Origin of the sequence: Mucilaginibacter oryzae, assembly GCF_003148845.1 — a bacterium.
GTDB lineage: Bacteria > Bacteroidota > Bacteroidia > Sphingobacteriales > Sphingobacteriaceae > Mucilaginibacter > Mucilaginibacter oryzae.
Genome location: NZ_QGHA01000005.1, coordinates 1 through 115,343, shown reverse-complemented (window position 1 = coordinate 115,343; position 115,343 = coordinate 1). Strand labels below are relative to the sequence as shown.

Annotated in this window: 87 protein-coding genes and 5 pseudogenes; 54 read left to right on the top strand and 38 right to left on the bottom strand. The window is 45.2% G+C overall.

Features of this window, described 5'->3' with window-relative positions; all coding sequences use genetic code 11:
- The first annotated feature begins 76 nt into the window (after nucleotides 1-76).
- The 5 genes from LX99_RS14540 (at nucleotide 77) to LX99_RS14520 (ending at nucleotide 8,721) form a co-directional block, all read left to right on the top strand.
- Nucleotides 77-2,479: a glycoside hydrolase family 127 protein gene (locus LX99_RS14540; RefSeq protein WP_170122706.1), complete on the top strand. Its 2,403-nt coding sequence runs from the start codon at nucleotides 77-79 to the stop codon at nucleotides 2,477-2,479.
- A gap of 413 nt (nucleotides 2,480-2,892) precedes the next feature.
- Entirely contained in the window at nucleotides 2,893-3,795 is a 903-nt protein-coding gene (locus tag LX99_RS14535) for an AraC family transcriptional regulator (RefSeq protein ID WP_109608547.1), read from the top strand.
- A gap of 45 nt (nucleotides 3,796-3,840) precedes the next feature.
- Complete coding sequence (locus LX99_RS14530; RefSeq protein ID WP_245927925.1) at nucleotides 3,841-5,637, top strand: DUF885 family protein; 1,797 nt, start codon at nucleotides 3,841-3,843, stop codon at nucleotides 5,635-5,637.
- Between the two features lie 17 nt (nucleotides 5,638-5,654).
- Nucleotides 5,655-7,100, top strand: coding sequence for an APC family permease (locus LX99_RS14525; protein WP_109608546.1), 1,446 nt, complete (start codon nucleotides 5,655-5,657; stop codon nucleotides 7,098-7,100).
- Nucleotides 7,101-7,236: 136 nt separating this feature from the next.
- Nucleotides 7,237-8,721, top strand: coding sequence for an aldehyde dehydrogenase (NADP(+)) (locus tag LX99_RS14520; protein ID WP_109608545.1), 1,485 nt, complete (start codon nucleotides 7,237-7,239; stop codon nucleotides 8,719-8,721).
- 93 nt (nucleotides 8,722-8,814) lie between these two features.
- Here LX99_RS14520 and LX99_RS14515 read toward each other — a convergent pair whose 3' ends face one another.
- Entirely contained in the window at nucleotides 8,815-9,978 is a 1,164-nt protein-coding gene (locus tag LX99_RS14515) for a metallophosphoesterase (protein ID WP_109608544.1), read from the bottom strand.
- Nucleotides 9,979-10,134: 156 nt separating this feature from the next.
- Here LX99_RS14515 and LX99_RS14510 point away from each other — a divergent pair, with 156 nt between their 5' ends.
- The 3 genes from LX99_RS14510 to LX99_RS14500 all read left to right on the top strand — a co-directional run bounded on the left by LX99_RS14510 (nucleotide 10,135) and on the right by LX99_RS14500 (nucleotide 13,778).
- Nucleotides 10,135-10,611, top strand: coding sequence for a rhodanese-like domain-containing protein (locus LX99_RS14510; protein ID WP_146203130.1), 477 nt, complete (start codon nucleotides 10,135-10,137; stop codon nucleotides 10,609-10,611).
- 136 nt (nucleotides 10,612-10,747) lie between these two features.
- Nucleotides 10,748-12,706, top strand: a complete 1,959-nt coding sequence (locus LX99_RS14505) for a PAS domain S-box protein (protein ID WP_109608542.1) — start codon at nucleotides 10,748-10,750, stop codon at nucleotides 12,704-12,706.
- Nucleotides 12,707-12,821: 115 nt separating this feature from the next.
- On the top strand, nucleotides 12,822-13,778 hold the full coding sequence (locus LX99_RS14500) for a 3-keto-disaccharide hydrolase (protein WP_109608541.1): 957 nt from the start codon (nucleotides 12,822-12,824) through the stop codon (nucleotides 13,776-13,778).
- A gap of 147 nt (nucleotides 13,779-13,925) precedes the next feature.
- Here the strand turns inward: LX99_RS14500 and LX99_RS14495 are convergent, their stop codons facing one another.
- Nucleotides 13,926-14,702, bottom strand: a complete 777-nt coding sequence (locus LX99_RS14495) for an SDR family oxidoreductase (protein WP_022833234.1) — start codon at nucleotides 14,700-14,702, stop codon at nucleotides 13,926-13,928.
- 354 nt (nucleotides 14,703-15,056) lie between these two features.
- Entirely contained in the window at nucleotides 15,057-15,329 is a 273-nt protein-coding gene (locus tag LX99_RS14490; RefSeq protein ID WP_146203129.1) for a hypothetical protein, read from the bottom strand.
- Nucleotides 15,330-15,573: 244 nt separating this feature from the next.
- On the opposite strand from LX99_RS14490, the gene LX99_RS14485 reads away from it, so the two are divergent.
- The 7 genes from LX99_RS14485 (at nucleotide 15,574) to LX99_RS14455 (ending at nucleotide 28,080) form a co-directional block, all read left to right on the top strand.
- Nucleotides 15,574-16,527 carry a hypothetical protein gene (locus tag LX99_RS14485; protein ID WP_109608540.1) on the top strand — a complete coding sequence of 318 codons (954 nt, stop codon included), beginning with the start codon at nucleotides 15,574-15,576 and terminating at the stop codon, nucleotides 16,525-16,527.
- Between the two features lie 34 nt (nucleotides 16,528-16,561).
- Entirely contained in the window at nucleotides 16,562-18,346 is a 1,785-nt protein-coding gene (locus LX99_RS14480; RefSeq protein WP_109608539.1) for an alpha-L-fucosidase, read from the top strand.
- Between the two features lie 231 nt (nucleotides 18,347-18,577).
- Nucleotides 18,578-21,853, top strand: coding sequence for a SusC/RagA family TonB-linked outer membrane protein (locus tag LX99_RS14475; RefSeq protein WP_109608538.1), 3,276 nt, complete (start codon nucleotides 18,578-18,580; stop codon nucleotides 21,851-21,853).
- Nucleotides 21,854-21,871: 18 nt separating this feature from the next.
- Nucleotides 21,872-23,785 (top strand): RagB/SusD family nutrient uptake outer membrane protein, encoded by a 1,914-nt coding sequence (locus tag LX99_RS14470; protein WP_109608537.1) that lies wholly within the window; start codon nucleotides 21,872-21,874, stop codon nucleotides 23,783-23,785.
- A gap of 30 nt (nucleotides 23,786-23,815) precedes the next feature.
- On the top strand, nucleotides 23,816-25,060 hold the full coding sequence (locus tag LX99_RS14465) for a DUF4959 domain-containing protein (RefSeq protein ID WP_109608536.1): 1,245 nt from the start codon (nucleotides 23,816-23,818) through the stop codon (nucleotides 25,058-25,060).
- 16 nt (nucleotides 25,061-25,076) lie between these two features.
- A complete protein-coding gene (locus LX99_RS14460) occupies nucleotides 25,077-26,291 on the top strand; it encodes a DUF4998 domain-containing protein (RefSeq protein ID WP_109608535.1) in 1,215 nt (404 codons plus the stop codon).
- A 55-nt stretch (nucleotides 26,292-26,346) separates the two neighbouring features.
- A complete protein-coding gene (locus tag LX99_RS14455; protein WP_109608534.1) occupies nucleotides 26,347-28,080 on the top strand; it encodes a trypsin-like peptidase domain-containing protein in 1,734 nt (577 codons plus the stop codon).
- A gap of 82 nt (nucleotides 28,081-28,162) precedes the next feature.
- On the opposite strand, the gene LX99_RS14450 is transcribed toward LX99_RS14455, so the two are convergent.
- From LX99_RS14450 to nudK, 6 genes are all read right to left on the bottom strand, one after another.
- The gene (locus tag LX99_RS14450; RefSeq protein ID WP_109608533.1) at nucleotides 28,163-29,047 is read right to left on the bottom strand and encodes an AraC family transcriptional regulator; all 885 of its coding nucleotides are present in this window, start codon (nucleotides 29,045-29,047) and stop codon (nucleotides 28,163-28,165) included.
- Between the two features lie 290 nt (nucleotides 29,048-29,337).
- Nucleotides 29,338-31,140 (bottom strand): RagB/SusD family nutrient uptake outer membrane protein, encoded by a 1,803-nt coding sequence (locus LX99_RS14445; protein WP_109608532.1) that lies wholly within the window; start codon nucleotides 31,138-31,140, stop codon nucleotides 29,338-29,340.
- 11 nt (nucleotides 31,141-31,151) lie between these two features.
- Nucleotides 31,152-34,541 (bottom strand): SusC/RagA family TonB-linked outer membrane protein, encoded by a 3,390-nt coding sequence (locus LX99_RS14440; protein WP_109608531.1) that lies wholly within the window; start codon nucleotides 34,539-34,541, stop codon nucleotides 31,152-31,154.
- 156 nt (nucleotides 34,542-34,697) lie between these two features.
- Nucleotides 34,698-35,672: a FecR family protein gene (locus LX99_RS14435; RefSeq protein ID WP_109608530.1), complete on the bottom strand. Its 975-nt coding sequence runs from the start codon at nucleotides 35,670-35,672 to the stop codon at nucleotides 34,698-34,700.
- 147 nt (nucleotides 35,673-35,819) lie between these two features.
- A complete protein-coding gene (locus LX99_RS14430) occupies nucleotides 35,820-36,392 on the bottom strand; it encodes an RNA polymerase sigma-70 factor (protein WP_109608529.1) in 573 nt (190 codons plus the stop codon).
- Between the two features lie 132 nt (nucleotides 36,393-36,524).
- Complete coding sequence (gene nudK / locus LX99_RS14425) at nucleotides 36,525-37,103, bottom strand: GDP-mannose pyrophosphatase NudK (protein WP_109608528.1); 579 nt, start codon at nucleotides 37,101-37,103, stop codon at nucleotides 36,525-36,527.
- A gap of 73 nt (nucleotides 37,104-37,176) precedes the next feature.
- On the opposite strand from nudK, the gene LX99_RS14420 reads away from it, so the two are divergent.
- The gene (locus tag LX99_RS14420) at nucleotides 37,177-37,911 is read left to right on the top strand and encodes a DeoR/GlpR family DNA-binding transcription regulator (protein WP_211319025.1); all 735 of its coding nucleotides are present in this window, start codon (nucleotides 37,177-37,179) and stop codon (nucleotides 37,909-37,911) included.
- Here LX99_RS14420 and rsmD read toward each other — a convergent pair.
- From rsmD to LX99_RS14400, 3 genes are all read right to left on the bottom strand, one after another.
- Nucleotides 37,902-38,444: a 16S rRNA (guanine(966)-N(2))-methyltransferase RsmD gene (gene rsmD, locus LX99_RS14415; protein WP_109608527.1), complete on the bottom strand. Its 543-nt coding sequence runs from the start codon at nucleotides 38,442-38,444 to the stop codon at nucleotides 37,902-37,904. The two genes, LX99_RS14420 and rsmD, sit on opposite strands and share 10 nt — an antisense overlap.
- A complete protein-coding gene (locus LX99_RS14410) occupies nucleotides 38,420-39,253 on the bottom strand; it encodes a DUF3822 family protein (RefSeq protein WP_109608526.1) in 834 nt (277 codons plus the stop codon). Before LX99_RS14410 ends, rsmD begins: the two co-directional genes overlap by 25 nt.
- A gap of 221 nt (nucleotides 39,254-39,474) precedes the next feature.
- Nucleotides 39,475-39,945 (bottom strand): hypothetical protein, encoded by a 471-nt coding sequence (locus tag LX99_RS14400; protein ID WP_109608524.1) that lies wholly within the window; start codon nucleotides 39,943-39,945, stop codon nucleotides 39,475-39,477.
- A 57-nt stretch (nucleotides 39,946-40,002) separates the two neighbouring features.
- Here LX99_RS14400 and LX99_RS14395 point away from each other — a divergent pair, with 57 nt between their 5' ends.
- On the top strand, nucleotides 40,003-41,424 hold the full coding sequence (locus LX99_RS14395; RefSeq protein ID WP_109608523.1) for an ATP-dependent DNA helicase: 1,422 nt from the start codon (nucleotides 40,003-40,005) through the stop codon (nucleotides 41,422-41,424).
- Nucleotides 41,425-41,483: 59 nt separating this feature from the next.
- Here LX99_RS14395 and LX99_RS14390 read toward each other — a convergent pair whose 3' ends face one another.
- A complete protein-coding gene (locus LX99_RS14390; RefSeq protein WP_170122705.1) occupies nucleotides 41,484-42,443 on the bottom strand; it encodes an erythromycin esterase family protein in 960 nt (319 codons plus the stop codon).
- Nucleotides 42,444-42,775: 332 nt separating this feature from the next.
- The gene (locus tag LX99_RS14385; RefSeq protein WP_109608521.1) at nucleotides 42,776-44,158 is read right to left on the bottom strand and encodes a sensor histidine kinase; all 1,383 of its coding nucleotides are present in this window, start codon (nucleotides 44,156-44,158) and stop codon (nucleotides 42,776-42,778) included.
- A gap of 232 nt (nucleotides 44,159-44,390) precedes the next feature.
- On the opposite strand from LX99_RS14385, the gene LX99_RS14380 reads away from it, so the two are divergent.
- From LX99_RS14380 to LX99_RS14365, 4 genes are all read left to right on the top strand, one after another.
- Nucleotides 44,391-44,825, top strand: a complete 435-nt coding sequence (locus tag LX99_RS14380) for a hypothetical protein (protein WP_109608520.1) — start codon at nucleotides 44,391-44,393, stop codon at nucleotides 44,823-44,825.
- A gap of 530 nt (nucleotides 44,826-45,355) precedes the next feature.
- Nucleotides 45,356-47,974: an ATP-dependent chaperone ClpB gene (clpB, locus tag LX99_RS14375; protein WP_109608519.1), complete on the top strand. Its 2,619-nt coding sequence runs from the start codon at nucleotides 45,356-45,358 to the stop codon at nucleotides 47,972-47,974.
- Between the two features lie 512 nt (nucleotides 47,975-48,486).
- Nucleotides 48,487-50,106 carry a hypothetical protein gene (locus tag LX99_RS14370; RefSeq protein ID WP_211319024.1) on the top strand — a complete coding sequence of 540 codons (1,620 nt, stop codon included), beginning with the start codon at nucleotides 48,487-48,489 and terminating at the stop codon, nucleotides 50,104-50,106.
- Nucleotides 50,107-50,276: 170 nt separating this feature from the next.
- On the top strand, nucleotides 50,277-50,621 hold the full coding sequence (locus tag LX99_RS14365) for a hypothetical protein (protein ID WP_022832276.1): 345 nt from the start codon (nucleotides 50,277-50,279) through the stop codon (nucleotides 50,619-50,621).
- 81 nt (nucleotides 50,622-50,702) lie between these two features.
- Here LX99_RS14365 and LX99_RS14360 read toward each other — a convergent pair whose 3' ends face one another.
- Nucleotides 50,703-50,978: a hypothetical protein gene (locus tag LX99_RS14360; RefSeq protein WP_109608518.1), complete on the bottom strand. Its 276-nt coding sequence runs from the start codon at nucleotides 50,976-50,978 to the stop codon at nucleotides 50,703-50,705.
- A gap of 402 nt (nucleotides 50,979-51,380) precedes the next feature.
- Here LX99_RS14360 and LX99_RS14355 point away from each other — a divergent pair, with 402 nt between their 5' ends.
- The 4 genes from LX99_RS14355 (at nucleotide 51,381) to guaB (ending at nucleotide 56,148) form a co-directional block, all read left to right on the top strand.
- Nucleotides 51,381-52,619 (top strand): M16 family metallopeptidase, encoded by a 1,239-nt coding sequence (locus LX99_RS14355; RefSeq protein ID WP_109608517.1) that lies wholly within the window; start codon nucleotides 51,381-51,383, stop codon nucleotides 52,617-52,619.
- A 98-nt stretch (nucleotides 52,620-52,717) separates the two neighbouring features.
- A complete protein-coding gene (locus tag LX99_RS14350; protein ID WP_109608516.1) occupies nucleotides 52,718-53,995 on the top strand; it encodes a M16 family metallopeptidase in 1,278 nt (425 codons plus the stop codon).
- 108 nt (nucleotides 53,996-54,103) lie between these two features.
- A complete protein-coding gene (locus tag LX99_RS14345) occupies nucleotides 54,104-54,532 on the top strand; it encodes a hypothetical protein (protein ID WP_109608515.1) in 429 nt (142 codons plus the stop codon).
- A gap of 143 nt (nucleotides 54,533-54,675) precedes the next feature.
- Nucleotides 54,676-56,148 carry an IMP dehydrogenase gene (guaB, locus tag LX99_RS14340; RefSeq protein WP_109608514.1) on the top strand — a complete coding sequence of 491 codons (1,473 nt, stop codon included), beginning with the start codon at nucleotides 54,676-54,678 and terminating at the stop codon, nucleotides 56,146-56,148.
- Nucleotides 56,149-56,221: 73 nt separating this feature from the next.
- On the opposite strand, the gene LX99_RS14335 is transcribed toward guaB, so the two are convergent.
- From LX99_RS14335 to LX99_RS14325, 3 genes are all read right to left on the bottom strand, one after another.
- Nucleotides 56,222-56,989 carry a hypothetical protein gene (locus tag LX99_RS14335; RefSeq protein ID WP_109608513.1) on the bottom strand — a complete coding sequence of 256 codons (768 nt, stop codon included), beginning with the start codon at nucleotides 56,987-56,989 and terminating at the stop codon, nucleotides 56,222-56,224.
- 79 nt (nucleotides 56,990-57,068) lie between these two features.
- Complete coding sequence (locus LX99_RS14330; RefSeq protein WP_211319023.1) at nucleotides 57,069-57,347, bottom strand: transposase; 279 nt, start codon at nucleotides 57,345-57,347, stop codon at nucleotides 57,069-57,071.
- A 230-nt stretch (nucleotides 57,348-57,577) separates the two neighbouring features.
- Entirely contained in the window at nucleotides 57,578-57,979 is a 402-nt protein-coding gene (locus tag LX99_RS14325) for a DUF1634 domain-containing protein (protein ID WP_109608512.1), read from the bottom strand.
- Between the two features lie 72 nt (nucleotides 57,980-58,051).
- Between LX99_RS14325 and LX99_RS14320 the strand changes: the two are divergent.
- From LX99_RS14320 to LX99_RS14305, 4 genes and pseudogenes are all read left to right on the top strand, one after another.
- A pseudogene (locus LX99_RS14320) lies at nucleotides 58,052-58,237 on the top strand (helix-turn-helix domain-containing protein); the annotation flags it as partial.
- Nucleotides 58,238-58,306: 69 nt separating this feature from the next.
- Nucleotides 58,307-59,110, top strand: coding sequence for an AraC family transcriptional regulator (locus tag LX99_RS14315; RefSeq protein ID WP_109608511.1), 804 nt, complete (start codon nucleotides 58,307-58,309; stop codon nucleotides 59,108-59,110).
- Between the two features lie 74 nt (nucleotides 59,111-59,184).
- Entirely contained in the window at nucleotides 59,185-61,641 is a 2,457-nt protein-coding gene (locus LX99_RS14310; RefSeq protein WP_109608510.1) for a TonB-dependent receptor domain-containing protein, read from the top strand.
- Nucleotides 61,642-61,944: 303 nt separating this feature from the next.
- Nucleotides 61,945-62,184, top strand: coding sequence for a hypothetical protein (locus tag LX99_RS14305; protein WP_146203128.1), 240 nt, complete (start codon nucleotides 61,945-61,947; stop codon nucleotides 62,182-62,184).
- Nucleotides 62,185-62,406: 222 nt separating this feature from the next.
- On the opposite strand, the gene LX99_RS14300 is transcribed toward LX99_RS14305, so the two are convergent.
- The gene (locus LX99_RS14300) at nucleotides 62,407-65,949 is read right to left on the bottom strand and encodes an ABC transporter permease (RefSeq protein ID WP_170122704.1); all 3,543 of its coding nucleotides are present in this window, start codon (nucleotides 65,947-65,949) and stop codon (nucleotides 62,407-62,409) included.
- A gap of 720 nt (nucleotides 65,950-66,669) precedes the next feature.
- On the opposite strand from LX99_RS14300, the gene LX99_RS14295 reads away from it, so the two are divergent.
- The 4 genes from LX99_RS14295 to LX99_RS26095 all read left to right on the top strand — a co-directional run bounded on the left by LX99_RS14295 (nucleotide 66,670) and on the right by LX99_RS26095 (nucleotide 70,758).
- Nucleotides 66,670-67,260, top strand: a complete 591-nt coding sequence (locus LX99_RS14295; RefSeq protein WP_109608507.1) for an RNA polymerase sigma-70 factor — start codon at nucleotides 66,670-66,672, stop codon at nucleotides 67,258-67,260.
- A gap of 209 nt (nucleotides 67,261-67,469) precedes the next feature.
- Nucleotides 67,470-68,618 carry a FecR family protein gene (locus LX99_RS14290; RefSeq protein WP_109608506.1) on the top strand — a complete coding sequence of 383 codons (1,149 nt, stop codon included), beginning with the start codon at nucleotides 67,470-67,472 and terminating at the stop codon, nucleotides 68,616-68,618.
- 187 nt (nucleotides 68,619-68,805) lie between these two features.
- Entirely contained in the window at nucleotides 68,806-70,245 is a 1,440-nt protein-coding gene (locus tag LX99_RS14285; RefSeq protein WP_245927924.1) for a SusC/RagA family TonB-linked outer membrane protein, read from the top strand.
- Nucleotides 70,246-70,389: 144 nt separating this feature from the next.
- Complete coding sequence (locus LX99_RS26095; protein WP_245927923.1) at nucleotides 70,390-70,758, top strand: hypothetical protein; 369 nt, start codon at nucleotides 70,390-70,392, stop codon at nucleotides 70,756-70,758.
- 101 nt (nucleotides 70,759-70,859) lie between these two features.
- Here the strand turns inward: LX99_RS26095 and LX99_RS14280 are convergent.
- From LX99_RS14280 to LX99_RS14255, 9 genes and pseudogenes are all read right to left on the bottom strand, one after another.
- Nucleotides 70,860-71,306: pseudogene (locus tag LX99_RS14280) on the bottom strand (ATP-binding protein); the annotation flags it as partial.
- Nucleotides 71,307-71,380: 74 nt separating this feature from the next.
- On the bottom strand, nucleotides 71,381-71,989 hold the full coding sequence (locus tag LX99_RS26090; protein ID WP_245927922.1) for a Mu transposase domain-containing protein: 609 nt from the start codon (nucleotides 71,987-71,989) through the stop codon (nucleotides 71,381-71,383).
- A 175-nt stretch (nucleotides 71,990-72,164) separates the two neighbouring features.
- On the bottom strand, nucleotides 72,165-72,545 hold the full coding sequence (locus LX99_RS26085) for a DDE-type integrase/transposase/recombinase (RefSeq protein WP_245927921.1): 381 nt from the start codon (nucleotides 72,543-72,545) through the stop codon (nucleotides 72,165-72,167).
- Nucleotides 72,546-72,623: 78 nt separating this feature from the next.
- Entirely contained in the window at nucleotides 72,624-72,914 is a 291-nt protein-coding gene (locus tag LX99_RS26080) for a hypothetical protein (RefSeq protein ID WP_245927920.1), read from the bottom strand.
- A 166-nt stretch (nucleotides 72,915-73,080) separates the two neighbouring features.
- A complete protein-coding gene (locus LX99_RS14270; protein WP_170122703.1) occupies nucleotides 73,081-73,989 on the bottom strand; it encodes a serine hydrolase domain-containing protein in 909 nt (302 codons plus the stop codon).
- Between the two features lie 172 nt (nucleotides 73,990-74,161).
- Nucleotides 74,162-74,329, bottom strand: a complete 168-nt coding sequence (locus LX99_RS25670) for a hypothetical protein (protein ID WP_170122702.1) — start codon at nucleotides 74,327-74,329, stop codon at nucleotides 74,162-74,164.
- Nucleotides 74,329-75,840, bottom strand: coding sequence for a serine hydrolase domain-containing protein (locus LX99_RS14265; protein WP_109608503.1), 1,512 nt, complete (start codon nucleotides 75,838-75,840; stop codon nucleotides 74,329-74,331). The genes LX99_RS25670 and LX99_RS14265 overlap by 1 nt, the downstream gene beginning before the upstream one ends.
- 160 nt (nucleotides 75,841-76,000) lie before the next feature.
- Nucleotides 76,001-77,167 (bottom strand): serine hydrolase domain-containing protein, encoded by a 1,167-nt coding sequence (locus LX99_RS14260; protein ID WP_109608502.1) that lies wholly within the window; start codon nucleotides 77,165-77,167, stop codon nucleotides 76,001-76,003.
- A 57-nt stretch (nucleotides 77,168-77,224) separates the two neighbouring features.
- The gene (locus LX99_RS14255; RefSeq protein ID WP_109608501.1) at nucleotides 77,225-78,010 is read right to left on the bottom strand and encodes a helix-turn-helix transcriptional regulator; all 786 of its coding nucleotides are present in this window, start codon (nucleotides 78,008-78,010) and stop codon (nucleotides 77,225-77,227) included.
- A gap of 131 nt (nucleotides 78,011-78,141) precedes the next feature.
- On the opposite strand from LX99_RS14255, the gene LX99_RS14250 reads away from it, so the two are divergent.
- On the top strand, nucleotides 78,142-79,116 hold the full coding sequence (locus LX99_RS14250) for a S41 family peptidase (RefSeq protein ID WP_109608500.1): 975 nt from the start codon (nucleotides 78,142-78,144) through the stop codon (nucleotides 79,114-79,116).
- Between the two features lie 243 nt (nucleotides 79,117-79,359).
- Here LX99_RS14250 and LX99_RS14245 read toward each other — a convergent pair whose 3' ends face one another.
- The 5 genes from LX99_RS14245 to LX99_RS14225 form a co-directional block, all read right to left on the bottom strand.
- Complete coding sequence (locus LX99_RS14245) at nucleotides 79,360-80,130, bottom strand: DUF4397 domain-containing protein (protein ID WP_109608499.1); 771 nt, start codon at nucleotides 80,128-80,130, stop codon at nucleotides 79,360-79,362.
- Between the two features lie 11 nt (nucleotides 80,131-80,141).
- A complete protein-coding gene (locus LX99_RS14240; protein WP_245927919.1) occupies nucleotides 80,142-83,345 on the bottom strand; it encodes a TonB-dependent receptor in 3,204 nt (1,067 codons plus the stop codon).
- A gap of 185 nt (nucleotides 83,346-83,530) precedes the next feature.
- Nucleotides 83,531-84,520 carry a FecR family protein gene (locus tag LX99_RS14235; RefSeq protein WP_109608497.1) on the bottom strand — a complete coding sequence of 330 codons (990 nt, stop codon included), beginning with the start codon at nucleotides 84,518-84,520 and terminating at the stop codon, nucleotides 83,531-83,533.
- Nucleotides 84,521-84,603: 83 nt separating this feature from the next.
- Entirely contained in the window at nucleotides 84,604-85,197 is a 594-nt protein-coding gene (locus LX99_RS14230; protein ID WP_109608496.1) for an RNA polymerase sigma factor, read from the bottom strand.
- Between the two features lie 109 nt (nucleotides 85,198-85,306).
- Complete coding sequence (locus LX99_RS14225; RefSeq protein ID WP_245927918.1) at nucleotides 85,307-86,641, bottom strand: serine hydrolase domain-containing protein; 1,335 nt, start codon at nucleotides 86,639-86,641, stop codon at nucleotides 85,307-85,309.
- A gap of 42 nt (nucleotides 86,642-86,683) precedes the next feature.
- Here LX99_RS14225 and LX99_RS14220 point away from each other — a divergent pair, with 42 nt between their 5' ends.
- The 9 genes and pseudogenes from LX99_RS14220 to LX99_RS14185 all read left to right on the top strand — a co-directional run bounded on the left by LX99_RS14220 (nucleotide 86,684) and on the right by LX99_RS14185 (nucleotide 96,482).
- A complete protein-coding gene (locus tag LX99_RS14220) occupies nucleotides 86,684-87,550 on the top strand; it encodes an AAA family ATPase (RefSeq protein WP_146203127.1) in 867 nt (288 codons plus the stop codon).
- Nucleotides 87,532-87,831: pseudogene (locus LX99_RS26480) on the top strand (RagB/SusD family nutrient uptake outer membrane protein); the annotation flags it as partial. The gene LX99_RS14220 and the pseudogene LX99_RS26480, both read left to right, overlap by 19 nt.
- 30 nt (nucleotides 87,832-87,861) lie before the next feature.
- Complete coding sequence (locus LX99_RS14215) at nucleotides 87,862-88,587, top strand: RagB/SusD family nutrient uptake outer membrane protein (protein ID WP_146203126.1); 726 nt, start codon at nucleotides 87,862-87,864, stop codon at nucleotides 88,585-88,587.
- 15 nt (nucleotides 88,588-88,602) lie between these two features.
- A complete protein-coding gene (locus LX99_RS14210) occupies nucleotides 88,603-90,009 on the top strand; it encodes a TlpA family protein disulfide reductase (protein ID WP_170122701.1) in 1,407 nt (468 codons plus the stop codon).
- Between the two features lie 1,027 nt (nucleotides 90,010-91,036).
- Nucleotides 91,037-91,333 carry a hypothetical protein gene (locus LX99_RS14205; RefSeq protein WP_146203125.1) on the top strand — a complete coding sequence of 99 codons (297 nt, stop codon included), beginning with the start codon at nucleotides 91,037-91,039 and terminating at the stop codon, nucleotides 91,331-91,333.
- Nucleotides 91,334-91,763: 430 nt separating this feature from the next.
- A complete protein-coding gene (locus LX99_RS14200) occupies nucleotides 91,764-92,582 on the top strand; it encodes a hypothetical protein (RefSeq protein WP_109608490.1) in 819 nt (272 codons plus the stop codon).
- 19 nt (nucleotides 92,583-92,601) lie between these two features.
- Nucleotides 92,602-93,561, top strand: a complete 960-nt coding sequence (locus LX99_RS14195; protein ID WP_022831296.1) for a hypothetical protein — start codon at nucleotides 92,602-92,604, stop codon at nucleotides 93,559-93,561.
- An 11-nt stretch (nucleotides 93,562-93,572) separates the two neighbouring features.
- Nucleotides 93,573-96,026, top strand: a complete 2,454-nt coding sequence (locus LX99_RS14190; RefSeq protein ID WP_022831297.1) for a hypothetical protein — start codon at nucleotides 93,573-93,575, stop codon at nucleotides 96,024-96,026.
- Complete coding sequence (locus tag LX99_RS14185; RefSeq protein ID WP_022831298.1) at nucleotides 96,027-96,482, top strand: SLATT domain-containing protein; 456 nt, start codon at nucleotides 96,027-96,029, stop codon at nucleotides 96,480-96,482.
- A 294-nt stretch (nucleotides 96,483-96,776) separates the two neighbouring features.
- Here LX99_RS14185 and LX99_RS26075 read toward each other — a convergent pair.
- The 4 genes and pseudogenes from LX99_RS26075 to LX99_RS14155 form a co-directional block, all read right to left on the bottom strand.
- Nucleotides 96,777-97,298: pseudogene (locus LX99_RS26075) on the bottom strand (M12 family metallopeptidase).
- 728 nt (nucleotides 97,299-98,026) lie between these two features.
- Nucleotides 98,027-98,302: a DUF6520 family protein gene (locus tag LX99_RS14165; RefSeq protein WP_109608487.1), complete on the bottom strand. Its 276-nt coding sequence runs from the start codon at nucleotides 98,300-98,302 to the stop codon at nucleotides 98,027-98,029.
- Between the two features lie 79 nt (nucleotides 98,303-98,381).
- Nucleotides 98,382-98,828 (bottom strand): MauE/DoxX family redox-associated membrane protein, encoded by a 447-nt coding sequence (locus LX99_RS14160; protein WP_109608486.1) that lies wholly within the window; start codon nucleotides 98,826-98,828, stop codon nucleotides 98,382-98,384.
- A gap of 3 nt (nucleotides 98,829-98,831) precedes the next feature.
- Complete coding sequence (locus LX99_RS14155; RefSeq protein ID WP_109608485.1) at nucleotides 98,832-101,483, bottom strand: lanthionine synthetase LanC family protein; 2,652 nt, start codon at nucleotides 101,481-101,483, stop codon at nucleotides 98,832-98,834.
- Nucleotides 101,484-101,900: 417 nt separating this feature from the next.
- Here LX99_RS14155 and LX99_RS25665 point away from each other — a divergent pair, with 417 nt between their 5' ends.
- From LX99_RS25665 to LX99_RS14115, 9 genes are all read left to right on the top strand, one after another.
- A complete protein-coding gene (locus LX99_RS25665; RefSeq protein ID WP_170122700.1) occupies nucleotides 101,901-102,038 on the top strand; it encodes a hypothetical protein in 138 nt (45 codons plus the stop codon).
- A gap of 614 nt (nucleotides 102,039-102,652) precedes the next feature.
- The gene (locus LX99_RS25910) at nucleotides 102,653-103,039 is read left to right on the top strand and encodes a hypothetical protein (protein ID WP_211319022.1); all 387 of its coding nucleotides are present in this window, start codon (nucleotides 102,653-102,655) and stop codon (nucleotides 103,037-103,039) included.
- Nucleotides 103,040-103,217: 178 nt separating this feature from the next.
- Complete coding sequence (locus LX99_RS14145; protein WP_109608484.1) at nucleotides 103,218-103,787, top strand: RNA polymerase sigma-70 factor; 570 nt, start codon at nucleotides 103,218-103,220, stop codon at nucleotides 103,785-103,787.
- 87 nt (nucleotides 103,788-103,874) lie between these two features.
- Nucleotides 103,875-104,987, top strand: a complete 1,113-nt coding sequence (locus tag LX99_RS14140; protein WP_109608483.1) for a FecR family protein — start codon at nucleotides 103,875-103,877, stop codon at nucleotides 104,985-104,987.
- A gap of 140 nt (nucleotides 104,988-105,127) precedes the next feature.
- Entirely contained in the window at nucleotides 105,128-108,709 is a 3,582-nt protein-coding gene (locus tag LX99_RS14135) for a SusC/RagA family TonB-linked outer membrane protein (protein WP_146203124.1), read from the top strand.
- A gap of 12 nt (nucleotides 108,710-108,721) precedes the next feature.
- Entirely contained in the window at nucleotides 108,722-110,197 is a 1,476-nt protein-coding gene (locus LX99_RS14130) for a RagB/SusD family nutrient uptake outer membrane protein (RefSeq protein ID WP_211319021.1), read from the top strand.
- A 3-nt stretch (nucleotides 110,198-110,200) separates the two neighbouring features.
- Nucleotides 110,201-111,355: a redoxin domain-containing protein gene (locus LX99_RS14125; RefSeq protein WP_109608481.1), complete on the top strand. Its 1,155-nt coding sequence runs from the start codon at nucleotides 110,201-110,203 to the stop codon at nucleotides 111,353-111,355.
- Nucleotides 111,342-111,917, top strand: a complete 576-nt coding sequence (locus LX99_RS14120) for a TlpA disulfide reductase family protein (protein WP_109608480.1) — start codon at nucleotides 111,342-111,344, stop codon at nucleotides 111,915-111,917. Before LX99_RS14125 ends, LX99_RS14120 begins: the two co-directional genes overlap by 14 nt.
- A 138-nt stretch (nucleotides 111,918-112,055) precedes the next feature.
- The gene (locus LX99_RS14115) at nucleotides 112,056-112,241 is read left to right on the top strand and encodes a hypothetical protein (RefSeq protein WP_109608479.1); all 186 of its coding nucleotides are present in this window, start codon (nucleotides 112,056-112,058) and stop codon (nucleotides 112,239-112,241) included.
- A gap of 298 nt (nucleotides 112,242-112,539) precedes the next feature.
- Here the strand turns inward: LX99_RS14115 and LX99_RS25660 are convergent, their stop codons facing one another.
- Complete coding sequence (locus tag LX99_RS25660) at nucleotides 112,540-112,689, bottom strand: hypothetical protein (RefSeq protein WP_170122699.1); 150 nt, start codon at nucleotides 112,687-112,689, stop codon at nucleotides 112,540-112,542.
- Between LX99_RS25660 and LX99_RS14110 the strand changes: the two genes are divergently transcribed.
- Nucleotides 112,688-114,763 carry a TonB-dependent receptor gene (locus LX99_RS14110; protein ID WP_170122698.1) on the top strand — a complete coding sequence of 692 codons (2,076 nt, stop codon included), beginning with the start codon at nucleotides 112,688-112,690 and terminating at the stop codon, nucleotides 114,761-114,763. The genes LX99_RS25660 and LX99_RS14110 overlap by 2 nt on opposite strands.
- Before the next feature lie 232 nt (nucleotides 114,764-114,995).
- Nucleotides 114,996-115,343 (top strand): annotated as a pseudogene (locus tag LX99_RS14105) (DUF1543 domain-containing protein); the annotation flags it as partial.

Genomic DNA, 115,343 nt, shown 5'->3' with positions numbered 1-115,343 from the left:
AAGGCATAAGGCATAAGGCATAAGGCCAAAAGCTATTTAATTGGATAAATACAAATCAATCTGTTAAAATAAAATCATGATCAATAAAAATAAGGCGGCCTGGTTACTTTCGTTAGCGGCTATGGCTGCTGCTACCAATGTATTCGCGCAGCAAAAAGACTACCCGATACAGCCCGTAGCTTTTACCAGTGTGCATGTAAACGATAACTTTTGGGAGCCCAAAATGGAGGTTAACGCCAACGTAACCATTCCGTACGTATTGGAGCAATGCAAAAAGAATGGCCGTATGGATAACTTTTTGCGCGCGGCCAAAAAGCTTGACGGCGATAAGTTAAGCGAGTTCCCGTTCGACGATACCGATGTGTACAAGGCCATTGAAGGTGCCTCGTACTCCATGCAAAACAAAAAGAACCCTAAGCTTGATCGGTACCTTGATACCCTCATCAACATTATAGGCGCGGCGCAGGAGCCCGACGGGTACCTATACACCTTCCGTACGGTAAATGCTAAAAAACCGCATGAGTGGATTGGCAGTAAGCGTTGGGAAAAAGAGGAAGACTTGAGCCACGAGCTTTACAATGCGGGGCATTTGTATGAGGCCGCGGTAGCGCATTTTCAGGCTACGGGTAAACGTACATTGCTTAATATCGCCATAAAAAATGCCGACCTGTTAGTGAACACATTCGGGCCCGGAAAAATTGAAGAGTACCCGGGGCACCAGATTGTAGAGATCGGCCTGTCAAAAATGTACCGGGTTACGGGCAACAAAAAATACCTCGAGCTGGCTAAATTTTTCCTGGATGTGCGCGGCCCTAAAGGCGACGCTTATAACCAGGCCGATAAAAAGGTTACAGACCAGCACGTGGCCGAAGGGCATGCTGTACGTGCCGCCTATATGTACACCGGCATGGCCGATATTGCCGCTTTAACAGGTAATGCCAAATACCTGGCCGCCATTGATGATATCTGGACAGATGTGGTAACCAAAAAACTGTACATCACCGGTGGCATTGGTGCAACCGGCAACGGCGAGGCTTTTGGTGATGATTATCAATTACCCAACATGTCGGCTTATGCCGAAACCTGTGCAGCGATAGGCAATGTGTACTGGAACAACAGGATGTTTTTGTTACATGGCGATTCCAAATATATCGACGTATTGGAGCGTACATTGTACAACGGTCTGCTTTCGGGCGTATCATTAAGCGGCGACAGGTTCTTTTATCCTAACCCGCTGGCTTCCATGTTTCAGCACCAGCGCAGCGCCTGGATCAGCTGCGCATGCTGTATCAGCAACATGACCCGCTTTTTGCCTTCGTTGCCCGGCTACGTTTACGCCAAAAATCAAAACGATTTGTATGTAAACCTTTACATGGGCAATACCAGCGATATCAGCCTGGCTTCGGGCAAAGTGAATATTGCACAAACTACCGATTATCCCTGGAACGGTAGAGTCGACATTGCTGTTAACCCGGTTAAAGCCTCGGCGTTTACTTTAAGGTTGCGCATTCCGGGCTGGGCTAAGGATCAGCCGGTTCCGGGCGATTTGTACAGCTACCTGGACAAAAACCAAAAGCCGGTAACCATATCCGTTAACGGCAAGGCAACAACCTACACCACCGAAAAGGGCTACGCCATCATTAAACGTACCTGGAAGAAAGGTGATAAGGTAACGTTAAACCTGCCGATGGAAACCGAAAAGGTTTTGGCGAATAATCATATTAAGGACGATCGCGGGCGTTTCGCTTTTCAACGCGGTCCGGTGGTTTATTGCCTTGAAGGCCCTGATAACCGCGATAGCCTGGTGCAAAATATTATGGTTGATAAAAACGCCATAGCGGCGGCAAACTACCAGGCCAACCTGCTTAATGGTGTTGATGTGATCAGCGCCGAAGGCAAAAGCACCAAACGCCAGTTAAACAATGATGCGCTGATTGAAACCGATCAGCAGGTGAAGGCTATTCCATACTACGCCTGGGCCAACCGCGGTCCGAGCGAAATGACTGTTTGGATCCCTTACGAAGCATCGGCGGCAAGGCCCAAACCGGCACCAACCATTGCCAGCACCAGTAAGGTTACCTCATCGGTAAAAAATAAAAGGATGTACAATGCCATTAAAGATCAGTACGAACCCGCCGATTCAAAAGACACCAATTACCCTTACCTGCACTGGTGGCCTGCTCACAACACCACCGAGTTTGTACAGTATGATTTTGACGCCGCGCACACGGTAAGCGAATCCAAAGTTTACTGGTACGACGACGGGCCATGGGGCGGTTGCCGCATCCCGGCTTCGTATAAAATTTATTATATGAAAGATGGCCAATGGGCGCCGGTTAAAAATACCACACCATACGCCATAAGTAAAGATGCGTTCAACGTAGTTAGCTTTGAGCCGGTTACTACAACCGCTTTAAAGCTTGAAGTACAATTGCCGGTTGATAATTCGACCGGGATACACGAGTGGGCGGTGAAGTAGGTTTTTGATCCAAACAACAAACCCCGGTGTAAACACGCCGGGGTTTGCTGCTTTTAAAGTTAACTTGGGGTTAAGGGGGCGCGTTTGAACATAGAGTTTTCAAACGCGTTTTTTTGTAAGTTATCCTTAACACAAGTATTGATACATCGATGGTAATTAATCCTTTAGCATAATGCGGTTAGTTTATGGCAGGTTTCAAGAGCAATTGGTGTGAGAATTTCTGACTCCGGTTTGTTGAAAATACCATATTTTATTTCTTCGTAAATCGGAAAAACCAAACCAATGCTACTTTCAAATTACGTCAATATGCATTAATTTAGCCGATACTAACCGTATTTTATCCTTTGTGGAGATTAAATTGGGAAAATGAGTTAAGTAATTGTAAATTCATGGAGCAATAAAAAACATAAAGGATGAAGGTTTTACAGTTCACTATCCCCGTAGCGCACGATAAAAGCGTGATTGCCGAAAAGGTTTCGCAGCCTTATTTTTATCCTTACCTGCACCGCCATAAAGAAACCCAGATTACATGGATTCAGCAGGGCGAGGGCACACTGATTGCCGGCAACAATATGCACGATTACACCGCAGGCGATATATTTGTGTTAGGTGCCAATCTTCCACACGTATTTAAAAGCAACCCGGAGTACTTTGTAGGCGATCCTGCTAAAAGTGTAGAAGCGTTAACTATCTTTTTTAATCCCGAAGGAACATTGGCCGCTATGTTTGATTTGCCCGAATTAAAATCAAACAAGATTTTTATGCAGCAGCATCAGCAGGGTTTTAAGGTGCCCGATGATGTTAATGACCGGGTAGCGCACCTGATGATGGCGCTTAAAAACGCCACAGGTACAGATCAGCTGATCCAGTTTTTAAACCTTGTTAAGGGCTTAACCAATATTAAATCCAGGCTCGATCCGCTTTCGTCATATGGTAACCTGCCCGGTATTACCGAAAATGAGGGGATCAGGATAGGTAATATCTACAACTTTATCATGCAAAATTACAGCGAGGATATCACGCTGGAAGATGTAGCCAAGGTGGCGTTTATGACGCCCGAATCGTTTTGCAGGTATTTCAAAAAGCATACCGGGCATACTTTTATTTCTTTCCTGAACGAGATCAGGATCAACGAGGCTTGCAAAAAACTCATTTCGCATAAATTTGAAAGTATCAATACAGTAGCCTATAAATGCGGTTTTAAGAGTATTACCAACTTTAACCGTGTATTTAAATGTGTTATAGGCAATTCGCCGCGGGGATACCTGGATGCCTATAATAATAACCTCATCAGTTTAAACAGGGCGGCGAGTTAAGTAGTTATCCGAATATTTTTTTCTTCCATACATAAATTTAAAAAAGTGATCAAAAACTTAAAGGGACATTTATTGTCCTTGGCAGCCACTGCTTTGCTTATTCCGGCGCTCAGAGCCGGTGCCCAAACTGCCGTTCCGGCAAGCATTTATGAACAATCCAGCGAAATAGCCGGTATCATTATCCAATATGGGCAGGATATGGGTGCCGTACGCGATTTTTATTCGCCCTATAGCGTTAATGAGCATGCTGAATATCAGTATAAGATTAGTGTGCTCAACTCGCCCGAGCAACGTAAGCGTTTGCTGGAGACCGATAATGATTACCTGAAAAAACTGCAACAGGCGGATTTTAATGCCATGAGCATCTATGGCAAGGTAGATTATATCCTGCTCAAAAAGCGTATCAATTACGATATCGACGACCTGAAAAAAGAAGAGGGACAGTACAGCCAGATCACCAAATACCTGAGTTGCGCCGATGGGATCTACAATCTTGAAAAATTGCGCCGCCGCGGAACGTTTGTTGACGGTCAGAAAGTAGCCGCTACCCTCGATACCATTTTGAAACAAATAAAAACAGATACTGCCGCTATTAACAAAGTGGCCAGTATTGATATGCCGCTTGCCCGCATGTTAAAAGATGCGCTGCTGGGCTTAAAGGACCGCCTGAAGGATTTTTACGGTTTCTATAATACGTTTGACCCGGCCTTTACCTGGTGGGTGCCTGAGCCTTACAAGGCCGTGAACAATGCCTTGCAGGCTTACGCCGATCAGGCCTTAGCCAAGGGTAAAGTAAACACAACGCAAAAGCCTGATGCAAGCGGTATAAAAGGCGTGCCTATAGGTCGCGAAGATCTGATTCGCCAGTTGCGCACCGAAATGATCCCTTATACGCCTGAAGAACTGATAACCCTGGCCAACAAGGAATTTGCCTGGTGCGATAAGGAAATGCTGAAGGCATCGCAGGAGATGGGCTTTGGCAGCGACTGGAAAAAGGCCCTGGAAAAAGTAAAAAACAGCTATGTGCCGGTAGGCCATCAGCCCGAATTAATAGTAAAGCTGTATAACGATGCGTTAAGCTTTATTAAACAACGCGACCTGATCACGATACCGCCTTTGGCTGAAGAAACCTGGGGAATGGTAATGATGTCGCCCGAGCGGCAGTTGGTTAACCCGTTTTTTACCGGCGGTAAAGAGATCAGTATCTCGTACCCCACCAATACCATGTCGGCTGCCGACAAACTGATGAGTATGCGCGGTAATAACCCTTATTTTTCGAGGGGGACGGTACAGCACGAGTTGCTTCCCGGCCATAACCTGCAATATTTTATGAACAGCAGATACAAAGCTTACCGCCAGGATTTTTCAACGCCGTTTGCTACCGAGGGGTGGGCCTTATACTGGGAGTTGTTACTATACGAAAAAGGTTTCGCCCAAACGCCCGAAGAAAGGGTAGGCATGCTTTTTTGGCGCATGCACCGCTGCGCCCGAATCATATTCTCGCTTAATTATCATTTAGGCAACTGGACACCGCAGCAATGTATTGACTTTTTAATTGACCGCGTAGGGCACGAAAAAGCCAATGCCGAAGGCGAGGTGAGGCGCTCGTTCGAGGGTGGTTATAGCCCGCTTTACCAGGTGGCATACCTTACAGGCGGCTTGCAGCTCATGGCGTTAAAGCGCGAACTGGTGGATAGCGGCAAAATGAGCTACAAACAGTTTCACGACGCGGTAATGAAAGAAAACCTGATCCCGATAGAAATGATCAGGGCAACGCTCACCAACCAGCAGCTCAGCCGTGATTTTAGCACCGGCTGGAAGTTTTACAATTTTGGTAAATAACTAAAGCATTTTTTAATATGGATGATAAAACGGCGTTTAAGCCATCACTGCGTTTAATTGACGCCACCATGCTGGTAGCGGGCAGTATGATAGGATCCGGGATTTTTATTGTGAGCGCCGATATTACCCGCAATGTGGGCAGTGCAGGCTGGCTGCTTTTTGTATGGCTGATTACCGGTTTCATGACACTTACCGCTGCCCTGAGCTATGGCGAATTAAGCGCTATGTTCCCGAAAGCGGGCGGGCAATATGTTTACCTCAAAGAAGCTTATAACCCGTTGGTAGGCTTTTTATACGGCTGGAGTTTTTTTACGGTGATACAAACGGCAACCATAGCAGCGGTAGGTGTGGCCTTTGCTAAATTTACCGCATACCTTATCCCCGGTTTAAGTGAGGACCTTGTAGCCTTAGATCTTGGTTTTGTTACTATCTCCCCGGCGCAGTTGCTTTCTATTTTGGTGATCGTGCTGTTAACCTTTATTAATACCCGGGGTGTTAACAGCGGTAAAATTGTACAAACCGTGTTTACCATGGCTAAATTGCTAAGCCTGCTGGCACTTATAGTTTTTGGTTTGTTCGCGCTCAAAACTTCTGTGTGGCAACAAAACTGGCATAACGCCTGGAATATACATGGCCTTAAACCCGATGGTACTGTTACTAACTACACGTTAATAGCAGGCCTCGGGGCGGTAGCGTCGGCCATGGTAGGTTCTATATTCAGCAGCGATTCGTGGAATAACGTAACCTTTATAGCCGGCGAAATCAGGAACCCCCAACGCAACATCGGGCTTAGCTTAGCCCTTGGTACGCTGATCGTTACCTTGATATATCTTTTAACCAACGTAATGTACACCGGTGTACTGTCGCTGCATGATATTGCCGCCGCCGATAAGGATAGGGTAGGTGTGGTTGCATCAACTCAGATTTTTGGCAGCTGGGGTACGGTGATCATCGCTTTGCTGATCATGGTATCAACGTTTGGCTGTAATAACGGCTTGATCATGTCGGGGGCAAGGGTTTATTATTCTATGGCTAAGGATGGCTTGTTTTTTAAGCAAGTAGGTTCGCTCAATAAAAACTCGGTACCCGGTTTTGGCCTTTGGCTGCAATGTATTTTTGCCTGCTTATGGAGTTTAAGCGGTAAGTATGGCAACCTGCTGGATATGATCTCGTTTGTGGTGGTGGTTTTTTATGTGCTTACTATTATGGGTATTTTTATCCTGCGGAAAAAAATGCCCGGGGCCAATCGCCCCTATAAAGCCTTTGGCTACCCTGTGCTGCCGGTTGTTTATATGCTGATGGGTGTGGCCTTTTGCTTGTTGCTTATTAGATACAAACCCACCTACACCTGGCCTGGTTTGCTGATCACGCTGACCGGCATCCCCGTTTATTACCTCATTGGCGGCAGGAAAACGGGTAATGACATACAGATGGAGTTAGAGGCAGAGGCAAAACAAATCTGATTTGACCGTTTTTTAATCTTTTTGAATAATTTAACCGGTAAACAGGGTAAAATATGGTTAATAGTGGTTAGGAATTTTTAACCTGTATTCACTGTGGTTAAATATATTTGCCTGCCGTAAACATAAATCATCTGCCATGGCGAATAATTTTAAAGAAGCGAGTGTTGAAGAAATAAACCAGGTAATGCAGCAGGCGCAGACAGCGTTTGAGGCTTATCAAAAAACGAGTGTTGAAGAAAAGAGCATTTTTTTAGAGACTATAGCCAATGAGATAGAGGCTTTAGGCGATGAATTGCTGTTAAAGGCCTCGGAAGAAACAAACCTTCCTTTGCCCCGCCTTACAGGTGAGCGCGCCCGTACCACAGGGCAGTTGCGGATGTTTGCAGGCATGCTTCGCGAGGGCAGTTGGGTAGAAGCCAGCATTGATACGGCATTGCCCGACAGGCAGCCATTACCTCGTCCGGACCTGCGCAAAATGCTGGTGCCGCTTGGTCCCGTAGTTGTTTTTGGGGCGAGTAATTTCCCGTTCGCGTATTCAACCGCCGGCGGCGATACCGCGAGTGCCCTGGCAGGCGGTTGTTCGGTAGTAGTGAAAGCCCATCCTGCACATGCCGAAACTTCTGAGCTTGTTTACAGCGCGATAAAAAAGGCTATTGCAACATGCAATATGCCCGAACATATTTTTCAGCATGTGCACGGTACTTCGTTCGAGAGCGGTAAGGCATTGGTACAGGCCGATGATACAGCCGCTGTTGGCTTCACCGGTTCCACCGGTGGTGGCCTTGCTTTATTAAAGTACGCTTCAGAACGCAAAAAGCCTATCCCGGTATTTTCTGAAATGGGAAGCACAAACCCGGTAGTTTTTTTACCGGATACGTTAAATAAGAATGCTGCCGAACTGGCGGCGCAATATACCGGCTCCATTACGCTTGGCGTGGGCCAGTTTTGTACAAACCCCGGTTTAATGCTGGCTATTGAAAGCGAAGGTTTACATCATTTTATAAGCGCGCTGGGCGCGGGTATAGAAGCCGTAAAGCCTGCCAAAATGCTGCATGCCGGTATTCATACCGCTTACGAAAAAAAGAGCGCCGCCGCGCTTGAACAGGCTGGCGTAACTGAAATCAGGAAGTCGGCCACGGCTGCTGCTGATATTGAAGCGCGACCTGTTGTGGCAAGCGTTAGCGCCGAAACATTTTTACAGAACCCGTTATTGCATGAAGAGGTTTTTGGCCCGTACTCATTAATGGTAATTTGCCGCGATGAGCAGGAGTTAATTAAAATCCTCAAATCGGTATCAGGCCAGCTCACTACCACAGTAATGGGTACTGATGATGATTTTGCAAGCCATCCGTTGTTATTACAATTATTACCAACCATCGCCGGCAGGGTATTATTTAACGGTGTGCCTACCGGGGTTGAGGTTTGCGCCAGCATGGTGCATGGAGGTCCGTTTCCGGCAACTACCGATAGCCGTTTTACCGCGGTAGGTACTAATGCGGTTAAACGCTGGGTACGCCCGGTTTCTTTTCAAAATTGCCCCGATGCTTTATTGCCTTTAGCCCTTCGGCAAGCCAACCCACTGGGTATTTGGCGTTTGTTTGATGGTGAGTGGAAGAAATAGGCTTAGCCCATCTTTAAGATGATATAAAGCGCCATTGCAGTTATGTAGAAGTATAACCTGCAATGGCGCTTTATCATATATCCGCTCTGCAAACTACTTCTTTTTCAGCGTAATTACCGCTATTTCCGGCCACATGCCAACACGGCCCTTCAAGCCTAAAAAGCCAAAGCCGCGGTTTACATATAAATAAAGCCCGCCTTTTTGATAAAGCCCCGCCCATTGTTTATAAATGTATTTGATAGGGCTCCATTTAAAGCCGAAGATCTCGAAGCCAAATTGCGCGCCATGCGTATGGCCCGACAGCGTGAGGTGGATAGGCTGGTGGTGTTTCAAAGTAACCGCTTCCCAATGGGAGGGATCGTGCGACATGAGGATCCTGAACGCTCCATCAGGAACCCCGGCGGTGGCCTTTTCAAGGTCGCCGTATTTATGGAAGCCGCCTTTACCCCAGTTTTCAACGCCTATCAGCCAGATCTCCGCATTGTTTTTTGAGATAGGCATAGCCTCATTCAGCAGTAATTTAAAGCCGATTTGCTGGTGTACCTGCTTTAACCGGGTAAGGTTGGCCTGCTGGTGGGCTTTGGTTTCCCATCTTATATAATCGCCATAATCATGATTGCCCAGCACCGAGTATTTGCCATACGGCGCATCAAGTTTTGAAAAGGCATCTATCCACGGGTCCATTTCGTTGGCCTGGTTATTCACCAGATCGCCCGTAAACAATATTATATCGCTTTGTCGGGCGTTAACCAGGTCGAGGCCTTTTTGTACGCCTTTAGCATCGCTGAAACTCCCGGAATGGATATCGGATAGCTGCGTAATGGTAAAGCCATCAAAATCTTCGGGCAAGTCATCAAAAAACAAGGTTTCACGCCGTACTTTATAATAATGCCTTCCCCGTGTAATGCCAAACAATAACAAGCCCGCGAATGCGAAGGCCACTATCAGTACAAATTCGCTTACGGCGTAACTGCGCGGCGGAAAGCCACGAAATAATCGGGTGATATCTTCAAGCAATAATATCAACGAGCCAACAAGCTTGGGCACAAATGATAGCAACATCAGGGCCATCAGCCACGAAATAAACCTCCTGCTCCGCGTAAAGGCGCTGATTAAGATGGCCGAGGTAAGCAGGGCATCAAACAACCAGTAAAAAATACTGATGTTGTCCCTTGGCGATAGGGTTTGGATGGCTTTGTAAAAATAAATATCAATAAGGAGCCACAACAAAATAATGGCCGGAATACGTGTTCTCATAAAACAAGCCGACGAATGATTTAAAGAAACATTTTAATGGCGTAATTTTCATTACTATTGAATGACAAACGCGTGTTTCGGTTTAGCAGAAATGATACATTTGTGTAACGGTGAAACATACGGGTAAAAACAGCCATTAAACTAACAATCAATTTTGTGAAGAATAAACTACTACTTTTTGCATGTCTTGTGTTGATTGCCGGATTATGCGATTCTACGGCTAAGGCCCAAACATCAGCCGCAGTGCAGCCTGATCTTTTTAATGATTACCCCTGGACGAATCATGATTTAATTGAACCGGCAACCCTGGCAGGGATGATTAACCAAAGCCCGCCCAAATCTCCGCTCATCCTGAATATCGGTGCTGTTGAGGATATTAAAGGTGCTAAACATATCGGTCCGGTAAGTGGGGCCAAAAACATCACCATACTTAAAAGCATGGTTGCCCCGCTGCCCAAAAATACGGCGATAGTTATTTACTGCGGGTGTTGCCCCTTTACCCGGTGCCCCAATGCGAAGCCCGCTTTTAAAGAATTGAAGGAGTTAGGTTTCACAAACATTAAACTGTTGAACCTGCCGGTTAACCTGCATACCAACTGGACAAGCAAAGGCTATCCGCTGGCCGTAAACTGATCGCTTTATTTGATGCTTCGACACTCTGGAATCAAAATAAATATCTTGTCATTAAACTGAATATGAACAATATGAATAAATATATTAAACCGTATATAATTGTAACTAATACCCGCTACAACCGTATAATTGATGGATGGGGTTTTCGTTTATGATAAAGCGCGGCGCATCGCGTATCGTGCTGATTTATTTGCTGGTAAGTTTGCTCTGGATCACCTTCAGCGACAGGATATTGTTTTATATAGCCACCAGTTTCTCCCAAACGCAGTTTTTATGGATCAGTACAGTAAAAGGTTACGCGTTTGTAGTAGTTAGCGCCATACTTTTATACTACCTTATCCGATCGGATAACAAAGGTTTGGAGCAGGACGAATCGCAATACCGTAATATGTACGAGGCAAATCCTGTACCTATGTGGATCTATGATGAAGAGTTCAATATTGTTTCGGTAAATGATGCCGCCATTACCAGCTATGGTTATACCCGCGAAGAGTTCCTGAACTTAAGTATCCTTGATATCCGCCCGCCCGAAGACGTTGGGAAAGTGATCGAATCTTCAAAAAAAATGTCTTCACGCCTTAATGTTAGTGGCAACTGGCGCCATATTAAAAAAAGCGGCGAGTTACTTTATGTTAATATCTCGTCGCACCGGATAGTTTTTAATAATAAGCCTGGTGTTTTGGTAATGGCCCGTAACATGACCGAGGTGGTGGTTATGCAACGAAAGCTGGAGGAGGCCAACAGCGCGCTTGTTGAGGAGAAAAGAAAACTAAAGGAGACACAACTTATTTCGGGAGTAGCCGGTTGGGAATTTTTTCCGGATACGAAAAAACTGATCTGGGCCGATGAGGTTTACGAAATTATCGGTGTGCCCAAAGACGACAGGCGGCCAGCTTTTGATATTTATATCGAACATATTTTTCCTGAAGATCGCAGGTTGATGCTCGAGGGCCTCCAGGCTTTGATAAGTTTCGGGGTCACTCTTGATGTTACCCACCGAATCAAGGCTTTGAACGGCGAAACCCGCTTTATCCGCCAGCTTGCAACTATCGAGCCGGGATCGATACCGATAAAATTGATAGGCTCCATGCAGGATATAACCAATTTGAAGCAGCTTGAAAACGAAAGGGATGGTTTTAAAAACAAATTGGAAACCACGCTCAACTCTATCAACGATGCTTATTTTGCCCTGGATAAGGAGATGACCATAATAGGTTACAACCAGGCATTTAAGAACCTTATGGGAAGTACTATCCCGCAACTGATGGGCGAAAATATTTTCACCATCATTCCCAAATCGCGTAACCGTTTGTACCCATCGTATCAAAAGGCACTCGAAGACCGGGTAATTGTTAAAACTGTCGATTACTCGCTGTTGCTCGATAAATGGATCAGCCTGGCTGCTTATCCTACCGAAGAGGGGGTTGCTGTTTATTTCTCGGATGTTACTGAAGACAAAAAGAAAGACGCAAGGCTAAAAGAGGCCCTTGAACGATATGACCTTGTAGCGCAGGCCACGAGCGATGTGATTTATGACCTCGACATTGTGAACGACAAGATTATTTACAATACCAGCCTTTCAAAACTGGTTGATACCCCTTATCAGGATATTGAATATAACCTGGCGTGGTGGCGCAGCCTGATCTGTGCCGATGATTTGCCCGAAGTGATTAGCAGTCAGCATAGAATAAGCGGCGAAGGCAAAACCAACTGGACTTGCGAGTACCGTATTAAAAACGGGAATAACGGTTTTAAATATGTAATGGACCAGGGGTATTTCATTTATAACGAACAAATGAAGCCCGTTAGGCTTATCGGGGTAATAAAAGATATTGATGAGCTGAAACGTTCTATACAGGAAAATAAACGCCAGAACGAATTATTGAAACAGGTTGCCTGGATGGGATCTCACCAGATCAGGAAACCGGTGGCCACCATGCTTGGCCTGATGAACCTTGTTAAGATAGCTGACAATAGTGACGAAGTGTTAGAACTGCTGCCCATGATGCAATCGTGCGTGCAGGAGATGGACGACATTGTACACGAGATTAATTACAAGATAGATGCAGTTGTTGATTTCGATACCAGGGAATAAGCGGGCCTTTGATAATTGGAAATAAAAAACTACCTTCCCAAATTGGTGATTATCGAAACCGGATAATCATCCGGAGTTGAACTCAGTATCTCAATTAAAATCTTTACAAATAAAAATGAAAAATTTATCGATGTTTTGCCGCTTTCAGGCCGTGTTGCTTTTGGTTGTTTTCGGAACTATTAAAATATCATCTGCCCAGCAAAAGAAGGATCCCGATGTTATCGGGCGCTGGGATATTACTTTAATAAAGGATGGTAAAAGTTTGCCTTCCTGGCTTGAGGTTCAAAAATCGGGCTTTCATACATTGATAGGCAGGTATGTATATGCATTCGGCAGCGCGCGCCCTATTACGGAGGTTAAAGTTAATAATGGTAAATATAGTTTCTCTATCCCGCCGCAATGGGAACCGGGCGATCGCAATATGGATTTTGAGTTTGAAGTGAGCGGCGACAAACTAAAAGGATCGATGGTTTATACCGATGGTAAAACATCTGAATTTACCGGTGTTCGCGCCCCTATATTAATCAGGGACAAGGCCCCGGTTTGGGGTAAGCCTGTTCAATTATTTAATGGTAAGGATACCAAAGGCTGGCATGCCGATGGAAAAAATCAATGGGTGGTAGAAGGCGGCATTTTGAGGAGCCTGCATTCGGGCGCAAACCTCATTACCGATAAAACCTTTACCGATTTTAAACTGCACATCGAGTTCAGGTACCAACAGGGTAGTAACAGCGGCGTATACCTGCGTGGCAGGTACGAGTTGCAGATCATCGACACCAAAAGCGGCGACCCGGAACCTTACAACAACCAGTTTAGCTCTATTTACGGCTTTATAGCCCCCAACAAAATGATGGCGAAAAACCCCGGCGAATGGCAATCATATGATGTAACCCTGGTTGGCCGCATGATTACCGTTGTAGCCAATGGCAAAACGGTGATTTGTGACCAAATCATCCCCGGCATAACGGGTGGTGCCATAAACAGCCAGGAAGGTGAACCCGGCCCGTTATTGATCCAGGGCGATCACGGGCCGATTGACTACAGAAATATAGTGATAACACCGGCGAAATAGTTCTTGGTGAAATAATAGCTCCTTCCTAAGTTAAAATGAAGGAGCTATTATTAATAACAACAAGTTTTGGCGATACAAGAGGTTGGATGTCCTATCATTTAATTGTATAAATTCAGCAGGATGATTGAGGCCGGCAAAAAATATTGTTTAAAGTATAGCGCGGCTTGCCCCGCCGTCAATTTGAATAGTGGTGCCGCTAATGTATGCAGCCTGCGCCGATGAAAGAAAGGCTACCAGTGCTGCAAACTCTTCTGGCTTGCCAATACGGCCAAGCGGGATGCTTTTTGTTTTTTCCTTTATGGCTTCTTCCGGGTCAATACCCTGTGGAAGCGTATGTTTAATCCGGTCTGTTAAAATTAGTCCTGGTGCTATGTTGTTTACGGTAATGCCATAAATTCCCAATTCGTCGGCCAGCATTTTTGCGGTGCCAACTACCGCCATACGCATAGCGGTAGATAGTACCGAATTAGCCAGCACCGACTTTACTGAGCCACTGATAATATTGATTATGCGGCCGCCGCCGGTAGGTTTCATAAAAGGCAATACTAACCGCGATGTACGCGCGAAACTAAGCATGTTTTGCTCAAAGGCCTGTTGCCAGCTTGCATCGTCAAAGTTTTCAAATTTGCCGAAGGGCGGGCCCCCCGCGTTGTTAACTAATATATCGATGCTGCCATAAATGTTTCCTGCCTTGCTAATAAAATCGGTTAGTTGTTTGGCATCAACAACATCCACCGGGATGCAATGCACTTCACTCCCTGTTTGAGTGCTGATCTCCTTTGCCGCGGCATTCAATTTGGTAGTATTGCGGGAGCCGATGATTACTTTTGCACCTTCTGCCGCCAGTGCCAATGCCGAAGCTTTTCCGAGACCTTTACTTGCTGCCAGTACTACAGCTACTTTTCCCTTTAATCCGAGGTTCATAATAGGTATTGGGTTTTAAATTTTGTTGCTATCGTTATTCTCAGGGGCATCATACCAACACCCGTTACGATTTGCCTGTTATCAAAAATGAACAAAAAAACTTTAATGAACTTAATAACCCCTTACTCAACCATGAAAAATATTTTATCTGCAGATACTGTTTGTGTTGGCTTCCGGCCTCAAAAAAACAGGCTTGGTAAATCTTACAAAAAAAAATCAGAAACAAATATCTATAGATTAATGTAAAACGCCTGCTTCAATATGGTTAAGCTTAAGAAGGTGGCAAAAAGCCAACAATGCGGGTAATCATACCGGTTTCATCATATTCCATAAAATCATGCCCTGCCTTTTCGTCTAAACCCGGTATCTGAATGCCCAGGTGTAGTAAACCTGGCCGTCAAAGTATTCGGGTTGGGTAAGTAAGGAAAATGTGCGACCGGGTGTTTTTTGGTAGGAGCCTGTTACAAGATCAACCAGTTTATATATCCCCGTAAAAAGAGGTGTTGTTTTATCGGTATAAGTCATATCCGGCGCGCAGCACTCGCTAAATTTAGCTTTAACCGCTTTTGGTGTTGTTTCGTTCCAGGCATCAACGTAAAGCCTGATGTTTTCTATTATGTTTTTCATACCCCAAAGTTCGGCGCGGCACAGCAGAAAAAAGTTCAACTGGTTAAATGTTTTTTTTTAACGATTAGCGGAATTTAGTTGAGGCATGCTACAACCGGTTAATTATTAATACCATAAAGGTAATCGGGTAAAATATCCGGCGCGGTTTATATGTCAAATTGCAGATATGGGGTTGTAACTCAACATACAAAGCTACCATGCCCATTTTAAGTATCTGTTAAATGATTGACAACAATAAACACGCATGAAAAAAACAATTACTATTTGCATCTTATTTTCGGTTTTGCTTACGGCGGCCTGCAAAAAGGATGGCAAGCCCGCGGTAAAACCTGCCGATACGGTGAAAACAATTGCCGTAAACGCGCCGCAAAAAAAGTGGCTGGAACACTGGTATGAACATGATGACCTGTTAACCAATGTTTACTACAATGACGATTTGGCTTTGTATTACGATAACGAGATGGATACTACCATCACCTGGCCGCGGGGAGCGTATACCCGCATCTGGCATTACATCAAACAAAACTACGGCAACTTTGGCGATTCGAGCCGGTTTTATGTAGTATTGCACGCCAATAAACACGAAGGATCGGGCCATCCCGCGCCTTATTACGATGTTAGCCATGATTACCGCAATGTGCTTGATGTTGGCGAGAGCTTATCTGATTGGTATAAAGAAGAAGGCGATAAACTCAGGTTGCCGATACATGAGATAGGCCATATCGTAGCAAGCTCATCGCACGGCCGCACACACGATTTGCAGGACGATAACATTTGGGGCGATAGCAAATTTGCCGAGATATTTATTTATGATGTGCTGCTTAACTCGGGCTACAAATCAGAAGCCGATGCGGTTTACGCCCAGATGAACGATCCTTCGCAAACGGATAATTATAACTACCCGGGTGTACGGTATCCGGGTGTTAACTTTTTTGTGGATTGGTTTTACCCCATTTACATTAAGTACGGCAAGGGCCCCGTATTGGCGCGCTATTTTAAACAAATAGCCGATAACGTACCGATGGACAGGACTGACGACCTGAACCTTGGCGAGTTTGTGCACTTTTTTAGCGGCGCAGCAGGTGCCAACCTGCGCGAACAGGCCAAAATAGCCTTTAAAGAATACTGGACCAGCGATAGCGAAGCCCAGCTTAAACAAGCCCAGCTCGATTTTCAGGGTGTAAAATATCCTTATTGATCTCATTTTTAATTCACAAGATTTTTTGATACTGATGAAAAGATTTATTACCTGCATTGCGCTGGGGCTTAGCCTTATGGCCTGCAAAAAACAAAACGTAAAAGATACGGGGCCAGCAACGGTGGTTACGCCACCGGTTACCGGCATTATTGATACTTCCAGAACCTCGTGGTGGCAAAAGGCCAAATTTGGCATGTTTATTCACTGGGGCGTTTACTCGGTACCGGCCGGTATTTATAACGGGGTGGATATTGCTGATCCTGCTTCGGGTCACTATGGCTCGGCCGAGTGGATGATGCATAACCTTCGCATCCCGGTGGCCAGCTATAAGGAGTTTGCCAAACAGTTTAACCCAACCGCCTATAACCCCGAAGTGTGGGTACAACTGGCCAAAGATGCCGGCATGAAATACATTGTATTCACGGCCAAACACCACGATGGCTTTGCCATGTATGATACCAAATACAGCGACTGGAACGTAGTAAAAGCCACACCGTATGGTAAAGATATTCTCCGGCCGCTGGTGGATGCCTGCCGGAAATATGGCTTAAAAATAGGCATCTATTATTCGCAGGCTAATGATTGGGTTAACAAAGGAGCTGCGCACGACGGATTTTGGGATGCGGCCCAGGCAGGCAGCATGGATGATTATATTGATAAGGTTGCCATACCGCAGGTGCGCGAGCTTTTAAGCAACTACGGCGATGTACTGGAGATATGGTGGGACATCCCCGATGAAATGACTGCCGCCCGTGCAGCAAAATTTTCACCGGTGCTGGCTCTTCAACCCAAAACGCTAACCAATAACAGGCTTAACGAAAACTGGACAGGCGGCGATTTTGACACACCTGAGCAAACCATTTCGGCGAGCAGTAACGGCAGGGCATGGGAATCGTGCATGACGATGAATGATAGCTGGGGCTATACTAAAAACGATAAAAATTTTAAATCGAGTTCAACCATTATCCGCAACCTGATCAAAGTGGCGTCGCTGGGCGGTAATTATTTGTTGAATGTCGGGCCCGACGCTACCGGCAAAATTCCGCAGCCGGAGGTGAGCATCCTGAAAGACCTTGCCGGCTGGATGCGGCTTAACAGCGAGTCGATTTATGAAACCTATGCAAGTCCATTTAAATTTACGCCATGGGGTAACGCTACCACCAAACTTACGGCAGACGGAAATACCAATATTTACCTGCACATTTATAACTGGCCCGGCGGCGAAAAACTACATGTGCCGGGTGTTCAAAATCAATTGCTTTCTGCTTCGATGCTTGCGAACGGCAAAGCGGTTAAGGGGGATAATGATGATACGGGTATCAACCTCGATATCCCCGTTGAGCCGGTTGACAATATATCAAGCGTTATAAAAATGATAGTTAAGGGCAAATTACAGGTTGCTGCTTACGAACAAGGCCCGGAAACCAATGGGTCGTTTGTATTATTAGCCGCCGCTGCCGATCTGCATAACCCCAATGGCGGCGATGAAATTCATGTAGAAAATGAAGACAACCCCAATCTTGGCTACTGGACAAACCCGCAGGCTTATGCGAGCTGGAAAATAACGGTTAAAATTCCGGGTATTTACAAAGTGCAGGCCGTAATTGCCACCGAAGCCGAAAGTACGGTTATGGTGGCCTCGGTTAACGGAGCGGCAGTGCAAAAAACATTAACCACAACCGGCGGATATAGTAGCTATAAGCTGGTGACAATAGGCAACCTTAAGATAGCCAACGCAGGGCCGGTTACGTTTACTTTAGCCCCCGATCCGGGTAACTGGCAGCCTGTCAATGTACGCAGGGTGATACTTACGCCTTGATATTTTATCGAAAAAGAATACATCTATTATCAGGCTCCGGATTTGCCTCCGGGGCTCTTTTTATTTCTTCTTGCCGCACATCCCGTTGTTGTGCCCTTGCATCATGTATTAACTCATCATAAACAAATGGTAATTAAACAGAGCATAATGATAATCCAATAAATTATCGGCAGCGCTTAAAGTAGGATTTTGCAATCTGAAAATCATTAACAACCAATCTATTGACGATCTATGCTAAAATTTTACAATTTATTAAAGCGGATCTGGGTGCTTAAAATCCCTAACTATTCGCGCCCTGTTATTTTGCTGGCGGCGCTTGCCTTTTTTTGTTGCCTGTTTGCACAGCATGCTTCCGCGCAGGTAAAAGGCAAAAACAAATTTACCATTACGGGCATCGTCACAGATACATCGGGCGTGGCTGTTATCGGCGCCAATATTGTGCCTGTAAATGTAAAAGGCAACAGTACCGCCACCGACGCCAATGGTAAATTTATTTTAGATGTTGAAGCCGGTACCATATTAAGAATAACCTATGTAGGTTACCAGGAACAAAAAGTAACCGTATCTGCCGATCAGAAGTATTTAAAAATTATCCTAAACCTTACCAAAAGCCAGTTTGATGATGTGGTGGTTACCGCCTACAGCCGTAAGCAAACCCGCGAATCTGTAGTGGGCTCGGTAACCACCATCAAACCGGGCGCGCTCCGCACACCGGCAAGTAACCTCACCAACGCGCTGGCCGGGCAGGCTGCGGGGATCATCGCTTTTCAACCAAGCGGGCAGCCAGGCCTGGATAATTCCAACTTCTTTATCCGCGGCGTTACAACCTTTGGTTACAAACAAAACCCGCTGATATTGATAGATAACGTTGAACTTTCTACCAGCGATCTGGCAAGGCTGAATGTGGACGACATTGAAAGCTTTTCGATATTAAAGGATGCAAGCGCTACCGCCTTATATGGTGCGCGTGGGGGTAACGGTGTTATCCTGGTAAAAACAAAAGAAGGTAAGGCAGGGAAAGCGCAGATCAACGCGCGGCTTGAAAATTCAAGCTCACAATCTATCAAAACGCTTGATATAGCCGATCCTATCACTTACATGAAGCTTTTTAACGAGGCCACAACAACCCGTTTCCCGCTCGATCCGCAGCCTTACAGCCAAAACCAGATCCTCAACACGCAGGCTACCATAGCCAAAGCCCCCGGAAGCAACCAATATGTGTACCCGGCGGTGAACTGGCTGGACATGTTGTTTAAAAAGCGTACCAGTACGCAAAGGGCCGATATGAGTATTTCTGGTGGCGGGGGCGTAGCGCGCTATTACGTAGCTTCATCGTATAGCGGCGATAACGGTATTTTACGTACCGACGTACGAAACAATAACAACAACAACGTTAAGTTTCAAAATTACCAGCTCCGCTCTAACGTTAACATTAACGTTAGCAGCAAAACCGAACTGGTAGTGCGCCTGTGGGGCAATTTTAACGAATACAACGGTCCGCTAAGTGCCGACGGCGGATTCTCGACCGATATGTATAATTATGCGCTGCATACCAGCCCGGTTGATTTCCCGGCTTATTACCCGCCAGATGATGCTAACCTGCTTACCAAGCACATTTTATTTGGTAATAAAGCATCGTCAAACGGTTCATTATCTTATATAAACCCTTATGCGCAGCTGTTAATGGGGCATAAAAACTTCTCCGAATCAAGAATGCAGGCGCAGCTGGAGCTGAACCAAAACCTCGATTTTTTAGTTACCGGGCTTAACTTTCGCGGGATGTTCAGTACTAACAGATATTCAAGGTTTGAGTCTTTAAGGGCTTATTCACCTTTTTATTATACGGCTACCAATTACAACCCCCAAACCAATAAATACGTGTTGCAATGGTTAAACCCGCAGCCAGGGCAGGCGCAGGAGTATTTAGGCTACAGACCCGGCGGCAGTACGCTGAATACCTACCTGCAGTTTCAGGGTAATTTAGATTATCAGCACACTTTTGCTAAAAACCACAGTGTTCAGGCTACCGTAGTAATTAACCGCGAACAGACTACCAATGGCAACGCCGCCACCTTGTTTGATGCGCTGCCTTACCGTAACTTAACTTTAGCGGGTAATGTGGCCTACGGATATAAAGGCCGGTATTATATTAACGGCAACTTTGGCTATAATGGTTCCGAGCGTTTTTCGGCAAACCACCGATACGGTTTTTTCCCAACTATCGGCGGCTCGTGGATCATATCCGACGAGAAATTCTGGGGCAAGCTGTATAATATTTTCGACAGGGTTAAGCTCCGTGCCAGTTATGGTACTGTGGGTAACGATGCCATCAGCGGTCAGCGTTTTTATTACCTGTCGGATGTTAACATGGCCAGTAGCAGCGATGGCAGCGCCGGTAACTCTGCTACGTTCGGTACATCAGGCTATAGCCGTCCGGGGGTTAAGATCAACAATTATGAAAACGATGCCATCACCTGGGAAACCTCAAAGCAGTTAAACCTTGGCCTCGAGCTTACTATGCTTAAGCAGATTAACCTTATTGTGGAGGTTTACCGCAATAACAAATACGATATTTTACAAACGCTGGGTAACGACAATATCCCGGCAACTATGGGTTTAGAGGCCGATGTGGCGGCTAACGTGGGTAAAGTACAATCAAAAGGTATAGATATATCATTGGATGGCACGCAGCGTATATCAAAAGATCTGTCCATCACCGCGAGGGGTAACTTTACTTTTGCAACCAATAAATTTCTCGAATACGCGCAGCCGGGTTATAAAGAGGCTTACCGCAGCATTATCGGCCAGCCGCTTTACCGCAATAGCGGTTACCTTGCCGAGCGGCTTTTTGTTGACGACAGCGAGGCCGCAAACTCGCCGACGCAAATTTTTAGTTCGAAGGGGCCTGCACCCCTGGGCGGCGATATCAAATACCGCGACTTAAACGGTGACGGCAAAATTGACGCTGCCGATCAAACCTACTTCGGTTACCCAACTGTTCCCGAAATAGTGTATGGCTTCGGCTTTACAACTGCCTGGAAAAATTTCGATCTTTCAACCTTCTTCCAGGGCCGGGCAAGGGTATCTTTCACTATTGATCCGTCTACCACATCGCCGTTTATCAAAAGTGCCGATAGTCATTTTAATGGTAATACGCAACTATTGCAGGCTTTCGCCGACAACCATTGGTCGGAAGATAATCAGAATCTGTATGCCATGTACCCGCGATTGGGCACTGATGGAGATATCATCACCAACAACCGCCAGTCGAGCACATGGTGGCTGCGCGATGGCAGTTTCCTAAGGCTCAAATCGGTAGAGTTTGGATATTCCTTGTCCAAACAGCTTATCAAAAGGTTAGGAGTAAGGGGGGCGCGGATCTATTTTAACGGCCTTAACCTGATTACCTGGAGCCCCTTTAAACTCTGGGATCCGGAGCAGGGCGGTAACGCGTTTGCTTACCCGGTACAAAAGGTTTACAACCTGGGCCTTTCTGTCAACTTATAACCATAACAGATCATCAACATGAAATCAATACATAAATATATATGGATGGCACTTTTGGCGGTCTGCGCGGTGTCGTCTTGTAAAAAATACCTTGATGTTACGCCGGATGGCGTGGGCACAATAGATTACGCTTTCCGGAACAGGAATGAAGCCGAGAACTATCTCTTTACCTGCTACTCAACCCTGCAAAAAATGCAGAATGTACACTACGACGCAGGCTTCACCACCTCGGGTGAAATTGTATTCCCCAACAACCTGTCGGATAATACCTATATGGACCTTGCTGGTTTCAACATCCTGAGGGGCCTGCAAACCAGCGGCAACCCTGCCCTTAATTACTGGGACGGCAATAATGGTGGCCAGGACCTTTGGCAGGCCATCAGGCGCTGCAATATCATGCTGGAAAACGTGGATAAGCCGGTTGATTTAAGCCCATCCGAAAGGAAAAGATGGATAGCGGAAACTAAATTTTTAAAGGCATACTATCATTTTTACCTGTTCAGGCTTTACGGACCCATCCCGATAGTTGATAAAAACCTTGATATTAACAGCCCTATCCCGGCAACAAAAATAAAACGCCGCCCGGTTGATACGGTAGTGAATTATATGGTGAGGCTACTTGATGAAGCGGCGCCCGATCTGCCCCCGGTGATTGAAAATACCGCTAAAGAGTTGGGAAGGATTACCTCGGTAATTACGCTAAGCTTAAAGGCACAGATCCTGGCTACGGCGGCAAGCCCCTTGTTTAACGGCAACCCTGATTATGCGGGAATTAAAAATAAGGATGGCGAAGCTTTGTTCAATTCAACCTTCGATGCCGCTAAGTGGGATAAAGCATCCGCAGCCTGCCTTGCAGCTATAACACTAAGCGAAAAAAGCGGGCTGAAATTGCATACCTATACGCCCGAAGCAGGTATTGATAATTTGAACGATACTCTTACAACAGTGTTAGCTACTCAAACAGCGGTAACCGCGAAATGGGAAACCAATACCGAATTGATCTGGGCCAACGCTACAGCATTTTCTGATGAGGAGTATTGCTTCCCGAGGTTAACGCAAAAATCGGCCTCCAATATTATTTGCGCCGGTACTTTCGCGGTTCCTATTTCTGAGCAGGAGTTATTTTATACCTCAAACGGAGTGCCCATCAACGAAGATAAAACATGGGATTATAATGGCCGCTACGGTTTCCGCACCGGCGACGACGCTAACAAAAGCTATATAGGTGTTGATTACCAAACCGTAAAAGCGCACTTTAACCGCGAGCCCCGTTTTTATGCCGATCTGGGTTTTGATGGCGGCGTATGGTTTGGCAATGGTGTAGGCGACCCAGATAACGCTTACGTATTGCGCGGGCGCGGACCGGAATCGTTAGCGGGGCCTAAAGATAATGTGCGTGTGAACGTATCCGGCTACTGGCCTAAAAAGCTGGTTAACTACCTGTCGGTTTATGATGATGGTTACAGTAGTGTTCCATATCACCTGCCACTGATCAGGCTGGCCGATATTTACCTGTTGTATGCGGAGGCATTAAATGAACAGGGAAAACCATACACCGAAGCGGCGCAATATGTTGACAAGGTGCGCGCGAGGGCCGGGCTTAAAGGTGTGGTTGAATCGTGGACTAACTTTTCGTCGAACCCCAATAAGTTTGCCACCAAAGAGGGCATGCGCCAGATTATTCACCAGGAGCGCCGTATTGAGCTTGCCTTTGAATGCATACCCGGCTACGATTTACGCCGCTGGAAAGAGTTACAAGGTGTGATGAGCAAACCTTTGCAAGGCTGGAATGTGCGCGAAACTACCCCCGAAAACTATTACAGGCCAAGGTTGCTGGCTACCCCTGTTTTCAATACGCGCAATTACCTGTGGCCCATACAGGATAACGACCTGATTGTTGACGGTAACCTGGTGCAAAATTTAAACTGGTAATAATTAATAACTGATAACAATTAATTAGTGATGAAAGATATTAAAAACCACTTATTGCTGCTGCTCAGTTTGGCGGTGATGGGTGCCGTTTCGTGCAAGCGGAACGATGGCTACAACGAACCTCTGTCTACCGATAAAACAAAGCCGGGCGTGGTTACCAATATAAGCGTAACGGATTATAACGGCGGATCGAACATCAGTTATAAACTTCCTAACTCAAGCAATGTGCTGTACGTGCTGGCTAAGTACCAGATCAGAGATGGCGTGCCGCGCGAGGTGAAGGCATCCTATTTTTCGGATACCCTTAATGTGGATGGTTTTGCCAAAGCGCAGGAGTATAAAGTGCAGCTATATACGGTTAGCCGGTCTGATGTAATGTCTGATCCGGTTACGGTTACGGTACACCCTAAAACACCGGTGTATACGCTGGTAAGTAATACCGCCACCATCGAACCGGATTTTGGCGGGGTGCATATCACAGCCTTAAACAAACTGAAAAAAGGGGTAGGCATTATTGTTACTAAGTACGATTCGCTTACCCAAAAAATGTTGATCCTTGATCAGCATTATACCAATACTGACACCATAGATTACTCGGTACGTGGTATGAATACCGCGAAAAGGCAATTTGGGGTATATGTAACGGATAAATACGGCAACATTTCGGATACGCTGAAACAGGCAGTATCGCCGCTGTTTGAAGAAATGTTGGACAAAAATATTTTCAGTCCGTATAAGCTGGCTTCAGACACCGAGATCGGCTACGGCTGGGAACTACCGAATTTATGGGACGGCCATACCGATGGTTCATCTGCCGGCTGGCATACGCAGCCCGGCAACAAGCCACCTTTTGTATGTTCATTTAACGTTGGGAAAACGTATAAACTGAGCCGTTTTGTGATGTGGGAGCGACCTGATGATGATGGCGGCGGCAACAAATATGCTTTCGGGCATGGTAACCCGCGTTACTTTACCATGTGGGGCTCCAACGTTGCTTCACCTAAAGATGCGAAGCTGCCGGTAACCTCGCCGGTTGGCACCAAAGTGGGCGACTGGATAAATCTGGGCAATTTCACTTATCCAAATCCGCCATCCGGCTTATCGCCCGAAAATCATAACGCGGCCGATAACGCCTTTGTGCTGGCCGGGGTCAATTTCAATTTTTCGTTAAATACGCCGCCGGTTCATTTTATAAGGATAGGGGTGGCCCAAACCTGGGAAAACGGCGATATAGCACACATTATGGAAGTTTCACTTTACGGTAGCCCGGAATAATTAAAATAGACACGAAATGAAAAAAATTAAATACCTGTTGCTCGGCCTTACAGCATTGCTGATATTGTATAGCTGCAAAAAGGATGAGCAAACCGATTACAAACGGTTTTTAAATAACCAGGAAATAGTTTATACAGGTGCTGTAAAAAATGTAATTGTACAGCCGGGAAACCTTGAAATGGGTTTGAAATGGAAGGTAGGCTCGGATGCTACCATTGTTAAATATGTTGTTTACTATAATAACAAGGCCGATTCGCAGGTAGTAGCCGCCACCGAGGCAAAGAATGATACCATACGCACAGTGATTAAAGGGTTATCAGAATATAATTATTCTTTTACCATCTATTCATTTGATGCGAAGGGTAATAAATCGCTGGCTACCGAGATCAACAACGCCCCGGTTTACGGGCCGGTATACCAGGCCGGTTTGAATAACAGGCCGGTTAACAATACCGATCCTTTCAGCCTGAATGACGACGGCTCGCTGACGCTTAATTTTGGTACGCCCGATACCATCAATACCAAAACAGTGATCAGCTATTTCAATAATTCGGGTTCGGTAAGTAAGGCGGTCATCCTTGCTTCCCAAAACACCATTACGCTGAAAGATTACAAGTTTGGCACCGATGTTTCGTACCTTTCATACTATCTCCCTACGCGCACCGCGCTCGATACCTTTGCGGTTACAAGTCTGGCTACTTTCCCTTTGCCGCAAACTGTAAAGTGCGATAAATCGCTGTTTAAAGAGATTGCGCTGCCGGGAGATAATACAGGGCTGCCTAACCAGGGCATGGAGCACCTGTGGGATGGGAGCGAGGGGCCGCAAAGCCCGCCCAATGTTTATTTTTCGATGACCTCGCCGCATGACAACCCCAACACATTTACCATTGATTTGGGTAAGGTTTACAAAAAACTAAGCAGGGTTGATGAAACAGGTTCGGTAATACCGCCATTAAACGTAACGGAGTTTGAAGTTTGGGGCACTGCCGATATTACCAACGCGGCCACTACTCTGGCCGCCAATGACCCGGGTTGGGAGAACGAGGCCAAAGCCAAAGGCTGGGTATTGCTTGGCAATTGTATGCGAACGGATGATGGTATGAGCGAAAAATCATTTAACTTTATTGCCAGTCCGCCGCCGGTACGATATGTAAGGATAAGGGTGAAAAAGGAAGGGTTGGCAAGTAATTCGTGGGTAATGGGCGAATTGACCTTCTGGAACTCAAATTAAATAAAAGGCACGGCCCGTTGGTAAAACCCCGGGCCGTGTTTCATAAAAAGTATTGATGAATAAATTACTATTTAGGCTGGCTGTTGTTTTACAGTTATCAACACCTGTTTTAACTGCTTTAGCGCAGCAAAAAGGAAACAATAACATCAGCCCTAAAATTGATAAACTGTCCGGTTCCGTTTCATCGGCCATTAAAAAATGCTACGGGGCTTCGGTGCTGATGTGGGAAATAGATGGTGAAACCGGCCAGCGAATGAGCGCCCAGTTCAGCGGGGTGGTGGTAAGCCGGTCGGGGCAAATTTTTAGCGCAGCCCACGTGGTGCATCCCGGCAAGAGTTACCAGGTTATGTTTGCGGATGGCCGTAAATGCGTGGCGAGGGGATTAGGACGGATAGCTATCGCGCCCACGCATATGATACCGGACGCGGCAGTGTTAAAAATAACAGATAAAGGGAGCTGGCCGTTTGTACAACTGGGCTGGTCATCGTCGGTTTGGGTTAATGAACCCTGCGTCAGCATAGCTTATCCCGAAAGCCAGGAACAACGCAAGCCTTACATCCGGTTCGGCCGGATCAGTGTTTTAAAAAACGAACATGGTTTTATGGAATCAACCTGTTTAATGGAACCCGGCGATTCGGGCGGCCCGCTGTTTGACCTGGCGGGCAGGCTGATAGGTTTGCACAGCGGCATCCGGCAGGAAGAAGACATCAATTACGAAATACCTGTAGATACCTACCGCAAATACCTGACTGCCTTAAACCGCGAAGAAGATTATGCTTCGATGCCTAAAGATACCGATACGGTTGGCCCCGATCCCGCTCCGCTAAGCCGTAAAAATATGCCGGAAGCAATTGATCTTAACCGGGAGTTTAAAGCGGTTGGTAAAGAGGCAAGCGGCTCGTGTGTAACAATAACAAGCAATGCCGGGGGGCAGGTACAACACGTATTAGGTACGATAGTCACCCCGGATCCGGAGCAACTCAAAACCTCTTTTAATGGGAAAAGTATGGTGGTTTCCAAAAGCTCGATGGTAGGAGACGCCCCGGTTATTAAATTACCCGGCAGTGAAATAGTTAAAAGTACGGTTTTAGCCCGGGATAAGGCTAATGACCTGGTGTTGTTGGTTGCGGCATTGAATAGCAAAACCAGGGGCATCAGTTTGAAGGCGCCGGTTGCCGATAGCGTTGCTTTTAGTGATCTGGGCGAATTTTTAATTTCGCCGTTGCCCGATTCTGTGGCAGCGATCAGCGTTTTAGGCAGCTTGTTTTTCAATTTGCCCAAAGTAAGCAGCTATGGATATTTAGGCGCCGTTACCGATGAGAAGGATGGTAAACTGGTATTCACCTATATTCAACCTGAAAGCGCGGCAGAACAGGCGGGGATCAACATCAACGACCAGCTTTTGGCCGTAGACGGAAAAGCGGTTAACGACCAGCTGGATGTACTGAAATCGCTTCAAAAATACAGGGCGGGGGATACCACTACCTTTACTTTGATCAGTAAAGGTGTGAAACAGGATAAAGCAATCGTTTTAAAATATCCGCCGCAAAAAACAACCGGCCACCCGGTTGAGCGGTTTGTCGGCGGTAAAAGTACCAGGCGCGACGGTTTTGATCATGTTTTTGCCCATGATGCCCGCATTAAACCCAATGAATGCGGCGGACCGGTGTTCAACGCCGCCGGTGATTTTATAGGGATAAATATAGCAAGGTTAAGCAGAACGGGTACCATTGTGATGCCAGCCGCCACAGTTAAAAGCTTTGTAGCCGCTAACATTGTAGGTAAATAGACAATTGGAGTAAATCAAAAACCTGGATAGTTCTCTAAAAGCCATGAGCAATTTTCAATGTTGCTCATGGCTTTTTTATATTTCAGGCCGCGGTAGTTTTATTACTCACATTAAACTGTTTTTGATAGCTGAGCGGACTGCTGCCTGTAACCGTTTTAAAGTTTTTGTAAAAACTGGCCAGGTTGTTAAATCCGCTTTCAAACCCAATGTATTTGATGTTGAGGTTGTTTTCTATCAGTAATTTACAGGCGTACTCTATTTTCAGTTCAATCACTATTTGCGAATACTTTTTTCCGGTGGCCGCTTTAAAATACCGGCAAAAGGCATTCGGTGTCATACCGGCAATCCCCGCAACATCAACCAGTTGAATGTTGTTTTTGAAGTTTTTGAGGAGGTAATCATAAATTACCGAAATGCGTTCGTTTACAAAGCGCGTGGTTTCCGGCTTATAGCTCACCGGCATCATGTATGAAACTTCGGCTTTGGCAAATAAAAGCAATACCTGTAGCAGGTACAGGATCCTTTCGGTATTGATAGCTCCATGTAATGCGTTGAATAACCGGGCCGTTTCCGTTCTGAATTTATTGCGGAGCAGGATGCCTTGCCCGGAAGTCTGGATCACATTTTTTAAAGCCCGGTTTTCGGGCAGGTTCAGGAAGCTTTCCCCCCAGAAATTTTCGCCAAAATGAACAACCACCAGGTCGATATCGCCGGTGCAACTCTGTTCAAAATATATGTCTTCAAATTTCCAGTAATGCGGTACATTTGATCCGATCAGGATCATGTCGCCACCCTGGAAACTGATGATCTTGTTGCCGATGTAAAGTCGGCCTGCACCTTTTTCAATTTTAACCAGTTCAAGTTCGGGATGACAATGCCAGTAGTTATTCACGTTAGGCATTTTATCGCGTCGGCAGCTAAACGAGTAAACCGGATCTGTCGAGAGTTTTAAATACTTTGGTTTCATGCCTGATCCCCCCGTCAGTTAATAAGGTTAACTAATACGCTGCTGTTCAGGTATCTTATGATTGGTTCAAATACCGGTAATGTTAATAACTTTTTCATAATCAAGTATTTTGTAATAGTTTGCTATAGTATTTTTAATTTTTTTGGGTAAAGGCGTAGCCATATCCGGCTTTTTTGGGCAGCCGGAAAACTGTTAGTGCTTTTACCGTTTGGTAAATCTTTTTGTTAAAATGAAGCTGTTAACCGGTTTGGTCAGGCCGGTTTATTGCTCAACTGAAAATTGGTTAATGATCACCAGCCGGGGTTTTGAACAAGCTGTTTATCATTGTTTATATCTATTTGTGGTATTGGGAAAAAGTAATTGCGTTTTTGAAATACCCGGTACTCAAAGGCCGTTTGCCGGTAAAATTCGGGCATACGCGCGTTGATGTTTAAGCCATATATCGGCCCGGCATCGGTTACTGGCGCTATCATCCACCGGCGTACGTCAAAATAACGGTTGTTTTCAAAAGCCAGCTCAACACGGCGTTCCTTCCTGATGGCCTCGCGCATGTCGTTTTGGTTTGCCGGTACGGCAATGCCGTTGCCATATTCGGGGATGCCCGCCCGTTTACGGATCATGTTCAGATATTTCAGGATGTCCGGGCTACCGGGGGCATACTCATTAAGCGCTTCCGCGTAATTAAGATAGATTTCGGCCAGCCTTAACATTACCCATGAACGGCCGCCAATGGTCCTGTCGCCGGTGGTGGTGTTTTTACGTACCACATAGCCTGTCGGCGAGTAGTCGTTACCGCCGGTTGCCCGCCCCGAGTTACCATCAACGTATAACCAGGTAATTAAATCAGGCACTGCTGTGTTAAGCCACCTGGCGCCGTTATAAGTGATACCCACATAAAAGCGCGGTTCGCGGTTAGTCCACTGGTTATAGGTTATCCGCTGCCGGTCATCAAACGGCGCTTTAAACATTGATTCGCCGGTTGAAATATAGCCCGAAGCCGGATCATCTATGCTTCGGCCATTAGCCATGAAATAGGCATCAACCATATTTTGCGTAGCGCCCAAGGCGCCCGCCCCCCTCGCGCCATCCGGTGCGCCCTGGTGATAGGGGGTGGTATCGTATTGCCTGTCGGTAATGCTGGCTTCTACCCTGGCGTAAATGATCTCGGGGTTCCAGTCAACCAAAAACACGTCGCGGCACGATAGGTATGGGCTGTAATTACCGGCAGTATCGTTTTTGCGGAACAGGTCGTACACCGAGGGTACATAGCCATCAATAAATGTTTTGGATGCCTGGGCCGCCAGTTTCCATTTAGCGGCGTCATATTGTTGTGCAATAAGCCTTTTACCATCCTTGTTTACCAAATCGCTGAAAGCGGTGTTCCCGTTAAAAAGCGGGCTTGCAGCCACTAACAGCACTTCTGATTTAATGGCCAGCGCGTATCCGCTGGTTATTCGCCCATAATCGTCAGCATTAGGCCGTGCGGGCAAATCTTTGGCAGCGAGGTCAAGCTCGGCGGTTACATAATTCACGCATTCGTCGAACGAACTGCGCGATAACTGCATTCCGCTTAGCGGGGTATCAGGCGCTATTACATCATTCAGGATGATTACCGGGCCGTATATCCGCATTAAATTGAAATAGTATATCGCGCGTAACGCCCTTGCCTCGGCTTTCCGTTGTACCTTCAGCGCGGGTGTCATATCCGGCACTTTATCAATATTTTGCAGGTACACCGATGCATTGCGAATACCCTGGTAAAAGTTGCTCCAGTAAGCGGATACAAAGTTGCTCGAAGCGTCGTAAGCGCTTATGTTGATGCTGTTACTTATGGTGTTTCCCCAATCATACTCTGCTTCGTCGCTCGCGGCAATCCACGGCCCGGCGTTTTTATCCGGTGCGCTGTGCGCGTGGGCCTCATCGGGCATCTGCGCGTAAACGTTAGCCAGGTATTTTTCGGCAGTGGCTTCACCCCCGAACGTTTTTTCAATAGTTAACTGATCATCCGGAACCTGGCTCAAATAGTTTTTCCCGCAGGATAAGCTTAGGCTTACCGGCAACAGGATCAATACTATTTTGCTTAGATGTTTCATTGGCTATCCAATCAGTTAAATACCGCTTTTAATCCCAGCGCTACCGTTTTAACGTTGGGGTATTGTGTACCGTTTATTGTCCCTTCTTCCGGATCCCAAAGTTTAAAGCTGCTAAACGTTAACAGGTTATAACCCTCCAGGTAAACCGCCGCGTTTTTAAGCCCAAGTTTGCTCAACAGCAACTTAGGCAGGTTGTACCCAAAATTGAAGGTTTTGAGGCGGATAAAACCTATATCCTTTACCCACCAGCTGCTTACCGCGCTATTGTTGGCGTTAGCTGCATTACCATAAGCCAGCCGCGGATAAAATACGTTTTGGCTTGGGTTAAGCTCCGTCCACCGGTCGGTAATATTGGCAAAGGCGTTGCTGATACCCCCGTTGGTTGAAAACGGCTGAATGGCTGTTCCTCCCAGATACCTGCGCGCATTTTTAGTACCCACAAAAAAGGTATTCATGAAAAAATTGCGGAATGTAGCGCCAAACCCGGCGCCAAAAGTTAATGGCGACAGGTCGCCTTCGGTTATGGCGGTAACATCATAGGCGTTGATCTTGCCGTCGTGATTAAGGTCGCGGTATTTGATATCGCCTGGTTTTACTGTGGTTTTATCGCCGGGTACCGCGCTGTTGTCAATCTCGTTCTGGCTGGTAAACAAGCCTTCGGCAATGTAGCCGTAGGTAGCAATAGGGGAGTGACCGCGTTTATCCATCCAGGGGTAGGGAGGCGGCTGCTCGTCGTTATCTACAATTTTGGCTTTGTTGTAGGATACGGTACCGTCTATTTGCAAAGCCAGCCCGGCGAGGTTGAACCTGCCGGATAAGGTTGCATCAAAACCCTTGTTGCTCATTGCACCCAGGTTGGCAAAAGGTTGGGTAGTTAACCCGATAAACAGCGGAATGGAACTACGCTGCATAATTACCTTATCGCGGTATTCCTTAAAAAAGTCGGCGCTTAAATTCACCTTACCCATCACGTCAATATCAAAGCCGAGGTCTTGTTTATGCGAGTTTGACCAGCTGGTATTGGTCCCGTACGAATTGACGGCTATTCCGGTAAGGCTGTTGCGGTTAAGCCCGAAGGTGTAACCGGCACTGCCCTCGCGTAAAATGGTGAGGTAGGCAAACCTTGGGCCGGCAATATCGTCGCTGCCCACATGGCCATCCGAATAGCGGAGTTTAAGCATGGGCACCGCTTTCTTTAAGCCGGAAAAAAACTTCTCTTCCGATAGCATCCAGCCAATACCATAAGCCGGAAAAAAACCATACCTGTTGCCCGGCGCGAAATTGTTTGATCCGTTATAACCCAGGTTTACCTCGGCGAAGTACCTGTCGCTCCGTGAGTAGGTAACCCTGCCTGCCAGTCCTCTTTGACGGTGCGGGATGTAATCGGCATAGCTGGTTACCGGATATACCCCTGCAGAACGCTGATTAAACAGCAATAAACCTCCGAAACGGTTTTTACCAAAGCTGTTATCATAATTTAACGATGCCTCGGCATAGCTGTTACGGTAGCCGCTGTTCACCGAATCGAAGCTCAGCAAGCTGCCGGTACCTGTGGATGTTTTTACCAGGTTTAAGGTGCCATCAGCATTATAAGGATTTTGCTGATCGGGCTGCCAGGTATCCGGATCCCTGTACCTGTTGATCACCGAAGAGCTATTGATATCATAGGCGTACATGGCCGAAAAATTTAACCCTTTGGCAAGCCCCCCCAACTGTTGCGTTAACCTTAACTGCGTATTTACCTGGCTGTGATTTTCAACCCCGAACCCGCTTTGGGTCAATTGTCCGTAAGGATTGGGTTCGCTGCCGTTGGCGGTTCGGCCGGGCACAAAGCCCCCCGGATACTCGGGCGGGAACTCTGTAGGCGGAATAGTCATGGCGTAGCCAAAAATCGCGGCTGGTGTTTGCGATGGATAGTTGCCGTTGGTAACATAGCCATTGATACTAAGGGATATCCGGGTGGATTTTGCAGCCTGCAGGTCGAAGTTGCCTACAAAGTTGTAACGCTTATAATCTATTGCCGAGTTATACCCGGTATGCTCATCATTTTTGAGCAGGCCCGTTTGGTTAAGGTAACTGGTAGATATATAATAAGCTAAGCCTGATGAACCTCCGTTAATATTAACATTAGCCTTGCGGTTACTGCTTGTTTTATTGAATAAAACATCCAGCCAGTTCACATTTGGATAAAGCAGCGGATCGGTACCGCTCCTGGTATGGGCTATGTAGCTTTCTGTGTATTTAGGTGCCTGCCCGCGAGTGGTAAGCGCTTCGTTTACCGCAGCCATATAGGTAAGGCCATCGGCCATTTTGGGGGTGCGGGTAAATTTGCTCAGCCCCTCGTAGTAGTCAGCGCTGATACGGTTATTACCCGGCCTGCCCCGTTTGGTTTGAACCAGAATTACGCCGTTGGCACCGTTTACCCCGTAAACCGCCGTTGCCGAAGCATCCTTTAAAATGGTGATGGATTGGATATCATCAACACTTACCATATCTATACTGCGTTCAACGCCGTCAATCATGGTTAGCGGTGTGATATCGCCGCTGGAAACAAAGCTTGAAAGCCCCCTGATATAAATGGTTGAAACATCCTTGCCGGGTTCGCCCGAGAGTTGCAGGCCCACAATGCCCGAAACCCTTCCGGTAAGCAAACTGGTAAAATCGGCAACGGGCTGCTTCAAATCATCAACGTTAGCGGTTGACTGCGCGCCGGTAAGGCTTATTTTGCGCTGCGTTCCGTAGGCTACTACAGCCACCTCGTTAAGGCGGCTTTGCTGCGTATCAGCTTCCAGTTTTATATTGAGTGTTCGGTTTGTTCCGGCTTTTTCCTGCCTGGTTTTAAAGCCTACGTACGAGAAAATCAAAATATCCTCGTCGTGCTCAATATCAACCACATAACTGCCCTGAGCATTGGTAACCACACCCTTGCCGGTAGCCATGATCTTAACCGTGGCTCCTGTAAGCGGCTCGTCATGATCATTATATACAAAGCCTGTTAAAACACGGCTCTGCGGTTTGAGGGCCGGTTTCTTTTTATCAAAGTAGATGAAAATTTCGTCGTCCAGTTCCTGGTAATTGTATGGTGTGCTCATCAATAATTTATCCAATAACAGGTTGAGCGGCTGGTTATTAACCGCAGCCGATACCTTAACCGTACTATTTGCCACCGAGCCGTTATAGGTAAATTTTACACCGGTTACTTTAGTGATGTTTTCTAAAGCCCTGCTTAACCGCTCGTTTTTAAAGCTGATGGTAAGGTGCTTTTTCAGCACCTCCTGGCTATCAGCGTCGCCGGCAATAATTGTAAAACATAAACACCACAACAGCGCTAAAACCAGTGTGCTGATCTTCATAAAATGGATAAACTTAAGCACCCGTTGGCCGGGGACTATATTTTTCATATATTCACTTCAATAAAATGTTTAAAAATCAGCACATACTTCGGGCGACCAAACCTTGTGAAGTATGCTGCTGTAATGGATTTGACATTTTTTTGATTTCGGTGGTGGCCCTCTGAGGGCCACCTAACCGGAGTTGATCTTATCGGTAAGTTTTAATCAATTACCACTTCCTCCTTTCGTCATGTGCCTTTTATCTTCATTTGTTACATCGGCATCAACCACTCTTCTAAGTTTTGAAAGAAAATGCTCAATGCTTTCGCCCGGTTTCAGCCTTCCGTAAAAAAGGGAGTCCCTAACCGCTCCTTCTACCTTGAAATCAGTATTGAAATTTCTGTTTATATCTTCAACAATATCTGCAACACGCACATTTTTGTATTCGTAATAGCCATTATGCCTTGCTGCGATACTTTCCGCATCGGGCATATTTTCCTTTTTTATTAAGCCCGTTTCAGCCGTGTAAACAATCCTTTGGCCCGGCAGCAGTTCCTCTTTTCCGGAGGCTGCCGAAAAAGCAACTTTCCCGGTAAATAACGATAAGGTAAGCGAATGGTAATTGTTGATGTTGAACGTTGTGCCCAGTACTTTTACACTGCTGTTGCCTGTGTGTACAATAAAAGGGTGTTTTTTATCTTTAGCGATATCAAAAAAAGCCTCGCCGCTAAATATAATCTCCCGGGTGGGGCCCGAAAACGCTAAAGGGTATTTTACACTGCACTCAGGTCCCAGCCAAAGCGTTGAACCATCGGCAAGGCTTAGCTTTTTGTGCTCACCGCGCCTGGTTTTGATTGTTGTGTATGCCAGGTTAGCTTTGTTGTTATTGTCGCCGTTTTTCGAAATGAAGAAAGCTCCCGCACCAAGCACCAATAATACGGCGGCGGCCACGCTATACCAAAAGCCTTTGTTAAGGCCTATGCGCGGTACAGCTGTTTCATCAACGGCGAGTTGGGGTACGAGTTTGTTCAGGAGCCTCGCCTTCGCCTCGTTTTCTTCGCCGGGGTTTTCATAGGGCGATAACAAATCTTCACTTACCTCACTAAGCCGGTACCATTGCCGTAACTCTTCCTTTTCGGCTGCGGTGGCAGTACCGTCAATGTACTTTTTGATCAGCTCGTTCAGTTTGTCGCTTTCCATTTTCTGTTTAGTTATATGGAAGTACTAAAACCTGCGCTTTACCCTTAGTGCGAAATGAGAAAAATTTTATTTTTTTTAACCAGTCTATTTTAAGAAAAGATCCATTGAACCAAGCGCGGTTGCGGGGGGGTAGTAAAAAGGGGAGAATTACAGGAGTTTGAGGGCTATAGCCAGTAAAACGAAAAGCCCTTTTAAGTTAAGCCGCAGGGTTTTTAATGCTTTGGTGAGATGCGCCTCCACGGTTTTCTCAGCAATCGACATTTCCTGTGCTATATCTTTTGCAGACATCCCCTTGTTCCGGCTGTGTTTGTAAATAATGCGGCATTTTTCGGGCAGCTGCTCAACTATGCCGTTAATATACTCCTCTAAAAACCTGGCGTGTACTATCTCGTCGGTAAGCGGAGGGGGGGCATGGTTAAGCGCTCCTAATACCTTTGCGTTCCTGGTTTGGTTGTAATGGTATTTAAACACCGAAAATTTAACAGCCGTTGCCAAATATGCTTTTAATGAATCGATCCTGATGACGTCGCGCCTCGCCCATACACTCAAAAAAATTTCCTGCACAATTTCTTCCGCGGCAAATTTTTCTTTGGTATGGCTGTAGGCCATGGCAATGAGCCTGCTCCAGTAGCGGTTATAAATTTCGCTAAACGCGCGGGTGTCCTGCTCAACCAAAAGCTGCAGTAGTTCCTCGTCGGATAGTTGATTATAACGGATCATTAAATAGGGCGTTAACAGTCTCTAAATTACAAAACTTAACTTTGAATAGCAGTTTTATTAAAAATAATTTAATAAAAAGCCACCGTTTTGTAACGAATGACCGGCATTTGACAGCGGATGATAAAGCTGCACTTACTTCATCAACCCGTTTATCTCAGCATATTGTATCAGCATAATGGTTTTGGCATCTTTTATTTCGCCTGTCTTAACCATTTCCAGTGCCTCGGTAAAAGGGATTTCCATTACCTCAATGTCTTCGTTTTCCTCTTCCAAGCCGCCGCCTTCATACAGTTTCAGTTCTTTATGGTATTCTGCTACAAAAAAGTATAAAATTTCGGTAACCGATCCCGGCGACATGTATACTTCCATCACTTTTTTCACTTCGTCTATTTTATAGCCGGTTTCTTCCTCTATCTCGCGTTTAATACATTCTTCGGGGTTATCCTTGTCCAGCAATCCGGCACAGGTTTCAATCAGCATGCCGCCAGGATTGCCGTTAAGCAGGGTGGGGAGCCTGAACTGCTTAATGAGCACCACGGTTTGCTGGGCTTTGTTGTAAAGCAGTACGGTAGCGCCGTTACCCCTGTCGTAAGCTTCGCGCTCCTGTACCGAGGTGTTGCCGTCAGCACGGGTGGCTTCGTAGGTTATTTTGCGCAGGGTATATCTGAAATTAGCGAGTACTTCGGTTTTAAGGATAGTAATATTTTTCATTTTTGATTTATTTTGATCGATAATGATTATTTTTGAACAAATTAAGCTGATTAAAATGAACTTTCAAAAAAGAATGCAAAAAATATTGGAGCATATCGAAGCTGATGGTGAGGTGGATATTAAAAATATTGCTGCCTTGCTTGAAGTTTCGGAGATCACCGTCCGTCGCGACCTCAACCAGTTGGCTGCCGACGGTTTATTGTATCGCACCCATGGCGGGGCTGTAAAGGTAAACCCGCTTCAAAAGCCCCATGCTTTTGTTAACAAAAGCGCGCAAAATGCCGAAGTGAAAGACGCCATCTGCCGCCTGGCCTCCACCCAGATTAATGATGGCGACATTATATTTATGGATTGCGGAAGCACGGTTTTCAGGCTTTGCCGGTTTATAAAAAATAAAAAAATTAAAGTGATCACCAATTCGTTGCCTGTGGTTTATGAACTGCAGGATAGCATGGCAAGCGTCAATATTATAGGCGGCGAACTGGACAAAGAGCGGCAGGCGGTTCATGGCGCAACGGCCATCGAACACATTAACAAATACCGGGCAAACAAAGCTTTTTTGGGTGTTGATGGCATATCAGCGGCGGGTTTATTTGCCAATAGCGAAAATGAGGCTTCGATCACCAAAGCCTTCCTGGCAAACTGCGCTTACAACTATATACTTTGCGATAGCAGTAAAATTGGCCGGGAAACTTATCTTAATTTCGCCCCGCTTACCGTATTAAACGCAATTATCACGAATGCGGACAACAGTAAAACCAACGCCTTTGCAAAGCACGGTCTGGTTGTAATGCAAACTCAGGATTGAGTTTGTCTGAAAAACGAAAATGACGAATGCCCGTATTTGCGCTGCTCCACAAAAGCGGGGTGGTTGCTCAGGTTTTGCATGGATTGATGCTCAACAATCAACAAGCCATCCGGTTTAAGCAGGTTTCGGTCAAAAACTACTTTCGGCAAATCCGGGATCCGGTTCAGATCATAAGGCGGATCGGCAAAAACCAGGTCGTATTGTTCAGTTTCTATATTCAGGTATTTAAATACGTCTTCCCTGTAAGTTTTTATCTGCGTTAAATTATGCTGGCGCGATGTATCCTTCAGGTAATTTACACAATGGATACTCCTGTCTACAGATATTACCTGCTCCGCGCCCCTCGACGCAAACTCGAGCGAGATATTGCCGGTGCCGCTGAACAAATCAAGCACTTTAATGCCATCAAATTCAACCTGGTTAAGCAGGATGTTAAATAAAGCTTCCTTAGCCAGATCGGTAGTTGGGCGTACAGGTAAGTTTTTGGGCGGGTTAAGGCGTAAGCCTTTTAAGCTACCTCCGATGATGCGCATAATGAAAGGGAGGCTATTGACAGCACCCGGTGGGGCACAATCTCTTTAGGTAATTGAAGCACCTGTAAGGTATTAACTTCAGCTTTTTTGAAAAAAGCCGCCAGGCGGTTAAGTTTACTGCCGTTTTCGTCAACGTCGCCACTTAAATGCAGGGTGGTGAGCCTGGCATCAAGGTTAAGCTCGCCGGCAACAAGCGCTGCGTAATAAACAAGCTCGTCATCGCCTGTAAAATCAAAGGCGTTGTAAAAGCGAAGTTTACCCGGGGCGAAATAGCAGATCTCCACCCGGTTATTTTCAATATTCAAATACAGGTCATTACTGCCAGGGTTGTTTTGAGCAATGGCGGTTAACCATCCCTTTGAAGTGAAAACCGTATTGCGGAGGCCAAACTCTTCGGCGGCATCTACGGCGGTGCCCGGGGCATTATAAACAATTACATTATCATCATCCAGCGCCTGGGCTAATACCTTATTCCCGGCTTTCACATCTAAAAACCGCGCGATATGGGGGATGCGTTCAACGGTGGCCAGATCTTTGGGTATAAGCGTAAAGTTTTGAGCCGGTAAGCCGAGAATAACCTGGTGATAACGGGCGGATAGCAGGTCGAGCAATTCCTGCGGATCGCTCAGTTCATCCAGCGGGTGGTTTTCCGACCATGCAATGAGGTGCCCCTTGTTGCTTATCGCGTACGAAAATGTGTTGCTTTCAACCTGTATCAATAAAGTGTAGCCCTCAGTTTTATCCAAACTAAAGCTATCATCGTGGTAAGTATAGTTATGTTCGCTCATACCGGTTAACAAAAGTAACATTTTTGGCTGATAGCTATGCCTTAACAATCAAAATTGCAGGTAATCACCTTAAAAAAGAATTGCCATTGCCTATGTCAAAAGGCCTCACCCCAGCCCTCCAAAGGAGAGGGTGCGCCTTGTTTCTCAAAATCCTCGCCTTTGGAGAGGATTTAGGTGAGGCAGCTTATTGTATATTTTTTAAAGGCGATTTCCCTGTCAAAATTGCGAAGCGCCAAAGACTGTTATACCATACGTGAAATAAACATCAGAAGGATGAAGATCAATAATGGTATGCCGATAGGCTTTGGATAATAGTCGTTATCCGGGAAATAACGCTTAAAAAATAACTGTGTTAAAATGAGCGCGCCAATTAAGCCTAAACCAAGGTTAATACCCAATACCGTAAGTAATGTATTTAACTGCTGGGGTGTTGGTTGGCCGCCTTTGGTAGCCGTGTTCATTGCATCAACCAGTAACTGCATGTTGATGCCCGAGTGTAGTATGATAAACGACGAGAGATAGGTAAAAAACAAAACAAAAGCCAGTACCGCCGGTATAGCCTTTTTAAAGCCGGCGTTGTATAGGTTAATAACAAGCAGCACTCCGCCAAATATCAGGTTGAAAAACGAAAACCAGAATATGGCCCGTTTGGAGTAAATATCTACGTAATCGTCGTCGCTATATCGTTGTTCTTCGTTATTGTCAAATTCCATGGCTCAAATGTAAAATTATTCTTACTCAATTAAATTACTTATCATCATTTTTGCAAGGTGTCAAATCCCGGTCATATCCTTAAAGCCTTCCCGCACCAGCCCACGGCGCAGCAGCAGGAATTATTTAACCACCTGCACTTGTTTTTGCAAAGCAACGAGGGCGACGAATGCTTCATCATGAAGGGTTATGCCGGTACCGGTAAAACCACTATTGTTGGCGCGCTGGTAAAGGCCCTGCGCAACTACAATTATAAAGCGGTTTTACTGGCGCCCACAGGCCGGGCCGCCAAAGTAATTACCAACTACTCGGGCCGGAAGGCTTTTACTATCCATAAGCGCATCTACCGTAAAAAATCGGCTTTAACAATGGATCAGGGTTTTGCCCTGGCTGATAACCTGGCCAGCGATACCTTGTTTATTGTTGATGAGGCCTCCATGATTTCGGACGAGGCGAATAGCCACAACCAGGTATCATTACTGTTTGATTTGCTGCGGTATGTTTACAACGATAAAAACTGTAAACTGGTATTGGTAGGTGATACGGCCCAGCTGCCGCCGGTAGGGGCGGAAGATAGCCCGGCGCTTGATGAAAAGCTGATGAGCGAAAAGTTCGGGCTTACCGTGTTTAACTATGAACTTACCGAAGTGCTGCGCCAGCAAAAAGACTCGGGCATTTTGTTTAATGCCACCAACGTTCGCGACCTGATCAGGAATGAAAGTATTGAAGCGCCCCAAATTATCACCAAGGGATACCGGGATGTATACCGGATGACGGGCGAACGCCTGCCCGAGGGCCTGGAATATGCCTACCGCAAATACGGGCACGATCGTACGCTGGTGATTTGCCGTTCAAACAAAAACGCCAACCAATATAACGGGCAAATTCGTAACCGCATTTTATACCGTGAAGAAGAGCTGACGGGCGGTGACCAGATCATGATTGTAAAAAATAATTATTTCTGGCTTCAGGATAAGGAAGAGGCCAGCACGGCCTTTATTGCCAACGGGGATATCGCTCGTATAGTAAAAGTACGCCGCACCGAAGAAATGTACGGTTTCAGGTTTGCCGATGTGCAACTGGAATTTATTGACTATGCCGAAGACCCTACATTGGATTGCAAGGTGCTGCTGGATACTATTTATGCCGATTCGCCGGCGCTAAGCCACGACGATCAGAAACGTTTTTATACCGAGGTGATGAAGGATTATGAGCACCTGCCCAACAAGCGTATGATGCATAATGAACTGAAGCTTAACCCGTATTACAACGCGCTGCAAATTAAGTTTGCTTATGCTATTACCTGCCACAAAGCCCAGGGCGGCCAATGGGATGCCGTATTTGTTGATCAGGGCTATTTAACTGATGATATGATCAATATGGATTTTTTACGCTGGTTTTATACGGCCCTTACCCGGGCTACTACCGAGTTGTTTCTGGTGAATTTTGATGGGCGGTTTTATGATCAGGTTACTTACTGATTGTGATAAGGTATGTTAGCCAACAAGAGTTTGCAGCTTTAAATTGACTCTGCTGGTTTTTAATTAAAAATAAAGGGTGTAACCGGCCCCAAAATAACAAGCGCATCAAATGGATGGCCTTTACCGAAGGTAGCTTGATTGCCAAACCTATCGATATTGTTAACCTGTATCTGGTTTGATTTGAGGTCTTTAAAAAGCACTATTCCGTTATCAATTCCCAGTTTTCGGTGTAATAAATACGATGTGGTTTTGGGACTGACATAAAACGTCTTTTTTGACAATGAACCCTCATTAGAGATTAGCCAAACTGTTGCACTGTTAAAAAAATCCGTCAACACACAATAATACTGTTTTCCAACTATGGCCTTTAAATAATTAGCTGCGCTTACAACATAATCGGAGGTGGTTATGTGAATATTATGCGACCAGATTATTGCTTTAGAATCATTAAGCGATAGGATATTTATAGCCTGGATGCTATCCCGAAATGCAGATGCTTTATAGATATTTGTTTTTTGCAACCCGGCATGTAATAGCTTATTTTGTGCGGCTTCAACATCATAAAACAGGTCACGAAAAGATGTTTTACTTAGTCGTTCCTTAAGTGTTTTTTTATTTGCTTGAAACCATCTCAACTCCAGGGAGGTTATCGAGTCTTTAAAAACTATATTGGCGTTTGCGCCAATATCAAGAGCATTTTTACGGTCAAACGGTATTAAGTAATTGTTCATAAAATACGTAGCAAATGCTTCAGATGCACCTTCTATGTCGAAACCGTAAACGCTTACCATATCATTGGGTTGCGACAGGTTATATTGCTTTAACCAGATAATCAAATCATAAAAAGAAGTGTTGCCCAAAAAAGTTCTGCCAAATGTACTTCGGGCTATCGCTTTCACGCTATCAAGGTTGGTTAAAGTTTTATCAAGCAAATAATCATTTATTTTGTGCAGAACAACATTTGGATACTCTATCATCAGGCGTCTGTACCCTTTGTTTTTAACAAGGTACTGGATCATTTTGGATTTAAATAGAATTGTCTCTTTCCCTCCGTGACTAAACTCTCCCAATCCAATAAACTTTACTTCGCTATTTATTTCATTAAAAAAAGGCTTATCTAACCATTGATAACCCGAATCGAGCGATAAACTAAGTAAAGGGAAAACGGGTGGTTTGGATGATTGTTGGCAATAGGCAAGTGTAGTTCCGATTAACAAGTTAAATATAAATGCCAAATAGTTCATCGAAAATAAAGTTAGGTTACCTGCAGAAGTTATATACTAAAGGGATATTCCAAATTTATCAAATATGAAGATAATAGTTTACATCTTTTGTTGAATGCCTGTGCCATTTACTTTGCCCGGTAGTTCCCCGGCGTTGGCAAAGTACCTAAAGCCGTAGCCCCGGTGGCAGGCAATTTTATGCTGAAAGTAGAACCCAGCCCTTCAGCGCTGGTAACCGTTATAGTGCCTTTATGTTTTTCAACTATCTGCCTTACAATGCTAAGCCCTAATCCGGTCGATTTTTCGCCGCGTAAACCTGTACGGCCTGCTTTTGAAAAGCGGTTGAAAATTTCAGGCAGGATATTGGCCGGTATGCCCATACCGTAATCCTGCACTTCTACAAATAGGTTATCCCCTTGTTGAGACAGGCGCACATCTACCTGGTCGCGGTCTTTCGAAAACTTTACCGCGTTACTGATCAGGTTGTCGATCACCCTGTGAAACTTTTCCTGGTTGATTTGTGCGAAAGCCGGGTTTACCGAACTGCTGAACACCACATTTACGGTATTGCTTTGCTGCAAACGCCAATCGGCCACAATGCCGGTTAGCATTTGGTTAAGCTCGGTTTTGCATGTTTCAAAAACCACTACTTTATCATCGCGGGCGGCTTCTAACAGGTCGTCGATAATGTTGCGGGCTTTGGCGCACGATGCCTTTATCATGTTAATATTATCCTGCGTTTCCTCGTCCACCTCGTCGAGCTCCATCATCATCGCTATGGATTCTACCGCAGCTATCGGGTTCCGCAAATCATGCGCTACCATGCCCAATACCTGGTTTTTAAATTCGCCGGCCTTCTCTATCTCCGAGTTCTTTTCGCGAATCTCGATCACCTGCAAATAATAATTGGCTTTATAAGTAAAAAAATACCGAGATGTAAAATAAAAAGCCGAAAGCAATATGGCCGAAATCAGCTGGTTATACAGCATTTCGGTAGCCGGGGTCTGGCTGTAAAAAAGCAGCGATGTAAAGCATACTTCAATGGCTACCAGCAGTAACATGGTTTCGTAGTATTCAAAAACAAATATTACACTGATAAGGCATAAAGCGATGAGGTAAAGGGTGAGGGCGTTGCTGGGATCGGATGTGGCAATAAAGCTGGAGTACATACCGCATACAATAATGTAAAGCGCAAACAGAAATACCAGCAGTGCCATGCCCGCAGTGCCCTTTCTGAATTTTTTATAATCAACTATAAAAAAATTGGCCGCTATAAGAAATATGGGGGTTATGATAATAAAAACCCAGTTGCTGAAGTTAAATTCGGGGAAGTTTTGCGCCTTGGTAAGGCTCACCGGGAATATGAGGTAAAGTATCCTGATAATAATATTAAGTATCAGAAATATCACACTTGCCGCCCTTACCGCGATCAGGTTCTGGTAGGTATAATAATCCCGGTACTGCAACCTGTATTTAACCGGAATACTGTTGAAAAAGAAACGGGCGTTCAATTTTATTAATCTGGGTGAAAGCAAAAATATAAAAATATCTTAAATTGATGTAACAGAAATGTGACATATTGTAATTAACCCTTTTGCTAAATATTCAGTCATACATAAAATAACCAATAAAAAGGCCTCATCTCAGCTTTCCCGGGGGGAGTACTTTAAGAAATAATAGCTCCCTCTCCTTTGGAGAGGGCCGGGGTGAGGTATTAATTCACACATTATAAACCAAAATCACATGTTAATCAAATCCCTTAAATCCATCGCCATCCTTGTTGTTGCATTAACAGCTTTTTCCTGCAAAACTGTAGAAAAGGCCAATCAGAAAGAAATTAAGCCATTTGTTGGTATTTGGAACGACACAACCAATCCCGGAACAAAAGTAGTATTCAGGTCGGACGGCAGCTTTTATAATATTTATAAAGAAAATGATGTACAGATTGTTACGCACAGCGGTACTTTTAAAGTTTTATCCGGCAATACTTATGTACTGACCATTACCGATGCGAGGCCAAATGCTGCGTACGATCTGAAAGGCAGGCAATATGCAAATTACTACACATTGAGTGCCGACGGAAAAACGATGAAGACAAACGGTGCGGTTGACGGAAGAAATGGCGGAAAAGGACTGACCTGGGCCTCCACTTTGGTGAAAGTTGATAAATTGGATTAATTGAAGAAGCGGCCGGGCTAACCTTTTTATCGCCCAGTTCGCAACCATAACGTCGTATGCCTGGAAGGGTTGTAATTTTCGCAATCCTTCCAGGCATGCTTTTTATATGCCAGCGGTAACTTTTTCCTTTCCTTGAGCAGATAACACAAAAGACCAATTTGTTCATGTTGAACGCAGTGAAACATTTTATTCGTCCTGTAAGCAGGCGACTTTTCATCTGCAGAATATATTTCGCTATAGCTCCATATAAAAAGCCTCACCTAAATCCTATCCAAACGAGACGACTTTAAAAAATACTGTGCTACCTCTCCTTTGGAGAGGGCCGGGGTGAGGCTTTTTTGCGTAGGCCATTGCAACTGTTTTTTTAAAGTGATTCGCTGACGGAGAACCGACAATTTGCCCGGTTCTATATTGGGGGCACTGTAGCTAAATGGCTAATAATCATGGCAAACTGTCATTGTGATTCAATAATCAATGACAGTTTTTCACAAGCGCTGCAATGGCAGATGATTTGATTAGTATCAAGTACTATGAATTTTAACAACTTTACCATAAAAGCCCAGGAAGCGGTTCAAAAAGCTTCCGAAATTGCTGTTGGTAACCAACAGCAGGCCATCGAGACCGCGCATCTGCTTAAAGGTTTGCTGCTGGTTGATGAAAACGTAATTAGCTATTTATTAAAAAAACTCAACGTTAACCTTAACCGGTTAAATGATACGCTCGATGCACAGATAGCATCATTTCCCAAAGTAAGCGGGAGTAATGTTTATCTTTCGTCCGAAGCAAATTCAGCCCTGCAAAAAGCAACGGGATACCTCAAGGAATTTAAAGATGAATTTGTTTCGGTAGAGCATATGTTGCTCGGGATTTTGGCTGCAGGCGGCCCGGTTAGCACCATGTTAAAAGATGCGGGTGTTAACGAAAAAGACCTTAAAAAAGCCATTACCGCTTTGCGTGGCGATAATAAAGTAACCGACCAGAATGCCGAGGCAACTTATAACGCCTTAAATAAATATGCCCGTAACCTCAACGAGTACGCAGGTTCGGGCAAGTTGGACCCGGTTATCGGTAGGGATGATGAGATTCGCCGTGTAATCCAGATCCTGTCGCGCCGTACCAAAAACAACCCTATTTTGGTTGGTGAGCCGGGCGTTGGTAAAACCGCCATTGCCGAGGGGATTGCCTTCAGGATCATTAAAGGCGATGTGCCCGAAAGTTTAAAAACCAAGGTGGTTTACTCGCTGGATATGGGCGCGCTGATTGCCGGTGCCAAATATAAAGGCGAGTTTGAAGAACGTTTGAAGGCTGTTGTAAAAGAGGTTACCCAAAGCGATGGCGAGATCATCCTGTTTATTGACGAGATCCATACGCTGGTTGGTGCAGGTGGGGGCGAGGGCGCGATGGATGCTGCCAATATCCTGAAACCGGCCTTAGCCCGCGGTGAGTTACGCTCCATAGGCGCTACTACGCTTAACGAATATCAAAAATATTTAGAAAAAGATAAAGCGCTCGAACGCCGTTTCCAGAAGGTGATGGTTGAAGAGCCGGATGCTGCCGATGCCATTTCTATCCTCCGTGGTTTGAAGGAGCGTTATGAAACGCACCATAAAGTGCGGATTAAAGATGAGGCGATCATCGCGTCGGTAGAAATGTCGCAGCGTTATATTTCCGACAGGTTCTTGCCCGATAAAGCGATCGACCTGATGGACGAGGCCGCTTCAAAACTCCGTTTGGAAATGGATTCGGTACCCGAAGTGGTTGATGAGTTGGAACGCCGTATTATGCAGCTTGAAATTGAACGCGAAGCCATTAAACGTGAAAAAGACGACCGCAAGGTTGCCGAACTGAGCGAAGAAATTGCCAACCTGTCGCAGCAACGCGATTCGTTACGTGCCAAATGGCAGGGTGAAAAAGACCTGGTGGATGGCATTAACACCAAGGTTGAACTGATAGAAAATTACAAGCTGGAGGCCGAGCAGGCCGAACGTGCAGGTGACTACGGCAAAGTAGCCGAATTACGTTACGGCACCATAGTGCAGGCCCAGGCCGAGGTGGAAAAGCTGAAGGCCGCCCTGTTGGAAAACCAGAGCGACAGCCGCATGCTGAAAGAGGAGGTTACCGCCGATGACATTGCCGGTGTAGTAAGCCGCTGGACAGGCATCCCGGTGAGCAAAATGATACAGAGCGAACGCGAAAAGCTGCTTAACCTGGAGGCGGAACTGCACAAACGTGTAGCCGGGCAGGAGGAGGCCATTGAAGCGATCAGCGATGCTATCCGCCGCAGCCGTGCAGGTTTGCAGGATAAACGCAGGCCAATAGGTTCGTTTATATTTTTAGGAACAACTGGTGTAGGTAAAACCGAGCTGGCAAAGGCCTTAGCCGAGTACCTGTTTAATGACGAAGGCGCGCTGGTGAGGATAGATATGAGCGAATACCAGGAACGCCATGCCGTGTCAAGACTGATCGGTGCGCCTCCGGGCTATGTGGGTTATGATGAAGGCGGGCAGTTAACCGAGGCCGTGCGCAGAAAACCTTACAGCGTGGTGCTGCTGGATGAAATTGAAAAAGCGCATCCGGATGTGTTTAACATCCTGTTGCAGGTATTGGATGATGGTCGCCTTACCGATAATAAAGGCAGGGTGGTGAACTTTAAAAATACCATCATCATCATGACTTCCAACATCGGCTCAAACATTATCCAGGAAAACTTCCAGAACCTGGAAGATGATAACCGCGATGAACTGATTGCCAAAACCAAAAACGAGTTATTTAACCTGTTGCGTACAACCATTCGTCCGGAGTTTTTAAACAGGATTGATGAGATCATTATGTTTACCCCGCTTAACCGCGATGAGATCCATGACATAGTGAAGCTGCAGTTTAAACAGGTGCAACAAACCCTTGCCGAAATGGGCGTAACCATCGAAGCATCAGACGAAGCGCTGGATTGGCTGGCCCAGTTAGGTTATGATCCGCAGTTTGGCGCCCGTCCATTAAAAAGGGTGATCCAGAAAAAGATCCTGAACGAACTGTCGAAACAGATCCTGGCCGGTACCGTAGATAAAGACCATACCATTAAGGTTGATATGTTTGATAACCAGTTTGTATTCCTGAACTCGGCCAAAGAAGCTGATGAAGCGGCAAAATAAGCAGCGTAATAATAATTCCATATGTGCAAACGAGCGGCCTCGAAAGGGTCGCTCGTTTTGCTTATGTGAAGTTTTTTAAACTGACGGGATCACCGTGCCGTTCAGGCATAAAGCAACGCGGCTTTTGCCCTGTTAGCCATTGCATCCGTATCGTTCCCGTTATAGGTGCATTCAACCCCTCCCCAAAAAAACGCACAGGTAAACGAAAAAAACAGTGTTCCATATTAAAAAAATGTAAAAATCATAAAGTGTTGACTTTTAGTGCTTTATTTTTTTTGTTTTAGGAACGCTTAAATTATTGATAATCAGTGGTGACAAAAATCTGCAGTGTTCCGCTATGTTCCCCCTTTAAAATTGGAACACTCTTAAACGGGAACCATGGCTTTATATCGGTTTAGCCATCTTTCCTTAATAATAAGTTAATAAAATCACAATACGTCCGTATCAACCTTTTTACGCTTTTGCCGTAAAAATTAATATTGTTAACTTATACATTAAAACCTAAAAGCACTATGTTAAAAATTACTAATCCTCGGTTATGGCTCTTAGCCCTCGCCGCAACCGGAATGATGGCAGGCTGCCAAAAAAACGGCGAAATTGCCGGATTAAAAAGCACTCCCACAGAGTCGGCCGCTACAACCAAAACCGTTAAAACCTTAGCCGTATCCCTTACTCAAGGCTTTGAGGTGGGTTCTACCAGCCCTAAAACTGCTTATGATGTATCGCCGTCGGGTTCATCAGGCGGGGATAATGTAACCCTGTTTGGTAATTCATGGAACATGTACGATGCCCTGATCGGCAATCTCGCCGCCGACCAAAAAGCCGGTTCATGGAGCGCCCGCATCCGCAATACCGGTAAAATTACCATGTTGTTTGATGTTACCACCGGTATTAGTACGGTTACCATTAAAAGCGCTACCTACAACGGCGATGCCGCAAGTACCTGGGGTTTGTTTTATTCTACCAATGGCGGCTCATCATGGACACAGTCCGGTTCGGCTGTTACAACTACGGCAAGTCTGGTAACCTCTACTTTCACCATCACCCAAACGGGTAATGTACGTTTAGAGATCCGCAAATTAAGCGGTGGCAGCAGCCGTATCAATATTGATGATATTACTATTAATGATAATGCAGGCGGCGGCACCGGCGGTGGTGGCGGTACGGTTATAGCAGGCAAAAAGTTCCTGTTTGATGCAAGTCACCTCGAAAACGCAGGCAGCGCCGACTGGCAGATAGATGCCGACGGCACCGAGCAGGTAGCCATTTACACCGGCGGCACCACTACAGAAACCAAGGCCCAGCGTATCCCGACTCCGTCATACACGGGCATCACCAGCTCAACGCCTGAAACTTACTGGAAAGGCGCTTTATCAGCCTGGGCTGTTGAACTGGTTAAAAATGGCGAACTTGTTGAAACACTGCCTGTAGGTACAGCCATTACCTATGGTGGCGGCGGCGCACAGGATTTAAGCAACTACGATGTATTCATCGTTTGCGAGCCTAATCGTTTATTCACCGCATCAGAAAAAACTGCCCTGATGAATTTTGTTGCCAATGGCGGCGGTTTATTCATGATTGCAGATCATACCGCGGCTACCACAGCAGGTACCGATGCCAACGGCTATAACCCTTCTGATCGCGACGGCGATGGTTACGATTCGCCCCGGGTTTGGAACGATTTAATGACCAATAACGGTATCAACAACAATAATCCGTTCGGTTTCAGTGTGAACTATGTTGATATTAACGAAAGCCCATCTACTAAGGTGTACACCGGTACTAATACCGACGCGCAAAAAGTGTTGAATGGTGCGGCAGGATCGGCGCCTAAGATGGCTTTCTATGATGGCTCAACTGCTACGTTATTCCCAACCAATAATTCAAGCGTGCAGGGCCTGTTCTGGCGTAACAGTGCTACCAACGGCGGTACAGCTAACGTTATGGCATTGCTGGCAACTTACGGCAGCGGCCGTGTAGTATGGATTGGCGATAGCTCAGACGCTGATGACGGCACCGGAGATACCGGTGATAACCTGTTCAACGGCTGGTCGGGCGATGCACCATCTGGTTATACTTCGCATTCTGCCTTTCACCTCAACGCTTCTTACTGGTTAGCCAAAGCGCAATAACCATACTTTCTCTTCGCAGCGAATTATTTCTAAATCGCTGTTAAGCCCTGTTGTTTTCTGCAGCAGGGCTTTTTTTATTAAAATGGGCCAAAACAACCGTATAGCTTTCGCAGTTATAATAACAGCGGGTAATCAACGGGATTATCACATCACCTTAAGCAAACATCACCATGAAAAATTATGAAACCTTAGTGGATTGCACTAACGACCTCCTGAAAAGGGGATATACAGAAAATTTAAGCCTTGATGGCGATACCATAAACGATAGTGATAAGAATATCCGGATGACTGCCGACGATTTTGAAATAGATGAATTTTATCGTTTTGAGGGCTTCAGCAACCCATCAGATATGTCTATCGTATATGCGGTATCGTCAGAAAAATATCAATTGAAAGGTGTGCTGGTAAACGCCTATGGCATGTATGCCGACGACAGTTCATCTGCATTGGCCGCCAAGCTGCACCATGGCCAGGTAAGTCATAACCTGCACGGTGAAGACAGGCCATCGGCTTAGTTTCAGTCAAAGTAATAAGCTCAAAGTCGGTGACAAATATTGCGGTAGGGACAGCCGGTATATTTGTTGCCGGTTTTAGCTTTAATAGCCTAATTTTTTCATCATTTTTCGCCCTGCAGTTTGTATGGCCGCTGTGCCGTTACGCATTAAAAATTGTAGCTGGGCGGGTAATTCATCGGCTATCCATGGGTAAAGATGCCTTAAATTGAGTAAAGCCCATCCGGCAAATACCTTTACCGCTATTTTAACATCGGGGTTTATCATCCATTCAAAAAGCTGTTCTACTACCGGTTCAAGTTTTAGGCTGTTCAATTTTTGTTTAATAGATGACGATTGCCCTGCGTTAGTGGCATGCATCAGTATTTTAGTATAATGCCGCTGGCAGCCGGGGTTTGTTACATCCGGAAACGGGCAATGAAATACTCAAGATGATCTGAAAAGATATCCGGATTTTTCAGCAACATGTTTTCGAGCAGCCAGGCTGCCCGAAAGGCAAGGGGTTTATTGGGGTGAAACGTGATGTCAATCAGGTCGCGGGGTTCAAGTTTTGCTCTGTTAAAATGCGGCTTAGCTCAAGCACCTTGGTTTTGCCAATGGTATTACTTATTTGTTGTACAAGTTGGTTGCTGGTCATCTTCTTTGCGTAAAGGTAAAAACGCACCCCGACTTTATTTAAACCCGTGTTCAGTTTTTGTTAGCCCTTCATTGTCGGCAAAAGTTATACATTTGCTGTTCGTATTCAAAATATTACAATACCACATGGTTAAATTCAACCGATTTACACTGGATAACGGCCTCCGGGTTATTGTTCACGAAGATAATACAACACCGATGGCCGTGCTTAACATTCTGTACGATGTTGGCGCCCGCGATGAAGATCCTGAACAAACCGGCTTCGCCCACCTTTTTGAACACCTGATGTTTGGCGGATCAGTAAACATTCCTGTTTATGATGAGCCGCTGCAAAGGGTAGGGGGCGAAAACAACGCCTTTACCAGTAACGATATCACCAATTACTATATCACCCTGCCTGCTGCCAATATTGAAACTGCCTTCTGGCTGGAAAGCGACCGCATGCTAAGCCTTGCCTTCAGCGAAAAAAGCCTTGAGGTGCAGCGCAATGTGGTAATTGAGGAGTTTAAACAGCGATATTTAAACCAGCCCTATGGCGATGTTTGGTTAAAACTTCGTCCGCTGGTTTATAAACAGCATCCTTATCGCTGGGCTACCATCGGCAAAACCATTAAACATATTGAAGATGCCCGGATTGAGGATGTAAAAGCGTTTTTTAAAAAACACTACAATCCTCAAAATGCCATTATGGTGGTAGGCGGCAATGTAACTACCGCTCAGGTGAAAGAGCTTGCCGAAAAATGGTTTGGCGATATCCCGGCGGGCGAAAAATACCTACGTAACCTGCCCCAGGAGCCGGCGCAAACCGAGGCCCGCCGCGAAACGGTGACCGCCAAAGTGCCACTGAATGATGTGTATATAGCTTTCCAGATGGGGGCAAGGCTTGACGCGGATTACTATGCCGCCGAAATTGTTTCAGACCTGTTGTCGCGGGGTAATTCATCGCGCCTGTACAAGTCTTTGGTTAAAGAAAAACAGGTATTTAGCGAGGTGCATGCCTACATCACTGGCAGTCTTGACAAAGGCATGTTTGTGTTGGAAGGTAAGCCGCTTGAAGGAGTTAGTATTGAGCAGGCCGAGGCAGCGTTATGGGAACAGATTGAAAAACTGAAAGAAGAAGATGTTCCTGCCGATGAGCTGACCAAGGTTAAAAACAAAACCGAATCGACCATGATATTTGCCGAAATGTCATTATTAGATAAGGCTATGAACCTGGCGCAGTACGAGCTGCTGGGCGATGCCGAAATGCTGAACCAGGAAACATCAAAATATTTGAAGGTGACAGCCGCCGAGGTGAAAGAACAGGCCCGCAAGCTTTTCAGAAAAGAGAATTCATCAACGCTTATTTATTTGGCAGAAAAATAAGCGCCTGAATCATGATTTAAAAAAATTAAGAATTAGCCGAATAACGCGTTTTAATTCTGGAAACTTTAAAATTCTGATTCAGACAAATTGTTATTAATATGATCAACAGAAAATCAGCTCCCGAATCGAGAGCTATCGATAATATAAAACTCATCAAACCTGAGCTTACTGAGCTTGGCAATGGCTGCAAACTGTTTTGCTTTAACTCGGGCGATCAGGAACTGGTACGCATTGAATGGATTTTTGGCAACCTCACTTTTGATCCGGCCAAACCGTTGCTCAACATGGCAGTTAATACCATGCTTACCGATGGCACATCATCATTAACAGCATCTGAAATTGCCGATAAAATTGATTTTTACGGCGCTTTTTTACAGGTTGATTACGGCTACGAAAATTCGCAGGTTACATTATATACTTTAAATAAGCACCTGCCTAAAACCTTGCCTGTTATTGCCGATATCCTTAATAATTCCGTATTCCCTCAAAAGGAATTGGAAACTTTTAAGCGTAACCAACAGCAAAAACTGCAGGTTAGCACACAAAAAAACGATATCCTGGCGCGGAGGGCCTTTAACCGTGCCGTTTATGGCGCCACCATATTTGGTTACGCGGCCGAAATGGAAGATTATCAAACACTGCACCGCGATGATATGCTGGTCCATTACAAGCAAATGTATCAGCCATCAAATTGTACCATCATCATCTCGGGCAAAGTTGAGTCGCAAACGCTGGCCCTCGTAACAGATACTTTTGGCAATAAATGGATCAACGGAGCAGACCCAGCAATAACAACCCAACCCCAATTTAAACCGGCAGCAGATCTGTTTTACTTTACCGAAAGACCGGAAGCCTTACAATCTGCTATCCGGATTGGTACGCCGGTTATAAACCGCAGCCATCCTGATTTTCAGTCGCTACAGGTGTTAAATACGGTTTTAGGCGGCTATTTCGGCTCAAGGCTGATGGCTAACATCCGGGAGGATAAAGGCTATACTTATGGCATTGGCTCGGGGTTGGCTTCATTCAAGCAAGGCGGTGCTTTCTTTTTAGCCACCGAGGTTGGGGCCGACGTTTGCAAGGCGGCGGTTGCGGAAATCGAAAAAGAAATAAACCTGTTAAAAACTGAGCCGGTACCCGATGATGAATTATCGCTGGTGCGCAACTATATGCTTGGCTCGACACTGGGTAGCCTGGAGAACATTTTTTCGCATGCCGATAAATTCAAAACCATCTATTTTGCAGGTCTTGATTACGATTATTACGACAGGTATACAGATACAGTGAAAAATATCACTTCGGAGAAATTGATAAAGTTAGCCAACACTTACTTTAACTTCGATCAGTTTTATAAAGTAATTGTAGGGAAATATTGAGTTTGAGTTCAGCATTTATAGATAATCCGCCATTTTACACGGTGGTCTGTAAATGCTGATCTTAATGTTTCAAAGCGCAGATTCTTCAATCAACTAACCTTACATCAAATGAAAAAAATACTCTTGCTTGTTATATTGACTTTAGGCTTTGTTTACTCAAAAGCACAGACGTCTGCGCAGGAAAAGGAGGTTTCAAAATTTTTATCCGTTTTTTATACAAAATATATTACGGAGGTTGGTTCGTCATCAAGCCCAGGGGTAACCGAAAAAAGAATTGCTCTGCTACAAAAGCAATATTGCACAAGCAAAATGCTTGCTAAAATTCCTCAAATAATCTCTAAAACTGATGCGGATCCGTTCCTTAAAGCACAGGATGCGGATACTGTCAATCTGAAAACTTTATCCGTTGTAAGAGCAAATAACAAACCTGGCGTGTATACCGTGTCTTATTTCTCGGCTCCGGATAATCACACTTTTGTAATCAATTTAAAGGTTGTTAAGTTAGGTAGTGATTTGAAAATTGACGAGGTGTGGTAAAACTGAATTGAGTCCCTTGATTTTCGGATACTTCAATTATCATCCCGGAGCAATTTTAAATAAATCCGAAATCGAAATTCCGAAATCCGAAATATTTTATTACCTTTGCCCGGCAAATAATAACTCCAAAATAATTATTTGCTATGCAGTTAGACCCATCAAAATTTGTTGCCGAAGGATTAACTTACGACGACGTTTTACTACTCCCGGCTTATTCAGAAGTTTTACCGCGCGAAGTAAACACCAGCACTTACTTAACTAAAAGCATCCGTTTAAACATCCCGATCCTTTCGGCGGCTATGGATACGGTTACCGAGGCTGAGTTGGCTATAGCTATCGCGCAGGCGGGCGGTATAGGTATTTTGCATAAAAATATGACTATCCAGGCTCAGGCCGACGAGGTTCGCAAGGTTAAACGCTCTGAAAGCGGTATGATCCAGGATCCGGTGACCTTAAGTGAAGATGCCTTGCTGGCCGACGCTTTCCAGTTGATGAAGGAATTTAGCATCGGCGGTATCCCGGTTGTAGATGCCGAACAAAATTTGAAAGGTATCATTACCAATCGTGATCTCCGTTTTCAGAAAGATATGTCGGTAGCGGTTAGCGAAGTGATGACGAAAACCAACCTCATCACCGCACCCGAAGGTACTACACTTGGCGATGCTGCCAACATCCTGCAAAGCAATAAAATTGAGAAACTACCTGTTGTAAATAACGATGGGAAACTGGTAGGCCTCATCACCTATAAAGACATTCAGAAAGTTAAAAACTTCCCTAACGCCTGTAAGGATGAGTTTGGGCGCTTACGTGTAGGCGCAGCCGTTGGCGTTGCTGCCGATAATATTGACAGGGTTACCGCTTTGGTAAACGCAGGGGTGGATGTGGTTACTGTTGATACGGCTCATGGCCACTCCAAAGGGGTTATTGATATGGTTAAGGCCGTTAAAAAGCTTTATCCTAATTTGCAGGTAATTGCGGGTAACATTGCAACCGGCGAAGCGGCTTTGGCCCTTGCCGATGCCGGTGCCGACGCTGTTAAAGTAGGTATAGGCCCTGGTTCAATTTGTACCACACGCATTATTGCAGGTGTAGGTGTACCGCAGCTGTATGCCGTGTATGAGTGTGCCAAAGCGCTTGAAGGCCGTGGCATCCCGGTTATTGCCGATGGCGGTATTAAACAAACAGGTGATATTGTTAAGGCGATAGCTGCAGGTGCAAGCTCGATCATGGCAGGCTCATTGTTTGCCGGTGTTGAAGAGTCGCCGGGCGAAACTATCATATTTGAAGGTCGTAAGTTTAAATCGTACCGCGGCATGGGGTCGGTAGAGGCAATGGCTAAAGGTTCGAAAGACCGCTACTTCCAGGACGAAACCGATGTGGTAACCAAGCTGGTACCCGAAGGTATTGTTGGCCGCGTGCCCTACAAAGGCAGTATGGCCGAAGTGATATTCCAATACATAGGCGGATTACGTGCCGGTATGCACTATTGCGGTGCCGCCAATATTGAAGATTTGCAAAAAGCAAAATTTGTACGCATCACTGCCGCCGGCATGCGCGAAAGCCATCCGCACGATATTACCATTACTAAAGAAGCGCCGAATTATACCAGTCGCTAATTATATTTGAGAATAAATAACAGAGGCCTGTAAAAGTAGATAGTTTACTTTACAGGCCTTTTGCTTTAATGGTTTATCTACCGCTTAAACTTGAAGCCTTTGGAATTAAGCCACTATCGGTAATGATCTTCAATGCCTGGTCGTAAGTAAAACCTTGTTTTACAAGAGCATCAAAATATTCCTTATGTAGCTTTGCAATTTCAATTAACTTCCCTGGTTGCTTGAAATAAGCGAGTTGAGCATCAAGTAAGGATTTGGCCATTGATGCATACATAGGCCCCATCGCGTTTAGTGCCCCCATCATGCCATCTTTTATTACCGATTGGTCGCCATTGCCGGATGCCAGAAAAGGGGAACCTCCATCGAGACCGGTTATTTTAACATCAGTGATGTATGTTTTTTGTTTGGTGAGCTCGACATTATAGAAATTCAAATACGAGATCTCGTCTTTTTTGGGGCCTGCTCTCTCTATGATGTCAATCGTTTTTGTAGTTGCCGGTATCTTCCTAAAATATACTTTAAATAAAAGAGTATCTCCAGCCTTTGAAAATTGATGTTTTGCGGGAGCTATAGCAACATTTTCAGATTTAACATAGTTGTAATGTTCATTACTTTGGTCGGTTTGGATAAAAATCTCTTTATTTACTTGAACCCATGAGTCGTCTGCGTTGGCGGTGTAAACAAACGATATGATAGTGAACTGTGCGTTAGTTTCTATTTTTGCAATTTTGCTGTTGTCAGCATCTGTTTGATCAACTTGAGGGTTTACAATGTTTTGAGAGAACGCCGAGGAACAAGCGGTTACTAAAAGTAAAGTAATAAGTGTTAAGGTTTTTTTCATTATGTGTTTTTTTTAAATATATGCAAATAACGCAATAAGTGCGTTTGCGATTGTCAGATAATAAAAACTTAGAGCCTGTTTAAATTTTGTTCAATAATAATTTTATAGCGGCAAGTTTGACCATGTTTTCGGAAGACTCAAGCAAGAGCTCATAGTTCCTGCATAGCCTTCTGTCATCGTCGAACCAGGCAAATGTTCTTTCGAGCACCCATCTTTTATGGACAGGCGTAAATTTGGTTTTCTTATCATCTGAACGCATAACTATCTGAATAAGAAAACCAAGTCTCTTCTTTACCTGTTCGATGATCTCGCCGCGGTACCCGCCGTCAGCTATGATCACTTTAATACTGCTTAGCATTTCTTTCAATTGCCAAGGCCATTCGTTCGCCTAACTCCGCTGTTCAGTTATTTTTAGACTTAACTGTTTCACCGATAACAGCAACCATAAATTCGTGGGATTATCCTTTCAGCACTAACTAAATGGGCATAGCCTTTTTTAAACGAAACGCGGGTTATCCGACCAGAATAAAGCCAAAATAGCGTATGAAAACGCAGATCAATTGCTTAAGCTATCCTGATCAAACTACTTTACACCTTCAATCCGCCTATGGTGCTGAACAGCATTACGCAAAGCACAATGGTAGTGATGGCTACATAAAGCCAATCTTTTTCTAACCCGAAGCCGAACAATGATAACGCTATCCGTAAAACAGGCGTTGCAATCAGCACCATTACCCCGAATTGAATAATTCCTTTGGGGTTGAGCTGCCAGGTGTTCGAAATAATACCACCGAAGGTAGTGTAATCCATATTCTCGCCATTAAAATGATGATAGGACGGCATTGGTGCCGAGCCATGCCTCATAAGAAACACGATGCCGCCGATCAGTACAATACAACTCGCGGTTATTACACCGGCACGCGGCAAACGGGCAACAAGCAATTCAATATCGCGGTCGGCCAGGGAGTTGGTTTTATTCTTGATGTCCATTTTGTTTAATTAAAATTTGTGTTGAAATCCATTATAGATCATTTCGGCGGCTACAAATACGATGGCCGCGCAAAAAATATGCAGCAGCACCTGCACCATCAACTGATTGAACTGGTCAAGGAAAAACTTTCCACCACCAACCTCAGTGTCAGCGAGATCGCTTATGAGCTGGGCTTTGAACATTAACAATCCTTCAGTAAGCTGTTTAAAACGAAAACCAGCTTATCACCGTTGGCGTTCAGGCAATCGTTTAACTAAGGCCGGTCTGGGACAAATGAAGCACAGATATTGGGCGATGCATAATTTATCGCTATTTTTAGCGCAGTGATGTCCGGTATACAATCGAAATCTAAAATAGGCAGTACAGAGTTACTTAAGATAAGTCCTTTCAAGGAGGTGATTAAACCCACTTTGCCGCATAAGCACGCGGGATATTTTGAGTTGATTGTACTTAGTGATGGTGCCGGTACGCATTTGATAGATGACCAGACCTACGAGGTTAATCCACCGGTTATTTTCTTTTTGAAACCAGGGCAAACCCATTGCTGGGATTTTAACCGTATACCCAAAGGCTTTGTGATCCTGTTTAAAGAAGAGTTTCTTGGGGCCGACCTGTTAGCTATTAGTTACAGCTTAAATACTGTTATAGACCTGGCCGGGGATGACACCTATTTGCCGTTACTGAATTTGTTTAATGATGAATACCGAAAGCCAAAAGCCAATTTGACAATACTATCGGGGTATTTACGGGTACTGCTGCAAAAAACAGCGGCGCTTGCAAGGCAGCTGTCCAAACCGCCTGTCAACGCGTTGTATTATCAGTTTAAAAGTATTTTGAACACAGCCACGCCGGGATCGATGAACGTTCAGGATTATGCAGAACAATTAAAGGTGAGCAATCAACAACTGAATATGGTGTGCCGGGAGGCTGCGGGAAAGACACCCTCGATGATGATTAGTGAGCGACTCCTGCTGGAAGCTAAAACGCTGCTTTCTGCCACCGGGCAGCCGATCAAGGAAATAGCGCATGTGCTTCATTTTAATGATACATCCCATTTCGTTAAGTTTTTTAAGGGAGCTACCAATCTTACCCCGGGCGCATACCGGGAGTTGCTGGTTGCTAAACGCTGAATATACCGTAATATGCAGTGTTTTTACCGCAGTAAAAACTAAGCGAGTGGTAGTTTTGCGTAACTGCTTGATCGATGAAAAAAACTCTCCTTTCGCTGTTTCTGGCTTTTAATTGCTTTACTCTTTTTGCACAAACGGCGGTTATCAAAGGCCGCATTATAGATAGCCAAACCCGTCAACCTGTAGAATACGCCAGCGCTGCCGTATTCAAAATGGCTGATTCCGGTTTGGTTGCAGGCACCGTTAGCAAAGGTAACGGTAGTTTTGAATTGTCCGGGCTTCCCGCAGGCTGGTATCGGTTAAAGATCGCCTTTATCGGGTATCAAAACATGGTAAGAACCGACTTGCAGCTGAGCGAAGGCCGACAACTTGATTTAGGTGAACTTGTTTTACATCCTGCGGCCAAACTTTTGAATGAGGTTAATATTAAAGGGCGGCAGGTAAATGCCGTTAACAAGATCGATAAGCAGGTTTATCGGGCCGGCCAGTTTGAGGCTGCTAAAGGTGGTTCAGCTATTGATGTAATCAAAAACCTGCCCTCGGTATCAGTAAACGGCGAAGGTAATATCAGTATGCGCGGCTCAGAAAAGTTTCTTGTACTCATCAATGGCAAGCCTGTTGTTACCGACGCCCAAACCGTTTTAACCCAACTTCCGGCCAACGCCGTAGAGAATATAGAAGTAGTAACTTCGCCATCGGCCAAATACGATCCCGATGGCCGTGGCGGCATCCTGAATATCATTACCAAAAAAGGTGCGACAGACGGGCTAACCCTCGCGATCAATGCGCAGTGCGGTATGCCGAGTGTGGACGACCACGGCAATTCGCGCCAGCCTGTACGCTTTGGCGGGGATGTTACCTTGAATTACCGCAAAAATAAATGGGACATGTCGATCGGCGGAAACTATAATCGTAACGATAACGCCGGGTACCGCGAGGGTGATGCCTACACCGAAAACATCGTTTCGGGCACAATCACCCGTTTTCCATCCGTTGGTGAACGAAGTTTTAAAAAATATAATTACGCTGCGCGGGCGACGATTAACTTTACACCCGATCCCGCTAACGTCTTTTCGGGCGGCTTATTCATTGGCCGACGTTACCAGGATCGCGAAGCAGATTTATTATATCACAACGCCACGTTGAGCCTAAGCACTAACCTATTGTTGAAGGGCACCACCTATTATAATGCCAATACCCAAACCAAAGAGGGAAGTTTCGCTTTAGCTAACTTTGATTATACCCACACCTTTACAGATAAATCAACGTTGGTTGCAGGGTTCGTTTATGAACATGCAGACCTGTATGGTAATACCAAAAACCGTAACCTGCATTATCCTAATACGGCTGATACCATTCAATATGTGTATAACCCGTATAAACGCCCAATTAGCGGTTATCGCTTTAAATTGGATCACAGCCTGCCATTGGGCAAAGGAAAATTGGAGAGTGGTTACCAGTTACGGTATGATACACAAGACGGTCGGTTCGATTATCTCGTAACGCCGCCAACTTCGCAGCCGGATGCTGATAAATTCCAGGGCAGCCTGCACGCAAAAAATGTAATCAACGCTGTGTATACCCAGTATTCCGGTAAAAATGATCAATGGGAATATAACGGCGGGCTTCGTTATGAATACGCCACGCGCGCGGTCGATCTTTCATACGATCCTAACCGTCACCGGTTAAATCTCTCTAATCTTTTTCCTTCAGCGTTACTACAATACAGCCTCAACAATAACTGGAAGCTCAAAGCTGATTATAGCAAACGGATCAACCGCGCCACTAACCTGGAACTGAACCCCATCCCTGAACGCGAACATTCGGAAACTTTGGAAGAAGGCGATCCCGATCTCCTGCCGGAATTTATTGATCAGGTAGAATTGGGTATCAATCACAGTTTTAAAGCAGGTAGTTTCTTCGCAACCGCTTATTATCAGTATATTAAAAACCCGATACAACGTCTGAACAGCGTATATGCCGATACTATCCTTAACCGGGTGTATACCAATGCCGGTACGGCCAAACAATTAGGGGTGGAGGCCGGAACAAACCTGCAACTCACCAAATGGTGGTCGGTGTATGCCGGCGCTAATGCATTTAACTATCATATCAGCGGTGATATAAAAATATTGAATAAGGCGGTTACTGTGAACAACCAACGCTGGGCTTACACTTTAAATGCTAATACTACCTTCCAGATCACCCAAACTTGGAGCGCGCAGGTCAATATCAATTATTTATCCAAACGGCCAACCGCGCAGGGCGAAGATTCGCAGTACTTTATTCCCAATACCTCGGTGAAGAAAACTTTTATGAACGGCCGTTTCGCCGCATCCCTGCTCTGGCAAAACATGGGCATTTTCAATGCAGCCAAACAACGCATCACCACATCGGGGGCTGACTTTTATACAACAACCAATTATATATACGAAACCAATATTTTCATGGTCAATTTAAGTTTTAATTTAAACCGGTTTACCAGTAAGCTAAAACTACCCAAGAGTGAACTGAACGACCGGGAATTCTAAAGATTTCCTGAAGTGCCCGCTGTTGCTATAAAAAAATGGCAATGGGAAATTCATAGTGTCGGGCAGCATATGGATGAAGTTCTTTGATGGGGGGAGCAAAGAATTTAAGTTCATTACAGCAAACGCTGCCTATAACCTCAATTGCACAGAAAAGGTCGGGAATTTGTGCAGACCGACAACTGCGAAAAAACTGCAATAGAAGATCAAAGAAAAGCTGAGTAAATAAATTTTTTATTTTATGTAAGGTCCGTTGGTTTTTTACGACTAAAAGTGAAAACAAGGTTAATAACCAAAGACAAAAAAATGAAAAACTTAAAATCAATTTTATCGGTTGCCGCTGTAGTGGCCTGTTTAACCGTTGCTGCTGAAGCAAAGACCATTACTGCTGTTGCCGACACAAACAAAATGTCTAAAATGGATCACAAGATGGCCAAGAAATTAAAGGTGTCTAAAATGGATCATCAGATGGAGAAGAAATCTAAAAAGATGGATAAAATGTCTAATGATAAGATGGACAAAAAAGAAGGCCCCGGCAAAATGTAATAGGAATAGCCCGGCGTTATGCCGGGCCATTTAAGATTTTTTTAATCGGTAATTTTATCTGTATTTGCGATTGATTTAAGCAACGAGCGAATGTTTATAGCGGGTCCTGTTTTTTATAAAATTGACGGAAGATGCTTTAACCCTCTGGCTGAATACTGTTTATTTTATCTTAAATGCCAATGAGCAATACTTAACGGTACCGTGCGGGCCAGCCGATGCGAATTACTCATTTCGCAAACTCTTCACCGGAGCAGCCATACCAGCACTAATGGTTCGGAAACTTAAGGTGAATAACCCTGTTAGCAGCATTCCTGCACCGCTGATAACAAATATCCACCAACTGATAGCTACATGATCAGCAAAGTTTTCCAGCCATTTATTTACGGCATACCATGCAATTGGCGTTACTATGATAAAAGCAAGTAAAATAAGCGATACCAGTTCGGTTGATAGCAGAATTACTATTTGTGCAACACTGGCACCAAATACTTTGCGTATGCCGATTTCCTTTGTTCGTTGGTTGGTAGTATAAATGGCAAGTCCTAACAGCCCGAGGCAACTAATCAATATGGAGAAGCCTGTTGCCCAGCTAAGCAGGGTTGAGGTATGTTGCTCTTCGTCGTAAAACCGTGCTATCGTTTCGTCGTAAAAATGGCAATCAAAATCATCATCCGGATAAGCCTTCTTCAAGGCCTCGCCCATATTTTCAATGGCGGTTTTCCATTCCTTACCGCCTGTAGTTTCAGGTTTCAAGCTAACGTGTAAGGTTCTCATTGGCTGGGGGATTGGACTGCCAGATGTTAGGATGGATGGATAAATGTTGGAATGGAGCGACCGCTGATTAAAATCGGCAACAACGCCAATAATACTAACCTTTCGGCCACCAAACCAATCCAACTGCTTTCCGATAGCTTCATTTGGTTTGGTAAACCCTAATAATTTAGCGTACGTATTGTTAATGATGATGGCTTTCCCCGTATCGGCTTCGGTTATGTTTCTGCCGGCAAGCAACTTTATCTGGTATATTTTGATGTAATTCTCATCTCCTGATTTAACTATTATTTCTTCTGTTGTAATTTGTTTTTTTCCATCGTTGTAAGTCATCCGGGTTCTGTTAAATGCATCAGACGAAGGTGCGTCATTGCCCAAACCTACAAGGGCAACCTGCGGCATCAACCTAAATTCATTTAGCAGTACCTGGTTGGTGCTGATCTTACTTGTTTCCCAGGGTGTGTTAATAAGCAGAATGGCATCCTTTTTAAACCCGAGGTTTTTATGTAAGGCGTAATAAATTTGCCTGCTAACCAAAATGGTAGCCATCATAAAAAACTGGGCTACAACAAACTGCGAAACCGTAAGCGACTTACGGAGCCACGCGCTCCGTGTTTTACTGCTATTGCCCTGCACCTGGTTTTTTAGCGCCATTGCCGGCTTGTAACCTGATAACACCATTGCGGGATAAAAGCCCGACAAAATACTTATCACAATGGTTAAAATTAGCAGGAAAAGCAGTACGTCCGGCCTTAGCATATTGGCGTGAATATCAGGAGATATAACATCCGCAAACATTTTTAAAATAAGCGGCGCAAGCAACATCGATATGCAAACTGCAAACAATGTTATAAAAAATGTTTCTCCTAAAAACTGAGCTACCAATTGTATCCGGCTACTGCCCAGAGTTTTGAGTATCCCGATTTCCTTTGCTCTTTGGGCAGACTGGGCAGTTGTTAAATTCACATAATTGATACATGCCAGCAACAATAAAAAAATAGCACTGGCTGATAATCCGTAAAGTGTTGTTTTGCTGGTCGGCAACGAAAAATTAAAAATATTGTAGTCGGGATTGAAGTGGATATCATCTAATGGTTGCAAGGCCAGGTTTATAGTTGGCACAGGCATTTTTTGATCGATAGGCGGCACATCATTTTTTTTGAAAATGGTATTGATCTGTTTAACAACCCCGGGTGCAGGAACGCCGGGTGCCAGCTTTATAAAAATCTCCGCCGCCCCGGATATTCTGCCCCAGTTGTTTATGTGCAGGTCATCAGCTAATTGTTTATTAGTTGTAGCGGTACTAAAGGAAATAAAGTCATGAAAGGTAAAGTCGCTATTTTGGGTAAACGTTTCAACTATCCCGCTAACGGTTGTTTTAAGGGTATCGTAGGTGATTACTTTACCAATCATGTCGTGATAGGATAACGAGGGGAAGTAAAGCCTGGCTTGTTGGGAAGTTAATACCACCTGGCCGGGTGCATCAAGCGCGTGTTGCGATGAGCCGGCAAGCCATACATAATTAAAAATTTTAAAATATTGCTGATCGGCAAGTGTTATCCTGTCCTGGTCTTTAAACCGCTTTTGTGCATTTTTATCTTTGTCGATATAAACAAAACGAGGCCATAGTGAATACACAGGCGTAATTTCCTCTATTCCTGTGGCCTCGCTTTTAATTGCCCCTGCCAGTGGGCCAAATACGCCACTTGAATAATTTTTATGCCCCTGAAACGACATGTTCATCACAACGCGGTAAATCCGGTCGCTGTCTTTGTGAAATTTATCAAACGTAAAATCGTGGTGTACAATAAAGTAAATAGCCAGGGAAGCGCTTATACCAATGGATAAACCGATAATATTTATCAGTGTAAACAGCTTGTGTTTCCAAAATCCGCGGAATGCAATTTTAAAATAATTTTTTACCATAATGTTGCCGGTTAATGTTTCACGTGCCCACCCCGGAGGGTTTGCATGGTTCAATATTAGCGGCATAGGTTGGCTAAAACCTCTTAAATTATAAGTTGGGAGAACTTTTTGAAGATGATTTTTATATTCAAGAGGGGTTTTGCCTGTAAATTGCTTAAAAATACGATGAAAGCTACTTTGCGAATTAAAGCCCGATTCATACGCCAGGCCAAGCAGCGTGATATGATCATAAGAGGGATCCTGCATTTTTAGTGCGATTTCACGCACACGGTATTCATTAATAAAATCATTGAAGCTTTTTTTGAAAACCGTATTAATGACTCGGGAAACTTCATGCGTATGCATTCCGAGTTTTTCGGCGAGCGAGGCCAGGCTTAATTCTGCATCCCGGTAGTATCGCTTCTCCTTTACCTGCAGTTTTAACCAGGAACCTTTTTGCTTCAGATCTGAAGGTAGTAATGGCTTTATATTAATATCAGCCGCGTCAAAAGTTCCTGCTTTTAGATGACTCTTTCCGGCCATCCAAATGATCATGGATATCAACAGAAGGTACAAAGGATAATAATGCTGTACGTTTAATTCATAACGATAATAAAAATAGTCGACAGCGGTAAATGGAATCCATAATAGCCACGCTACAGCGAGCCCGGCAAGCAGGTGATCCAGCCATAAAAACTCATTGCGACAGCGGTCGCCCGCACGGAACTGTTTTTCCTGGTAAAAACGAACGATCTTCGCATGACACAAATATAAATAGGTAGCAACCGACAGGAATGCGAATAACTGTAATGCTGAATTGAATTTGTGGGAAATAGCTGCAACCACTTTTATTTTTAATGTTACAGTAAATATTTGAGATGTCAGTTCCGGCAACAAAGGGATAAAGTGCAACAGGTCCTTACGACGGAAGATATACTTCGGCTGGGTTATCTGGCGTACGTAAAAGTAGATGAAGGGGCCAAAAGTGATTGAAAACCGGAATGGCAGATGGTTCCAGCACGGAATATATTTGATCAGACCGATATCACCCGCCAAAACCCTGATTATCCACAAAGCAACAACTGTCATCAGGATGGCTAGCCAACGGTTTGCAGCCTGATTCTCCTTAGGGGTGATCCATAGAAATAGTGATAGCGTTAGGCTAATGAATACAGCTCCCAAAAACGCAATGTCATAAAAGGTAAAATGGAGTATAAAAGGCATTCTTTGAGTTTAGGTACTTGTCGCTTTCTCAAACCTAATAAAATGTTGATACAAATTTAAATAGGATATTGATTAAAGCATGGGAGGGTTTTAGTCAGAAGCATTCCTTAAGCACTACACCTTTATCTGAAACGAAGAAATAAAAAAAGCTGACAGTAAAATTCACAACTTGACTAAAAAGGGATCCATTTTCTCAACATTTCGAACTATTTTCTATGTGATTTGCGTTTACAGGCTAATTTAGAGCTTTGACCGAGATCTGAAGTTATAAGATACCTTTCAAAGCGTTCTATTGTATATCGCTATTGTCTGCTGCAAGATGAAGGAATGCGAACACATAAAATATAGTTATTACACGTATTCTACTTTTTCTCAAAAAATTTAAGTTTTTATTATAGATTTTTAATTCTTATCCTTGTGCAAGATTTAAACCAATCCTTTGTGTTTAATCTTTGCCAATTATTTTAAATTAAAACACCACCCTAAATTAAATTTTGTGTTGCCCAAATGCCTTTTTATAATTGTTGCGTCACAAGTTGTTGAATCCATGAAGTCAGTCGCGGCTATATTTAACTAAGTAATTTGATGGCACAGTACGCTAATTATGATGACCGGGAACTGGCGGATTTGCTGAGGCAACATGATCATAAAGCCTTTAACGAGATCTATCAAAGGTATTGGAAAAAGATGCTGCTGATTGCGTGGAACCATAGTCAGGATAACGGAATAGCCAAAGATATTGTACAGGAGGTATTCGTTAATTTATGGCAACGGTGCAACGAACTGCATATCGAAAACCTTCCGGCATTTCTTGCCACAGCTATCAAATTTCAGGTTTTTAAATACTACCAGAAAGAACAACGCCGTTCGGAACTTGCAAAAGAGAATTATTTATTTAACGACATCTCCCTGGATGAAGAGAAACTTGATGCGAGGTTCCTGGAAGAATTCATCAATGGTATTGTAGAAGAAATGCCTGAAAGATGCCGCCTGGTGTTTAAATGCAGCCGGACCCAGGGACTTAAAAACTCAGAAATAGCCGAACTCATCAATATCTCGGAAAAAGGTGTCGAAAATACCCTCACCAGGGCGCTGAAAATTATTCGTTGCGAACTTAAAAACCACGGGATCTCGCTGCTGTTAGTGTTACAAATTCTTGATTCGCTGCGCAAATAGCCTTTAAAAAATTCGGAATTCAATAGGTAGTTTGCCGTCCTCTTTAACCCAATACCCGACATTTTATGCAGCCGCGCTGGTTTTACATAGCGTGTGTTACTGTTCTCATTTTTTCTGTCCTGCTTTTTATCAGATAATTTAAATTTTTTTATTTTCCGTGTGGGGTAAAACCTTTCTCAGCGTACATGTATATATAAACCAATTATAACATGAACCTGCAGGAAATAAATGACCTTATCAGAAAGTACGGTGATGGAACTGCTTCTGAAGCGGAAATAGAAGCATTAAATCGCTGGTACAGGGGAAAAGCCCATCAGGATGCCGAATTTCCCGAAGATGAGGATGCGGTAGGAGAGGCCATGCTGGCGCGCCTTAACCAGGAAACCAAGCCTGCTAAAACGAAACCGATATACCGTTGGGTAGCAGCTGCATCAGTGGTATTGATATTGGGGGTAGCCGGTATGTTCGTTACCCGCATGCTCACTACTGATCATGGACGCTTTCTTCATCAAAATAAACAGTCAAATATCCTTCCGGGCGGCAATAAAGCTATTTTAACCTTAGCCAATGGCAGTAAGATCTCGCTTACCGATGCCGGAAACGGACAAATAGCCGATCAAAACGGCATTAAAGTTACCAAAGCCGCCAACGGCCAATTGGTATACACCATAACCGGCCGCGAAAACCTGCCCGGCGCATCTTCAACTAACAACCTTAACGCCTTCAATACGATCGAAACACCAAAAGGCGGCCAATACCAGGTGGTTTTACCAGATGGATCGAGGGTTTGGCTTAACGCATACTCGTCTTTAAAATTCCCGGTAAGTTTCGCCAACCGCAACGAGCGTAGGGTTGAATTAGCGGGCGAGGCTTATTTTGAGGTGAGCCATAATAAAGAATTGCCTTTCAGGGTGGTAACCAACCGCCAAACGGTTGAGGTTTTGGGAACCCATTTCGATGTAAACGCTTATGCTGATGACGCCACTACAAAAACCACCCTGTTGCAGGGTAGGGTTAAGGTAACGGCTGCCAACAGGATCGCAATTTTAAATCCGGGTGAGCAGGCTAAGCTGAGTAATACACTTGATATAAGCGAGGTAAACACCGAAGAGGCTGTTGCCTGGAAAAACGGCTACTTCAATTTTGATGATGAGAAACTGGAGAATATTATGCGCAGCGTATCGCGCTGGTATAATGTAGATGTAGTTTTTGCCGATCAGAGCCTGCGTAACGAAACTTTTGGCGCCGTGACCACCCGTTTTGCCAGCATCGATACCTTGTTAAAAATGATTGAGCAAACCGGCGATGCCCGCTTTAACATTCAGGGCAATACCATAACCGTGAGTAAGAAAAAGTAACCACCCGATAAACCAAATTAAACCAGATTAAAAGATATGAGAAAAACTTACCAATCCCCGTAGCCTAAAGCAGATCAGTGGTTTATAAAAAGCAGAACAGAGGCACTTCCGATGCCCCTGCTCAATCAGCTTTTTAAAATCCGAATGTAATTGTCGTCACATTTCAACTTAAAACAGCCTTTAACAAATGTATAAAATTTTTACTGCAAACATTTGTACGCATTCGTGCTACCCTAAGAAATTTCTGCTCATCATGAAGCTAACCACGTTTATACTTTTCCTCGCTTTTATGCAGGCAAGTGCGGCGGTCTTTTCGCAAAAGATCACTTATAAACAGAATGATGTAACGCTAAAACAAGTATTCAATGAAATAAACAAGCAAACAGGCTACAATCTTTTCTGGTCGGCAAAAAGTATCAGGAACACGCCTAAGATAGACGTGAATTTTCAAAATACTCCTCTGGAGGACGCTTTGAAAATCAGCCTTAAAAGCACAAACCTAACTTATACTATTGATGGCAAATCGGTGATCATTAAAGAATACCCCGGTGCAAAAAACGATGCCCCCGCCGAGGTAATTGCCGATATCACTGTAACCGGAACTGTAAAAGATAGTAAAGGTACAACCCTGCCGGGTGTAAGCATTACCGTGGTTGACGACCCTAAGCGGGGCACAGTTACCGATAACAACGGTAAGTTTATCCTCGATGTAAAAAGCGGCTCGGTTATCCGGGTATCGTTCATCGGTTTTGTAGCGCAAACCTTTACCGTATCAGCTGATAATAAATTATTTAATGTTGTGCTGCTCGAAGACATAAAGCAGGCCGATGAGGTTGTGGTTACCGCCTATGGAAAAAAAGAACGTAAGGAAGCTATAGTCGGTTCGGTAACAACTATAAAGCCTGCAGAATTAAAGATTCCGGCAAGTAATTTAACCACCGCGCTGGCGGGCCAGGCTGCGGGTATTATCGCTTTCCAGGGTACAGGTCAGCCGGGTCAGGATAACGCGCAGTTCTTTATCAGGGGGGTAACTACCTTCGGTTATAAAGTTGATCCTTTGATCCTGATCGATAACATTGAGCTTACCACCAACGATCTGGCCCGTTTACAGGTTGACGACATCGCCAGCTTTTCTATCCTGAAAGATGCCAGCGCTACTGCCTTGTACGGTGCCCGTGGTGCCAACGGTGTAATCCTGGTGGCTACCAAACAGGGTAAAATCGGTAAACCCCAGATCAGCTTCCGTGCCGAAAACTCCGTGTCACAAAATACCCGGTCGCTTAAAATAGCTGATCCTATCACCTATATGAAGCTTTTTAACGAGGCAACCTTATCTCGCGACCCTTACCAGCCAACCCCTTTTGATCCGGATAAGATCATCAACACAGAAAATACAATAGCCAAAGGTCTGGGTTATAACCCCTACGTATATCCCGCGGTTGATTGGCTTGGTTTGTTGTTGAAGAAGCGTACCAACACCCAGCGCGGTAACCTGAGTGTAAGCGGCGGTACGCCTTTTGCCCGTTACTACGTTGGCGGATCATACAATGTTGATCATGGTAACCTTGCCGAGGATGCTGCCAATAATAACAGCAATAATATTAAGTTCACCAACTACCAGTTGTGATCGAACGTAAACCTAAACCTTACCAAAACCACCGAAGCTATACTGCGCTTTTCGGGAACTTTCAGCGATTATAGCGGCCCGTTAACAGCAGATGGCTCCTTTAATTCTGATGTTTATAAAATCGCGCTGCATACCAGTCCGGTGTTGTTCCCGGCCTATTTCCCTGCCGATTCTGCCAACCGCGATACCAAACATATTTTGTTTGGTGCCCCGGCCGATCAGGGAGTGCCTTATAACAACCCTTATGCCCTGTTGTTGAGAGGACATAAAACTTCGTCCGAATCACGTGTACTGGCGCAGATAGAACTAAACCAGGGATTAAATTTCATCACTAACGGATTAAACTTCCACGGTATCTTCAGTACCAACCGGTATTCGTACTTCGATTCGAACCTGGCTTACAAGCCATTTTACTACAATGTTGGCAGCTATAACAAAACCAACAACACCTACACCTTAACCTGGCTTAACCAAAAACCTGGCAGTACCTCTTTCCTTCCCCGGTATGTATAATACGGAGAAGTTGACCAGGTGATTCCGTGGCAAATTGACCACCTAAAGTGCTGGCGAACGAGCGCAGCGAACGCTGTAGAAGCGTTGTCAAAAGTAATTATTTAAAGATAATTTTCCAGATAGCTTTTTTCAGGTTCGGCGGGTCGTCGTTTTCTCATGGACTCACCCTTTAGTTCCATGCGGTGCGCATCATGCACGATACGGTCGAGGATAGCATCAGCGATCGTCTTTTCACCAATAACCTCATGCCATTTACTGACCGGCAGTTGCGAGGTAATGATCAGGGAGGTTTTACCGTGCCTATCCTCAATGATCTCCATTAATGCAGCTCTGCTTTGCGCATCAAAAGGCTGTATACCGAAGTCATCCAGGATCAGCAGTTGCTGACGTTCCAGTCGGGCAACTTCCTTCATGTAGGAACCATCCGCCTTGGCCATCTTCAGTTTGGCAAAGAGTTTGGGCGTACTGGCATAGAACACCCTGTAACCTAATATGCAGGCCTGGTGTCCGATAGCAGAAGCAATATAGCTTTTGCCGATACCTGCATGGTACATGCCAAAGAACTTCAGCTTGCGAAGTTTGTCTAAGGTGTTCGTGTTCATATCGACTTGTTCATTAATGGTTATTTATAGTAGTTCTCTCCCCGTATATTATCATGGCTGGGCATAGGCAGTTCGTCAGCAAATAAGCTATCCTCGTAGCTGTCCATCTTGTTCTCCAGTATCTGCTGTATGGTCTTGTAGTTGTATACGCCGTAACCGAGTGCACGCCTGCAGGCGCTGGCCAGCCTTTCGTTACCTGCCTTGCGCGCCAGGCTGAGAATACCGATACAGGAGCGGTAAGCTTGTTCCGGGTGTTGCTTCCGGTCCAGTATCTTCAGGATGTAAAGCCTCACATCCTCATGAATGGATGCCGCCCATTCCAGGAACTTATCGGGTGTCCATTCGGTCATAAAGCGGTGGGTCGAAGCCAGGTGATCTTTTTCCGTAGTATAGCTGTAAGGACTTTTTATACGCCTGTGCATGGCAATGCGCTCATAGTGGTAATAGACCTCGACGTTGGTGCGGGAATACAGCAGTTTGACCTTCCTGCCGATAAAGCGGTACGGTACGCTGTAATAGTGCTTGTCGATGCCCAGGCATACGTGACCATTCTTCATTACAGTAGCCTGGTGCTGCCGTTTGAACTCATAACGTAATGCCGGTAAGGGTGCAAGCGCTTGGCGTTCCACCTCCTCGAACTGTAGTCGCCGGCTGTAATTACGGCCTCTGAGCGGCTGGCTATTATGCGCCTCTAAAGCGACTTTGATCGCTATGTTCAGCTCGGCAAGGGTGTGATAGACCTCTTTACGCAAAGGCGCGTAGATACGGCTGTAAACGATCTTAACAGCACCTTCTACCAGTGCCTTACCAGCGAGGGCGGTACGCCCTCGCTGGTAAGGCACTGGTCGTTCCGTAATGGTCGGCAAAGTCAGCAAAGGTCTCGTTCAGCGTTGGTTCATAGCGGTTGCTTTTGGTAACAGCGGCCTTCAGGTTGTCGGGAACGATGGCAGCAGGTACGCCGCCATAAAAGTGCAGGGCATTCTCACAGGCTGCGATAAAGTCCTCTTTCTGCTGGCTCAGCACAGCTTCTACGTAAGTTAGCTGGCTGGCACCAAGGGTAGCAACGAACACCTCGGCCTCGAGGACCTCACCGGTATCCTTGTCCGTTATGCTTAGCTTTTCACCGGCAAAGTCCACATACAGCTTATCCCCGGCTTTATGATCCAGGTGCATCGTAGGGTTCACACGGGCGTTCCACTGGTTATAAAGAAAGCAGAACTGGGTATACTTGAACCCGTCAGGGAACTCTTTAATATAGGCTTCTCACAGGATGCGGCGGTTCATACCGACCCGCTTTAGCTCTTTATCTATCTGAGGAAAACAGCGCTGCAAGGCAGGCATGCGTTTATCCGGAGCACGTTCATTGCTCTTGCCAAAGAAGTCCTCCAGTTCCTTGTCATTAAGGGTATTGATCTCTTCGAATGTAAAGCCGCTGGCATCGTAGGCAACAAGGTACTTCTTTGCGGTATTGCGTGATACGCCGGTCTGGGCCGATATCGATAGCTTGCTGCGGCCCTGGCTGTACATCCTTAGGATCTGTCTTATCTTACTCATGCTTATCGTAGTATTGGCCATAATTGGCAGGTGTTAAAACCTCCAAAAATATGGCTGCTTCTACAGCATTAGCGGCTCGTTCGGGGTGGTCAGTTTACGCCGGAATCTGGTGGTCAATTTACCGCGGAATCGGTGGTCAGTTTACGCCGGAATCTGGTGGTCAATATCAGCGAATTCTCCAGTAAAACGACTTTTTGGGCACCGCAAAAAGCTGTTGGTGCAGGATGTTCAGGATGGTGGTTTTGATCGGCCAGACTTTCATTTGCTGGTTATTGGTCATCATCACGATCGTAATCTCTTCCGGCATATTGGTATAAAAGGCGGCTTCATAATTAAAGTTAGAACCCTGGTGCTGGTGCCAGATCAACCGGTCGCCTTCGTAACCCGTTGTACCCAGGCTGCTTTCGCCACCCGGAAAACTTGCCGCTAAAAGTTTAAGTGAGCTTTCGCTGAGGATCTTACCACTGTGCAAGGCCCTGGTCCAATTATGGAGGTCATGTACCGGCAGCCTTACCCAGCCTTTGCCCCCTTGCGGATGGTAGGTAGGATCACCTGCTTCGTCAAAGGCCTTCGCCATTCCCGCTGCATTGACCGGGTAGTCCACTAAAGTCGCTTTCATCCCCGCCGGCTGCAACAGGTTCTTCGTGATGAATGCCGCATAGCTTAACCCGCTCACTTTTTCGATGATCAGCCGCTGCAGCACAACGTTAGCATGATTGTAAATATATACCGCGCCTGGCTGCGCGGCTAAGGCCGGTAATTTGCGTAAACTTTGGTAGACCAGCGCGTCCGTGCTGTCGGCCGCTGGGCCCAATACCGGGATACCGCTGGTATAATTGATCAGGTGCCTGACCTTGACCGTTTTGGCCCAGGCCGGGAACTGCGGAAAGAATTTGGCGAGGCTGTCCTCCAGCGACAATTTACCGCGTTCCTGAAGCCATAAAATGCCCGCACCATTGAATTCTTTACTGATCGAGCCGACATCGAACTTCATCGAAAGGCTCAGCGGTGTGGTTTTCGTGCCATCCGCGTAGCCTAAGCCCTTTTCATAAATAATTTTGCCTTTCCAGGCCACAAGGATATTCCCGTTAAAGACGCCTCGCTAGTGCGCTAATTGCATAACCGAATCGATCCGGCGCACTTCTGCTTGCTGTGCAAAGGTGGTGGTGATCGTCACACAAATACAATAAAGCAAATTGATCGTTTCATAAGCTAAAGACACCGTCAGTTCATAACAGTTACAAGAGTTAAATATTAGTTTGATTCGCCTGTTGGATATTTCCGGTAGCAACAAGCAGGAACAACCGCAATTTACAGTCAAAAATAGCGGTGCTGCCGGTATTATCGATCATGAGCAACGCCTGCCCCGTGGACAAGTTATGGGCCAGCATACTGGTGAGGCCGGTGATAGACACTACTTACCCGCCGTCAGGTCCTCCAGGATCTTCTTCCCCGGCAGGTTTCCCGGGAACATCTCGACCGACTTCCGGTACATAGCAATGGCATCTTTTCGCCTCCCGCTTTGCAGCAAGGCTTTACCGTAGCTATCATACGTATTCCAGCTTTGCGGGTAGAGCAAAGTACCTAACTTCAGCGCTTCCAGGGCGGCCTCCTTGTGCCGGTCAGCCAACAGTTCCAGACCCAGCTCGTTCAACTCCCGCTCATCCGTGAAATAATGCGTGGTATCCCCCTTGTGCAGATCAAAAAACGTTGCCGCCGCATCTGCGCCTTCTTTTAACAATATCCGCACATACGGGAGGAATAGCGATCGCGGGCGCGGCGGTTCGGGTGCAAAAAACATGGTCCGGTAAACGATATTGAAGGTCTCCTTACACGCCTCCCCGAACCCCGGGCTTTCCGCATTGTCCAGCAGGATCAGCGTCTTATGGCTTTTCCGGTCATGCCAGAAGAATGTAAAAAAGCCTGGTTCACGTCCCGTATGCATCACCATTTTACCGAGATCGCTGACCGGCAGGAACCAGCCCAGGCCATAGGCCGCGCGCCCGAACTCCCCATCCGGCATCGCCGCTTTCCCATCGCTTAAGCGGTAAGGCGTGAAAGCCGCTTCGGTTAATGTGCTGTCCAATAACTTGTAGTTATCCAGTGCCAGCGCGAACTTCAGCAGGTCAGCTGCCGTACTCACCACATTCGTCGGGCCATAAAGGTCGCGCATATTGTAACTCCAGCGCCTCACTTTCTTACTCTTTTCAATGCTTTCCAGATCACTCAGATAATGATGACGGACCAGGTACCCGGTCACCCGGTTGGTATCATTTATCCGGCTTCCCAATAGATAACTATCCTTCATGCCCGCCGGAACAAAGACGTGCTTTTGCAGATAAACCGCGAACGATTCGCCGCTTACCTTTTCCACCACCAGCGCCAGTAAGGCAAAGCCGATATTGTTGTACCGCCACTGGCTTCCCGGGGCAAAGGCCAGGGGCTTGTTCGAGCTGACCAGAGCCGGAACGATCATCCGGTTGCTGACCCGCAAACCGGTGTCCGCCTCGATCAACGGGAAGAACAATTCCTCCTTATCCGGCAAGCCCGAAGTATGGCTCAGCAGGTGCCTGATGGTCAGGGTATGGTAAGGAAGGTCCGGGAGGAAACGCGTTACCGGGTCATCCAGCCGCAACCTGTCTTTTTCGGCGAGCTGGAGGATCGCTAAAGCGGTAAACGTTTTGGATACCGAGCCGATCTGGAAGGCGGACCGGAGCGTATGCTTCTTATGGGTATCCATTTGCGCATAGCCCACCGGGCGCGCGTACACCACCCGGTCGCCCTGCGCCACCAGCACATTGCCGTTGAATCGCCGTGCCGTATCCAATACGTTGAACAGGCTATCCAGTTGCTGCGCCTTTTGCGCGAACAGGGAAACATTACTCAGTAGAAAACAGGCGACCAGCGCGAACTTTAATGATCTCATAAACTCTAGAAATAAAGCAAAGCGCAAACAAGCGCCGTGCCATAGCTAAAAATTGCCCCTACGACGCCTAAACGCACATTTTCGGCATTTTCCTGAAAACAAAAACGTGCGTTATCGAACGCTACGTTCGGTTATGCGCAAAACGAATAGCACGATTTCCTTACTGTTGGGCAGCTACACTTAATAATTTACGGCTGATCGCCTCGACCGATACATGGGCATTCACAGAGACTGCCAGAAAGATTTTGGTCTTCACATCATAGATCAGCAAAGCGCGGTAGGTTTCGGTGCCGCCCGTATGGCCGACCCACTGGTCCGGCTGCCCGGTGATCTCCGCAAAGTCGGTCAACATGATGCCCTTTCCGTAAAACATGCCTTTATCGGGCATGGGGTACAGGTCTTGCAATCGGGAGGTAACGGTCGCTTTGGGAATGACCGCGCCATTCAGCAGTGCCAGTAAAAATGTGGCCATGTCTTGGGCATTGGATACGATATCGCCCGCGCCCAGCGGTACGGAATAATCCTCATTAACCGCCGATCCGTCGGCGTTATGACCTTTTGCAAGACCAGCCGGCATGTTTGCGTCTGTTAATACTCTTAACGAGGATAAATGCAGGGGAACGGCAATGCGCTGCCGTACCGCTTCCGCATAACTGCGGTTGTCCACCTGCCGGATGATCATGGCCAATAACAGGTAGCCTGTATTGCTATAGGACCAGTATTTCCCGGGTGGGAACAGATTCTTTTGCTGCAAGGCAATATGGATCAGGTCCTCGGGCGTATAATGCTTTTCTTTTTTGAAGATGGCGGGTTCCGTATTAAAACTAGCCAGTCCGCTGGTATGATCCAGCAATTGGCCAATACTGATCGCCTTTGCCTGTTCAAACTGCGGGAACCATTTTGCCAGCTTATCATCGTAGCTTAATTTCCCTTCCAGCACTAACTGGTCGATTATCGTGGCTGTGATCAGCTTGGTCACGCTTGCCCAGTAGAACACACTGGAGCTGTCTGCTTTTTGCCGGTCCGGCTGAGATAGGAAACCCGTCGTGGTTTGCCAGAGGCCTTTACCGGGCATCAGCATCGCTGCGGTGATACCCGGCATCCGGTTAACCGGGAACAAACGGCTGATGGTGGCATCCAGGGAATCTTTTAGCGGTCCGGTTAGCGGTCGGTTATGCTGATAATCTGCTGCGACAAATGAGATCGCCTCAGCCGTGACGGGCGCGTGTTTTTTGAGGACCTGGGCCTGCAGCTCATTTTTGCCACAGCCGGAAATGATGCCGCCTAAAGCCAGGAGCCAAAGCGACGTTATTCTTGAAAAACGCATGTCTTTTTGTTTGCAAAACTAAAGACGGGTTGATTAAAAAAATAGAACAATATTAGCCTAAATTTTGCGGAAATGACTGGGCAGGAAGCCGGTAAACTGCTTAAAATTCCGGATAAAATGACTCTGATCGGCGAAGCCGCATTGAAAAGCGACGGCAACTAAGGGCATATCCGTGTCCTTCAGCAAAGCCAGGCTGCGTTCGATCCGGACCTTACGCAGGTATTCGCCGAAAGACATCCCAAAATAAGTCGCAAAGTTCTTCGATATGGTCACGGGATGTACCTGCAGCGCCGCTGACAGTTCACGCAGTGTGAAATTCCTGTTCCATTCGTCCTGCAAGATCTCCTCCAGCCTTTTGGCCCATAATGGCTTTTTGCCGGTATAGGTATCTCCCGCGCCACTAAGCAAGTCAAGCACCGACATTATGATCGGGGTTCCCGCTGAGGGAACACCGCTGCGCATGTCGCTGACGATATGCAGTATCGTTGATCTGTGATCCGCGATATGCAAGGTGCTCAGGTCATAGGACTTTAAAAAATGTTCCGGGATTTCGAGGTTGATATTCCTGCACGATGGTGCGCCCGGGATCGTCCGGTGCCATTCACCGGGCGCGAAAAAAGCAATATCACCGGGTTTTCGTTCAAAACTACCGTTTTTCCTGCTTTCCCTGTTTCCGCCCTCCAGTACAAAACTGATCACGGCATGTTCATGATAATGAAAGTCCTGAAAACAATCGCCGGCGGAATAATTGGTGATCGTCGTGATCAGGCCGTCAAGGGCCGTCGTTTGATCTATCCGGCCTGAATATTGGCCTGCGGTTAAAGCTATAGTATTGTCGGTCACGGTTATGAAACGATCATTTGAGGATGTTATTATTAAACAAAGCGACGGCTACAGCTTGTCGAATATTGAAAATGTATTTTTGTGCAACCAAAATACATTTTGTTCGGTCTTGCTGAAAAAAAGACTACCAGATGAAATACAAGAAACTACTTTTAGCTTTTATCGCTACCATTATCTTTTGTGGCATTGCTAAAGCGCAGGAAAGCCGCGCGGGCAAAGAGACCCGTAAATTGATAAGGGAGATCAAAAAGGTTATCTATAAAGAAAGCTTGGTAAAAGACCTTATCCGCCGGCAAGAGCTGGATCAGGAACTTGCCGGCTTGAATTATACCGGCGATCATTTGCAAGATAAGCAAAAGGTGTTTGAAGTATTTACCGGCGCGCTAAGAAAAGCCGGGGATCTGCATTCTTTGTTCTTGTCTGCCCGCGTGTTATCGGCCATTGACCAGGAGCATGAGCAGGCAGCATTACCCTCGGGGGCGTATTTGGGTGATCACGTAGGCTATCTTAAAATTCCTTCCTGTATGACCTTCGATAGCCAAAAAGACCTGCAATTCGCCAATACGCTGATCGAAAAGATCACCGCACTGGTCGAAAACGGGACAGAGAGCTGGATCATTGATCTCAGAGATAACCGGGGCGGTAACCGCTGGCCAATGCTCGCTGGCCTGGCGCCAATTATTGGCGAAGGTTTGGTCGGCTATAATTACAACCCCGCAAAAGGAAAATTCATACCCTTGAATATTACCAATGGCCAGATCAATTATTCTACTTTACAAACTCAAAAATATATCGTCCGTAATCCTCACAAAAAAATCGCGGTGCTCCTCGGTCATCAAACCGGGAGCAGCGGTGAGATGCTGGCCATTGCGCTTTTAGGGTTCCCACGGACCGCCTCCTTTGGCGAGCAGACCGCGGGTTATACCACCGTAAATACAACCTATAGCTTCAGCGATGGCAGCCAGTTGTTTTTGGCAACCGATTATGCTGCGGACAGGACTAAGAAGATCTATCAAAACGGTATTAAGCCGAACTTTAATCCCGACAAAGCGCTAAAGGAACCCGAGACCATAGCGTTCGTGAAAAGGTGGCTGCTCAATGAATAAATAATGATATAAAGGTCTCGGTGATCCAAGGTTTTCCCTGGACCAGCGCAACCTGAATGCCGGGTAACAGCAGCATCGTCCAACAGCATGAGGATGTAGCTCAGGCTGGCTCATAAAATCCTTTTAGTATGTAGGTCATAAGGGGCTGCTTTGGGGAAACAGCCCCTTAAATCTTAAAATGTTTCAAATGCCGATCTAAGAAGTACTGCGTACCTTGAACAGAAGTTAGTCGAACAGCTATCCTTACAAGACCAGCGTGGTTACCTTTACCAGCATCCGGTTCGTGCTGCGGTCGCCCCCGTTGTCGTAATACTGGATCAGGTTCAAACGGCCGTTATAACCGGCGGAAGTATTCAGAAAAGAAAGTATTTCCGCGCCGTTGGACGTATTGCCGATGAACTTTTGTGTCGCGGGGTCCTTCAATTTCGCTACCAGGAAGATCCCTTTGCCTGATGCGTCGACGTGTCGCAGGGTAATAACGCGGGGGTCCAGTTTTCCCGGCCTGACATTCCTTACCGTGGTGACGGAATCGGCTATCTTATTACCTACTAATGTGTACACACAAACATCCACGCCATTGGGATAAGGGTATAAAGTCGTATTCAAACTGTTGATCAGTTGCACCTTGACGGAATCCGGTCCAACCGGGGAACCATCAATGAAGCCTACAGCACCCAGGGACTGGGAACAGATCACTTTAAAAGAAAGCGTGCCATTTTTCGGGACGGTGATGTCCGTGTCCATTTGTAAAGTATTGGTGTTGGCCTTGTAGACCGCTAATTTGCCCTTTTGCCCGGCTTTCGTACGAAAGCCGCCTAAAGTACCGTCGGCTGCGATGGTCTGCATTTTGCTGCCATTGAAATAGACGTCCAGGGCCTCTGAATCTGTCAGGCCGACTTGTGAGATGCTGACATTTCCGTAATAAGTTTTATCGCCGTATCCGGCCTCCTCCTTTTTACACGAGAAGGCCAGCAAACAGCAGGCTATCAGGATCGATTTGATCGTTGTTTTCATTGAAGTGTTCTTTAAAATTGATAATTGACACTGAGGGAATAAGTACGTCCGGGACCGGCTTCATAGTCCAGCATATCTTTTCCCTTTTGATATAACAGGTCCTTTGTGGAAGGTGTACTGCCGTCCCTGGGCGTAAAGTCCCCGCCATCGTACCGGTTGACGTAAATAATATACTTGCTGTTCAATAGGTTACTGACATTGAACTTCAAAGAAGCCTTGTTCTTTAGGAGCTTTACGGCGATCTGCCCGTCGAAAGACTGCAGCGGCTGTTCGTAAAGGGAGCCTACTTCCGCCGTACCGACACGGTAAAAGCGGTTGTTGATCTGGTTATAGCTCAGGCTGAGCGACACCGGGTCCTGGTCATAATACAGCCCGGCATTGAACATGAAATTGCTGGCGCCGGACTGCGGCCGGTCCTCTTTCGGTCCGATGTCCTCGGTCACAAAAAGCTTCTTGGGGTGGTCCTTATCCAGCGCGGTATAATTCACCTTCATGGTCCTTACCGTGGCAAATAACCTGGTAAAGTTCCCGTAAAGCGTCAGGTTCTTCAATACGGGCAGACCGGTAAAGGCAAGTGATTTCCGGGCCTCGATCTCGATACCTTTGTTGACGGCATCTTTATCATTCCTCAGTTCGAACAACCTGTTCTGCATGGCAAATATCTCCATGGGGTACAGCAGCTTTTTGTAGAAAAGCGAAAATGACAGCACTTCCCCCGCGCTGGGGTACCATTCATACCTCAGATCGAGGTGGTGTATCCGGGTCGATATAATGGGCGACTGGCTCCAGTAGTTCCCGCCCAATTCAAAATCATATTCCCTGAAGAAAGATATCTCGCGCAGATCGGGGCGGATAATGCTTTTGGCGTAGGCCAGGCGGAGGTTCATTTTGGAGGTCAGCCCATAGGTGAGGTTCGCTGAAGGAAAGAAATTCCAGTTGGGTTCCCGGTTATACAGGTCGCTGTAATCGGTCAGGTCCTTGTTAACCTGCTTTTGATTGGACACATAGTTCTCCAGTATAGCGTTTGCCCCGTTAAGGTTATAATATTCGCCCCTCACGCCATATATCAATCGTAATTTTTCGTTGATCTTGCTGTCGAACATCACATAACCGGCATGTAGGGTCATCTTTTTATGGAAATCATCGCCAAACTTGGAGGCATAGATCTCTCCGCCACCCGCGGGGTCAAAAACCTCGCTCAGGGGTTTAGGCGTATTCTCGTTCGTGAAACCTTTGGACCCGGTCATAAGCACCCAGAAAAGCCGGTCCTTGCTCCAGCCGGCATAGCCTGTTTTGAGCACATTGGTTACCCGCCGACCGCCGATGTCAAACCGCAGGGGAATGGAAAGGTCCGCGTTCCAGGCCCAGTCTTTTTCATAGGCCCGGCTCCACCAGCGCAGGGCCCCGGCATTGATACCGCCGCTAACGGCGCGGGTTACGCTAAAGTCTGACGCAGGATTTGCCGGGTTATCATCGCCGATGCCGACATATTCAAAGTTGGCCTGTTTATTATCCGGTTTCAGCCTGTCCAGCGTGAGATAACTGGCCGCCAGGTTCAGTTTAACGCCTTTATTGCCGATCAGGTGTTCGCTCTTCAACTGGCTTTGCCACAATCTGGTTGCCGTCATCATATCGTAATAACCCGCGGTCTGTCCCTGGTCCTGCTGGATACCGGTACCGAAGAAGAATTGCTGATCCAGTGTGCGCAGGTAGATGCTCTGCAGGCTTAACTTGTGCCTTCCGGTCTGATAGCCGATACCGGCCGTTCCGCCGATGTTGCTGACAAAACCATAGCGTTTGCCGGAAAAGCCGGCCTCTTCACTGTTAGCCGGGAGATAGCCGTCCCGGCTCATGCGGATGTCCTGGGTTTGCCAGTTATTCCGGTAGCTGGCCGATAACAGGAAGCCCAATGCCCGTTCGCCGGGCAGGTGCAGCACCCGTCCTGCCGATAGCTGACCGTTATATACCGGTGCCGGGGTATAGCTTTTTATGCCCCAGTTGTTGGCAAATAAAGAAGGTTCTTTCAGCGTTTTATCATCCTGGCTGCCATTCGCGAAAGGTCCGCTGTTCACGATATCGGCCTGGCTTTTCCAGTTCAATGCACCGAATATTTTCCGGTTGGCGGGCACATTGCCCAGATATTCGTCGTTCGCTATTGCCGGTGAGCGGAAATCCTTACCGGTGGTCTTGTCATTTACGGAAGAGCCCAGGCTCAATGAAAAAAAGTTCTCACTGGGGATGCCTTTCGTGTTGACCTGCACCAGGCCGCCGCCGAATTCCGCGCTCAGATCCGGGGTAAGTGTTTTGGTAACGGTCACGTTGTCCACCATATTGGAAGGGATGATGTCGTAACTGAAATTCTTGCGGTTCAGCTCAGTGCTGGGCATCAGTTGTCCATTCATCATGGCCTGGTTATAACGCTCACTGAGTCCCCGCACCACCACATACTTGTTATCCAGGCTGGTCAGTCCGCTGATGCGCTTGAGCGTTTCAGCGATATTATTGTCGGGCGTGCGCTCGATCTGCTCGGCGCTGATCCCGTCGGTGATGCCCGGGCTATTTTTCTGCCGGGTGTACAGCGCATTGGTCGAGGCTTTGCGGTAGGTGGAGGTGATGGTAACGCCGTTCAGGGTGGTATTCGCTGTTTTCATGGCGATATTGAGTTCGGTCACCTTATTTTCGTTCACCACCACACCGGTAACCTGCTGGCTTTGATAGGAGACGAAACTGATCTCCAGGCTATACGTGCCTGGCGGTAAGGTCAAACTGAAACTGCCGTCAACGGCGCTTTGCAGGGCCGTACCGGGCCCTACAACTTTAATGGTGGCACCGGGAAGCGGATCGCCTTTTTCGTCAAATACTTTGCCCGCTATCCTGCCCGGTTTTGCCGGGGGCGGCAAGGGCGTGACGGCAATGCTGCCGTTGACCTGGTCAAAACGCAGGTGATAGCGGCGCGACAGCACGGATAATACTTTGTCCAGCGTTTGCTGACGGACGGACAGCTCCAGGGGGGCCAGGTGCCCGAGTTCTTCGGCATATACGAAGTTGAAACCGGTCTGTATGGAGATTTGGCCCAGCAATCCGTTCAGGTCGCTGTTCTTCAGTTCCGCAGATACCCTGACCTGGTCCAGGCGCTGGGAGCGGACCTCGCCGGCCAGCAGTGTTCCGGCGAGCGTCAGTGTGATCACGGTCACCAGCAGGGATACACGTGTCATAAATAATAAGGGTCGTTTAATTGCACTTCTTTTCGTAGAATTGTACATAGCTTTTAATGATAATTGGGTTGAGCACTTGATGGTCATGAAGCTTGTCAAGCGAAGGTGTTCCACCACTTTCGCTTTTTTCATGAGCGTTCCTTTTGTTATAGTCTTGTTGAACTGTCTGAGATCGGCCTCCTTTTTTATTTAGATCTTGTATTTAAGTCTGTGGCTCCGAGGATCACCTGTCTCCCCGTAATACGGTAAGGAAAGTTTCCCCCGGTAATGCTGAGCAGTTTCAGGATATTGGCCAAGCTTTCTTTTTTGCTTCTGAACTGGAAGCGCTTATTGAGCAAGCTGCGGTCCTTAAAAACGAAGGTCACGCCATAGGTGCGCGCAAGTACCTTGCTGATTTGTTCCATGGTCTCGCCTTTAAATTCCAGTACCTGCTGCTGCCAGGCATTGATGGCTGCAAGCGCAACGGTACTGCGTGAAAAGCCAGTTTGGGCGTAGGTCAATTGTTGACCCGGTGTGAGGAACACCGCTTTCGGGATCTGTTTGCCATGGTCGGTCACACCCACCCGCCCGGTAAGCACACCTACTTTGGTAGCGTCGTCATCCGGATAGGCCTGCACGTTGTAAGAAGTCCCCAGTACCTGGATGTTCAGCTGCCGCGTATGCACGATAAAGGGGTGTTTGACATCATGAACCACCTCGAAAAAAGCTTCGCCTTGAAGTTCGATCTCGCGGCGGCCGCTGCAGAACGTGGAGGGGTAACGGATGCTTGAACCGCCATTCAGGGAAATGACCGAACCATCGGGCATGGTCAGCTGTTTTTGCGCACCCGGTGCCACCCTTACTTCCTGCCACTGCCAGCTGACCGGCACCGGCTGTGCGGCACGGTAAATAATGATCGTTATCGAGCTGATCAGCAATAATACAGCCGCCAGTTTCATAAGCGGAAGCCACAGCTGCCTGATCCGGCGTTTCCGTTCACCCATTCGGATCTGCGTTAAGGCGGCCAGCGTGGCCTCTTCAGCGGCGCGGCTGATCTCATCAGCCGGGGGTAACACTTTTCCGTTGGTTTCAAAGCACTCGTACCAGGCGTTTATCCGCCGGAGTTCTTCCGGGGTACATTGGCCGGCCGCGTAACGCGCAGCCAATTCTTGGAGTTGTTCATCTTTCGTTGCCATTCATCCCTATTATCAAGGAAATGGCCCGGATGTAACATTAAATAATGAATACTTTTAGGTTAGGGAATTGTAAACTACAGTGTTTATTGTTCGGGGAAGAGCACGGCCGATGCCACAAACAGCAGCAGCGCCACATCTTTTTTCGCCAGATGTCCGCGTAAGGAACGTAGCGCCGTTGAAATATAGTTCCTGACGGTCTGCTCGGTAAGGTCCAACCGCAGCGCGATCTCTCTCGACGACAAGCCTTCCTGCCTGCTCAGGCGGAACACTTCCTGCACCGCCCCCGGCATTTTCAGCAGTTGTTGTTCAAATTCCTGCTGTAATTCTTCGGCTATTAAAATATCTTCCTGCGGCAAGGACACCGGTTCGATCAGCAAGGCCGCATAAGCCTCGAAAGCCAACCGCTTTTTACGGAACAGATATTCGTTGATCACCGAAAAGCGGGCAGAGCGCGAAAGGTAAGGCAGCAAGGAGTCGGTGACCTGCACCGTATGACGGTTGTTCCAAAGGGATACGTAAATATTCTGGAGGATGTCCTTGGCATCCTCCTCGTCACCCAGCCTCTGGTAGATATGGCGGTAAAGTGTTTCCTGGTAACGCCGGGCCAATACGGCAAAGGCCTGCTCTTCACCGGCCTGTACCAGCGCCATCAATTCCTGATCTGTAAAATGCTTCACCTCCGCAAAAATAACAATAACAGGTTAAGCATATGTTAACACCGCATAAAAGAGGCTGGTAGGACATGAGCGCAGACCGGGTGGCAGGGAGTTATTTGCTTTTTTTGCTTCATCTTAACTTATCGATTTTCCTCCCGACCTCTACAGCACCAGGGTTGAGTGAAAGCGCTTGCTCATACATGGCAAGTGCTGCTGCCTTTTTACCGGCGGCAAGTAAAGCGTCTCCGTAGCTGTCATAGCGGTTAAAGTCTTGTGGAAAAAGCAGCAGATTGATCTTGAATGTCTCCATTACTCTATCGATAAGCCCGGATCTCAAGAAATCATATCCCAGTTGATTCATTTGTTGTGGCGTAAACCGATAATTTGCCGTATCGAGCCTCATGATGTTTAAATGAATAAGCGCAATCTCAGGATCTCCTTCCAGCAAATCGCGGCCATACAGGCGCACTGCTGACGAGCGGAGATCTACCTTTTTTACAGGTTGCCCCTTTAGAATACACAACACATTCAAAAATTTTTGCAGGAATGACGGCCCTTCGGTATTATCGAACAGTATAATGGTACGATCATTTTTCAGGTCGATATAATATTGAACATAAATCCCGCGGTTATACCCCGAATGCCCGATTGTGGTGTCATTGCCAGCGATATGAGTTTCCCAGCCAAACCCGTAAGCGCTCCCATTGCCGCCCAATGCCTGGTTATTCTCTGTATAACGCCGGCCATCGTTCAGTGTCAGTGGGGCAACGGCTTCGTTAAATAAGCTGCGGCTGAACAGCTTCCCGGAGATCAGCGCCTTTTCAAAGCGCAGCAGGTCGCCAGTGGTCGCAATGATGTTCTGGTCGCCATAAGTAGCGCCCATGGTGTGCGTATCATAATAGAGATGCTTTTCAAAAGGGCTGATCCCGTTTAGCGGCGATACGGTCAACATCGCGGGGGCTACCGTATACATCGGCCATATGGTGTGGTCTTTTACCGGGAGTCCCTGGAGGCCTGCTCTCAGGTAGGAATGATACATGTATGCAGGCCGAAAGATATTTCTTTGAAGGTAATCAGAAAAGGTCCGACCGCTGATCTTTTCGACCAGCAAGGCCAACAATTGATAACCGGTATTACAATAGTCGAACTTAGTCCCGGGTATAAAGTGCAATGGCTTCTCGGATAGCTGTAAAGCCGATATCAAGTCTGTATTTTTAATGATTCTTTCCGGATCGCTGGTCAGCAGGGTATCATAGATCTCCACGTCCGGTAAGCCTGAGGTATGCGTTAATAAATGCCGGATCGTTATTTCGGGATAAGGAAATGCATTTAAATAACTTTTTACAGGATCATTCAACATCAGTTTTTTGCGTTCAACTAACTGGAGAATTGCTGCGGATGTAAATACTTTCGACACCGATGCGGTTTGAAATTGAGCGCTGGTATCAAGGGATTTACCTGCCATTACATCTGCATAGCCGAACGCCTTGTGATAAATGATCTTACCATGATCTGCGACCAGGATTCCGCCATTGAAGTAGTTAGGAATACTATTGAGCTATCAACGGAAGGAAGTAAAAATATAGTATTAGTTGGTGGCAAAAACGGTTATGGAAAAACCAATTTTTTAATGTCACTAGTTTGGTGCCTATATGGGGACGATATCGCTAAAATAGATGAGAATTTTAAACGTGAAATCCATAAAGAAGGTAACTACTCTAGATTTTTAAAGAGTTCTTTAAATTGGGATGCAGCCAATTCCGGGGTAGAAGAGTTTTCTGTTGAGATTGAGTTCAGCAAAGTAGAATTACCTGATGCGAAAGATATAAAATCGGACGATAATTATAAATGTAAATTAATTAGAACATTTAATACAGGGACCAGTAGTGAAGATTTTAACATTTTAGTTGAGAATATTAACCCTAATCTTTTCTTAGAAACGGATCATAAAAAAGTTTTTGTAAACGATTACCTTATTCCGATTGAAGCAGCAAAATTCGTCTTTTTTGATGCGGAAAAAATTGCCAGTTGGGCAGAACTTTCGACTAAAGACGAGGGAAGTGTATTAAACGATGCGTTAGGAAAAATATTAGGTTTAGATATTTATGAAGCCCTTATCGGAGATTTAGAATCTTATACTGATGGGCTTAGAAAAGATAGTGCAACATCTACTGTTAAACAGCAAATAACGACTACAGAAAAGGGCATCGAACTAAATGCTGAAAAAATCTCGTTTTTAGAAGATGAGATCTTAAAAAGAGAAACAGCCATTATTGAGTTAAAAGGAAAAATTATAGAATATGAATCTTTCTTGATTAGTCAGGGCAAAAGGGTTTTAAGCGTTGATGACCTAGAATATATTACGCGAATGTAGTTCTGGATGCGCTGCCCGGCATCACGCCGACATCGAATGAAAAATCCGCTTATGAACAGGTTAAAGCCAGTTCGCTATTTTACCGCTCCTGGGCTTTTTATGGGCTTCTGCAAACTTTCGCGTTGCCTTATGATATAACTCAGGCTGCCAGTCAGCCGGGTATACCGCTGCGGTTGAGTTCCGACCTCAATACGCATCCAGGCAGGTCCAGCATTGCGGACTGTTATGCGAGAGTAATAGCAGACCTTCAGGCTGCGCTCCCGGCTTTACCCGTTACACCGGTTTATAAGACTGCTCCGTCGCAGCCTGCGGTGAACGCCCTGCTGGCCCGGATCAGCCTGGCGATGGGCGGGTACCCTGCGGCGCTTGATTACGCGAATGCCTGCCTTGCGCAGTATGCTACGCTGAGCGATTATAATACGCTGAATAAGCCGACGACGACCGGTATCCATAACACTTATCTCTCCGAGGATATTTTCCATGCAAATATGGTCGGGCACGTCGTATACAGCGTGCGGCGGGACAGTTACATCGGACCCGACCTGTACAACAGTTACGACGCGAACGACCTGCGCAAAACCAAATTCTTCGCGATCCTCGATGGCCTGTCGCAATACCCGCGCTTTGTCGGTTCCTATGATTACAAAGGCTTAAAGTATGACGGGCTTGCGGTTGATGAGGTTTACCTGGTCAAAGCGGAGTGCCTGGCGAGGGCGGGGGACGCCGAAGGCGCGATGGCCGCTTTGAATGCCTTGCTGGTTACCCGATGGAAGACAGGTACATTTATTCCTTATACGGCTGCTAACGCTGGCGATGCACTGCTTCAGGTGCTTAAGGAACGGCAAAAGGAATTATTGCTCCGCGGGCTACGCTGGACGGACCTGCGCCGCCTCAACCTCGACAGCCGTTTGGCCGTCACGCTCCGGCGGACGGTCGGCGGTGCTGATTATCACCTGCCGCCGAATGACCCTAAATATGCTTTTCCCATCCCGGATATCGAAGTGCAACTGGGCGGGCTGACACAGAATCCAAGGTAATAATTGATGATGACGATGAATAGAATAATTGTTTTGTTTTTTATCGGAATACTTACCTGCAGCCGGTTATACGCCATTGAGCACAAAGTCAGCATCAGCGGGAGCGTTGATGGCCTGAAAACCGGAGATAGCGTTACGATTACGGTCTGCCCGTACCTCGGGCGCTTAGGTGAGTTGAAGAGGGCCTTTACGGCGGAGGCGAAAGGTTCTCGTTTCGAATTGCAAATTCCGGTGTCAGACACGCCGCGCTTCGTACAGATACAGTTTGGCAGGCTGGACATCAAAAATGTCCCGGCCTTGCTGCTGTTCCCGAGCGACGACCTGGATTTTACGATCCGTGACAACCGATTGTTTTTTAGGGGGCCGTCCGCGTCGAGGTTCGTTGTACAGCAAGAGATAGAAGCTTTGCAGGAAGGTTACAGGCGTAGGTTCAAAACCGTTTACGCGCCGGATGTTTTGCCGGTATCGTTAGCCCGGATCGATTCGGGTGCGGCGATATGCCTGGATTACCTGGAAAGCCGGAAAACTGAGGTCGGGATCCCTGCGTACCGCGTTTTAAAAAATAATATCATGGCAGGGGCGCTGGCTTCGAAATACGGTTATGTAACCTATACCTGCCTGCATCAACCTGCCGACCTGCAGGAGAAATTTATTAAAGCTATCAGGCAATTGGATAAGCCTTTTAACGGTTATCCGTCTTTTGTTGTCGCGGATAGTTCCGGTGGGCCGACATCGGGTTTCTCGGTGGAACTGGTCTACCAGCGATACCTGGTCGATTCCTGTATACTTGCCCGTAGAAAGTTCAACCTGCATGATTGTTACCGTTTTGAATCCCGGGATTTTACGGGTGCCATGCGGGAGCAGTTGGTCACGGAGCTTTTTATGCTGAAAAGAAATAGCCCTGAGCTTGCTGCTGCGGATCTGGAAGACGCTTTGGGATTTGTTAAAAACACAGGGTTCCGCGCGGTGCTTGGAAAGATCAGGGCGATGAGTTTAACCGGTTCGGTCGCGCCGGATTTTATTTTGCGGGATGCGGAAAATAAGCCGGTTAAACTGAGTGATTACAGGGGAAAGGTGGTGGTGCTGGATTTCTGGTTTACGGGATGCGGTGCCTGTAAGGCTTTGGCACCGGTTCTTTTTGAAGTCGAGCGGAAATATGAGCACCGGCCGGTGGTGTTTATTTCCATATCCATTGACCGTACCCGGGGGCAATGGCTGGCGACGCTGAAGACGAATGAATATACTTCTCCGCTGGCGGTCAATTTTTATACGGAGGGCAAAGGGGACCGGCATGAGGTCATCAAAGATTTTGATGTGCATGGTTATCCGACCATTATAGTAATCGATAGGGAGGGGAGGCTTTGTCCAAAGCCGGAGCTGGATGAGAGGGGTTTATCGGCATTGATTGATCAGTATCTTTGAGGTTCTTTATAGCGAATGTATTACCAATAGTTATACAGTCGCTGTATAACAGGCGTTTAAGGACAACTTTGACCCTTTGGCTGTATAATATTGGAGGCCAATTCTATGCATCGTGGTTTTTAAAAAGGATCTGCTCTTACCATTTGAAAATGCAGCATTCCTGGCGACGAATATCATTTATACCTTCAGAAATTATCATTTTATAGAAGTACAGTATATGATGATTCCCCCAATTATAGTTAACCGATATCTTTATGTTCGAGTATTTGCAATTCGAATTATCGATACAGAAAGTGCTTATACGATGTAAATCAATAAGTTATAAATTTTGCTTACAAGCGGGCAACAATTTATTTGACCTAAATTTAGGCCATTTTTGATTTTGTCCTGCCACCAAAGGTGTGGAGATCTTTGCAAAAGTATATTTTTTTAATTAGCTATGTACCCATTAATCAAAAATGATTGTAGTTAGTCTTTTTGACACCTTTAATAGTCCCCCAATCGTTCCTTTTCCAATTATCATTTTACTTAAATTTTCTTACTTGTGTCGTTTCGGCATTTATAGGTATTTCTTGATATTGTTTAGATTAAATGCTCAATTAAAAGCTTCAATATTCTAGTAATAATTATAAAGATTTTAAACACAAATGTTAACGCAACCAGAAATTTTTGACCTTCGGAAACTATTAGCTCTACCAAGTCTTAAAGACGGATTTATTCAAGCAAATTTATCTGGACTTGAAATCACTGGAAGTCAATAAAATGCTGAGCAAATTGAATTTTTCAACGCTGTAGTTGACGGCAACTTTAAATTTGAAAAAGCGGAATTGAATAAGTGCTTAGCTTTTTATAGTAGCGAATTATGGGAACAGTGTCTTTTTTTGACTTATCTGCCAGCAGTGCGAGTGATGATGGTGAATCCCCAATACTGATTTTCAGCAACTGTATCTTCTATGACGACTTCCAAATAAGGGGTGCCATATCTGGCTTGCAACGTATTTTCACCTGTGACGCGTAGTTTGCTGAATTGTCATTCGATGCAGGTGATGAAATGGATCCACATAGTTATGACAACGTTGATATCGCCATTATCAAACCACATTTTGGTGTTGCCGAAAACGGGGCGGCATGGATCACTGAGGATCAGCTTGGACATCGCGTCATCCTCTTTATCACCCAGCACCTCGTCGCCATAGTCTGCGCAACTGACCAGGTCGCCAACATGAATGACGCTTATGACCGTATTGCCGGTTTGGATTTTGGTTGGGTAGCGTTCATCGCCGGCCCCTCGAAACCGCCGATATCGAACAGTCCCCGGTTTTAGGCGCGCATGGCCTGAGAAGCATCACGATATTCCTGATTGGCTAATGACATTTTCCAATTAAATAAGATAACAACGACCTTCCAACATTCTATCAGTTTGCCCTTTTTAAGGTTGGATCGCCACTTATTCTCTCTGATTTCCCGAAATGTCAGGCAGGAAATGATCTTTTTGCCTTAGGCTGCTTAACAGTGTAGGCACGTTTCCCGTAAATGAATTTAGCTGTGACCCCTAAAAAAATAATTAATTTAAAAATCAAAATTATTTTTCATTTGAGTTGCGCGATGAAATATTAAATATTAAATATTAATATTATATTAACAGTCTGAATATCAGTCGTGGTTAAACACCTAATCCTAACACGTTATGTTTACATTATTTTTTCCTGAGGCCGGACACGCGGAGTTATTTGGTCAATCAATATTATTCGATTATGGCAACTGAAAACTTCGCAGAACCCATACTTTCGTTCCGGGAACTTATTGACAGGTTCAGCCCTGATTCGGTCAATCCTGATGAAATTTTGTCCTTTTGTCACACTACAAGGGAAGGCTATGCAACCGACATTATTACGAAAAATTACGCGAAAGCCATGCCATGCAAGGTTTATTTGGAAGATCTTGTTTATTTTTTCTATGGAAAGGCTAACTATGTTATTGATAAAGATGAGATGGCAAGTTATACTGACGATCCCCCGGTTTGCTTTATTTTCAACCCCAATGCAGTAAAAGAACAGATGAAGAGGATACTGCCTTTTGACTCAGGTGGTTATCCTAGGTATGAAGTCAAAACTGGTTATACCAAAGATAGGTACACCTATGAACTGCCACAGCTGAAGCATATTCTGGGCTATATAAAACTGATTTATAAAACACACGAACGATATATGAGGGGGGATGTGGATATGGAAAATCTGCTGCTATTTAAGGATGTATGTATTGAACTGGAAGAAATGATAAAGATGTACGAAAAGGCAGCTAAAGGGGATTTAAAGGCAGGTAAACAGCTTTATACATTTGAAGTCCAATACGGGTCGAATGTGGCATTTGAGCCGTCACATATCGTTATACCTTATTTGTACTATACAAAACCCTACTGGTCAAAACATTTTAACGCTAGATTTCCAAATATTCTATTGGAACACTACGGGGAAGTAGAGCAATTTGAAAATTACGGGCAACCTTTAGAAAACTTTGAGTACCATTCTTTAATGCGGAAAAAGGTTTCTGAAATCCTTAATAAAACTGTCTAATAGCTTCGGAGAGACAAACATGAATAATTTCTACTATATCGGAGTCATGGTCGCAACCGTCGAAGCAGACCGTTTTTTAACATCTATATTTAAAGATGATCATGGAAACTTTTTTACGCAAGAAGATGAAGATGAAAAAATTATCGGGTTCAAATCGATTTCTCTCACAAGAGATATTCACCATGCGGAAAAGATGATTCCTGTCCAAAAGAACCAAGATAAAATTTATAGTTTCATGACTGTAAACAAATTGCTGATCAGTGGGAACCGCCATGAAATTGAAGAAAAGCTACTGCCCTTGCTGTACGGGTTCGAGTTGACAGATCAAGCAAAATTAATGTTAAGCTCCTTCTTTAAATTTTATCAAAAAACTATTGACTTGATTGCTGCTAATCAGGATGAACTCAGGAACAACGGGATCACCAGCCACATCAACAGCGAAGCCGCATTTCGAACGGCAAAGGAGCAATCACCTGATCCCAAGATTTTACTTGAAAATATTAAAAGGAGATGTTTAAGATTAAAGAAACAGGAAGATCGAGTTAGAATTGAGGATGTGGTATATCTGAACCAGGAACGGGCATATTTTACTAACCAATCATTGAGTATTGACGCCCTTGCTAACGATGTCGCTCTACAGAATGAGTCTTATAATAAAATTGTAAGCGAATTGATAACCGTAAGGGTCGAGGACGATAGGAACATCTTAAAGTCAATCTTATACGACAACCTTGAGGCTTACTATTTTGTATTATATTCTGAGTATATAAATCTTGAGCAATGGCAGGTAGAAAGCTTTTTATCGCTAAAAAAAAGCCGGGAAAACAATTACCGTGACATTTTTGACATAGGAAAAGATCTTGATAGCAGAATACATGGAGCAGCAATTATTCCTCCCTTAATGGAAGAGACCGACACAGTAGATGACGGGTCAATAGACCAAAGTTTCGAGGAAATAATAACATCGAATACTTATTAAACATAGAAAGTATGCCAACAGCACCCGACAATCGCAACCATTTTCACTTCATATTAACCTGCTTCACTCCGCAAGATATCGAAGGTGTAATGCAAGACATTCGTCTTTCAATGGATGGATATAACTTTTTGTATTCTTTGGATACATTTGATATAATGGAGAATTATATGCCTTACATCAAGATCGAATTATTTTCGAAAAGTGACAGGAATTTCCAGGCTCAAAAATACATATGCTACGATTACTTTTTCGGTAAACTTAACAGCACCAATTGTATTCTTCTGAATGAATATAAGATAGAATTGATCGCGGCAAAAAACAAATTGAACAAGGTACTAAGGGATGTAAAAGCGACCATCAAAAATTTAGACGATCTTAAAAAAGAAACGGACAACTTTTTAAGCAATCCTGAAAAAACGGAAGAGTTTGTTAAAAATAATTTGGAAATAATTTTATTGCTTCTTATTCTAAACGACAAAAGTTATTCGATCCTCCAGGAGTTTTTTTTATTTATCAAAACACGCTTAAATATTATTGATATACCTGTAAAAAACAAAAAAGATAGAGAGCAAATCGACGCCATATTCGAGTCTACCAATCCAACATCTGCCTCCGCCCAAGTTTTCAGAGACTATGTCGAGCAAAACAGAAAGCAACTCATTGTTGAAAAACCGGCCGAAAGACATATTTTCCTTGAAAATACTTTCAGGGACATCCAAGCCATCGAAAGAAGTATAAAAATCAATGACAGACTCGAAAAGGAACTTAAAAATAAATACTGCTTGAATTATTTGTCTTCAGCCAAAAAAACATCGGATATAGTCAAACTGATCGAACAAAACGTTACAAGTCAAAATATTACTCAAAACAAGACATTACATAGAAATATTTATCAGTATTTTCTATTTGACAGATTGAAAAATGAGTATGCACACAATCCACAAATAGCGCTGCATATTCTTACGGATCTCAAGGAACTACTTCAGCAATTTTCAGAGAATGCATCTCAAAATGAACATTTGACAACGGCAGGGAAAAACAATGTAATTGTTATTATTAAACGACTTTTTGACGACAACCCCAATGTTTTAGAAAACCATTTCAATTTCAGTGTCTACGAAAAATACGAAGAGACTTTTAACAGACTTACCTCGGGACAAACAGAAGGGCCATTGCCATTAGAAGAACTCACGCAAATTATCAATGAAGTCAACAAGAATAAAAACTTATATCAGTCGAAGATCTACGCGCTCGAAAGCAGCGTCTCGCAGCTGAGGCTCGAATATGAAGTAATTGAAACCTTTTGGAAATTAGAGGAATTCGAGCCTGAGTACAGACCGGGAAGAGACGTCATTAAAAATCCTTACCAACATCTTCCAAACTTATTATTGATCAGCGATTCCTTTAATTCTGCTTTAAAAGACAGACTCTACATGTTCCTGAACTTAAGTGCGGAAGCAACTGAAAAGAACCAGGCGCTGCTTAAACAGCATGTCAAAAAGATCATGGATGAACTGTATTTCAGGAATGATAATTCAATTTACTATAAAACGCTACGTTCACTTATTTTTACATATTTAAATTTCGTAGCGCAAAGCAAATTTCGGCCAAGCTCCAAGCAGGTTGCTGGCGTAAATGATAAATATTCTGAGGAACGGATTATTTTAGATCTTGAACGTCAGTACGAAATCGTCAAACTTCAATATGAAAGAATTGACTTTAAACATATTGAAGTCCAATCCAAACTTCACTATGTGCAAGGCAATCAGGAATTATTAAATGAAATCAATTACTTGTTATTGTGGCTATACAGGAGAAATGATCTGGAGGATCAAGCCATGAAAATATCACGTGGTTTAAATTATGCTGAGCTGGAAGATCCAAGAATTTTTCAGGGAATAGGCTTGTGCCATGTCGCTGCCGCCTACAAGAAAATAGAAAAAGCGCCGAACGAAGAAGAGGCTATAAAGTATGAGATAGACATGGCTCTTCAAATGATGAAATCCGCGCAGTTAAAATATCAGTTATTAATAAATGGTGCTGTTAAAACGGAAGCTTCAAAGTTGATCATTAAGAACTATATAGCTGTTTTGAATTCCGTTGCTGATCTATGTGTTAGAAAATTTGAGATGCAGATTGCAAAACCAGATGAGTCCTTAATAATTATGGCGAGAGAGTGTATTACAGAAATCAAAACGCTATTCAACATGATCGATTTGTTTTATGACTTACACCCTACCTATTTAGCTACCGAGATTGAAGTTGAATACTTTGAAGCACAGCGCCTTTACGGTCTAGGTAAAATGAGCAGTGCGCACGAGAAAATAATTGACGCTACTAAAAGACTTTTTCAATTGAATAATTTACCTGATACTCAAATTTTTGTTGGGTCAATGTTTTTAAAAAAAGCCGAACAGGTTAACAAATTAGCCTCATTGATTTACCAAAAAATCCCAAAAAAATAGATGGAAGAAAATGCACCACTTACCTTCCTTTCACAAGAAGTAGAAGAAAGGATTAAAGGAATAGACGACAGAAGGATTTTTTATCGAAAAAAAGCAGCGAGTTTTTTTTCTGCCTTAATAATCCTTACAGCAATTAATACATTGATATTAGGATTAAAAACGGATTTTTCACCGGATTGCGTAAAGAATATAGCGCTTCTTATCAGTTGTGTTCTTACTGTATTAAGTGGATATAACTCATATTACAGCTATAAAGAATTATGGTCAGCAAATAATAACGCGCTCAATCGCTTTTATTCACTCAGGTTTAACGTTAACTTTTTATTGAAGACTGAGAAAACAATTGATGAAGCAATGCTCAGCCATCTAAAGCAGGAGTACCAAGCCATTTTGGATGAACTCAACCAATCGTGGTTTAAATCCAAATCGGAGCAACAAATCTCTAACAAATCCTAATCTATTGTAATTGCTGGTATCGAGAGGCGATGGTGTAAAAAAGTCGTTTGTAAATCCGTCAGTCCCACTTAGGTGCCGCAAATACCATTGCATCCAATGCTTAGCTGCCGCAATATTATCAGTAGTAGGTTGTACCACCAGGCCGATAGCTGCCAGGTTACCATTATAGTGGTTATGCGGTAGCCCGTATTTCGGGTCTCAGGTTGACCATTATCCATGAACGCCCCATCCGCCAACTTCAGACCGCGAATATAGACGACCTGGTTTTGTATCAACTGATGATAAGGCCTCTGATCATTCACATTTAAATAAAGAAGCAGAGCAGGAATGAGGAGCAAATACTTTATCATTTCTTTTTAAACAGGCATACATCATCACCGATTTTAAATCGAACGGGCCATCATCAAAGCCTGAATCGCCATTCTGAATGTAGGTTTTAAAATTCACCTTAAACCGGGAAATAATATTATTCCATTGGATCGTAATGGTATTATCCCTGTCTGCCCTGATGATCTCGTGGAACAAACCCAAGTCATGGTCGATCTAACGTACAACATTTCCAACACTGCATCCATTGGCCAAATGCGTAAAATGTTCACCACGCGTCATACCTATATAGGAAGAACAGCCTCCACCAGTAGTAAATAATACGTAATTTTCGGTAACCGCATCCGCTACTTTGAACCGGACATTACTGTGCGTTTCCCAGTTTTTTATGGCATCAGTTATGCGGGATTGGTTTGGCAAGGCGCTGTCAATTTTATGATAAACGATACCATCCGGCCAACGACGCCCAAGCGTGGCTGCGCCAAACAAGGACTTACTGGTATCTGCCTTTAACTGGGCTTTGCTAAGGATGATATCGCCTTTCCAAACTGCCTCTCCTTTTATTTCAAGGTAATGCAATTTATTATTGCCGATCTGAACAACTTTTTCGATTCCCGATTCACCGGGAAAGGCCTGTGCCGGCGCACATGCTTCTCAAAATGGTGGCCGGTGCTTACAGGACACCAAAATCCAAAGCGATACAAAAGAAAAATTTTTGAAAGGTTTCATTGGAGCAAGGGTTAGGATTACCTTGTTAATATTAGAAATAAAATATTGAAAAACAATACTTTAAGAATAGTAATTAGAGCTTTTTGTATAGTTTGAATTGGCAGTTTATACAATAACGCTTCTACTGTCCTCCAACGTGTATCATTCCTTAGACAATTGATACTTAGCTTTGATATTTCGAGGATATAGTTCACAATCTACTTTTGCATCCAGAAACTAATTGCGTGCTGAAGGCCAGTAGCTTATAGTAGGAAAGTAACAACCTGTAACACAGTTTACAGGAAAACCGTCGAAGAACCGTTTTTCGACTATGGAATCGGCTTGAAATATTAACAAATGGAAATCGAAGAAGTATTCAATGCTCCGTGAAAGTTGGATAAGAACCGTTATAAGAATGTTCCGGTTTTTTGTCGAACATTTTTTAGAACCGGCCATTATCCGTTAGCAAAAAACCAGCTGTCGGCCTTGCCGGCAGCTGGCATCGTTAATTAAAGCGTTACGAAAACGCGGTCAGTCGCGGTGTGGCCCGCCGGGATCTGGTTATCGCTTGGCGCCGTGTTGGTCGAAATCTGGCAAATGCGGCTCGTTACGGTTAAACACTGTGCTGTGTTTGGGTTCGGTACCGTTTTGGTCCAGTGGAAACCGTTACCGGCAGTTTGCCTGGCGTAATAAGTGGTTGCCTGTGGTTTAGGGCTGAAAGCAAATGCGCTGCCCACGCCCGATAGGGCTGCAATGGCCATAAGGCCCATTCTGATCTTTTTCATGGTGTTTTAATGTTTAAAAATTGTTGGCGGATTTTACCACAGGACCCGCTTTAACCTGATTTCGCGCGCGAGAAATATCTTAAGCCTTGATAGGCTTTTGTTTAGTTGGTGAATGATGTTTGGACCGGTAATACCTGGCGTTTGCCAGCGCTACTCCGGTAAATAAAAAGTTCAGAAAAAAATGTGCTCCCCAGCCCAGCGATTTAAATACCCCGCCGCAGGCACAGGGTACCCTTGAGAACAGGTGAAGCCACGCCGCGCCGACGTATAGGGTGAAACAGGTCATCATCACAAGAAAGGCGTAAAGCCCTGCCAGCCGGCTCCTGTCCGGTATCAGCAAGCCGGCTACGACGGTTTCCGATATAGGCAAAAAGTAGGTCAACGGCGTAGTCATCCAATCCGGCAGGTGCTGAAAGCGCATGGCAATGCTAAAGTTCCCGAAATCCAATAGCTTGCTTAAGCCGGTGTACAGGAAGAGCAGTACCAGGATGCCGGTGATCAACTCGTAAAATATTTCTTTTTTCATAGCTTAGGGGATGAGGAATGATGGAAATGGTATTTGACCGGGATGGGCGAATCGTAAAAGAAAATGCAGGGTGCCGCTGTTACCGGTCAGGAAATCAGTTAAAGGTTCCGGTTGCGTGCCGTCAAGCCAATAGCAGGTGCCCTGATCCCGGTAACAGGAATTAAGCAGTGCGTCCCGAACGGCGTTCGCACGGATCTGCCATTCTTCGTCACCGAAAACGCGTAATGCTTCGAGGTAAACTTCTCCTAAACCGCTGAGGCCATTGCCGAACGCGCAATAGTTACTGGTGATCTGAACAGGGTGGTAAGCCAACACCCCTGCCGCGATTTCCCGGTATCCCGGATCTCCCAATATTTCGAAGGCTTTGATATAGGTAAGGGCTACGCCTGAAAACCCATGTTCCAGCCAGGGATCAACGGTTTTGTTTTCGTTGCTTACCGGCCAGGTCAATCTGCCGCGGTCCGGTTTGCGTTGGCTCGTAAGCCACTGCAATGCTGCAGTGATCCGCGTTCTTAAGCCCTCCGATGGGTAAACGGCATAATAACACAAAAGGAAGTAGGTGATGCCGGCAACACCATGTGAAAAGCCGGTAACCTGGTATTCCCTCAGTCCGGGTACCGCCGGGCCGGTTATCCAGGCCCCGTTTTTTTGCTGCAGGACGCTGAGTTGCCCGACGATTTCGGCCAGTTGGTTGATGGCAGGCAAGTATGCTTCCTCGTCCAGGAGGAACAGCAATTGCAGGCCATGTCCGGCAAGGCCGCCTGAGATCCCCGGCGACAATTCGTGATGAAAGTACCCGGGTAGTGAATTGATATTATCCATCAGGTAGGGCCGCAGGTCGTTTCTGGAAAGTAACTGCGTTAATCCGGCCTCGAGTATTCGCAGATCTGTTTCGGAATGCCGGGTCTTATCAATTTTATCCAGCCAGGAAACGACTTGTGCTATCACTTTCGACCTGGTGGTTTCCGAACCGAAACGGGCACAGGAGGCGAGGACATAGATTTCCCTTAAGCCCGGCAGTTCCATGGCGTTGGTTTCGCTGAAGGTTGTTTCGTTACGAAAGTGTTCAGGCGTTAAGTTTAACATTTCTGCGTTCCTGTTCTTTTCAAAAAAGAGTTTGGTCAGGGTTAGCAGGCAGTCATCCAGCATGGTATTCAAATAAAAAGGGTGCTGTTTTGGAGGCCGGACGGTCTGTTTGGTGGTGAGCAACAAGGTATCGTTCAGTTTCAGCACTTTTTCGATTTGATCCAGAGAGGGGCGGCGGCTTGCGTTCACATCTAAGCAACTTACGATCATCGAAACCATCGATGTTGACTCAATGAAGTAAGCCAGATTACCCGTAAGTTGATCCGGGTTATTGTGGTTGAATTTGTTCGGCAGGATGCTGGTGAGAACGGAAATGAACAGAGCGCCCAAGCTGTAAATATCGTCCCCGAATATCGGTTCAGCACCACTTTCCTGTGCGGGCGACATGTAGCCCGGCGTTCCCAAGGTAAACGGCGGATTGGGAGTTCGTGTTGCCAGGTTGTAGCAGAGCTCGATATCGATCGCGAATACCTGGCCGGATTCCGTTACAATGAAATTGGCAGGCGTTACGTCACGGTGAACGAAGCCATCGGCATGAAATGCGGCCAAAACGTGCACCACCTGTAGCAGGTAGCCAATCATTTCCCTTTTTCTTTCAGCCGGCATCGAGCGCCAAACCAGCCCCTGGCTCAGTTGCGCAGCCTTTTCGCTTAAGGGAACTGATTCGATGTATTCCATGGCGAAGAAGGCATCGCCCATTGATTCGAAACATGCAATGGCTTTCGGAAGGATGTTTTGGCTTTCAAGCAGTCTGTGCACATCGTATTGCCAGTGCAGCCGGTCCCGGGCGTCGCGGCCGGCATCATCAAAACTTTGGTATCGCCTACCTTGTTTGATCACGCACCATTGCATATCAAAAATCCGGTTGATTCTCAAAGCCTTGATCACATCGCCTTTTGGATCCCTTTTCAATGTTTCAACAGGAATGTAGTTCCGGTTGACAAGGCGGGGCGTTTTATAGGCCTTGAGGGGCCTTATATCATAAAATGGCCAGTGCTGCCCGTTCGCTTTCAGGATTTCCATCAGTGAATTTGCTGCGGCCGAGCCGTAGAACATTGATCTTGCAATATGGCTGCAATTGTTGTCTCCAAATAGTGATCCATAATTTACGGCGATGGTGCCGGTTAAATGATAGGCACAGGGTATGGACGGACCGATAACGCCTTTGGTAAGTTCAAGGAGTTTGTTGATTATTTCAGTAAAATTAGCGCTATCACTAACACCGATGGATATCACCTTACCGGTGAGCTGAAATCCAATCAGGCCGCCCAGTATATTGTTGTGTTGCCCGGCATCAGCGGGTATGGCAAATGGAAACTCCTCTGTTTGCAGGAACTTAAAAATGGGCCGGATGACTGAATCAAATTGCTGGCATACGACCGATATATGGATGATCCAGCTTTCAAACCCTTCAGGAGCGCCCGAAATGAGGTAGGGTGCGGTATGGAAAAATGAAATGCCTATTTCCCTGAAATAAACGGCATACCCCGGTTGCGATGCGGTGGGAGGGACTGCCGTGTTTGATGACGCCGTGTCAGTAATTGTTCCGGTAGAAATTGATTGCCCCATTGCTCTTGTTTGTTAAGGTTAACTTGCTGAAACAAAGTAAGGGCGTTGCCAAAAGCTAAAACAGTGGAAAAAGGGTGGTATGGTTCTGAAGGGAATTGTGGCTGGACGGAACGAAGTACAGTACTTTTTCTTCTAAATAATGTGTTGAAAGAGTTGGATCGAATGTTGATCAAAGATTTTTAGTGTTGAACTTTGATCAACCCCCAAAAAAATTTTTTTCTTTTAAACTTAGTTTCGTTAAGTGATTGTCTTTGACAAAGCGATCCATTTATTTGTGGTCAATGTAGGGTACAACGCCCGATGTTATGTGCGGTAAAATGGTCGCTTTTCTTACCTCAACGAAAGTGGCTTTTTTGGCAGGTTCCAATATTTTGATGAATGGCGGGCTGATTCCCGCCCTTTGACACAGACGGGCAAATGGCACCAGGAACAAGTGCCCTTTTGCAATTAATTTTTGCGCTTTTCAGCGACCGGGCTATCGTAGCGCCTGTTCAGGATGTCGTAGGCGATCCAGCCGACGCGGTAGGCGACATCGTTCTTGTAAAATTTGATTAACAATGGATTTTGTGTTTGGTGGTGAATCCGGAGTGAGATAGTAATTGTCGATGATATCTTAATTTAGTTCATCAACCGACCCCGCCCTTAATAAACTCTTTACAAGATCAACTATCTTGTAAAGAATAAACCTGGGTGTTCCTTCTTTTTAATCCGGCAACTTTATTGTTAAGGCTATCCTTCATAATAACAGAATTTTTCCAACTGTTTCCGATGTGGACTTGACTAGTCCATTGCTGATGAGTTCTCATCTTTATTTACAATAATCACTTAAATTTAACAGAAGTTTAATAAATTGCATTTTTAGACTCTATGATTAAAGATCTAAGTGACGCACAATTGGTCGTCTCCCTCAAAGAAGGGAACAAAAACGCTATCACGGAGATTTATAGCCGGTATCGGCGAAAGTTACTGGCTATTGCCTACAATCATACAAGAGATAAATCATCGGCTGAAGATTGACGGACTCAAAAACCTGTTAGATAAATGGTAAAACTTTTAAAGATGCACTGATTGTTCTTGATGAAATACATAATAGGCTTTCTGTAATAGAAGCTATACGTAAATGATCAAAGGATGAAACTGTAGATGAATTGCATGTACTTCATCCATTAGTGCCTGATGCGAGGTGGCTATTTGGTCCAGAATTCGAATCTACAGAATATGCATCTAATAGGCAACTTCACTCAGCTGTTCAAACTGTTTTCAAAAAAAGAATTTCAAAGGAAAGCTTCAATAACTACAGGCAAAGGCCGGATATTGTGCTTTTGAATGATTCGACAACGTCGATTAAAGGAACGGAATTTTTTGATAATGAATCAAATTTAGGGACTGTTAATTGCTTCGGATGTAATGAAGTCGCCTATGGCCCCAGCCGCGGTACAACAGCTGCTTACGTAGACAGTGTTCAACAGCACGACAATATTATATATAACAACAATCAGCCACTTTCCGATAATTTCGTTCGGGGAAAAAAGAAAAACCCTAATACTTTAGCGTAAGTATTATTGACGATGACGGCTTTTCGGGAACCGATTGAGGTTTAAATCTACTATACTGAAATTTCGGTGTGTCAATTAAATTATTAAAAAATTGCGAATATTGATGATTTTTACTCATGTTTTAAGGTTAAAGATGCAAAAAATAACTACTTTTCAGGTTTAATTGCTTCCGCATCTCTTGGCGACGTACGAACTGCTTCCTGATCATGAATTGCTGTTACTTCTGAAAAATGATGACAGGCAGGCATATACTGTTATTTACGACAGATACAAAAGGCTTTTATTTGTACATGCCTACAAACGGCTTACAGATACTGATACCGCCAAAGATGTTGTTCAGGAAATTTTTACACAACTTTGGGCAAAGCGCGTGTCCGTTGTTCTTGAAACAAGTTTGCGCGCATATCTTTATACCGCTGTAAGAAATCAGATTTTTAACCTGATTGCAAAAAAACAAGTGGAAGCTAAATACCTCGATTCGTTACAGGATTTCTTAGACCAGTCCACTGAATTTGCCGATCACAAAACGAGGTACGCACAACTTATGGCATTGATCGAGTCAGAAATTGAACAATTGCCGACAAAAATGCAGGAAGTGTTTCGACTTAGCAGGAATGAGCAGCTTACGCACAAAGAAATTTCGCAAAAGTTGAACATATCAGAGAAAACCGTAAAAAAACAGGTTCAAAATGCTTTAAAGATATTAAAAGGGAAACTCGGACCGCTGCTTTTTATGCTTATGTTATGATAATTTAAAATTTATTTTAAAAAACTGCTAAGTTAGATACTCCCAACATGCCGTTAACTTGTCTCTATACATAAAGGGGACACATTTATGGCACGTAAATACGACGCTAAACAATTAATAAATAAACTGAGAACAGGGCAATTAGGTGCTGATGAAAAATCAATACTTGAAAGCTGGTATATTGTATGGGGTGGAGACAAAGAAATTGATCTTGATGAGGACGACCTTGTCAAAACACTTGAGCAAGTGGAGTCAGAGTTACCCCAGCTGGTTCGCAAAAATAAAAAGCTCACCTATTGGCCGCGCTATGTAGCGGCTGCGGCTACAATTATTTTAGCCATCAGTATCTTCCTTTTTCTGTTCAATCGTCCTCAAAAAGCAAATCAACAGTTTGCAACACATATTACACCAATCACCCCCGGTAAAAACGGAGCGAGGCTTATCTTATCAAACGGGCGTACCATCGTACTTAATGCGGCTGATAAGGGGCCCCTCGCAGCAGATGGCGGATCGACGGTAAGTAAGGCAGATGAGGGGCAGCTTAAATATGTAGAAAATGACAAACATGGTAATGCCAATACTTCTAATACTTTAATTACAAGCAGGGGCGAACAATACAGGCTCCTGCTGCCCGATGGTACAAAAGTGTATCTAAACGCCGGGTCATCGCTTAAGTACCCGACTTCATTTTCAGGAGCGGAAAAACGTGCGGTGGAGCTAAAGGGCGAGGGATATTTTGAAGTTGCTAAGGATGCCCATCATCCATTTATTGTTTCTTCGGCGGGGCAGGAGGTGGAGGTACTCGGCACCCATTTCGACATCAGTTCATATCCCGACGATGCTAAGGCCTTAACCACTTTACTTGAAGGCAGCGTCAGGATCAACGATAAATTACTCAAACCTGGTCAGCAGGCCGTAGTAACCGCGCACCAGCTTAAAATTTTTGACACTGACGCGCAAAGCGCCATCGCCTGGACCAAAGGCCGTTTTCATTTTAACGGCGAAAATATCACCGGGATTATGAGGTGCATAAGCAGGTGGTATAATATAGAGGTAACTTTCAAGGGCGACATGCGCGGCAAAGACTTCGCCGGCGGCTTTTCCCGGTATGATGATGTAAGCACCATACTCGATCTGCTGGCTTCCACCAATCACTTACATTATACTATCGAAGGAAGGAGGGTAACGATAATGAATTAACCCTCTTTGCACACCACAAAAAGCAAAAAACCAGTTAACGGCTGCTACCGCGAACTGGCCCCTGGTATAACCAGTAATGCTAAGTTTTATATGAACAACTCGAATTAATTGAACTATTGAACTTAAACGATTCAAATGTAATGAATTTTTTTACCCTTTTTTATAGCCCGAAGCCCGTCCGGAAAGTTGGCTTACTATCGTGGGCGAAGTTTTTGGCAGTTTTACTTTTTTTAATCAATATTCATATCTCCGCGGCAGCGCAAACAAAGAAAATCACGCTTCATCTTAATCATGCGCCTTTTGAAAAATTGCTCAAAGTGTTAGAGAAAGAGAGCGGCTACGAATTTCTTTATAACATTCATGATCTGTCTAAGGCTTTGCCCGTTACTATCAATGTTACGGAGCTTGAATTTGATAAGGTGCTTGCCCGATGCTTCGCGGGCCAGCCGCTTGGTTACGAGGTAAAAGATAAAACCATTGTAATCAGGCTGAAGCCGGTAGCTGCACAACTGCCGTACGGTACCAAAGCGGATACGCTTAACATACATGGTGTTGTATATGCTGCGGAAGGCCAGCCTTTAACAGGCGCTACTGTTAAGGTAGATATTACCCCGGGGTTTTCGCGGATCTCGTTAGTGGATAATTACGGCTATTATCAAATAGATAAGGTACCCGCTAACAGTACCCTGCAGGTGAGTTATATCGGCTATGAAACGCAAAACATACCTGTTATGGGCAGGAGCAGCATAGATATAACCATGAACACCGCCAACCAGGAAATGCGTGAGGTATTTGTTTTATCTACAGGTTTCCAGAAGCTGAATAAAGAACGCGCTACCGGATCATTTGGCAAGCCTGATATGAAAGTATTTGGCCAGCGCGCCGCTACAAACGATATTGTTAGCCGCCTTGACGGGCAGATAGCCGGTTTGACTGTTGTTACCGGTTTGCAGGGTAACGGCACTACAAGGCAGGCTGTTGTTAGAGGAAAAAGTACGGTTACCAACGGGTCGCAGCCGCTTTATGTAGTAAACGGTGTACCTGTGCCTGATATAACGGCCCTCAACCCTGATGATATTGGCGACATCACCGTTTTAAAGGATGCGTCGGCGGCAGCTATATGGGGGGCGCAGGCGGCGAATGGCGTTATTGTTATTACAACCAAATCGGGTCGTAATAATCAAAATATCAATATCAATTATTCCGGCTATGTCACTTTTACCGGCAAACCAAATTTTGGGTACGCCAACGTGATGAACAGCCGGCAATACATACAGGCTGCGCGCGAAACCTTTGATCCGGTAACCTATCCATGGAGTAGCATTTCAAATAGTTTTATAGCGCCACACGAACAAATATTGTACAACCAGAACCGTGGCATCATCAGTGCCGCAAGGGCGGGTGAACAGCTCGATAGCCTTTCAGCTATAACCAACACTGGGCAAATAAATGACCTCTGGTTCAGAAACGGAATCGTTAATAACCACACTGTATCGGCAAACGGCGGAGGTGACGCTTATTCGTTTTATAGTTCCGTATCGTACACCGGTACTCAAAGTAACAACCCGGGCGAGAAAAACGACCAGTACAGATTGACTTTCAACCAAACCTTCCGCCCTAACAAACGTGTTACGTTAAATCTAAATTCGTCATTCGCTTACGCGTATAACAGCAATAAGAGACCGATAAGCATTGGGGCCGACTTTATTCCCTATCAGCTATTCAGGGATGGCAATGGTAATAACATCCAGTTAAATTATCTGCAAGGCATCCCGGATGAAAGAAAAACAGATTATGAGCAACGGAGCGGCATCAACTTAAACTATAGTCCGCTTGATGAACTGGGTAGCGGATATACCCGTGGTAAACTGCTTAATGTGAATGCCACCGGCGACCTGACCGTGAAAATCTGGAAAGGGCTTAGTTTTCAGGGTACTTATGGCTATCAGCGCATTCCGGGTACTACGGAATCCTACGACGATATCTCTAAATACTCAATGCGCAGGGAACTTCTTAATTTTACTGTAGCGCCGTTTGCCGGGTCTACACCTGTTTACTATCTTCCAAATACCGGGGGGCGGTTTTCCACCGCAAGTTCAAACGCTGTTAACTGGACTGTCAGGAACCAGTTAATGTTTACCTCTGCGCTTAGAAACGGCGAGGACCACCTTAATATCCAGTTAGGCCAGGATCTGCAGGAACAGTCAACCCTGGTAAATACTACCATAGTAAGGGGGTATGACGATGCGTTGAAAACTTACAGCCTTTTAAATTATCAAACATTATCTCAGGGAGTATTTGGCGCTGTAGGCTCATTTCGCAGCGTTTTTACAGAAAAGCCCTTTGATACGTTTAGCACCCTCAGGCGATTCCGTTCCTATTTCGCCTTACTGAACTATTCGATGACTGATAAATATCAGTTGGATGCAAGTATGCGTAGAGATCATAGTAACCTTTTCGCATCAAACCAGGCATCGCAAAATAAACCCGCGTATAGTGTTGGCGCCAGATGGAATGTTGGCCGCGAAAAGTTTATACAAAGAATTGGCTGGATAGATAATTTAAGCCTTCGTACAACATACGGCATCACCGGAAATTCGCCATACCTCAATGCTGCCTCGCTGTATGATATAGTTAACGCTCAAACCAATTCAACATTCGGTAACTCCCTTTACTTATCCTCCCCTGCAAACAGGAAACTAACATGGGAAACTACCCGTACTATTAACATCGGTATTGATATGGGGGTACTAAACAACCGGATTTCGGGTAGTATTGATGCCTACCATAAAAATACTACAGATTTACTGGGCAGTATATCTGTAAATCCGCTAAACGGCTTTATACGCACTAACGGCAATTTAGGCAATATTACCAATAAAGGCATTGAGATTAACCTGAATTCCATGAACCTGCAGGCAGGTGCATTTAAGTGGCAAAGTCATATGGTATTCAGTTACAACCTGAATAAGCTTGCATCATACAGCGAGCCAACGCCCGATATGCTAACCGATACCTGGCAACTTTCATCGCAATGGGCCGTAGGCTATGCTACGCCCGTGTTATTTGCCTATCGTTACGCGGGGCTCGACAACATGGGCGACCCTCAAATTAAACTGGCGAACGGAAGTATTACAAAGGATCCTTATGCTGCAACCGCTGCCGACCTTGTGTATAAGGGCTCAACTTTACCTAAATATAACGGCGGCTTATCCAATACGTTTCAATATAAACAACTGTCGTTAACGGCCAATATGATCTTCAATCTCGGAGCCGTAATGCGGCGCGATGTTAACCAGTTTTACGCGGGCCGGTTAAGCGGTACCGCCGGAAGTTTCAGCGGGAATATCAACCCCGAGTTTGAAAACCGGTGGAAAAAGCCAGGCGATGAGCTCAATACAAATATCCCGGCTTACGTTGCCAGCCTTGGTGTCAATAACTTCAGAAGAAATACCAGCTACTACACTTATGCTGATATTAACGTAGTGAGCGCATCATACGCCAAACTGCGGGATATTACGCTTTCGTACGGGCTGCCTGCCAATATAGCAGGCAAGCTAAAACTCAAGACAGTTAACCTTTACGTGCAAACGGGTAATTACATGATCTGGAAGAACAATAAATATGGCATAGACCCGGAATATCAGGCATTCAATATCGGCGTAAGAAGCTTGCCGCAATACCGGCATACTTTCACCCTTGGGGCTAATGTTACATTTTAAATTTAATTGAAGATGAAAGTACAACATTATAAAATTATTATGTATACCGGTCTTTTTTCCCTGTTGCTATCCTGTAAAAAAGACTTTTTAAACGTTGTTCCGCAAGGCCGCCAGTTAGTTACCACAACTGCCGATTTTGATAAAGTAATGAACGATCAGGGCCTGTACCTTTATGACTTTGCAGGCGGATGGCAACAGTTAGTTTTAATGGGCGACGATGTGGCCGCCGAAGAGAGACATTACAATTCGGGCGGTAGCCCGGGTATGTCGCAAAGGGCGTTTGAATGGCAGGCCGATGTATTTACGCCTACCGATTACGACTGGACCATGCAGTTGTATATGGGTAACGTTTATACCGTTAACAAGGTAATAAACGGGGTTAATGAATCAACCGGCGGCTCGGCTGAACAAAAATCGGCATTGTTGGCTGAAGCGAAGGCAAACAGGGCCTGGCTTTATTTTCAATTTGCCAATTTTTTTGGAAAGCCTTATAACCAGTCAACTGCAAGTTCAGACCCCGCATTTCCTATCATCACATCAGCCGATATAAATGCTACAGGTTTTACGCGGGCCAGTGTTAAACAAGTGTATGATTTTATCACGACCGACCTGAAGGACGCTATTTCAAAACTGCCGTTGAGTGGTAAAAGTAAAGTGCGCTTTAATAAGGCCGCGGCCGAAGCGCTGCTGGGCAAAGTATATCTTTTTACCGGTGATAACATAAACGCTGTTGCCATGCTTAACGCGGCAATAAAGGATAACAGCGCTTCATCAACGTCGGCAGTGTTATACAATTACAACCAGACCTTTGCACCCGACGGCGAGTTTTACCCGGTAACAGACTACGGCCCTACAAACTCGCCTTTTGGCGGCTATACCAACGTAACCGAGTCGCTTGTAGCAAAGTCTTTTTATAACGGGCCGTATAACGGCAACGGCTTCATGAACGATTTCATCGTGCTGTCTCCGCAAGCGCGTGCGCTGTTTGATCCGGCAGACCTCCGTTTGAATTTTTACGCGGCTCAATTTCCATATCAGGAAGTAAACCCGTCGGGGCGTCTTTCGAAAATCGGTGTGCAGTTAAGCCGTTTCGGTATTCAGCTTCCGGAGCTGTATTTACTTAGTGGCGAAGCAAAGGCCCGCAACGGTGATTTGGCCGGAGCCGTAGCCGACGTGGAAACATTACGGAAAAACAGGCTGCCTGCTGACCGCGCGGCCATCTCCGGTACAATTGCATCCAACCAAAATCTTTTGATCAGATTCATCTTTGATGAACGTGTGCGCGAATTTGCAGCGGAAGGCTACCGTTGGTTTGACATGAGGCGCATGTCTGTCGATCCGTTATTTAGCGGACAAAAATTTACCCATTTGCTTTATGCAGATGAAACAAACAACGCCAAAACTATAACGCTGGATGAAAAGCGTTTAACCTTAAAACTGCCTTACTATATCATGGTTGGCAATCCACAAATAACAAACAATCCATAAGTCATGAAAAAATACATCATATTTAGCTTTTTATATCTGTTAGCGACGGTAGCCGTTGCACAACATCCATTTACAATTACCGGCCAGCTTGCAAAAGATAAACAAGGCATAATCCTTTTAGAATACGACAACGCCAAAGGTGATTACATACAGGATTCAACTAAAGTTGTAAACGGCGCGTTTACATTTAAAGGCACAATTACCGACCCTGCCTACGCCACGCTGAACCTCAACCCATATAAGGGGCCGCTAACTGCCGCCACTATGTCGAAAATTGATATGCAAAGATTTTATATTGATGGAAATGTCAATGTAAAAAGCTTGGGAGGCATGAAGGAGGCGATAATTACGGGTGGAAAAACCCAGGCTGAATTTACCCAAAGAAATAAGCCATTTGAACCATTGAACGAACAGCTTAAGCCGATTAACGAAAAACTTGCCAGGCTATCAAAAGACGACAGTACCAGGATGCCATTAATGAAAGAACTTGGCGTGCTGATGAAAAAGGCCGACCAATTGGACAGCGTTTTTATAGCTCTGCATCCCGATAGCTATGTTGCCTTCGATATCTGGAGGAGAAAAAAGGCCCGTGCAATTACACCGGGCCTCAACTCATCGTTTAACAGGTTTAGCAAGAGTATCAAAGAATCTGAAGCAGGAAAAATATTAAGTTCAAAAATCGATGCGGTTACGCTGCTTACCAAAGGAAAGCCTGCGCCTGATTTTACCTTACCCGACAGTGAAGGGAAAATGGTGTCGCTATCATCATTTAAAGGCAAGGATGTTTTATTGGTATTCTGGTTCAGAAACTTTGTGCCGTTTGACAAGTTTGCCCTTTACATGAGACGGGCCGAAAAGCGATTAAAAGAAAAAGGAGCGGTTATAATTGGCGTTAGCTATGACGATGAAGATATCTGGAAGCAGCAAATAGCCGAACAGTTTCCGGGATGGGTGCACCTTAATGATGTTGAAGGATTTTCTGAAAACGGCCGCTCTGCAGGCGCCGTTACAAAAAGTTATGCCTTATTCAATAAAGGCACACTCCCGGCAGCCTATCTTATTGGCAAAGACGGTAAATTTTTATCGGACAAGGTAGTGCTAAATGATAACGAATTAGGATTTACACTTGAAAAATTGATTGAAAATGAAGGCAAATAACATAATGGGGCTTTTAGTTGTTTTGCTGTTAACAATTACAGCATTAACTGCAAACGCGCAACGGGTTGAAGACTTTCCCGATATCGGCGACCCAATTACAACTTATCCGCAGGTAGAATGGATAAAAGGCGGCCCCATAAGTAAATTTGAGGATGGCAAAATTTATTTGGTTGAACTTTGGGCAACCTGGTGCGTACCCTGTATGGCCGCCATGCCTCACCTGAATGAGCTTAGTTTAAAATTTAAGGATAAGATTACATTCATTGCCCAGGACGTATTTGAAAGGGATGAGGCGAAGGCTGTGAGTTATGTAAAAAATCACACCAACGAACTGAATTTTAATATCGCCCTAAGTGGCCCGCCCGGAAGTGATTTTGATAAAAAATGGATAAAACCGGCAGCTGTATCAGCAATACCCCAAACCTACCTTATACAAAATGGTAAATTAATGTGGGTCACTACGCCTGATCAAATTAACGAGCAGGTACTTCAGTTATTGGTGGATGGCAAATTTACCATGGATGCTGCCAAAAAGCTCAGTAAATCCGGATCGGGTAATTAACCATAATTTCAGGGCCTGCTTGATAAGCAAGTTTTGCGATTCTGAACATCAGAAATTATGTGAAAGTCCCGGCGATATAGTCGGGACTTTTTTAATGATATCACACCGCCGCGTGTCCCGCAATGGGTTTTCCAGGGGATGAATGATGAAATATTGAAACATCATTCACCTGACAACGGGCGTGGCCTGCCGGCTGATTTTGACATGTATGCCTGCAATTCCCCTGGAGTGAACATGATGATCGGCCTGACCGAACAACACGGTGGCAGGATCAGCTTCACCAACGATCACGGTACCGTCATTACGATCGCTTTCCCGGTCTGAGTTAGAAAGCATTGAAGGTTCCTAATAGATCCCCGATATACCGTTCAGGATCATAATCAACCCTGAAATGCCTGAAGGGCCCCTCAGGTAAGGAGCAAATCACTATTATTATTTAGAATTAGTTTAAATAAACGTATTATTGCGCCAAATTTCAACAAATGAAGCCAAATCTATATTCACTTTTTACCATCTGTTGTTTACTTATGCTATCCAGTATAGCTAATAGCCAAAACGTTAAATTAAGAGGGTTTGTCAAAGACTCTTTATCGCCAGTTCCATATGCGACAATTCAAGTTAATCAATTAAAAACTTCGGGTGATGCCAAAGGGCGTTTTGAGGTTTTTGTACCTGCCAGCCAGAACTTACAGATCAAAGCATCTGCTACCGGGTATGAAACTTTATCAGTAACGTTATCACCGCTTACGAAAGATACGGTTATCACACTCATGCTTAAAAGATCTGATCTGGCCCTCGGTGAGGTGATCATTTCAGCCACAAGAAAGCCTGAAAGCCCTAAGAACATCGTTTCATCGGTGAGTATAGTTTCTAAAAAGAAATTGGAAACCGAGATAGCAGTTAATCCCGACCTGACCAGCATTTTAGCTAACCAGGTACCAGGTTTTGCTCCAAGTGCCCAGTCTGGCAGCAACGTTGGGCAGAACCTTCGCGGGAGGCCCATGCTCGTGATGATAGATGGTGTAAGCCAGTCATCGCCGCTTAGAAATGCCGAAGTTGATCTGCGCTCCATTGATCCTTCAGTTCTTCAACAAATAGAAGTTGTTAAGGGCGCCACGGCAATTTACGGGAACGGCTCAGCAGGAGGATTAGTAAATTATGTAACGCTTGTACCTGATACCGCTAAAGCTTTTGCAGGTAAAACCGATATTTTTTTAAACAGCTCGCTGATCAAACTCCGCAATTCGGTAGGTGGTCGTCTCAGCCAGATGTTTTACGGAAAGGTCAACAAGTTTGATTATGTGGTTAGTGGAGTTGCCGAACAAACCGGCGAATATAAAGATGCCAAAGGAGATGTGGTTGGCCCTAACTACAGCCTTGGTGAAACCGATACCTATAACGCCTTTGCGAAAATCGGTTTTGAACCGACAAAGTACCAGCGGCTGCAGTTGGTTTACAATTACTACAGTAGTTTGCAAAACAGCAACTTCACCCTGGTAAACGGGAACCTTGCAACCGGTCAGAAAGCGACTGGTGTATTGGGGAAACCGCTTGGTATCCCAACAGGAGCTAAATATAACCACAACGTGCATTTGTCATACAAGGTTGACAGCCTGTTCCTGAAAACCAGTTTAACCGCCGACGCTTATTATGAAAAGCGTGAAGATGTATTCTATGTTTCACTCGGACGTTTCGATGGCGGAGACGGTCAGTCTTTGGCTCATAACGATAAAAAGGGAATCCGCTTATTCCTGCAAACACCGCTGGTGAAAACAAATTCGATTAATGCTAACCTGTCTTACGGACTGGATGTTTTGAAGGATAAAACATCGCAGCCATTGGTTGATGGGCGTGTATGGGTACCGACAATGGATATGACCAACCTCGCGCCATTTGCCCAGGCGGATGTAACGCTGGTACGTGACCTGGTATTAAAGACGGGGTTCCGTTTGGAGCGCGTCAATATAGACGTAGACGATTACCGCACACTAAGGATCACCAATGCAAGCGGTGCAACAGTTACGCCATCTTTTGATGTAACCGGTGGCGCACTGAAGTATAACACAGGCTTGTTCAACGCCGGGTTGAAATATAACCGTTGTGAGTTATTTAGCCCTTATGTAAGCTTTTCGCAAGGATTTTCAGTAATGGATATCGGTCTGGCCTTACGGGACACCAAGGTAAACAGCATTGATAAGATCAACACAGATGCAGTAAAAGTGAATAACTATGAGGCCGGGTTCGAAAGCCGCTACAAAGGGCTTAATTTTTCAGCCTCTGCTTACCGCAGTACATCTAAATTGGGCATCGAGGTAGTTTACGACCCGGCTACCGGCTTGTTCAATACTGCCCGCAGCCCTGAAAAAATATATGGCTTTGAGTTGGCTGCTTCCTACGTGTTAAACCGGGAGTTAACTATCGCCGGAAGTTATAGCTATACGGAAGGCAAACGCGATGTAAACGGCAACGGAAAATACAATGACCCTGAAGATGCGTATCTCAACGGTAGACGGATTTCTGCCCCTAAAATTACCGGGAGTGTCACTTATTCACCGCTACAAGTGATGGATTTTACACTGAATTATACCGGTATCGGAAGCAGAGACCGGTTTGCAAAGAACAATACAGGAATATATAATGGCAATGAAGGCGCGGTAAAAGCCTATAATTTATTCAATCTGATTGCCGGATTACGCGTCAATAAAAGCACACGGGTTAGCCTGGGCATAGAAAACCTGTTCAATGCGTATTACTTCCCTGCACGTGCCCAATGGTTCATGCAGCCCGGTTTTTTTTCAACAGGCAGAGGAAGGGCGGTCAACTTTGGAATTTCGGTTAAATATTAAAGAAAACAGTATCGACCGTTACAAATTGCTGACTGGTCATTCATCATGCCATTAAACTGCCTCCGTTTATCCGTAAACGCATGGAGCTGTTGGAAAAAGCGGCAAGCGCTGTTCAGAGGCTGTGCCATAAATCAAAATTGGCCGTCTGTGGCCAAATAAAATTTCGACATCGGCTGGTCACTAATAAAAAAAGGGCAATTTTCGATTTGAAATTGCCCTTTTTTATTACATTTTGAGTAACGGTTACCAGGTACAAGTTGTGCCTCATAACCAGGCGGCCGCTACCAAACATCGCCTCTTCTTTATCAACCTGGGCGGTTACCAAAGCGGCAGGCTGGAAGAGCAGCACTACACGCTACTGACGGTGCAGGACGATAGAAAGGCGGCCATAAAAGCATCAACCGCTACAGATTTTTTTAAAACCGCTTCGGTAACCCGGGTTAAAGCGGCCAGCGCCCACATTGACGAAAAATACGGCATCGATGTAGATGACCTTTACCATATTGAAGACCTGCTGAGTGAAGAAATTAAAAGAAGATACCATATTCAGCTTACCGCCAACTATAATGGGCCGGCGGAC

Excerpts from the sequence above, each read along its gene's own strand:
- LX99_RS14520 (WP_109608545.1), top strand. The coding sequence starts at position 7,237 with ATGGCGAATAATTTTAAAGAAGCGAGTGTTGAAGAAATAAACCAGGTA.
- LX99_RS14310 (WP_109608510.1), top strand. The coding sequence starts at position 59,185 with ATGAAAAAAACTCTCCTTTCGCTGTTTCTGGCTTTTAATTGCTTTACT.
- LX99_RS14290 (WP_109608506.1), top strand. The coding sequence starts at position 67,470 with ATGAACCTGCAGGAAATAAATGACCTTATCAGAAAGTACGGTGATGGA.
- LX99_RS14355 (WP_109608517.1), top strand. The coding sequence starts at position 51,381 with ATGGTTAAATTCAACCGATTTACACTGGATAACGGCCTCCGGGTTATT.
- LX99_RS14380 (WP_109608520.1), top strand. The coding sequence starts at position 44,391 with ATGTTAATCAAATCCCTTAAATCCATCGCCATCCTTGTTGTTGCATTA.
- LX99_RS14490 (WP_146203129.1), bottom strand. The coding sequence starts at position 15,329 with ATGAAAAACATAATAGAAAACATCAGGCTTTACGTTGATGCCTGGAAC.
- LX99_RS14505 (WP_109608542.1), top strand. The coding sequence starts at position 10,748 with ATGGGGTTTTCGTTTATGATAAAGCGCGGCGCATCGCGTATCGTGCTG.
- LX99_RS25660 (WP_170122699.1), bottom strand. The coding sequence starts at position 112,689 with ATGAGTGTGATAACCGTATCTTTCGTAAGCGGTGATAACGTTACTGAT.
- LX99_RS14500 (WP_109608541.1), top strand. The coding sequence starts at position 12,822 with ATGAAAAATTTATCGATGTTTTGCCGCTTTCAGGCCGTGTTGCTTTTG.
- LX99_RS14365 (WP_022832276.1), top strand. The coding sequence starts at position 50,277 with ATGAAAAATTATGAAACCTTAGTGGATTGCACTAACGACCTCCTGAAA.
- LX99_RS14460 (WP_109608535.1), top strand. The coding sequence starts at position 25,077 with ATGAAAAAAATTAAATACCTGTTGCTCGGCCTTACAGCATTGCTGATA.
- LX99_RS14135 (WP_146203124.1), top strand. The coding sequence starts at position 105,128 with ATGAATTTTTTTACCCTTTTTTATAGCCCGAAGCCCGTCCGGAAAGTT.
- LX99_RS14335 (WP_109608513.1), bottom strand. The coding sequence starts at position 56,989 with ATGAAAAAAACCTTAACACTTATTACTTTACTTTTAGTAACCGCTTGT.
- LX99_RS14325 (WP_109608512.1), bottom strand. The coding sequence starts at position 57,979 with ATGGACATCAAGAATAAAACCAACTCCCTGGCCGACCGCGATATTGAA.
- LX99_RS14260 (WP_109608502.1), bottom strand. The coding sequence starts at position 77,167 with ATGCGTTTTTCAAGAATAACGTCGCTTTGGCTCCTGGCTTTAGGCGGC.
- rsmD (WP_109608527.1), bottom strand. The coding sequence starts at position 38,444 with ATGCGCATCATCGGAGGTAGCTTAAAAGGCTTACGCCTTAACCCGCCC.
- LX99_RS14225 (WP_245927918.1), bottom strand. The coding sequence starts at position 86,641 with ATGGCAGGTAAATCCCTTGATACCAGCGCTCAATTTCAAACCGCATCG.
- LX99_RS14140 (WP_109608483.1), top strand. The coding sequence starts at position 103,875 with ATGGCACGTAAATACGACGCTAAACAATTAATAAATAAACTGAGAACA.
- LX99_RS14430 (WP_109608529.1), bottom strand. The coding sequence starts at position 36,392 with ATGATCCGTTATAATCAACTATCCGACGAGGAACTACTGCAGCTTTTG.
- LX99_RS14210 (WP_170122701.1), top strand. The coding sequence starts at position 88,603 with ATGAATAGAATAATTGTTTTGTTTTTTATCGGAATACTTACCTGCAGC.
- LX99_RS14450 (WP_109608533.1), bottom strand. The coding sequence starts at position 29,047 with ATGAAACCAAAGTATTTAAAACTCTCGACAGATCCGGTTTACTCGTTT.
- LX99_RS14240 (WP_245927919.1), bottom strand. The coding sequence starts at position 83,345 with ATGACACGTGTATCCCTGCTGGTGACCGTGATCACACTGACGCTCGCC.
- LX99_RS14120 (WP_109608480.1), top strand. The coding sequence starts at position 111,342 with ATGAAGGCAAATAACATAATGGGGCTTTTAGTTGTTTTGCTGTTAACA.
- LX99_RS14515 (WP_109608544.1), bottom strand. The coding sequence starts at position 9,978 with ATGAGAACACGTATTCCGGCCATTATTTTGTTGTGGCTCCTTATTGAT.
- LX99_RS14115 (WP_109608479.1), top strand. The coding sequence starts at position 112,056 with ATGAATGATGAAATATTGAAACATCATTCACCTGACAACGGGCGTGGC.
- LX99_RS14410 (WP_109608526.1), bottom strand. The coding sequence starts at position 39,253 with ATGTTACTTTTGTTAACCGGTATGAGCGAACATAACTATACTTACCAC.
- LX99_RS14220 (WP_146203127.1), top strand. The coding sequence starts at position 86,684 with ATGATCTGCGACCAGGATTCCGCCATTGAAGTAGTTAGGAATACTATT.
- LX99_RS14440 (WP_109608531.1), bottom strand. The coding sequence starts at position 34,541 with ATGAAAAATATAGTCCCCGGCCAACGGGTGCTTAAGTTTATCCATTTT.
- LX99_RS14485 (WP_109608540.1), top strand. The coding sequence starts at position 15,574 with ATGAAAAAAACAATTACTATTTGCATCTTATTTTCGGTTTTGCTTACG.
- LX99_RS14330 (WP_211319023.1), bottom strand. The coding sequence starts at position 57,347 with ATGCTAAGCAGTATTAAAGTGATCATAGCTGACGGCGGGTACCGCGGC.
- LX99_RS14110 (WP_170122698.1), top strand. The coding sequence starts at position 112,688 with ATGCTTAAAAGATCTGATCTGGCCCTCGGTGAGGTGATCATTTCAGCC.
- LX99_RS14470 (WP_109608537.1), top strand. The coding sequence starts at position 21,872 with ATGAAATCAATACATAAATATATATGGATGGCACTTTTGGCGGTCTGC.
- LX99_RS14235 (WP_109608497.1), bottom strand. The coding sequence starts at position 84,520 with ATGGCAACGAAAGATGAACAACTCCAAGAATTGGCTGCGCGTTACGCG.
- LX99_RS14300 (WP_170122704.1), bottom strand. The coding sequence starts at position 65,949 with ATGACAGTTGTTGCTTTGTGGATAATCAGGGTTTTGGCGGGTGATATC.
- LX99_RS14465 (WP_109608536.1), top strand. The coding sequence starts at position 23,816 with ATGAAAGATATTAAAAACCACTTATTGCTGCTGCTCAGTTTGGCGGTG.
- LX99_RS14535 (WP_109608547.1), top strand. The coding sequence starts at position 2,893 with ATGAAGGTTTTACAGTTCACTATCCCCGTAGCGCACGATAAAAGCGTG.
- clpB (WP_109608519.1), top strand. The coding sequence starts at position 45,356 with ATGAATTTTAACAACTTTACCATAAAAGCCCAGGAAGCGGTTCAAAAA.
- LX99_RS14345 (WP_109608515.1), top strand. The coding sequence starts at position 54,104 with ATGAAAAAAATACTCTTGCTTGTTATATTGACTTTAGGCTTTGTTTAC.
- LX99_RS14185 (WP_022831298.1), top strand. The coding sequence starts at position 96,027 with ATGGAAGAAAATGCACCACTTACCTTCCTTTCACAAGAAGTAGAAGAA.
- LX99_RS26080 (WP_245927920.1), bottom strand. The coding sequence starts at position 72,914 with ATGAGTAAGATAAGACAGATCCTAAGGATGTACAGCCAGGGCCGCAGC.
- LX99_RS14445 (WP_109608532.1), bottom strand. The coding sequence starts at position 31,140 with ATGAAACATCTAAGCAAAATAGTATTGATCCTGTTGCCGGTAAGCCTA.
- LX99_RS14155 (WP_109608485.1), bottom strand. The coding sequence starts at position 101,483 with ATGGGGCAATCAATTTCTACCGGAACAATTACTGACACGGCGTCATCA.
- LX99_RS14455 (WP_109608534.1), top strand. The coding sequence starts at position 26,347 with ATGAATAAATTACTATTTAGGCTGGCTGTTGTTTTACAGTTATCAACA.
- LX99_RS14400 (WP_109608524.1), bottom strand. The coding sequence starts at position 39,945 with ATGGAATTTGACAATAACGAAGAACAACGATATAGCGACGACGATTAC.
- LX99_RS14390 (WP_170122705.1), bottom strand. The coding sequence starts at position 42,443 with ATGATCCAGTACCTTGTTAAAAACAAAGGGTACAGACGCCTGATGATA.
- LX99_RS14540 (WP_170122706.1), top strand. The coding sequence starts at position 77 with ATGATCAATAAAAATAAGGCGGCCTGGTTACTTTCGTTAGCGGCTATG.
- guaB (WP_109608514.1), top strand. The coding sequence starts at position 54,676 with ATGCAGTTAGACCCATCAAAATTTGTTGCCGAAGGATTAACTTACGAC.
- LX99_RS14265 (WP_109608503.1), bottom strand. The coding sequence starts at position 75,840 with ATGAGATCATTAAAGTTCGCGCTGGTCGCCTGTTTTCTACTGAGTAAT.
- LX99_RS14165 (WP_109608487.1), bottom strand. The coding sequence starts at position 98,302 with ATGAAAAAGATCAGAATGGGCCTTATGGCCATTGCAGCCCTATCGGGC.
- LX99_RS14285 (WP_245927924.1), top strand. The coding sequence starts at position 68,806 with ATGTATAAAATTTTTACTGCAAACATTTGTACGCATTCGTGCTACCCT.
- LX99_RS14250 (WP_109608500.1), top strand. The coding sequence starts at position 78,142 with ATGAAATACAAGAAACTACTTTTAGCTTTTATCGCTACCATTATCTTT.
- LX99_RS14525 (WP_109608546.1), top strand. The coding sequence starts at position 5,655 with ATGGATGATAAAACGGCGTTTAAGCCATCACTGCGTTTAATTGACGCC.
- LX99_RS14360 (WP_109608518.1), bottom strand. The coding sequence starts at position 50,978 with ATGCATGCCACTAACGCAGGGCAATCGTCATCTATTAAACAAAAATTG.
- LX99_RS14475 (WP_109608538.1), top strand. The coding sequence starts at position 18,578 with ATGCTAAAATTTTACAATTTATTAAAGCGGATCTGGGTGCTTAAAATC.
- LX99_RS14245 (WP_109608499.1), bottom strand. The coding sequence starts at position 80,130 with ATGAAAACAACGATCAAATCGATCCTGATAGCCTGCTGTTTGCTGGCC.
- LX99_RS14160 (WP_109608486.1), bottom strand. The coding sequence starts at position 98,828 with ATGAAAAAAGAAATATTTTACGAGTTGATCACCGGCATCCTGGTACTG.
- LX99_RS14495 (WP_022833234.1), bottom strand. The coding sequence starts at position 14,702 with ATGAACCTCGGATTAAAGGGAAAAGTAGCTGTAGTACTGGCAGCAAGT.
- LX99_RS25665 (WP_170122700.1), top strand. The coding sequence starts at position 101,901 with ATGGCACCAGGAACAAGTGCCCTTTTGCAATTAATTTTTGCGCTTTTC.
- LX99_RS14125 (WP_109608481.1), top strand. The coding sequence starts at position 110,201 with ATGAAAAAATACATCATATTTAGCTTTTTATATCTGTTAGCGACGGTA.
- LX99_RS14305 (WP_146203128.1), top strand. The coding sequence starts at position 61,945 with ATGAAAAACTTAAAATCAATTTTATCGGTTGCCGCTGTAGTGGCCTGT.
- LX99_RS14295 (WP_109608507.1), top strand. The coding sequence starts at position 66,670 with ATGGCACAGTACGCTAATTATGATGACCGGGAACTGGCGGATTTGCTG.
- LX99_RS14200 (WP_109608490.1), top strand. The coding sequence starts at position 91,764 with ATGGCAACTGAAAACTTCGCAGAACCCATACTTTCGTTCCGGGAACTT.
- LX99_RS14315 (WP_109608511.1), top strand. The coding sequence starts at position 58,307 with ATGTCCGGTATACAATCGAAATCTAAAATAGGCAGTACAGAGTTACTT.
- LX99_RS14190 (WP_022831297.1), top strand. The coding sequence starts at position 93,573 with ATGCCAACAGCACCCGACAATCGCAACCATTTTCACTTCATATTAACC.
- LX99_RS14370 (WP_211319024.1), top strand. The coding sequence starts at position 48,487 with ATGTTAAAAATTACTAATCCTCGGTTATGGCTCTTAGCCCTCGCCGCA.
- LX99_RS14195 (WP_022831296.1), top strand. The coding sequence starts at position 92,602 with ATGAATAATTTCTACTATATCGGAGTCATGGTCGCAACCGTCGAAGCA.
- LX99_RS14420 (WP_211319025.1), top strand. The coding sequence starts at position 37,177 with ATGCAAAAAATATTGGAGCATATCGAAGCTGATGGTGAGGTGGATATT.
- nudK (WP_109608528.1), bottom strand. The coding sequence starts at position 37,103 with ATGAAAAATATTACTATCCTTAAAACCGAAGTACTCGCTAATTTCAGA.
- LX99_RS14480 (WP_109608539.1), top strand. The coding sequence starts at position 16,562 with ATGAAAAGATTTATTACCTGCATTGCGCTGGGGCTTAGCCTTATGGCC.
- LX99_RS14350 (WP_109608516.1), top strand. The coding sequence starts at position 52,718 with ATGATCAACAGAAAATCAGCTCCCGAATCGAGAGCTATCGATAATATA.
- LX99_RS14435 (WP_109608530.1), bottom strand. The coding sequence starts at position 35,672 with ATGGAAAGCGACAAACTGAACGAGCTGATCAAAAAGTACATTGACGGT.
- LX99_RS14130 (WP_211319021.1), top strand. The coding sequence starts at position 108,722 with ATGAAAGTACAACATTATAAAATTATTATGTATACCGGTCTTTTTTCC.